Consider the following 114,334-nt stretch of genomic DNA (forward strand, 5'->3'; position numbering starts at 1 on the left):
CGCGGAGCTGCTGCCACCGGGCCTCGACCTCGGCCGCGACACGGGCATGTTCAATCTTCGCGACCTGCGGATCACGTGTCCGAAGGGAAATCTTCTCTTCGAGCTTGCCGACTACCGCGCGCAGCGCGTCAGGAACGCGCTTCCGGAACCAATAGATGCCGTGAGGTTTGACGGGACGACTCATGCGAAGGACCATATGTACCGCCTTTGTGTACCAACGAGGCGGTTGAGGAATCCTTACGCATCAAGAGTTTGATGGATTTCAATGGTTTGGGGATGGTGCTGCGAGAGAGGATTGAACTCTCGACCTCTCCCTTACCAAGGGAGTGCTCTACCACTGAGCTACCGCAGCCGCCGATGGCGGGGCTTCTGCCATATCGAACCGGTAAGCGCAAGGCCAAGAACAACGCTTCTGTGAAAGCCTTTGCCGGATAGCTTTTAATGACATGGCGGCGCCACATTGTTGGCTATCCCTGAACGGCAGGGTTGGCCGGTCGCCGGCCGGGACGGGACAATGAGCGACAAGACGATATCACCGAAAAAGGGCGGCACGGACCGCAAGGATCGGCTCGCCGAGCAGTTGCGCGCCAATCTGCAGAAACGCAAGGCGCAATCGCGCTCGCGCCGTACAGGTGAAGCCGACCAGAGGCCGGACGGGCTCGGCACGGCCAGGGAAATACAAAAAGATTAACTCAAATCGGCCACTCTTGGACCGGAGTGGGCGAAATCCTATTTCTTGAACCAGATTGGCCAATGGTCTAGACGGGCCGATACTCAAACGATTGAACCGGCCTTTTTGAGCCGAGAGGGACGTTCTTCCATGGATCGCATCAGAATTGTCGGCGGCAACAAGCTCGCCGGAAGCATTCCGATCTCGGGCGCGAAAAATGCCGCTTTGCCGCTGATGATCGCCTCGCTTTTGACCGACGACACGCTGACGCTGGAAAACGTGCCGCATCTGGCCGATGTCGAGCAGCTGATCCGCATCCTGGGCAATCACGGCGTCGACTATTCGGTCAATGGCCGCCGCGAGAAGCAGAATGAAGGCTATTCGCGCACCATCAATTTCTCCGCCCGCAACATTGTCGACACGACGGCACCTTACGAGCTGGTGTCGAAGATGCGTGCGTCTTTCTGGGTGATCGGCCCGCTGCTTGCCCGCATGGGCGAAGCCAAGGTGTCGCTACCCGGCGGCTGCGCCATCGGCACGCGCCCGGTCGACCTGTTCCTCGAAGGTCTGCAGGCGCTCGGCGCCGATCTCGACGTCGACACCGGCTATGTCATCGCCAAGACCAAGAATGGCCGCCTGGTCGGCAACCGCTATGTCTTCCCGAAGGTCTCGGTCGGCGCCACCCATGTGCTGATGATGGCGGCATCGCTGGCCAAGGGCGAAACCGTGCTGGAAAACGCCGCCTGCGAGCCCGAAATCGTCAACCTCGCCGAATGCCTCAACGCCATGGGCGCGAAAATTTCCGGCGCCGGCACGCCGACCATCACCATCGATGGCGTCGAAGCGCTGTCGGGCGCGCGCGTGCGCGTCATTCCGGACCGCATCGAGACCGGCACCTATGCCATGGCCGTCGCCATGACCGGTGGCGATGTCGTGCTCGAAGGCGCGCGGCCAGAGCTGCTGCAGACCGCGCTGGACGTGATTTCGCAGACGGGAGCCGAGATCACACAGACCAATTCTGGCATCCGCGTGAAGCGCAACGGCGCCGGCATTTCGCCGGTCGACGTGACGACCGCGCCCTTCCCGGCCTTCCCGACCGATCTGCAGGCGCAGTTCATGGGCCTGATGACCATGGCCAAGGGCAAGTCGCGCATCACCGAGACGATCTTCGAAAACCGCTTCATGCATGTGCAGGAACTGGCCCGGCTCGGCGCCCACATCACGCTTTCGGGCCAGACGGCGATCGTCGACGGCGTCGCGAAGCTGAAAGGTGCGCCGGTCATGGCCACCGATCTTCGCGCTTCCGTCTCGCTGGTCATCGCCGGCCTTGCCGCTGAAGGCGAGACCACCGTCAACCGCGTCTACCATCTCGACCGCGGCTTCGAACGGCTGGAGGAGAAGCTCTCCAATTGCGGCGCGGTGATCGAGCGGATTTCGGCGTAGCAAGGGCGACCCTGCCTTTGGCGCTGGCGATTTGCGAAAGCAGATGTTGCATCCAATCTCCCTCCTTGCGGGGGAGATCAGCAGCTTGACCGGTCGCAGCTCCCCTTGGCGCGGTTGCACGGATCGCCAAGACCGCCTAACAGAAGGCTGAAACCAACCTTCAGGTGCAAATTCCGCATGGCCCTCAAGCTTATCGCGCTCGACGACCAGGACCTGGGCATCGTTTCGGCCCATGTCCAGGACGCCGTCCTGAAAGTCAGTGATCTCGAATACCTGCCCTCGGCCAAGCGCTTCGTGCTGACCATGAACCGTTTCGTCTGGGAGGCGAAGTCGGGCCTGTTTCGCCAGCACAATGAGCGGCGGCAGGCCGTTCTGCATTTCGATCGGGTGCTGGGCGCCAAGACCAATGGCATTGCCCGCGACAAGCCCGCCGAGGTGCTGTCCCTGCTGGCGATCAGCTTCATCGAGATCAGCAAGCCGGCAGGCATCGTCGAACTGATCTTTTCGGGCGGCGGCACCATCATGCTCGATGTCGAATGCATCGAGGCCCGCCTTGCCGATATTGGCGGCGCGTGGGAAGCCACGTCGCGTCCCGTCCACAAGGCTTGAGCGCCCCATGGCCATCACGCTTGCCCAGTCCGATGCCGATTTCGAGCAGCGTTTCGCCGCCTTCCTGACGACCAAGCGGGAAGTATCCGCCGATGTCGAGGCCGCGGTGCGCGCGATCATCGCTCGGGTGCGCGCCGAGGGCGATGCGGCGCTGATCGACTATTCCAGCCGGTTCGACCGCGCCGACCTGAAAAGCGTTGGCATTGCCGTATCGAAAGACGAAATCGCCAGCGCCTATGATGGCGCCGATGCACAGACGATCAAGGCGCTCGAATTCGCGCGCGACCGCATCAGCGCCTATCATGAACAGCAGTTGCCGAAGGACAATCGCTATACGGATGCCGCCGGGGTCGAACTCGGCTGGCGCTGGACGGCGATCGAAGCCGTCGGGCTCTACGTGCCGGGCGGCACCGCAAGCTATCCAAGTTCGGTGCTGATGAATGCCATACCAGCCAGGGTTGCCGGCGTCGAACGCGTCGCGATCTGCGTGCCCGCCTCCGGCGGCGCCATACCGCCGCTGGTGCTGGTGGCGGCCGACATCGCTGGCGTTTCCGAAATCTATCGCGTCGGCGGCGCCCAGGCGATCGCCGCCCTTGCCTATGGCACCGAAACGATAAAGCCGGTGGCCAAGGTCGTCGGCCCCGGCAATGCCTATGTCGCGGCGGCCAAGCGCCAGGTGTTCGGCACGGTCGGCATCGACATGATCGCCGGCCCCTCGGAAGTGCTCGTGGTGGCCGACGGCAACAACAATCCTGACTGGATCGCCGCCGACCTTCTCGCCCAGGCCGAACACGATGTATCGGCGCAATCGATCCTGATCACCGACGATCCGGCCTTCGGCAAGGCAGTCGAACAAGCGGTCCAACGCCAGTTGCAGAATTTGCCGCGCGGCGAGACCGCCGCGGCGAGCTGGCGCGATTTCGGCGCGGTGATCGAGGTCGCGACCATCGAGGCCGCGCTGCCGCTGGTCGACCGCATCGCGGCCGAACATGTCGAGCTGGCCATCGACGATGCCGAAGGTTTTCTGTCGCGGATGCGCAATGCCGGTGCCGTCTTTCTCGGCCGCCACACGCCGGAAGCCATCGGCGACTATGTCGGCGGTTCCAACCACGTGCTGCCGACGGCCCGCTCGGCGCGCTTCTCGTCGGGCCTGTCGGTGCTCGACTTCGTCAAGCGCACCTCGGTCCTGAAACTCGGGCCGGAGCAGTTGCGTGTGCTGGCGCCGGCGGCGATCGCGCTCGCCAAGGCGGAAGGGCTCGACGCGCATGGCCGCTCCGTCGCCATACGGCTGAACATGTAGGCTGAGATGACGGGCCCCGATCAAACCCGCGCAAAGCTGATCGATGTCGAACTCGATGAATCGATCGGCCGTTCGACGCCCGATGTCGAGCACGAGCGGGCGGTGGCGATCTTCGACCTCATCGAGGAGAACAGTTTTCAGCCCGTCAACGACAGCGGCGCCGGTCCCTACCGGCTGAAATTGTCGCTGGCCGAGCAGCGTCTGGTCTTCGCCGTGGCGCGCGAGGACGGCACCGCGGTGGTCACCCACATCCTGTCGCTGACGCCGCTCCGGCGCATCGTCAAGGACTACTACATGATCTGCGAAAGCTATTACGACGCCATCCGCTCCTCGACGCCGAGCCATATCGAGGCGATCGACATGGGCCGGCGCGGTTTGCACAATGAAGGTTCGCAGACGCTGATGGACCGGCTCTCCGGCAAGATCGACATCGACTTCGACACGGCGCGACGGCTGTTCACGCTGGTCTGCGTGCTGCACTGGCGGGGCTAGCCCTGGTACCCGGCGCCCTGCCCCGCTCGATCCTGTTCCTGTGCGGCATGAACGCCGTGCGTTCGCCGATGGCCGAGCAACTGGCGCGCCGGATGCTGCCCGCCACCATTTTCGTCGCCTCGGCCGGCGTGCGCGCCGGCGAGCGCGACCCCTTCGTCGACGCCGTGCTTGCAGAAGAGGGTCTCACGCTGGGCGAGCGTCATCCAAGGACGCTGGACGATCTCGAGGACGACTATTTCGACCTGATCGTGACGCTGGCGCCGGAGGCGCACCATGCCGCGCTGGAGCTCACCCGCTCGCTCGCCGTCGAGGTCGAATACTGGCCGACGCAGGATCCGACCGGTGCCGGCGGCACGCGCGAGCAGATCATGGCGGCCTACCGCGACGTGCGCGAGCGGCTGAAGTTGCGCATAAGCCGACGTTTTTTGCCTCCGGAAGCAAAAAACGCGACGGATTAAGCGTGTTCACAAGCGCACGATTATCATATAGGTTCCGCCGAAATTCCGGCCTGGGCGCGCCTGGGCGCCGGAACTGCCATCCAAGCAAAGGTATCGAATGCCGAAGGAAGAAGTCCTCGAGTTTCCGGGTGTCGTGACGGAATTGTTGCCCAACGCGATGTTCCGGGTGAAGCTCGAAAACGAACACGAGATTATCGCCCATACGGCCGGCCGCATGCGCAAGAACCGCATCCGCGTGCTGACCGGCGACAAGGTTCTGGTCGAGATGACGCCATACGACCTGACCAAGGGCCGCATCACCTACCGCTTCAAGTAAGATCAAGGCCGATTGGTCCGCGATGAGCATTTTGCAGAAGCTGGTGCTTGCCTCGGGGTCGCCGCGCCGCATCGAACTCTTGCAGCAGGCCGGCATCGAGCCGGACCGGATCCTGCCAGCCGATATCGACGAAACGCCGCTGCGTGCCGAGCATCCGCGTTCGCTCGCCAAGCGGCTGTCGAAGGAAAAGGCAGAGAAGGCGTTCGCGTCGCTGAAGACCGAGACGGACTATGCGCCAGGCTTCGTGCTGGCCGCCGACACTGTGGTCGCGGTTGGGCGGCGCATCCTGCCCAAGGCCGAAACACTCGATGATGCCGCCAACTGCCTAGGGTTGTTGTCCGGCCGTTCGCACCGTGTCTATTCCGGTATCTGCCTGATCACGCCAGGCGGCAAGCTGCGCCAGCGGCTGGTCGAGACGCGGGTGCGTTTCAAGCGACTGCCGCGCGAGGAGATCGACGCCTATGTCGCCTCGGGCGAATGGCGAGGCAAGGCCGGCGGCTATGCCGTCCAGGGCCTCGCCGGGGCCTTCGTCGTCAAGTTGGTCGGCTCCTACACCAACATCGTTGGGCTGCCGCTCTATGAAACGGTGGCGCTGTTGTCGGGCGAAGGCTTCAAGATCCATCAGAGCTGGCTCACCGCACGGCCATGAACTCCGACTCCAAGGTCACGCCGCTGCGCCCAAAGCGCCCCTGTCCCGAATGCGGCAAGCCATCGGCGCGCGACACCTTTCCGTTCTGCTCGACGCGCTGCAAGGACATCGACCTCAACCGCTGGCTGAAGGGGGCCTATGTCATCAAGGCCCGCGACGACGAGGAAGAGCCGGACGCCGACGAGCCGAAGTAAGGCCGAGGCCGCCGGTCAGGCGGCTACGGTCTTGCGGCTGACGCGCGCCCAGGCCGGCAGCCAGTCGCCATGGGCAGCCAGGAGATCATCGACCAGTGACCAGATCTGGTCGAGATCGAGCTCCGCCGCCGTGTGCGGATCCATCATCGCCGCGTGGTAGATGTGCTCGCGGTTTTCGCTCACCAGCGCCCGCACCGTCAGTTCCTGGACATTGATGTTGGTGCGGATCAGCGCCGTCAGTTGCGGCGGCAGGTCGCCTATATAGGTCTGCTGGATGCCCGAGGCATCGACGAGGCAAGGCACCTCGACGGCACAATCGCGGGGCAGCGAAGTGATACAGCCATTGTTGCGGACATTGCCATAGATCACCGACGGTTCGCCGGTCCAGACCGAATTCATGATCGAGGAGGCATATTCCGAGGACTGCTCGACCTCGATGCGGTCGGCCGAACGATAGGCTTGCGCCTGGCCCTTCCAGCGCTCGATCTGTTCGATGCAGCGCTTGGGATATTCGTCGAGCGGGATGCCGTATTTCTCAATCAGGTCGGGGCGGCTTTCCTTGATGAAATAGGGCGTGTATTCGGCGAAATGCTCCGAGCTTTCGGTGACGAAATAGCCGAGCCTGGTCAGCATGTCGTAGCGCACCTTGTTGGGGCAGCGCGGGTTCCAGCCGGCCTTTGGCGCGCGGCCTTCGCGATAGGCGCGAACGAGATCCGGATAGAGATCGCGATAGGAACCGTCTGGCTGGCGATGCTCGAACTTCAGATAGAACGACATGTGGTTGATGCCGGCCGAGCGATAGCGGATCTCCTCGTAGGGAAGATCGAGATCGTGCGCCAGTTCCATCGCCGTGCCCTGCACCGAATGGCAGAGGCCGACCTGCCGGATGTCGGGGTATTTCTCCGATATGGCCCAGGTGTTGATCGCCATCGGGTTGACATATTGCAGCATGATCGCCTGCGGGCACACAGTGAGCATGTCCTCGCAGATCGCCCACAGATGCGGCACGGTTCTCAAGCCGCGCATGATGCCGCCGACGCCGAGCGTGTCGGCGATGGTCTGGCGCAGGCCGTATTTCTTCGGCACTTCGAAGTCGGTCACCGTGCAGGGCTCGTAACCGCCGATCTGAAAGGCGACGACGACGAAGTCAGCACCGACCAGCGCCGTGCGCTGGTCGCAATAGGTCTCGGCCTTTGCTTTCACGCCGAGCGTCGCGATCAGCTTGTTGACGACGACAGCGCTTTCTTCCAGCCGCTGCGGATTGATGTCCATCAGCGCGATTGTTGCTCCCGACAAGGCCGGCCGCTGCAGCACGTCGCCGACAATGTTCTTCATGAACACCGTCGAGCCGGCGCCTATGAATGTGATCCTGGGATTTCTTGCCACGCCAATCTCCGGCATAGGTTCAGGCTTGATGCGGCTTCGACTATGCCGCGTGCAAGCCGCCGCCGTCCAGCCTGGGCGAACTGGACGACAACTTGCGGGCGCTGGACATCGCGCTCTCGCCTGCTGAACTCGAGTGCGAGCTCGATCGCATGGTCGCGCCCGGCGCTGTCGGTGAAGAACGGCGGCGCCGGGACGGAGGCTGACTGGCCACAAGGGGCCGACCTCAGGCCATTCCAGCGATGAAAGCACCCGAGGAAGCCGCCTTTCCATGGCATCTCTTTTCCTGCCAGAAATCGACAGCTGGGCGCTGGACAGGCCGAATTCCCGTGCTATAACCCACGCGCTTTCAAGGGGCGCCCCTGGCGCCCTCATGAAATCCGGTTCACGGGAATTCGTTTGCCGGAACAGGCCCAGATAGCTCAGTTGGTAGAGCAGCGGACTGAAAATCCGCGTGTCGGTGGTTCGAATCCGCCTCTGGGCACCATCAGCTTCAAGTTGCGATTTCCATATCGTAAGTACTTGGTTTTTCGTCATAAATTTTTGACGCAACCCTTGCGTCAGTCACAACGCGCTCTCTCGGTGTTGGTATTTTTGATTGCATCCAGCCACCTGTTGCATTTTGGCAATTGGTAGGGTGAACACCCAAATTCCTGGCTTGGTGCCGTTTTTCAATCACTTGGTGCACTCAGTTCGAATCCGGGAATCGGAAGCGAACCGCCGCCACACACAATACCAGCGCAAGGCAGAGGCCGACAGTTATGCCGGCCGCCTCGCACGACATCCGCTTTGTCGACGACGATGTCCGCCTCGAAAAGCTGGCAGCGGAGTTCCAGGACGGGATGAGCGCGGCTTGACCACGCGACTTCGACCCAGCCTTCAAAGAGCCATGATGATCGGCAGTCCGGGATCCTCGATCATGGACCTTGTCACGCCGCCGAAAATCCGTTCCCGCAGCCGCGAATGACCATAGGCCCCCATGACCATGAGTTCGGCGCCAGTGTCGACCGCGTGCTGGCGGAGAACGTCGGCTATCGAGTGGTTTGAACTCGGCAAACGGTCTACCGTTACCTTTACGCCATGACGGGAGAGATAGGTCGCCACGTCTGCCCCGGGCTCCGCGCCGTGATGCCGTTCGTCCTCGATCGGGTCGACCATGACGATCCGCACCTCATCGGCACCTGAAAGGATGTCGAGCGACTCTCGCAAGGCGCGCGACGCTTCCAGGCTCGCATCCCATGCGACGAGGACGCGTTTCGGTTTCAACGTCGCGGACGCCCCTTTGGGGACAAACAGGATTGGCTTTCCAGACGAAAACAGCGTGCCTTCGATGACTTTCTCCTTGAGCGTTTGGCTCGCAAGCAGGTCTGGCCCAAGGACGGTTATATCGGCGTAACGCGCGCGCCGGCCGATGACCTCGTCTGCCCAGGCATAGTCCGGGTAGTCATCACTCAGGTCCGTCGATACCGGGCTCGCCGACAGCATTTTGGAAACGGCCGAATTCCGCTTCTGCAGCATTTCCGTTTCGGCTTCTCGCTCCGCGAGCCAAACCGGAGAGACCACCTCGGCATATGCCCCGCCGGAGGGAGGCGCCGCGATGACCAGAACAAGCACCGAGAGATGGGCATTGATTTCTTCACACAGGCCGGCGGCAAGCTTCAGATCAGCGTCTCCCTGATTGGGTCCTGTAACCGTGAGCAATGTCTTGAATGGCATAGCGGCGTCTCCTTGTTCGGGAAAGGTTCACAGTGGTCATAGCCGTAGCCAGCCGGTCGGATTCCTGCCTTGCGCTGGATCAAACCGATCGCCTCGCAGGATTGATCCCGATCAACGTACGCGCGCCTCGCAAGCCTTAGCCTGACATCGACGGCTGGAGGCGGATCAAATGAGATTCGGGACGACGATGGGTTTCCTGGCGCTGACGCTGAGCACCGCGGCGGCACAACAGATGAGCAATGGACAGCAGGAATATCTGAATTCCTGCGCTGTGTGCCACGGCGTGGACGGCAGCGGCGACGGACCCATGGCCGACGTATTGCGGAAGCGCCCCGCGAATTTGACGACGCTCACAAGCCGCAATGGCGGCGAATTTCCCTACTGGCGGGTCTATGCCACGATCGACGGCCGCGGCCTCGTGCCAGAGCACGGTGAGCGCGACATGCCAGTCTGGGGCAATCAGTTCCTGCCCGACGATGTGAAGCGCTACGGCCCCTATGGCGGCGAGGCGATCACTACGGAACGCATTCAAAACCTCGCCGGTTATGTCCAGACGCTTCAACGCTAGCAGAACTGGTGCACGCAATGATCGCTCAAAATCAGGACGCCGTGGTCGAGATGCTGAAGGACCCTGCCACCTATGGCGAGGCCGGTCCCGTCGAGACGATCGAAACCCACATTTCCCGGATATTCCTTATCGGGCAACGCGCATTCAAAATGAAGCGCGCGGTCAAGCTGCCTTATGTCGATTTTTCGACGCCGGAGTTGCGGGTCGCCGCGTGCGAAAAGGAAGTGGAATTGAACTCCAGGACGGCGCCCGGTCTCTATCTCAATGTCCGCCGCATCACGCGTGCGGGAAATCGGCTTGCGATGGATGGATCGGGGGAACTGGTCGACGCTGTTATCGAGATGGTTCGCTTCGATCAGTCGAACCTCCTCGATCGCATGGCCGCCGCGGCGAAGTTGACCCCCTCGCTGATGACCGCCGTGGCGCGCATGATTGCGCGATATCACGGCAATGCCGAGGTGATCCACGCCGGCAGCGGGTCAGGGAACATTGGCGGTGTGCTTGAAATCAATTCGGCCGGATTTGGGACGAGCCACGTGTTCGATGGAAAGGAGATCGAAACGCTCAACACGGCGTTTCACGCCACCCTCGCCCGCCATGCCGGCCTGCTTGACCGGCGGGAGGCGGCAGGCCGCGTCCGCCGTTGCCATGGCGACCTGCATCTGCGCAACATCTGCGCCTTCGATGGCGAGCCTCGCCTGTTCGATTGCATCGAGTTCAATGATCAGATCGCCACCGTCGATGTCCTCTACGACCTTGCATTCCTGCTCATGGACCTTTGGCATCGCGGTTTTGCGCAACTCGCCAATCTGGTGATGAACCGGTATCTCGACGACGCCGATGACGAAGACGGCTTCATGCTCCTGCCTTTTTTCATGGCGGTGCGGGCGGCGGTGCGCTCCCACGTGACCGCGACGCAGGTCGAGGAGGGCAGCCAGGACTCCACAAAGCTGATTACCGAAGCGCGATCCTATTTCAAACTCGCGCAAACCCTGCTTGCCGAAACGCCGCCTCGGCTCGTCGCAATCGGCGGTTTGAGCGGCTCGGGCAAGACGACGGTCGCCGAAGCGCTCGCACCGCGGATCGGCGCGCCGCCTGGGGCCAGGATCGTCGAGAGCGACCGCATCCGCAAGGCCATGCATGGCGTGGCCGCCGAAACGAAGCTGCCGGACAAGGCCTACCGGCCCGACGTGTCGGAACGCGTCTATCGCCAGATCGCCCGGCGTTCGGAGTTGATCCTTGCCGCAGGCGGCTCCGTCGTCGCCGACGCCGTATTCGACAAGCTGGAGGATCGCGACAGGATCGAGCGTGCCGCGAGCGAGGCGGATGTTCCGTTTGCGGGATTTTGGCTGGCGGCCGATCCGCCGGTACTTTGGCGCCGGGTCAGCGAGCGCAAGGGGGGCCCTTCCGATGCCACGGTCGACATCCTGTCGCGGCAGTTGCAGCGCGATGCCGGTCCGTTGACCTGGCGCAAAATCGAGGCGGACCGCAAGGTGGCCGAAATCACAACCGAGATGGTGGCCGTGGTCGAGGGCAACGCTTCAGCCAGTTTCAGGAAGACCGGATCATAGAGCTAACCACCGCCTGGCGGATCTCCATTGTCGCTATGGTCGAGGAAGACCAGGCAAGGGAAGTCGATGATCATGTGTTTGACTCTAATCAAGGTCACGCCCGGTCGCCGCGGTAGGAATGGCTTCAAAGGAGTTTGCCATGACCAGCTTGCACGACCTCACCCCCAAATTCAGGAACATCCGGCTGCTTCTGGCGCGCGAGAAGGGCCATCCGGAAGGTGACCGGGAAGAAGGCTACGATGTGCTGGCTCCGCTCACCGGCGAGGGACGGCTGGATGCCGAGGAATGGAAATCGCATAAGGCCTTCTGCCGTGTCCGCCGTTTTGGCACCGGTGGACACGATCTTGTCGGCCGTTTGCGCCGCAAGCCAGGTGGACAATGGTATTTCGACTATGCCGAGGGCGATCGTGACGACGAGATCGGCTTTCATCTCGGCGAGGAGCGTTTCGTCACCGGCGAGTATGTCTCGATCAAGCGCAACGGGGCCATGCACACCTATCAGGTGGCCCGGGTCGAGCAGCCATAGCACGTCTCTCACATCTGACCGGAGGAGCCATGTCGCGCCGTATACTTGTCCTCGTCGGCCACCCCGACCCTTCCCCTGACCGGCTCTGCCGGGCCTTGGCTTCGGCCTATGCCGAAGCGGCGGAGAGGGCGGGCCACACCGTGCGCAAGATCGACCTGGCCTTGCTGGACTTTCCGATGCTCCGGACGATGCAGGAGTTTGAGCATGGCGAGATTCCCGACAGCCTGAGAGAGGCGACAGAGGCAGTCGTCTGGGCGGAGCATTTCGTCTTTGTCTTTCCGCTGTGGCTGGGCACCATGCCGGCCATGCTGAAGGCTTTCCTGGAGCAGGTGATGCGACCGGGCACGGCTTTCACCTACCCGGCCAAAGGCGAAAATTTCACCAAATCCTTGCTGCGCGGCCGCTCCGCCCGCCTGGTGGTGACGATGGGAATGCCGGCGGCCGTTTACCGGATATGGTTCTTCAGCCACGGGATTGCCGGCATGCGGCGTGGTATCCTCAACTTTGTCGGCATCCGGCCGGTGCGCGAGACCTTGTTCGGCATGGTCGCGAACGCCGGCGACGCGAAGCGGGCGAACTGGCTAAGGCAGATGCAACGGCTGGGCGAACGCGCGGGCTAGGGCCGTCACGGCTTGAGGACGGCAGCGCCACTCAGCCTGCCCATGCGTAAGTCATCCAGCGCCTGGTTTGCCTGTTCCAGCGGATAGACCTTTGTGTGTGTACGCACCCGAGCGTGCTTCGCTGTCGGAAAGAACTCCTCCGCGTCACGACGAGTCAGGTTCGCGACCGACACCAATTCTCTTTCTTCCCAGAGAAGCTTGTAGGGCATCGACGGAATGTCGCTCATGTGGATACCGCCGCAGACTACCCGGCCGCCTTTGCGAACAGCCCGCAACGCCGCCGGCACCAGTTCGCCGACCGGCGCGAAAATGATCGCGGCGTCAAGGTCGACAGCGGGCAATTCGTCGGACGCCCCTGCCCAGGCAACGCCCAACGAGCGCGCAAATTCCTGTGCCTGAATGTCGCCGGCCCGCGTGAAGGCAAAGATCTCACGTCCCTGCCAGATCGCAACCTGTGCGATGATATGCGCGGCGGCGCCGAAGCCATAAATGCCCAGGCACCGCCCGTCGCCTGCCTTCTTGAGGCAGCGCCAGCCGATCAGCCCTGCGCACAGGAGCGGCGCCAGCGACACCGGATCGGCGGCAGCGTCGAGCTCGAAAGCGAAATGCTCATCGGCAACGACATGGCTGGCGAAGCCGCCATCGCGCGTATAGCCGGTGAAGAGCGGCTGGTCACACAGGTTTTCGGCGCCGGCGCTGCAATAGGGACAATGTCCGCAAGTGTGCCCCAGCCATGGAACGCCTACTCTCTGCCCGAGCCGGGATCGCGACACGCCCTCACCGACAAGATCGACGATGCCGACGATTTCGTGACCCGGCACGAGCGGCAGCTTCGGCCACGGCAACTCACCGTCCACGACATGCAGATCGGTGCGGCAGACCGCGCATGCCTCAACCTTGAGCCTGATCTCGCCCGCTCCCGGCAAGGGATCCGGGCGGTCGACGAGCGTCAAACGCGTGCCTGGCTTTTCCAGCACCATTGCCTTCATCACGCTTCCCCGGTTTCTCAGAAGTAGATGAGAACGGCCCCGCGTCCACTCGGCATGGAAACGCGCGGGTTTGGCACCTCGTTCCTATCGCGGGTTCCTGATCTTGACCGGGCACGGCCGGATGTGACGACCGAAACCGTACCTCGCCGGACCATGGCCATGCTTTCCGGCAGAAAGAATTTCGAAATAAAGGCCCGCGGCGGCGAGATAGGCAAGGCCCAGTATCCCAGCCCAGATTTCAATCATATCGGAGGTCATGGTCAGATTCTCCTGGTTGGTCCTGACCAGATAATTGCCGAGCCAAGTCATGCCGGCCTTGATCGTGGTCAATCGCACCGACCATCTTGCGCGCACGCCTTATCAGGCTCCATCGGATGATTTCGGGCTTGCTCTAAGTAGTTTCCCTTAGGGAGATAACCGAATTTCGGCGTGGCCGGATTTGCGCGATTGCTGTTGTCACGAATTCACCGGGACCCCAGCCATGTACGCTCAAGCCTCCGCCAAGATCGAACTGCCGTCCTATCTCCCCCAGCAGAACCCAGCCGCCATCTTTGACGGCGCGACCGTGCAGCCAGTGAGCTTCTTCCAGGCAGGCACCGAGATTTACGCTCAAGGCGAAAAGGCCGGAGCTCTTTACTACGTCGAGTTCGGCGCGGTCCGCATCTACCGGCTGCTGGCCGATGGCCGCAGGCAGATCAGCGCGTTCCATCTGGCGGGAGAAACCTTCGGGTTCGAGGCCGACGCCACTCACCACTTCTTCGCCGAAGCGATCAGCGCAACCGGCGTCCGGGTCTTGCGCGCTCCATCAGGCACGGACATGTCCCGCCAGCTCCTGCCTCTCGCGCTCAAGGGCCTGACCCGGGCACAGGAACATCTCCTCGTGCTTGGCCGCCAGAACGCCATCGAGCGCGTCGCGGCATTCCTCGTCGAAATGTCGGAGCGTCAGGGCGGGTTGCGGCAGGTGGAATTGCCAATGTCGCGGAACGACATCGGCGACTATCTCGGCCTTACCATCGAAACCGTGTCGCGGGTCTTCACCCGGCTGAAGGAGAAAGGCGTAATCCGCCTGCTCACCTTGCGCAGCATCGAAATTCTCAAGCGCGATACGCTGCTGGCAATGGGGGAATGAAGCCGTTTGAGCCAATCCCGCGCATCAATCCTGAAAGGGGCGCAAAATGAAAACCACACTTGCAACTCACACCGGATTTCGCTTCGAAGTGCGTCATGCATGTCCCGATGATGAGCCGATCGTTGCCGAGTTCTTCACCCATGTGACGCCGGAGGACCTGCGCTTCCGCTTTCTCGGAGCCGTGAAGGAAGTTTCGCACGAGCGGCTGGTGGCGATGACCCGCTCCGACGATCCGCACGTCCATAATTTTCTCGCCTTCTCGACCGACGGAATGATGATCGCGGTGGCAACGCTTGCCAGCGATCCGGCCGACCGGCGTGGCGAAGTCGCCATCTGCATTCGCGAGGATCGCAAGCATCTCGGCGTCGGCTGGGAGTTTCTCGGCTATGTCGCGCGTTATGCCGACGACCACTGCATCGAGACGATCGAGTCGATCGAGAGCCGCGAAAACCGCGCAGCGATCGAACTCGAGCGTGAGATGGGTTTCACCGTCACAACGGACTCCGACGACCCGACACTCGTCCTTGTTCAGCGGAAGCTCGGTGCCAAATTGCCAAGCTAGAACGGTCCCCCGCCTACGGAGGTGCCGAAGCGCTCTATCTCTTCGGCCACCGCACGTTCCTCGTCGGCTGGAATGACAAGCACGTCGACGAGCGAATCCGTGGTGCTGACCAATTCTTCGCCGTTCGCATTCAGCTCCTTGTCGAGCGCGACGCCCAGCCATCCGGCCGTTTCGCAGATTCTCTGTCGGATCACGGGCGCATGCTCGCCGATGCCAGCGGTGAACACGAGGGTGTCGAGCCCGCCTATCGCCGCGGCAAGTGATCCGATCTCACGCCCGATACGGTAGACGAAAAGATCGACGGCGCGCACCGCCGCCGGGTCTTTCGACGCAAGCAAAGCTTGCATGCTCCCGGAGATGCCGGATACCCCCAGCAGGCCGGATCGCTCGTAGAGCAGGTCGGTCAGCTCGTCAGGCGACAGCTTCCGATCCTGCAGAAGATGCAGGAGGACGCCGGGATCGATCGCGCCGCAGCGCGTGCTCATGACAAGGCCGTCAAGCGTCGAGAAACCCATGGTGGTGGCGTGGCTTACGCCTGCCTTCATCGCGCACAGGCTCGCTCCGCTGCCGAGATGGGCAACGATCGTTCGGCCACCGGCGGCGGCGCCGTAGCGATTGTGGAGTTCGCTGGCGATATGGCTGTAAGAGAGCCCGTGGAAACCGTAGGACACGATGCCTTGCTCCGACATCTCATGCGGCAGGCCGTAAAGTCTGGCGATCCCAGGCTGGGCGGCGTGAAAGGCGGTATCGAAGCAGCCGACCTGCATGGCGCCGGGCAGAAGGCGGTTGGCCAGGTCGACGAGCTCCAGGTTGATCGCCTGGTGAATCGGAGCGAGCGGCTCGAGCTTGCGCAAGGCGTCGAGCGTGCGCGCGTCGAGTAACGTTGCGCCGGCAAACTCCCGGCCGCCATGTACGATACGATGCCCGACCTTGCGCACCTGGCGCAACAGGCCGCGGTCCGCCAGATAGGACGCAACGGCCTCGAATGCCTTGCCAATGGAGATCGGCTGCTCGCCAAGGCTCCTGTCGAAGGGCGGCGTTGTCGCCATGGGCGCGACATGGAGCCGGGGCCGCTCGCCGATTGACGAAACGCTGCCGCGCACCAGCAGATGCAGTTCGTCGCCCCCTTGAAAGGCGGCGAACTTCAGGCTCGACGAGCCGCCATTGAGGACAAGAATCGCATCGGTCATGGCCGACCGGTCCCGGCCGCTTTTGCAGGCCTGGTCCTCTCTGCCTGGCGCTTCGTCATCGACTACCGCTCCCACTTCCAACCGAGGATCTCGGGCATGTCCTGCCCGTGCTTGCGGATATAGGCTGCGTGCTCGATCAGCTTGCCTTCCATGGCCTGTTTCAGCTGGATGTGCGCGCCGGCCGGCCCGGGAATGCGGTCGAGCACGCCGAGCACGAGATGATAGCGGTCAAGTCCATTCAGCACGGTCATGTCGAACGGCGTCGTCGTCGTCCCTTCCTCATTGTAGCCGCGCACGTGGATGTTGTCGTGATTGGTCCGCCGGTAGGTCAAGCGGTGGATAGTCCATGGATAGCCGTGATAGGCAAAGATGACAGGCTTGTCCCTGGTGAACAACGCATCGAACTCGCGATCCGACAGCCCGTGCGGATGATGTTCCTTCGGCTGCAGCGTCATCAGGTCGACAATGTTCACCACGCGGACCTTGAGGTCGGGAATGTGGCGCCTGAGGATTTGAACGGCGGCCAGCGTCTCGAGCGTCGGCACGTCGCCGGCGCAGGCCATCACCACGTCCGGCTCGGCCCCACCGTCGGTCGATGCCCATTCCCATATGCCGATGCCGGCCCTGCAGTGGACTTTCGCTTCTTCGATGGACAGCCACTGCCAGGAATTGGCTTTGCCGGCGACGATGACGTTGATGCGGTTCCATGTCTGCAGCACATGGTCGGTCACGCAAAGCAGGCTGTTGGCATCCGCCGGCAGGTAGACGCGCACCACGTCCGCCTTCTTGTTCAGCGCCACATCGATGAAGCCTGGATCCTGATGGCTGAACCCATTGTGCTCCTGCTGCCAGACATGGCTGGACAAAAGATAGTTCAGCGAAGCGATGGGTCGCCGCCAGGCGAGCTTGCGGCAGGCATCCAGCCATTTCGCATGCTGGTTGAACATGGAATCGACAATGTGCGTGAAGGCTTCGTAGCAGGAGAAGAAGCCGTGGCGCCCGGTAAGCAGGTAACCTTCCAGCCAACCCTGACAGGTATGCTCGGATAGAATTTCCAGAACCCTGCCTTCCCGCGCCAGGTGGACATCCTCGGGAAGTATCTCTTCCATCCAGGCGCGCTCCGTCACCTCGAAGACGTCCTGCAACCGGTTCGAAGCCGTCTCGTCTGGCCCGACGATGCGGAAATTCCTAGCGCTTTGGTTCAACGTCATGACGTCGCGCAGGAAACTGCCCATCACGCGGGTCGACTCTGCCTTGACGCTCCCGGGCCGCTCGACCGGGACGGCGTGCTCATTGAGGCCGGGCAGTTCCAGGGACCGGCGCAGCAGGCCGCCATTGGCATGCGGGTTGGCGCTCATGCGCCTGTCGCCTTCCGGCGCGGCGGCGCGGATCGCGGCCACGGGCGCGCCGGCGGCATCGAAAAGCTCTTCGGGCCGGTAGCTTCTCATCCATTCCTCGAGCATCTTCAGATGCTGGGGGTTTTCGGCGAGGCCCGACAGCGGGACCTGGTGGGCGCGCCAGAATCCCTCGGTCTTCAGGCCATCCACTTCCTTGGGGCCGGTCCAGCCCTTCGGGCTCCGCAGCACGATCATCGGCCATTTCGGCCGCGACTGCGCCGTCTTTGCGCCGCTGCGAGCCGTGTCTTGAATCGCCTTGATGCGGTCGAGCGCATCGTCGAGCACGACCGCCATCCGCTCATGCATCAGGGCTGGATCATCGCCCTCGACAAACAGCGGCTCGTAGCCGTAGCCGATGAACAGCGCACGCAGCTCGTCCTCGGGGATGCGAGCCAGAATTGTGGGATTGGCGATCTTGTAGCCGTTAAGATGGAGGATCGGCAGCACCGCGCCATCAAGCGCAGGATTGAGGAACTTGTTGGAGTGCCAGGACGTCGCGAGCGGACCGGTCTCCGCCTCGCCGTCGCCGACGACGCAGGCGACGATCAGATCCGGGTTGTCGAAGGCCGCGCCATAGGCATGCGACAGCGCGTAGCCGAGCTCGCCGCCTTCATGGATCGAGCCGGGCACATCGGGCGCGGCATGGCTGGGAATACCGCCTGGAAAGGAGAATTGCCGGAAGAGTTTCTTCATCCCGGCCTCGCCCGATGCGACATCCGGATTGATCTCGCTGTAGGTGCCTTCGAGGTAGGTGTTGGCAACCATCGCAGGTCCGCCATGGCCGGGACCGCAGACATAGATGACATTGGCATCGCGCTGTCTGATAGCGCGGTTGAGATGCGCATAGATGAAGCTGAGACCCGGCGAGGTTCCCCAATGGCCGAGCAGCCTTGGCTTGACATGCTCCAGCCGAAGGGGCTCGCGAAGCAACGGATTGTCGAGCAGGTAAATCTGCCCGATGGTCAGGTAGTTGGCGGCACGCCAATAGGCATCGATGTCGTGCAGTTCCTGTGCGGACAAGCGATTGGTGCTGGGATGCACGGTCATTTCCGACTCCTTCGCTGGGTTAAACCGAACCGGCTGAAGCACAACGCTTCGACGCTGCCACCGGTTCATGACCGGCCGGTGTCAAGACCGGGCGCCATCGATCTATCCGGCCAAGAAGCGTCGAGCTTTGATCCATCGCAAATGCCGGGCAGGCCGACCGCGGCTCCAAACCCATCTCGAAGCCGCGACCCGCAGGACAAGACAGCGCCGTCTTTGCTTCAGAGCAACGAACGCCCTGAAAAGGCCAGGCAGGATAGTTGTTTGCAAGATGCGGACAAGCAACATGAAACGCAGATTGAACGCCGATGCGACCATGGACGGGATCATGCGCGAGACGCCGGCGACAATTCGTGTCGTTCTCCAGCGCGGAATGCTGTGCGTCGGCTGCCCGATCGCGTCCTTTCACACCGTTTTCGACGCGGCGCGCGAGCATGACCTGGATGAGGATCAGCTTCGCCACGATCTGGAGGCGGCCATCGAAAGTGACGTGGATTAACTCTTTGCCGCGCGACCTTCAGCAATGACAAGGAGACGATGCGGCTCGATCACGACTATCCTCTGCCGTCCGCTCTTGACGAGCCCCTGGTCCTCCCATGCGGAAAGCAGCCGGCTGACCGTATGAAGCGTGGTGCCCGTCATTTCCGCGACGTCCTGGCGTGAAATTGGGAAGTCGATCAGAATTCCCTCCTCGGTCTTTTTCCCCGACTGCTTGATCAGCTTCAGCAAGGCATGCGCAACGCGCTGCTCGACCTGCTCGGTGGACATCTCGATGACGCGGGCATGGGCATCCTGCAGCCTCACTCCCACTGCCTTGTAGGTATTGGCACTGAAGCTCGGAAAGCTCGCGGCGAATGTGGACCAGAGCTGGCTCGGCCAGGCAAGCACCACGCAATCGACAGCCGCGACGGCATTTGCCGGATAGGTCGTCCGGCCCAGCGCGCTAGCGATCCCCATCAATTCGCCCGGGCTTATGTAGCGCACGGTCACCTCATGCCCATCCGGAGTCGATTTCATCACGCGCACATGGCCGTCGAGCAGCAGGAAGAACGAATGGGCCTCCTGCTCCTGCTCGAACACCGGCTGATCCTTGGCGACCCGAATAGACCTTGCCTGTCCGACCATGCGATCAAGGTCCGCGGAAGCGATCCCCTCGAATACGGACAGCCCGGCAATCAGTGATCGATCAAGGCTTGCCAAAGGCCATCCTCCCCAACTTCAACAATGCAACGCGCTCAGGCCCCTGTCCGACTGTGTCACGGACCACCGCCCTTCGACAAGTGAAGCCTCCCCTGGCTGCCGCCTGCCAATCACCCGCTTGTTTGCGCTGGGGCAAGCTCCATCCTTCGCGACCGGGATAGAAGAACCCAAACAGGCGCCCTGCCTGGTTTTGATGAGGCATGTCATGGCAATTCCACGGACGCGACCAAGCGCCTATCCGGCAATTCTCTCTTACGGATTCCGGCCCTTCTTTCTGCTCGGCCCCCTGCAAGCCGCTGCCGCGATCCTTTTGTGGCTGCCCCTCTACTACGGCAAGCTCGAAACCTTCAGCACCTTCCTGCCCGTGGACTGGCATATTCATGAATTGCTTTTCGGCTACCTGCCGGCAGTCGTGACCGGCTTCCTGCTGACTGCAATTCCGAATTGGACCGGACGGCTTCCCGTTCAGGATCTTCGCCTGCTGATGCTGGTGCTGCTCTGGGTCGCTGGTCGGGCGGCCGTGTTCCTTTCGGCGGAAACGGGATGGCTCCTGAGCGCGGTCATGGACTGCTCCTTTCTTCTCGCTGTGGTGGCGGCCGCCGCAACGGAAATCATTGCCGGGCGAAACTGGCGAAACCTCAAGGTGCTGCTGCCCGTCACGATCCTCTTTGCGGCAAACGTCATGTTTCATCTGGAAGCGCATTATCAAGGAGCCTCCGACATGAGCCGGCGTCTCGGCCTTGGAGCGGTTGTCGTCCTCATCATGATTGTCGGCGGGCGGATAATTCCGAGCTTCACCCGTAACTGGCTGGCTCGCGAGAACCCCGGCCGGCTCCCGGTATCGTTTGGCAAGTTCGATATCGCAACGATCGCGCTGTCCGCCGTCGGCCTCGCAGCGTGGACCTTCTTTCCCGAGAATGTTGCAACCGGCGCATTGCTGATCGCCGCAGCGGTGTTCAACGCAGTTCGGCTTGCCCGCTGGGCGGGCGACCGGACGCCGGCCGACCCTTTGGTTCTGATCCTGCACATTGCGTTCGCCTTTGTGCCTCTGGGCTTGGCGCTTGCCGGACTGGCCGTGTTCGCGCCGGGGGCAGTTCCTGCGGTGGCCGGCATTCATGCATTGGCCGTGGGAGCGGTGGCATGCATGACGCTTGCCGTCATGACCCGTGCCTCCCTCGGCCATACCGGCCGCGAACTGACGGCAAGCGCCGGAACACGTGCGATCTTCGCTGCGATCGTCATTGCCGCCATCCTGCGTGTAGCGGCCGCCATGGCTCCCGCCGCAGCAATTCTCCTGCCTATCTCTGCGGCGTTCTGGGTTGCCGCCTTCGTCGGCTACGCCGTGCTCTTTGGCGGAATGCTCGTGCGACCGCGCCGGCAAGCGCGCAGCAAGAGCGGCGCATGAAAGGTTGGCAGGCGGCGTTCCGCCAGTTTCTCGCCAGCCCCGCGCCAATCATTTTCGTCGAAACAATTTGCGCCAGCACAAATTGCCAAGCCGTCCGACGGCCTACAAGGGCGCAACGGTTGATGCCGTGGTGAACCAAAGAAAGGACTATTCCAATGAAACTGCCCCTCATCGCCGCGGCGATCGCGTTGCTCTCAATCACCGGAGCGGCAAATGCCGAAGAACATGTCGTCCAGATGCTGAACAAGGGTGACAAGGGTTCGATGGTCTTCCAGCCGGACTTCATCCGGGCGGCGCCCGGCGACACCATCAAGTTCGTGCCGACCGACAAGACCCACAACGCCGAGATCATCAAGGGAATGATTCCGGACGGCGCCGAGTCCTTCAAGGGCAAGGCGAGCGAGGAGATCACGGTCACCCTCACCAAGGAAGGTGTCTATGGCGTGAAGTGCGCCCCCCACTATGGCATGGGCATGGTGGCGCTGATCGTCGTCGGCAAGCCGGTCAACCTGGAAACGGCAGAAGCCGTCAAGCAGATCGGCAAGGCAAAGCCGGTCTTTGCCGAGCTGTTCGCCGAGGCGACCAAAGCAGCTTCGAACTGACCGGACATGATTTGAGCCTGCCTCCGGTGATGGCGAGCCGGAAGCACTGGCCGGGCGGACCTAGGGAGAGGTCCGACCCGGCCATTTTCGTTTTTCATTTTGCCGTTTGGCACGCCGCTGTGACCAGCGGTCAGCGCAAAGACGTGCTTCGGCAACTGCCTCCAAGTCAAAATTCATCTGGCTCAGATTTGCGCAAACGCAAAGACGCGCCGCGTCAAGACACTATCCTGGCTTCATCGAAACCGTTGAAGTCGAGGAAATGAAAATGCTTACGAGACGCGAAGCTTTGCTGGGTTCTGTTCTTACCGCCGCTGCCGTTGCCGCCATCGGCCCGGTGCCGGCTATGGCTGCAGTGAAGGATGTGGCCTCACTTCCGCGCGAAAAAGTGACCCTTGTCGCGCCGCCTTTCGTGCACCCTCACGACCAGGTGGCCAAGGGTGGCCCCAAGGTTGTCGAGTTCACCATGAAGATCGAGGAGAAGCCGACGGTCATCGACGCCGACGGCACGCAGCTCAATGCCATGACCTATAACGGCTCCATTCCGGGCCCGCTCATGGTCGTGCATGAGGGTGACTATCTCGAGCTCACGCTGATCAATCCCGACACCAATACGCTCGCCCACAATATCGACTTCCATGCGGCGACCGGCGGGCTCGGCGGCGGTGCACTGACACTGATCAACCCGGGAGAGCAAGTGACGTTGCGCTTCAAGGCGACCCGGCCCGGAACATTCGTCTACCATTGCGCACCGGGCGGAGCGATGATCCCCTGGCATGTCGTGTCGGGAATGAGCGGAGCGGTGATGGTCCTGCCGCGCGACGGCCTGAAGGACGAAAAGGGCAAGCCCGTCCGCTACGACCGCATCTATTATATCGGTGAGAACGACTTCTACATCCCGCGCGACGAGCAGGGAAAATTCAAGAAGTACGACTCGGTCGGCGACAATTACGACGATACCGTGAAGGTGATGCGCGGCCTGATCCCGACGCATGTCGTCTTCAACGGCAAGGCTGGATCGCTGACCGGCGAGAATGCCATGAAGGCCAAGGTCGGGGAAACGGTGCTGATCGTCCATTCCCAGGCCAATCGCGACACTCGCCCGCACCTGATCGGCGGCCACGGCGACTTCGTCTGGGAACAGGGCAAGTTCGCCAATGCCCCGGCCAAGGATCTCGAGACCTGGTTCATTCGGGGTGGATCGGCGGGCGCCGCTCTCTACACGTTCCGGCAGCCGGGGGTCTACGCCTACGTGAACCACAATCTGATCGAGGCCGTCGAACTCGGCGCAACCGCGCACTTCACGGTCGATGGAACCTGGGACGACGATCTGATGATGCAGGTCGAAGCTCCCAAGGCGATTGCCTCATAGGAAGAAAAGCCGATCGCCCTGCAATTCTCCGGCACCGCCGGCGAATTGCAGGGCAGGCGGAGTTTGGACATGTCCTTCCACCCTGTCTTCACATTCGGAACCATCGCGGCTGCCGCCCTCATCGGACTGGGTGTCAGCCACGCGGTCGACGGCATGTCCGGGCAACCTCGGAGGCCAGTTGTCTTGACCGACATGGTCACCCTGGCGCCTGGTTCCTTCAACCACCCGCAGCCAGGTGAATTCCTCAAGGACGACCATTCCGCGCCTGCGCCCATCTTGAAGGAGACTATCGACGCGCCGCTGGAGATCATGACGTTTCAGGTGACCGCGTCGGACTATGATCGTTGCGTCCTGGACGGCGCCTGCCAGCCGGCTGATTCGCGCCTCGCCGGCAACGTTCCGGCGACCGGCGTCAGCTTCACTGATGCACAGGCCTATGCGAACTGGCTGTCCGAGAAGACAGGTGAGGCGTGGCGGCTACCGACCGACGCGGAATGGGCCTATGCTGCGGGTGAGCGATTTCGAGCCGACATAGAAGGTGGTGATGGCGATCCGGCCGATCCGGCGAGGCGATGGCTCACGCAATATCGCAATGAGGCGGCGCTCGGCCGCAAACCGGATCCTGAACCCCGGCCTCTTGGGGCATTTGGAGCCAATTCAAAAGGTGTTGCGGACATTGCCGGCAATGTCTGGGAGTGGACGGCGACCTGCTATGCCCATGCGACGATGTCCAGCGACGGCGCGCGTATCGCCAGTTCGATCACCAATTGCGGTGTGCATGTCGTGGAGGGTTTCCACCGCACTTACATGTCGAACTTCATCCGCGACGGCAAAAGCGGCGGTTGCGCGGTCGGCACGCCGCCCGACAATCTCGGTTTCCGCCTTGTCCATGATCCTGGTGGCTTCCTGCAGGCCGCCCGTCGCCGACTGGGCCTCACCTGATTGCTCGACAAGAAAGGAACGTAGATGACTCCGAAGCCGGCCTCGCTTGACAGGGTTCGCCCTGCCGCCGAACAGCCCCTGGCGCGCCCCGGCGTCGATCGGACCTCGATAGGAGTGCTGGTCCGCAAATTCTATTCCAGGGTGAGAAAGGATGAGCGGCTCGGGCCCGTCTTCGCCCGAGAAATCGTTGGCGATTGGGAGCCCCATCTGGAGAAAATGACGGACTTCTGGTGCTCCGTCATCTTGAAAAGCGGCGACTATCATGGCCGGCCGGTGCCTGCTCATCTGAAGCTCAAGAATGTCACCGAAGCCGACTTCGAGATTTGGCTGGCTCTTTTCGGCGAGACGGCGTCCGAGCTCTTCGCCCCCGAGATCGCGGCGGTGTTCGTGGAACGGGCGGAAAGGATAGCAACGAGCTTGAAGCTCGCCATGTTCTTCCACCTCGGTCCCGCCACCAAGGTGCCTGGCTAGCAGATCCCACCGGCGCGGTGGAGTTTACCGAGCTGACATCCGGTTTGATCATGCGCAAGGACTGTGGCCGTCGGGGCCCGTAATTTCCGCCGATGATCCTTAATCTCTTCGTCGGCACCATCGTCATCAGCCTGACGGTACTGATCCATACTTTCGGCCTCATCGCCATCACTCACGCAATGGCACGGATCGTTGCGCTCTTTCGCATGCACGGACGGCGCAGCCGGGTCCTGGCCATGATCAGCGTGGTCATGGGGCTTTTCGCTGTCATGACGGCGGAAGTCTGGCTATGGGCCGGACTCTATCGGCTGCTCGGAATCCTGAGCGACTTCGAGACCGCGCTTTACTTCTCGACCATCACCTTTTCGACGGTCGGCTATGGAGATGTGGTGCCCGCTCATGGCTGGCGGGTGCTGGCGGCCCTGGAGGGCATCAATGGCTTTCTGCTGATTGGCTGGTCGACCGCCTATCTGATCGCGGCCGGCATCCGTGTCGGTCCCTTCCGGGTCGGCGAGCATTTTTGACCCGGTACCCGAGCCATCGGTCAGACCGCTGCCGAGTGCCTGCCGGTTCCACTGCTGAGATACTTGTCGAATCTCGCCGCCACCGTCCTGACCAGGGGACGGCTTTCCCGCGGCACGACGAAGTTCTCACCGTCGAGCCGAAGAAGCTGGCCGGCACCGCTGATGGCCAGCCGGCTCGCCTCGCAGAGCAGCGTCTGGCCGACCGCTCCAAAGCGTTCGACAAGGTCCACCGCCGAGAACGTGAAGTTGCACATCAGACGCTCGATGATCCAGCCCCGCGCCAGATCATCGAGACTGAACTCAATGCCGCGCGCTATCGCCAGCTGTCCGGAATCCACGGCCTTTTCGTACTCGCCGGTGGCAACGATGTTTTGTGCGTGGCCCTGGCGATACCGGCTGATCGACGAGGGACCGAGACCGATCAGGGTTTCGCACTGGTCCTCGGTGTAGCCCTGGAAATTGCGGCGGATCTTGCCGGCACGGGCGGCAACCGCCAGCGTGTCCTCCGGCTTTGCGAAATGGTCCAACCCCAATGCCTCGTAGCCGGCGTCGACAATCAGTTGCGCCGCAAGCTGAGACTGCGCCAGACGTGCGGCGGAATCGGGCAGCCAGGCTTCATCGATCATCGTCTGGTGCTTCTTGAACCAAGGCACATGCGCGTAGCCGAACAAGGCAAGCCTGTCTGGCGCGAGCGTCAGCGCCTGGGCGACGGTCGCCGCGACACTCTCGCGGGTCTGGTGCGGCAGACCGTAGAGCAGATCCAGGTTGACGGAAGTGACGCCCCGTGCGCGCACCGCATCGACAATGCTTTTGGTCAGCGCGAAACCCTGCTCGCGATTGATCGCCTTCTGCACCTTGGGATCGAAATCCTGCACGCCGAGGCTCGCTCTTGTCATGCCGATCGCGGCGAAGGCATCAAGCCGACCCTCATCCATGTCGTTCGGGTCGATCTCGACGCTGAGGCTGGCATCGTCGAGGAAGTCGAATTGATCCCGCAACGCTCTTCCGAGCACGAGGATGTCGTCGGGCTTGAGCATTGTCGGCGAGCCGCCGCCGAAATGGACGGCGCGAACCCTGCCCCGGCCACTCACAAGGCCGCCGACCGTTTCGATCTCCTTGTGGAGCGAGCGCAGGAAGGTGGCCACAGGCGCATAGTGACGCGTCTGCTTGGTATGGCAGGCGCAGAACCAGCACAGCCGGTCGCAATAGGGGATATGCAGATACAGCGATATCTCGTCATCGCCCTCGAGCGCGTCCATCCACCCGCGAACCGTGGCCGCGTCGACGCCCGGATGAAAGTGCGGCGCGGTCGGATAGCTCGTGTAACGCGGCACGTTGTCGACAAGGCTGACGGCCGGTGTTGGACTCAAGGCCGGGGTTGGGCGCGGGGAATGGATGGTGGCGGCGGGAGGGGTCATGACGGTCAGACTGCCTGAACTACCGCGGCAAAACCTTGATCTCGATCAAGGCGACTCAGGTCACAACGGGCGCAAATTGCCCTCCCTATTGATCACGGGCGTTGCAATGGCCGCCAGACAGGATGCTCAACAAGCTGACGTTCCCGCAATTTGCAAATCCTGCGAAGCGCGGCGGGGCGGATTGTGCGGCGCGCTCAACGCCCGCCAACTTGCCGAGCTGGCCAAAGCCTCGTCCAGGCATGAGGTTTCGGCAGGGACGGAACTGCACGACGACGGAACCTATTCCAACCTGTTGTCCGGCGTGGTCAAGCTCACGAGAGATCTTTCGGATGGTCGTCAGCAGATTGTCGGGTTCCATTTCGCGCCCGATTTTCTGGGCAGGCCGTTCGAGGCGAAACGGCCGATCAAGGCCGAAGCCTTGACGAATGTGGCGCTATGTTCGTTTCCAAGAACGATCATCGATCGAATGACAGACGAGGTGCCGGAACTTGGACGCCTGCTGCTGAAGCGCGCGCTGAACGAACTGGACGAAGCGCGCGACTGGATGGCGGCACTGGGGCGCAAGACCGCCTCCGAAAAGGTCGCAAGCTTCCTTCTTATGTTCGCCGGAAATATCGACCCGTCTAAACATCCAGCAGACCCTATCAGCTTCGATCTGCCGCTGACACGCGGGGAGATCGCCGATTTTCTCGGCCTGACGATCGAGACGGTAAGTCGAGAATTCTCCAGGTTGCGAGTGGACGGCGCGATCCGGATCACAAACAAGCGACACATAAGCCTCGCAAGCATGGCTCAGTTCGAGGAACGCTGCGGCGACTAACCCGCTGTCGAACCGTCCTCCAGCTTCGACCTTCCAGAGTTACCGACTTCAGCCCTGCAGGTCGTTTCTTCGACGCTTCCTGCCTGGTCACGTCACTGCCAGAGCCACGCTCCAGCGGGCGCTGCGACCCTCCCCAACAAAAGCTCTCCGCGTTTGACCTGGATCAAGGCCCGGGAACGGAAAATCCCGAAATGGTGCCGCGAGCGGGCATTTCCGCCGGAACTTTCGAGACGCGATCGGGGACTTGCGATGAAATTTGGCACGGAGATCGTCCTTTTAAGCCTGTTTGCTTTTGGTGCCCTCGTGGCCGCCGGTTTCGGCGTGGATGAACCTTTTCGCCAGCACATGTGGGTCTTGTTCTTCGCCGTGGCTGGCTTCACCGCGATCCTGCTGCGCAATACGGATTTCAAGCCCGCGGCGCCGATCGACCCCTCCGCCTACATGGATGGTCCGATCCGCTATGGGGCCATCGCAACGGTGTTCTGGGGTGTCGTCGGCATGCTGGTCGGCGTGATCATCGCGCTGCAGCTTGCATACCCTCACCTCAACATCGAGCCCTGGTTCAATTTCGGTCGGTTGCGGCCGGTCCATACCTCCGGCGTGGTCTTTGCCTTTGGCGGCAACGCGCTGATCTGCACCTCGCTTTACGTCGTCCAACGCACCTGCCGGGCACGCCTTTTCGGCGGCAATCTCGCCTGGTTCGTCTTCTGGGGATATCAGCTTTTCATCGTCATGGCCGCGACCGGCTATCTGCTCGGCATCACCGAAAGCCGCGAATATGCCGAGCCAGAATGGTATGTCGACATCTGGCTGACGATCGTGTGGGTCGCATACCTGATCCTGTTCCTTGGCACCATCCTGAAGCGCAAGGAACCGCACATCTACGTCGCCAACTGGTTCTATCTCTCCTTCATCGTCACCATCGCGATGCTCCACGTCGTCAACAATCTGTCGATGCCGGCATCACTGCTGGGATCGAAGAGCTACTCGGCCTTCTCCGGCGTTCAGGACGCGCTTACCCAGTGGTGGTATGGCCACAACGCGGTCGGCTTCTTCCTCACCGCCGGTTTCCTGGGCATGATGTATTATTTCGTGCCCAAGCAGGCGAACCGGCCGGTCTATTCCTACCGCCTGTCGATCATCCACTTCTGGGCACTGATCTTCCTGTACATCTGGGCGGGTCCGCACCATCTCCACTACACCGCCCTGCCCGACTGGGCGCAGACGCTGGGCATGGTGTTTTCGATCATGCTGTGGATGCCTTCCTGGGGCGGCATGATCAACGGCCTCATGACCCTCTCCGGGGCTTGGGACAAGATCCGCACTGATCCGATCATCCGCATGATGGTCGCGGCCATCGCCTTCTACGGCATGTCGACCTTCGAAGGCCCGATGATGTCAATCAAGACGGTCAACTCGCTTTCGCACTACACCGACTGGACGATCGGCCATGTCCACTCGGGAGCGCTCGGCTGGGTCGGCATGATCACCTTCGGTGCGATCTACTACATGGTGCCCAAGCTCTGGAACCGCGAGCGGCTCTATTCGATGCGGCTTGTCACCTGGCACTTCTGGCTGGCGACGCTCGGCATCGTTGTCTACGCGGCAGTGATGTGGGTCTCGGGTATCATGCAGGGGCTCATGTGGCGCGAATACGACGAGCAGGGATTCCTCGTCTACTCCTTCGCCGAGACCGTCGCTGCCATGCATCCCTACTACGTCATGCGCGCCGCGGGCGGCGCCATGTACCTCGCCGGCATGCTGGTCATGGCCTGGAATGTCACCATGACCATTCGTGGCTACCAGCGCGAAGAGCAGCCTTTGCCCGGTTCCGCCCCCGCCCTCCAGCCTGCCGAATAAGGAGCCAGATATGGGCTTGATGGATAAACACGCGCTGATCGAGAAGAACGCCACGCTGCTTCTTGTCGGATCCCTGCTGGTTGTGACCGTCGGCGGCATCGTCGAGATCGCGCCTCTGTTCTATCTCGACAATACGATCGAGAAGGTCGATGGCATGCGGCCCTACTCGCCGCTCGAACTCGCCGGCCGCAACATCTATGTGCGCGAGGGATGCTACCTCTGCCACAGCCAGATGATCAGGCCGTTCCGGGACGAGGTGGAACGCTACGGCCACTACAGCCTGGCGGCAGAGTCGATGTACGACCATCCGTTTCAATGGGGGTCCAAGCGGACCGGCCCCGATCTCGCTCGCGTCGGCGACCGCTACTCCAACAGCTGGCACGTCCAGCACCTTACGGACCCGCGTTCCGTCGTGCCCGAGTCGATCATGCCCAGCTATGCGTTCCTGAAGGACACGCCGATCGCGGTGAAGGATTTCTCGACGCATCTGGTGGCGAACAGGCGCGTCGGAGTGCCCTACTCCGACGACATGATCTCCCACGCGAACGCTGACCTGATGGCGCAGGCCGATCCCAACGCCGACACATCCGGACTGGAGAGCCGCTATCCGAAAGCCAAGGTCGGCGACTTCGACGGCAACCCCCAGCAGGTCACCGAGATGGATGCTCTGGTGGCCTATCTGCAGATGCTCGGCACCTTGGTCGATTTCAAGAATTACGACGAAGCAGCTGGCTACCGCTGAGGAGAGCAACCGATGGAATACAATTTGATGCGGGAGTTCGCCGACAGTTGGGGTCTGCTTGCCATGGCCCTGTTTTTTGTAGGCTGCATTGCTTTCGCGCTTCGTCCGGGTGGCAAGGCGCATGCCGATCACGCCGCACAGATTCCTCTTAAGGACGATTGATCATGAGCAGCGAGCATGTCGACGAAATCTCGGGCGTGACGACGACCGGCCACGAATGGGACGGGATCAGGGAGCTCAACAATCCCCTGCCGAGCTGGTGGGTGATCACCTTCTACGTCACCATCGCCTGGGCGCTGGCCTACACGATCGCCTATCCCGCCTGGCCGATGCTGAGTTCCGCCACCAAGGGTGTCCTGGGCTTTTCCAGCCGCAATGACGTCAAGAACGAAATGGCCGCGGCTGAAGCCGGCAAGGCCAAATACGTCGCGGCGATACAGTCTAAAACTGCTTCGGAAATCACCGCGGACGACACGTTGCGCGAGTTCGCCGTCGCGGCCGGCGGCGCGGCATTCAAGGTCAACTGCGTGCAGTGCCACGGCTCCGGCGCGCAAGGGTCGACAGGGTTTCCGAACCTCAACGATGACGATTGGCTTTGGGGCGGCAAGACGGAGCAGATCCAGCAGACGATCACGCACGGCATCCGTTTCGCCTCGGATGCCGATACCCGCCAGTCGGAGATGCCCGCCTTCCTCGACGTGCTCAAGCCCGAGCAGATCGCGCAGGTCAGCGCTTTCGTGGCCAGCCTTTCCGGGCCGGTACGGGACAAAACCCTGATCGAGCCCGGCGCGAAGGTTTTCGCGGACAATTGTGCCGCCTGCCATGGCGAGAACGCAAAGGGCAACCGGGAACTCGGGGCACCCGATCTGACCGATGCGATCTGGCTCCACGGTTCCGGCGAAGCCGCGATTGCTTCTCAGGTGCGAGCCCCGAAGAACGGGGTGATGCCTGCCTGGGTCGGCCGCCTTGGCGAGACGACGGTCAAGGAACTGGCCGTCTATGTCCATTCGCTTGGCGGCGGAGAATAGGAGCGGGGGCCTGTTCTCAGCCCTTGGCCGTTCAAGCGACGAGGCCCGGCCATGCCGGGCCTCGACTTGCTTTTTGATGTCTCAATTTGACCTGCATCAACGCGACGCGCCCAGGCGACTGCAAGACTGCTGCAGGAAGGCGGCGTCATTTTCGCCGTGATTGGAGATCGTCGTGCTGGATCAGTCGCAGGTAGAACGGCTCGAAGCCGAAGCGGTCAATTCCGCAAAGACGCGACAGCCACTTTATGCCGCGCGCAAGAAAATCTTTCCGAAGCGGGCCTCCGGCCATTTCCGCCAGTTCAAATGGCTGGTGATGGCGATCACGCTCGGTATCTATTACCTGACGCCGTGGCTGCGCTGGGACCGCGGCCCCTTCGCTCCCGACCAGGCCGTTCTCATCGACCTGGCGAACCGCCGTTTCTACTTCTTTTTCATCGAGATCTGGCCGCAGGAATTCTACTACGTCGCCGGCCTCCTCATGATGGCGGGCGTCGGTCTTTTCCTGATCACATCGACGGTCGGGCGGGCCTGGTGCGGCTATGCCTGCCCGCAGACCGTCTGGGTGGACCTGTTCCTTGTCGTGGAACGGGCGATCGAAGGCGATCGCAACGCCCGCATCAAGCTCGATGCTGCCCCGTGGACAGTTCGCAAGCTCCTCCTGCGCGTTTCCAAGCACGCCATCTGGCTCGTCATCGCAGCGGCCACGGGCGGCGCCTGGATCTTCTACTTCGCCGACGCGCCGAAGCTGCTTGGCGAAGTCGTCACCGGCACGGCAGCGCCCGTGGCCTATGTCACGATCGCCGTGCTCACCGGCACCACCTATGTGTTCGGCGGGCTGATGCGGGAGCAGGTCTGCACCTACATGTGCCCCTGGCCGCGCATTCAGGCGGCCATGCTCGACGAAAATTCGCTGACGGTGACGTATAACGACTGGCGCGGCGAACCGCGCTCAAGGCACGCCAAAAAGGTCTCGGCCGCCGGGCAATCGGTCGGCGACTGCGTCGATTGCAACGCCTGTGTCGCCGTCTGCCCCATGGGCATCGACATCCGTGACGGCCAGCAGCTGGAATGCATCACCTGCGCGCTGTGCATCGACGCCTGTGACAGCGTCATGGACAAGCTCGGCCGAGAACGCGGGCTGATTTCCTATGCAACGCTGGCCGACTACAACGCCAACATGGCAGTGGCCACTTCCGGCGGCACTGGCCCGGTCAATCCGGCGCTCGTAAGAACGGCGAGCGGCAGCTTCGCCGACGGCCTGGCACATTTCCATCTCGGCAAGATCTTCCAGTTGCGCACCTACATTTATCTCGGCGCATGGTCGGCGATCGGCCTGGTGCTCGTCTATTCGCTGCTGACGCGCGAGCGGCTGGAGCTGAATGTCCTGCACGATCGCAATCCGCAGTTCGTGACGCTCTCGGACGGCTCGATCCGGAACGGCTACACGGTCAAGCTGCTCAACATGATACCCCAACCGAGGACGATCGAGGTCACGCTGCAGGGTCTCGACGGCGGTGAGATGAGCATCGTCGGCATCGACCAGGCCGCAAGTCGCTCTTTCTCCATTCCGGTGGAACCCGACCGGCTGAAGACGCTCAAAATCTTCGTCAGGCAACCGGCAGACCGCATCCAGAAGCCGGCGCAGAATTTCGAATTTCGCATCGATGACAAGGCGAGTTCCGAATCCGCCGAATACACCGCCACTTTCAACGCGCCGGAGAACAGCAGATGAGCGTCGAAACGCGGAAGCCACGCGAGTTCACCGGCAGGCACATGTTGATCGTCATCCTGAGCTTCTTCGCTGTGGTGATCGGGGTCAACGTCACCATGGCGACGCTCGCCGAGAAGAGCTGGACGGGCCTCGTTGTCGAGAACACCTATGTCGCAAGCCAGCAGTTCAACGAGGAAGCGCGGAAAGGAAGGGCACAGGCGGCGCTAGGTTGGACGGGCAGGCTGACCGTCGCCTCCGGCGAGGTCCGCTACAGCCTTGCCGACAGCAAGGGCAAGCCGGTGCCGCTGCACGGCGTCAAGATGCTGTTCCGCCACCCGGCCTACGAGGCCGCGGATGAAGCCCTGACACTTGCCGCGATGCCCGGAGGCACTCCGGGCGACGTGCAGGAGTTTGCCGTCCGGCACACGCCGAGGGATGGCGTCTGGATCGTGGAGGTCGATGCGGACGCCGGACTGACGTCACCGTTTCGTGACGTTCGCCGCGTCATGATCTCGAATGGAGCCCTGCAATGAGCTGCTGCGCGCCAGGAGCGGAAATGGCGTTGGAGGTCCCCGCCGCTGCGTCCGCGCCGCCGTCGAGTGAGGAGATCAAGCTGGCGAGCCGCTTTCTGGGCGGCGACATCCACCAGACCGACCTGTCGGTGCCGACGGTTCACTGCGGGGCTTGCATCCAAGCGATCGAGGCTGCGCTCGGCTCGGTCGAGAACGTCGAGTCCGCTCGCGTCAACCTCTCGACGAAGCGTGTGTCGGTGCGCTGGCACGGAGACAGCGTCCCGCCATTCTTTGCCGTGCTCGGCCGTCTCGGCTATCAGGCGCACCTGTTCGACCCGGAAATTCACGAGAAGGACAGGACGCTCTCGGAGCTGATCCGCGCTGTCGCCGTGGCGGGCTTCGCCGCCGGCAACATCATGCTGCTCTCGGTATCGGTCTGGTCCGGCGCGGAAGGTCCGACACGCGATCTGTTTCATTGGCTGTCCGCGCTGATCGCCATTCCAGCCCTCGCCTTTGCCGGTGGTATCTACTTCCGCTCCGCGGCGAACGCGCTGCGCCATGGCCGGATGAACATGGATGTGCCGATCGCGGTGGGGGTTTCGCTCGCCTACGCGATGAGCCTCTATGAGACCATCAACCACGGCGAGCACGCCTATTTCGACGCTTCGGTATCGCTGCTTTTCTTCCTGTTGATCGGCCGCACGCTGGACCACGTCATGCGTGAGCGAGCGCGAACCGCGGTCAATGGCCTGTCGCGGCTTGCCGCGCGGGGTTCCATTGTCCTGCGCGACGACGGAACACGCGAATACATGCCCGTCGCCGAGCTCGCGGCAGGAATGCGCCTTCTCATCGCGGCCGGAGAGCGGATACCGGTCAACGGCGATATCATCAGCGGGAATTCCGACCTGGATTGCTCGATCGTCTCCGGCGAGAGCGCGCCCAAAACCGTGAGTGCCGGCACACATGTCCAGGCTGGCACGTTGAACCTGACGGGTCCGCTGACAATCCAGGCAACCGCCGCTGCGAAGGATTCCTTCCTTGCGGAAATGGTTCGGCTGATGGAGGCCGCCGAGGGCGGCCGCTCGCGCTACAGGCGAATTGCGGACCGGGTATCGGCCCTCTACGCGCCGGTTGTCCATCTGGCGGCCTTTGTCACATACCTCGGCTGGATGGTTGCGTCCGGCGATTGGCACCGGGCCATGACCATCGCCATCGCCGTGCTTATCATCACCTGCCCCTGCGCGCTCGGCCTGGCCGTGCCGATCGTCCAGGTCGTGGCAGCCCGGCGCCTGTTCGAGGCCGGCGTCATGGTCAAGGACGGGTCGGCCATGGAGCGTCTCGCGGCGATCGACGCGGCTGTCTTCGACAAGACCGGGACGTTGACCCTGGGGCTGCCCAGACTGGTCAATGCCGCATCGATCGATCCGGCCATGCTGGCGATCGCGGCCGACATGGCAGCTCATTCCCGGCACCCGTTTTCAAAGGCTCTGGCGACATACGGAAACAATCGTAGCCGAACCAAATTCGACCACGTGCAGGAAGAGCCCGGCTTCGGCATCGAAGCGTTCGCCGGCGGCGATACCTGGCGCCTTGGCCGGCGCGGCTGGGCAGGGTGGAAGGCCCGTACGGGCGGTGAAGGAAAATATGGCGGCCTTGGCGGCACGGTTCTCGCCAAGAATGGCAGGATCGTCGCTTGCTTCGCCTTCGAGGATGCCACGCGACCCGATGCGAAGGCCGCGGTGCGGAGATTGAAGGACGACGGCATCCCGGTCGAGATGCTGTCCGGCGACACTGCGCGGGCCTGCGCCGAGGCGGCGGGGATCCTCGGCATCGATCGCTTCGTGCCGGCCTTGCTGCCGTCGGGAAAGGTCGAAAGGATAGAGACGTTGGCCCGCGCCGGTCGCAAGGTGCTGATGGTGGGCGATGGCCTCAACGACACGCCGGCGCTTGGCGCCGCTCATGTCTCGATGGCTCCGGCGACCGCGGCCGATATTGGTCGCAAAGCCGCGGATTTCGTCTTCCTGCGCGAGAGCCTGTTGGCCGTACCGCTCGCCCTGGATGTCTCGCGCAAGGCCGGCCGGCTCATCCGCCAGAACATCGCGATCGCGATCATCTACAACGCCTTCGCCGTGCCGATCGCCATCCTCGGACATGTGACGCCGCTCATCGCGGCGATCGCGATGAGTGCTTCATCGCTGATCGTGATCGCGAATGCGTTGCGGCTTCAGGCCACGGCAAAAGCGGCACCTGACGCGGCTCCGGCCAGGCGCCGCACCGAAATCATCGAAGCGGCCCATCCATGACCACGCTCGTCTACCTCATTCCGGTAGCCCTCCTCCTGGGGGCGCTCGGTTTGTCCGGCTTCCTGTGGGCCCTACGCAGCGGCCAGTACGAGGATCTCGACGGAGCCGCCGCGCGGATATTGATCGAGCCCGATGTGCAGGACAATGAAGGCCTGCGGTCAAACTGACGCGGATCAAAGCGCCGACGCTCCCGGCGTTCCAGAAAATGCCTGACGAAGAGCAGGAGGCACCGATGCAGGCCCAGGACATCATGACGACGCCGGTGATCTCAATCGATGCTTCGGCCTCGATCACCGACGCCGCCGACCTGATGTTGACCAGGAAGATCAGCTGCCTGCCGGTCACACGCGACGGTGTGGCGATTGGCATCATCAGCGAAGGCGACTTCCTCCGGCGCAAGGAACTTGGCACCCAGCGTGTTCGTCCTCGCTGGCTCGAATTTCTGGCCGGCCCCGGCAAGATCGCCGATGAGTATGTGCACACAACCGGCCGTCGGGTTGGCGACATCATGACGACGGACGTCGTCTCGGCGCCGCCTGGGGCGTCGCTGGCCGAGATCGTCGAATTGATGGCTGACCACGACATCAAGAATGTGCCGATCCTCGATCAGGGCAGAATGGCCGGGATCATAACCCGCTCCGATTTGTTGCGCGCCCTGCTGCGGATCCTGCCCAAATCAGGCGCCGCGACTGCCGATGACGAGGTCATACGCAGGAAGATCATCGCCGAGCTACAGGGGCAATCCTGGAGCGGCGGCGATCTTATCGGCGTTACCGTCGATAGCGGCGACGTTGAACTGAGCGGCGCCATTTTCGACGAGCGTCAGCGAAAGGCCGCTGTCGTTGCGGCCGAGAACGTCGACGGGGTCAAGAAGGTCACGGACAAACTCTTTTGCGCCGGGACGTTCTCGGTCCTGCTTCTCTCCTAGAAGACGTCACAGAGGCGGAACGGCTCCCGAACAGCGCATCGCCAAGGGAGATTTTCGGGCTGCATATCCGCCCCGTCCAATCCAGCATTCCGGCCCCTCCCTTAAATCGCCAACAAGGGTATCAAGGGCCGAACCAACAGCAGCGCGAAGGCAATGAGCGCCGCGCCGGCGATTGTATCTGCTCTCCTCTTGCCGCCGCTCAGCCGCCTGCCCAGCAACAGCCACATCGATCCGGTAATTGCCGTGATTACAAGCAATACGATCCAAGCCATGCCCCGCGCGGCTGCCTCGATGTCCATCGGCACGATGGCCACGCAATAAATGAACGCCTTCGGATTGAGGACGGTGGTTGCCAGGATGGAAATGCGACCGCCGTTCCCGGTTGCGTCGGCGCGTTTGACGGCGATCAGGCGAAAGCCAAGTATTACCAGCCATGCAGCGGCAACCAGTTGAACCATCTGGATGGTGCCAGGCGGCACCAGGGAACGCAGAGAAAGCCACAAGGCTGCCGCGATCCCGTATCCGCATGCCTGCGCGGCAAGGAGCGTAGCGGCATTCCCACGCTTGACCGCGCCTGCCGCCAGAAGAGCGTTGGTCGGCCCCGGCGCGGCAAAAAGCAGGAATGCTTGCAGAAAATGCAGATAGTCCAAACGCCTGCCTCGTATGCGAACCTGTCAACTGCAGCAGTCCCACTTGTGCCGACTGTCGTCAAAAGCCTCCTGGACCGTCAACTCGTCGCAAGGGCAAAATCGTCCGTCGCCGGCTGGAATAAGGGCGCACCGCGGCAGCCGATCCCGCTAGGGGCGTTGGTGTTCAATCAACGGACAGATTGCAACCGGGCGATCAAGTCGCCATTGCGGCAATAGGCCGGCGGGTGATCCGCATGCGCCGTCTCATCGAGCCAGGTCGCGCATTCCTCCTGGTGACGGCAGGACCGGCACCGGTCCACCGCACGATTGGTGACGGCGACGTGATCCGCCACGACTTTCAGCGGCCTGTCGACGCCCAGTTTCTGCATCATGCGCCCCATCAAGGCCGTTCGAGCATCAAGTCCAGTCAGGTATTCGAGAAAGTTCATGTCGTCAGACTCCTCAGACGGCAATCATTGCCATGCCAAGCGACGTGCGACGTTGATCTCGGTCAACGAGGGCCATCCATTCCCGGAATTGCTTCCGCTGGACAAGGCCACCCTTCCCGCCCAGCCCACACCAGCGCAGTCAGCTCTGGATACAGCATGGCTCGCCTGGATATGATGAGCTCGGTAAGGCCGCAGTCCTAGCCTACGGTCCCAAACATAGCACCAATGCCCGCGGTCAGCGCCATCGCCAGCGCTCCCCAAAAGGTGACCCGGGCGGTGGCCTTCAACACATTGGCGCCGCCGGCCCGCGCGCCAATCGCGCCCAGCACCGCCAGGAACAGCAGCGATGCAATCGAGACTACCGCAACCAGTCTCGCGGGTGGCGAAAGCAGCACCATTGCCAATGGCATGATCGCACCGATTGAAAACGCCGCCGCCGAAGCCAGCGCCGCCATGATCGGTCGTGCGGCGGTAACCTCGGAAATACCAAGTTCGTCGCGGGCGTGTGCGCTAAGCGCGTCCTTGGCCATCAACTGGTCAGCCACCTGCAACGCCAATTGAGGCTCCACGCCGCGATCGATGTAGATCTGGGCAAGCTCCTGCCTCTCGAACTCGGGTTGGCTCGCCAGCTCTTTTCGCTCTCGCTCGAGATCCGCATGCTCGGTATCAGCCTGGGAACTGACGGATACATATTCGCCGGCGGCCATCGACATGGCGCCGGCCACAAGGCCGGCGACGCCCGCTACCAGCACGTTGGCGGTGGCGGCGTTTGCGCTTGCAACTCCGATGATCAAGCTGGCGGTCGAGACGATGCCGTCGTTTGCGCCCAGCACCGCGGCCCGTAACCAGCCGACGCGCGACACCAGATGATTTTCGGAATGAAGACGACTCATTTGAATGAAGGAAAAGTTGTCGGTTTCGCCACGGTTTCGCGTCCATATCGGCAAGCGCCAGAAGACAGCTCGACTGCTTGATGCCCCTCGATCCGAACAAATGCCTTGATCAAAGTCAATCGGCAGCCGCAGGCCGCCGAGCCGGCGCTTTCGCGAGTACTCCTAACATGCATACAAGGGCTCAGCCGGAGCGCCCGAACCTGGGAACAATAGCTATGGAACAGACCGCCTTGGCTCCTCACCCAGAGGGCCAGGCCGATTTGCTCGCGGTTCATGCGTGCCCGTGGTTTTTCGCCTGCGCTTGCCCCGGCGACCATGATCGAAAAGCCAGGTTTTGGTAACCTCCGACACAACGATATAGAGCGCCGTGATCGCGAGCAGCCCTGCCAGCACCGGTGCTGGCAGGGGAACGAAACCGAACCACTTGGCGAAGGGAGCGAACGGGATGGCGACGGCGATACCGCCAACGCCAAAAGCGAGGCCCGCAAGCAGGCGACTGGGACGGCTGTTCCATGGCCTCACATGGGTACGCACGATGAACAGGATGGCAAGTTGGGTCAGCACGGATTCGACAAACCACGCGGTCTGAAACGTGGCTGCCGCAGCATGCGCTACGAACAGAAGGAACGCGAAGGTCGCGAAGTCGAACACAGAACTCACGAGCCCGAAACTCACCATGAAACGTCTTATGAAATGGATGTCCCAGTGCCGCGGTCTCCGTAACTGGTCGGCGTCGACGTTGTCACCCGCGATCGCAAGCGACGGAATGTCCGACAGGAAATTGTTCAGCAGGATCTGCTTGGCCAGCAGCGGCAAGAACGGCAGGTAGAGCGAGGCTGCGGCCATGCTGATCATGTTGCCGAAATTGGCGCTGGTCGTGATGGAGATGTATTTCATCGTGTTGGCGAACGTCTTTCGGCCATCATCGACGCCCCGCACCAATACACCGAGGTCGCGTTTGAGCAGGATGATATCCGCGGCCTCGCGGGCGACATCGACAGCGGTATCTACCGAAATGCCGATGTCGGCTTCATGAAGCGCCGGCGCGTCGTTGATGCCGTCGCCAAGATAGCCGACGACATGGCCGCTGCGACGCAGCGCCTCGACAATGCGCTCTTTCTGGTTTGGATCGATCTCGACAAAGAGATCGATATTGCGGGCACTTGCCAGAAGACCGTTTTTCGTCATTTTCGCCAGATCTTCGCCCGTCATGATCCGGTCGGACCGGAGGCCTATAGCCTCGGCCAGATGCGCGGCGACATAGCGGTTGTCGCCGGAAATAACCTTTACGCCGATGCCGCGATCGGCAAGTGCCGACAGGGTTTCCCTTACCCCCTCCTTTGGCGGATCGAGAAACAGCAGGAACCCCGCGAATGCCATTTCGGTTTCGTCGTCGCGGCTGAAGCTCGCCTTGTTCTGAAATCTCCGGATCGCCAGGCCGAGAACACGATACCCTTGCGCGCTCCAGCGCCTGAATTGCTCGTCGATCGCCTGGCGTTCCGTCGCGCCGAGGGGGGTCAAGCCGTCCCGATCCTGCACAAAGCCACACGCCTCGACGACGTTCTGGACGGCTCCCTTGGTGATGAGGACCTGTTCATGCGCGCTGTCCTGCACGGCAACGGACAACCGCTTGCGAACAAAGTCGTAGGGGCTCTCGTCGATCTTGGTGAAACCGGACAAATCGTCTTGGTCATGCGGAGCGCTTGCAATTGCCTCGTCCAAAGGATTCTTCAAGCCCGTTTGCAAAATCGCGTTCAGCCGCGCCCAAAGCAGAACCTTCCTCGAAGCAATGCCCTCGACATCGAACGCCCCATCGAGGTGAATGACGCCCTCCGTCAGCGTTCCTGTCTTGTCAGTGCAAAGCAGATCCATGCTGCCGAGGTTCTCGATCGCGTCGAGACGGCGCACGATGACGCCGCTGGCGGCCATCATCCGCGCACCCTTGGCCAGGGTGACGCTGATGATCGCGGGAAGCAATTCGGGCGTCAGCCCAACCGCCAGGGCAAGCGAAAACAGGAGCGACTCTATCAACGGCCGCTCAAGCATGACGTTGGCGAAAAACACCAGGATGACGATCACAAGCATGATCTCGGTCATCAGATATCCGAACATCCTGATGCCGCGAGCAAATCCGGTCTCGGGTATCCGGCGCTCCAATGCTTCGGCGATCGATGCGAATTCGGTTTGCGCTCCCGTGGCGACGGCAAGCACCTTTGCTGTTCCGCTGCGGACCGAGGTGCCGGTGAAGACCGCATTGGTTCGCTGCGCGATGCCGGCTTCGGGCGCGGAGCGGCCGGCGGACTTGACGACGGGAAAGGTTTCGCCGGTCAGAACAGATTCACTGACGTTGAAATCCCGCGACTCGAGAATGACGCCGTCGACCGGAATGAGATTGCCGGCCGACAGGCAGACGACGTCGCCGGGAACGATCTCCTCGACATCGATAGTCCGTTCGATGCTATCCCTGAGCACGGTGGCCTTGCGGGAGATCCGCTGCTGCAGGACCTCCATCGCGCGAGAGGCGCCATATTCCTGAGTGAAGCTTAAGACACAGCTGGCGAGCACGATCGCGCCGATGATCGCCGCTTCATGCCCCTCCCCGACGAACACTGAAACGGCGGCGGCAAAGACCAGGATCAGGACGAGTGGGCTGCGAAACTGGCGCGCGAATACAGTCAATGCCGATCCGCCGGACCGGGACGCCAGTGCGTTGCGGCCGAATTTGGCAAGTCGGATTGCCGCATCGACACTCAGCAGACCCGAAGAAGAGGTCTCCAATTGCCCTGCCAGGTCACCCGTTTCGATTGACCAGTAGGCATGCTCGACATGACCGGAAAGGCGGCTGATCGGTTGCTCCGCGCCCGCCATGGCTGCCGGCTGGTCCCTGGCATCTGCCGTTCCGGTCGCCATGGCCGGACAGTCAGTTGGAAAGAAGGCGGCTGATGCCACTCTCGTGGGTCAGCGAGCGCGTAATACCACCAAAGACCCATTCCCTGAGCCGGCTGTGACCGTAGGCTCCGGAAACGATCAGATCGGCGTGGATCGAGCGGGCAAACGCCAACAGCGTCTCACCATCCGCGGCACCGGCGATCACTTCGGTTTGCGGCATGATGCCATGCTGCTCAAGAAACACCGCCGCGTCGGCGAGGCTGTTTCGAATATCCTCTCCCGAATCGCCTTCCATCGTGGCAACAACCACCTCCTTGGCCCTGGCGAGAAACGGCAAGGAATCGGATAGGGCCCTTCGTGCTTCGCGGCTGTCCTTCCAGGCGACCAGGACGGTTTTCCCGACGAGATGTTCGGCATTGGCCGCTGCGACCAGCACCGGGCGACCGGCCCCGAGCACCAGGCTTCCGATATCGACGGCGCGGAAGACATCCGCGCCTCCGTCGTCGGTCACAACAAGATCGGCCGAACGGGCGGCCAGGCCGAGAGCGCGGGTTGGCGCGCAAACGTACTGGGTCCATTCGCTGCTGACCTCGCCCGGGACAAGCTTCTCGAAGATGTCGCGCAATTCGGCAAGCCGCTTCTCGATCTCGGTGCGCTGGATCTGCATGACCTCGCCTTCGTAGACCAGGCCCTCTCCCGTGGTCACCAAAGGCGGAACGTCCGCGGCAGCAAGGCCTACGAGGTGAGCGTCGAACCGCTGCGCCAGCTCCGTCGCCAGTTTTAAGATCGGAGCGGGATTTGCATCAACGGTCAGATTGACGAGTATCGTTTTGTAGGACATGCGGGCACCTCGCTCGGAACGTGGAATGCTTTGTCATTTGCATTGTGCGGTCCGCGGCACCTTGATACCGATCAAATAACCGCTGTTTGGTGCGCGGAACGATGAATGCTACATCAGCGACCGCTGCTGCCTTTCAATCCGGAGACTGCTCGTGAGCACCAAGGAGCAAGACTGGTCGGAAGCCGTCGCCAAGGCATCACCGCTGGCCGGCGGCCCACCGGAACAAGGCACCAACTTGCCGGAGCACGAGCTGCTCGCGCTGATGTTCGAGCAGGCTCCGGGTTTCATGACCCTGCTCAGCGAGCCTGGCCACATCTTTCAACTGACCAATGCGGCTTACCAGCGCCTGATCGGTCAGCGGCAGGTTATCGGCAAATCGGTTCGCGAGGCCCTGCCCGAGCTCGAGGGCCAGGAATTCTTCGAATTGCTCGATCGCGTCAGCGAAACCGGAGATCCCTATGTCGGGCGCGGCATCAAGGTCGTCCTGCGCAATGCCGAGACCGGGCTTGCGGAGGAGCGTATTCTGGACTTCGTCTACCAGCCCATCAGGGCCAGGGATGGCCGGATCACCGCAATCTTTGTTCAAGGCACCGATGTCAGCGATCTGTCGTTCGCGAACGCCGCGCTTCAGCTGCGAGAGGATCACCTGCGTTCGATCCTGGCTACCGTGCCGGATGCGATGGTTGTCATCGACGAAAGCGCCAACATCCAATCCTTCAGCACGGCGGCCGAAACATTGTTTGGCTACAAGGCCGGCGAGGTCATCGGTCAAAATGTCAAGTTGCTGATGCCCTCGCCATACCGGGATGAGCATGATGCATACCTGCAGCGTTACCTGACGACGGGAGAGCGCCGCATCATCGGACTCGGGCGTACGGTAACCGGGATGCGCAAGGACGGATCGACCTTTCCGATGGAGCTCGCGGTCGGCGAAATGCATCCCGGAACGGGCCGCTTCTTCACCGGTTTTTGCCGCGACCTGACGGAGCGTCATAGAACGGAAGCCAGGATGCAGGAGCAGCAGCAGGAGCTGCTTCACATGGCACGCTTCACCGCGCTCGGTGAAATGGCCTCGACATTGGCGCATGAGATAAACCAGCCGCTGACGGCCATCACGAACTACCTCAAAGGCAGCCGCCGCCTCCTCGAGAAAAGCAAGGACGAGAACGCCGCCATGCTGCGGGATGCCGTCGAGAAGGCTGCCGAGCAGGCCCTTCGCGCTGGCGACGTGATCCGTCGCCTCAGGGATTTTGTCGCCAGGGGCGAAAGCGAGCGTCAGGTCGAACGTCTGCCAACGCTCATCGAGGACGCCTCATCGCTCGCTTTGGTCGGCGCCAGGGAAGCAGACGTGCGCGTCAGCTATGATCTCGACCCGGCGGCCGAGCTTGTTTTGACCGATCGAATCCAGATCGAGCAGGTGTTGCTGAATCTGATGAGAAACGCCGTGGAGGCCATGCAGGGCGCGCCCAGGCGGGAATTGCATGTCGTTACCGTGTCACGGCGGGATGGCATGGCTGAAGTTGGTGTGATTGATACGGGCCCGGGGCTGGCGCCGGAGGTTTCAGCCCAACTCTTTCAGCCTTTCGTCACCACCAAGAAACACGGAATGGGTGTCGGCCTGTCCATTTGTCGCACTATCGTCGAGTCGCACGGCGGTCATATTTGGGCGGAAGCAATGCCCGGCGGCGGGACAGCGTTCCGATTCACTTTGCGCGCCGTGGAGAAGGAAGAGGTCGCTGGTGGCCAATGATATCGTTCATGTGGTCGACGACGATGTCGACGTTCGCAAGTCGCTGGGTTTCCTTCTGGCGACAGCCGATTTTGCCGTGCGCCTCTATGAATCGGCAACGGCATTCCTGGCGACGGAACCGAAGGAGATCCAAGGCTGCATCGTCAGCGATGTACGCATGCCCGGCATCGACGGCATCGAGTTCCTGCGGCAACTGAAAGCCCGTGGCCTCGGCGTGCCGGTGATCGTGATGACGGGGCACGCCGACGTCGCCCTGGCCGTCCAGGCGATGAAGGAGGGCGCTGCCGATTTCATCGAGAAGCCGTTCGACGATCAGGTGCTTATCGATGCAATTCGCTCGGCGCTGGACCACCGCAGCCAGCCCGCCGCGGCACACCCGCAATCGACGGAGATCAGGAAGAATCTCGCCATGCTGTCGGAGCGAGAGCACCAGGTGCTGGAAGGGCTTGTTTCCGGGTTACCGAACAAGACGATCGCCTACGATCTGGGGATCAGCCCGCGCACGGTCGAGATCCATCGCGCCAATGTCATGAGCAAGATGGGCGCCGGCAGCCTCTCGCACCTGGTGCGCATGGCCCTGATCGCCGGCCCCCAACATTAGGGCATTCGGGGAAAGACGAGCAGAGGTTCTCCACCCGGGACCGCCGCTCTAAGGCGCGTTTCGGAGTGAAGCCACCCTATCTTCTCGGAGATGCCAGTCGCGCCAGTGGGTCGGCCGAATATGGACGCGGATACCGGTAACGGCATGCCGCCATCCCTCCCGGCCTTTTTCGCAGGGAAATACAAGCGGATGCAAGCCTTCTTCATCCAGAACGGCTAGTTCGAGGCTGCGGCCAAACGGAGCGCTTGCTATTGGATTCCACATCCGGCCAGCGTGGGCCAAATTGCAGTTCCGCGCTTTGATTTGAATCAGTTTTTGGGCGGCTTGCGTTGAGGAGACCTGCCTATAATGAGGCATCGGGGTGTCCCGTGATTTGACATAGCTCAAAGCGCAGACCGCTCCCAGCCCCTAGGTTGAGGCCGAACCGTCGCAGATGGCGGCCGGCTTCTTGCACAGGACATTCCGACATGAACTACCAGCGGTTCTTCGAAGAAGCGATCGACCAGCTCCACGCGGAGCGTCGCTATCGTGTCTTCGCCGATCTCGAGCGTATCGCGGGCAAGTTTCCGCGCGCCATCTGGCGCTCCAATGGCCGCGCCGAGGAGATCACCGTCTGGTGCTCCAACGACTATCTTGGCATGGGCCAGCACGCGGATGTCATCGCCGCCTTCCAGAATGCGGCCGGCAAGATGGGTTCGGGCGCCGGCGGCACCCGCAACATCTCCGGCACGTCCAACCCGCTGGTCGAGCTCGAGCAGGAGCTTGCCGACCTGCACGGCAAGGACGCGGCCCTGGTCTTCACCTCCGGCTTCGTCTCCAACGAAGCCTCGATCTCGACCATTGCCCGGCTTTTGCCCAACTGCCTGATCATCTCGGACGAGTTGAACCACGCCTCGATGATCGAGGGCGTGCGGCGCTCGGGCGCCGAAAAGAAGATCTTCCGCCACAATGACGTCGCGCATCTGGAAAGCCTCTTGCAGGCGGCGGGGCGCGAGCGCGCCAAGCTGATCGTCTTCGAAAGCGTCTATTCGATGGACGGCGACATCGCGCCGATCAGAGAGATCGTCGAGCTCGCCGAGCGCTACAACGCCATGACCTATATCGACGAGGTGCATGCCGTGGGCATGTACGGACCGCGCGGCGGCGGCATCACCGAGCGCGAAGGCCTCGCCGACCGCATCGACATCATCCAGGGCACGCTGGCCAAGGCGTTCGGCACGCTGGGTGGCTACGTCACCGGCACCAGCGCGGTGATCGACGCGGTTCGCTCCTATGCGCCGGGTTTCATCTTCACCACGGCGCTGCCGCCGGCGATCGCCGCCGCCACCACCGCCTCCATCCGCCATCTCAAGCAATCGCAGGCCGAGCGCGACGCGCAGCAGCAGCAGGCGAGCCGAACCAAACAGATCCTGGCGGCCGCCGGCCTGCCGGTGATGGACTCCGCGACCCATATCGTGCCGGTGCTGGTTGGCGATCCGGAGCTTTGCAAGATGGCGAGCGACCGGCTGCTTGGCGTTCACGGCATCTACATCCAGCCGATCAACTACCCGACCGTGCCGCGCGGCACCGAGCGGCTGCGCATCACGCCGACGCCGTTCCATTCGGATGCGCTGATCGCCGAACTGCAGGATGCGCTGGTCGAGACCTGGGATGCGCTCGGCATCCCCTACGGCTCCGCCGGCCGACCTTCGGTCGCCAAGACCGACCGCATCATTCCCCTGCTGACAGCAAAGGCGGGCGGCTGACACCAAGGGCAGCCATCTTGATCCCGCGCAATGCGTGCATCTCTCATTGATGGAAAGAAGCGGGGTGGAAGGCTCCGGTCATGACACATTCTCTCTCCCAGACCTCGCTCGCCCATGCTGCCGAGCAAGCTCAGCAATGGGTGAACGAGCTGGCTCGCAGGCCGTCCAACGCTTGCAGATTCGTATCCCTATCGACTCAACCTTCGGTGCAAGACAATCAGGAATTGACCAGCATCAAGGCCGGCAGGCTTTGTTTCCTGTTGAATCCTCCCACTGTTCCAAATCCGGGAGGGCATCATGTCCAGTACAGCAGAAGTCAACATTCCAGCCAGGGAAGCCGCGACATCGACGAAGCTAAGACTGGGATCGCTGACAGCGCTGGTGATCGGATCGATGGTGGGCTCGGGTGTCTTCAGCCTGCCCCAGAACATGGCGGCCGGCGCCGGTCCGCTCGCAGTCCTGATCGGTTGGGCGATCACGGCCGTCGGCATGCTCGCGCTGGTGTTTGTCTATCAGTCCCTGGCGGTACGCCGGTCTGATCTCGATGCGGGTCCCTATGCCTACGCCAAGGCAGGGTTCGGACCCTTTATCGGGTTCAACAGCGCCTGGGGTTATTGGATCAGCGCATGGGTCGGCAACGTTTCCTACGCCGTGATCGTTTTCAGCGCGTTGTCCTATTTTTTTCCCGCCTTCGGCGACGGAAATACGTGGCAGGCGGTGCTCGGCGCCTCGATCCTGTTGTGGCTCATCCACTTTCTGATCCTCGCAGGCATCCGCCAGGCAGCGATCGTCAACACAATCGTGACCGTGGCAAAGATCGCGCCTGTCGTCCTGTTCGTCGGCGTCGTCGCCGTGGCCTTCAAGCTCAATGTCTGGACGCTCGACTTCACCGGGCTCGGCAATGCCTCGCTCGGCACCATCGCGGCTCAGGTCAAGAGCACCATGCTGGTGACGCTGTGGGTCTTCATCGGCATCGAGGGCGCCAGCGTTTTCTCCGCCCGTGCCGAGAGGCGCAAGGACATCGCGACGGCGACAATCATCGGCTTCTTCACATGCCTCGCGCTCTACGCGCTGGTCTCTCTGCTTTCGCTCGGCATTCTGAGCCAACCGGAACTCGCGGCATTGAAGAACCCGTCGATGGCAGGCGTGCTGGAAGCGGTTGTCGGGCCCTGGGGCGCCGTGCTCATCAATCTTGCGCTCGTCGTCTCTGTGCTCGGCGCCTTCTTGAGCTGGACGCTGCTTGCAGCGGAGGTTCCGCATGTCGCCGGAAAGGATGGAACCATGCCGAAGTTCTTCGGCCGGGAAAGCGAACGCGGCGTTCCCTCGACCTCGCTGCTGGTCACCAACGTCCTCGTCCAGGCCTTCCTGGTGATCACGCTCTTCGCCCAGAGTACCTATCAGGCGCTCTTCTACATCGCCTCGGCCGCCATCCTCGTGCCCTATATTTTCTCCGGAGCCTTCGCCGCCAAACTGGCATTGACCGGAGAAAGCTATCGGGTTGGCGAACGGCGCGCCGGGCCGCTCTTCGCCGGTGTGTTGGCAACGGCCTACGGGCTGTGGCTCGTCTATGCGGCGGGGCCTGCGTACCTGTTCATGTGCGCGATCCTCTATGCTCCGGGCATCATCTTCTACGTCTGGGCCCGTCGCGAGGCTAATCAGCGCGTCTTCCACCCGGTGGAAGCCGTCATCGCAGTCGCGCTCGTCGCAGTCGCAATCCTTGCCGTCTACGAGATGTGGACCGGCGCCGTCAGCGCGCTTTGAGAGGTCATCCGATGACAAATCTGGGGGTTCATTCAGAAGTCGGCCGCCTGCGCGAGGTGATGGTCCACAGGCCGGATCTCAGCCTGCGCAGGCTCACACCAGACAACTGCAAGTCGCTGCTGTTCGACGATGTGCTTTGGGTGAAGCGAGCGCGCCAGGAGCACGACATCTTCGTCGACGCCCTGCGCGAGCGCGGCGTGATCGTTCATTCGTTCGGCGAACTGCTCACGGAAACCATGGGCCTCGGGAAAGCCCGCGACTGGCTTCTCGATCGCCGGGTGCATGCCGGCGTGGTCGGCCTCGACATGGTCGACGAGATGCGGGGCTGGCTGAACGAGATGTCGGCCGGCCTGCTGGCAACCTGCCTCGTCGGCGGCATCGCCCGCGCCGAACTGCCATTCGAGCCCAAAGGGCTGACCGGACGGACATTCGCGCCGCAGGACTTCGTGCTGCCGCCGTTGCCGAACCAGTTGTTCACTCGCGACAGCTCCTGCTGGATTTACCGCTCGGTTTCCGTGAATGCCATGTATTGGCCGGCCAGACGACCGGAAGCGGCCAACGTCGAGGCGGTGTACCGCTTCCATCCGAGGTTTCGCGACAGCGGCATCCCATTCGTTTCACCCCAGGCCGGAACGGGCATCAGCCTGGAAGGCGGCGACGTCATGCCCGTCGGCGGAGGCGTCGTTCTCGTCGGCATGGGCGAACGCACCACGCCGCAGGCGGTCGGTGATGTTGCCCGAAGCCTGTTCGCTGCCGGCGAAGCCACACACGTGATCGCGGCACTGATGCCGCGCGACCGTTCCTTCATGCATCTCGACACCGTCTTCACCTTCTGCGACCGAGACCTTGCCACCATGTATCCGCCCGTGGTCGAAAGGCTGCGCACCTTCTCGATCCGGCCCGGGGACGGCGATGCGGCGGTCGAGGTCAGGGAGGAAAAAGCGCCCTTCACAACAGTCGTGGCAGAAGCTCTCGGGTTGAAATCGCTGCGGATCATCGCCACCGGCGGCGACCGCTACGAGGCCGAGCGCGAGCAGTGGGACGACGGCAACAACGTGGTAGCGGTCGAGCCGGGTGTCGTCATCGGCTACGATCGCAACGTCTATACCAACACGCTTCTGCGCCGCGCGGGAATCGAGGTGATCACCGTTGAGGGGGCTGAGCTCAGCCGCGGCCGCGGCGGCGGCCATTGCATGACCTGCCCCATCGCTCGCGACCCACTCTGAAAGGACACCCAATGTCGATCAACCTGCATGGCCGTTCGGTGCTCTCGCTGGACGACCTCTCAGCCGAAGAGATCCGCTTCCTCCTGAAGCTGGCAGCCGAGTTGAAGGCAGCCAAGCAGGCCGGGCACGAGATACCGCGCCTCGTTCGCAAGAACATCGCCCTCATCTTCGAAAAGGACTCCACGCGCACGCGGACAGGGTTCGAAGTGGCCGCCTATGATCAGGGCGCCCATGTCACTTATTTCGGTCCCTCCGGCAGCCATATCGGGCACAAGGAATCCATGAAGGACACGGCCCGCGTCCTCGGGCGGATGTATGACGCCATCGAATATCGCGGATTTGCGCAGCACCAGGCCGAAATGCTGGCAGCGCATGCCGGGGTGCCCGTCTACAACGGTCTGACCGACGAAGCCCATCCGACACAGATCCTCGCCGATTTCATGACGATGCGCGAATTCACGCACAAGCATTTGTCGGACATGACCGTCGCATTCGTCGGCGAGGGTCGGGACAATGTCGCCCAGTCGCTGGCATTGGGGGCAGCCAAGGTCGGCATCGACATGCGCATCGCCTCGCCGAAGGAACTGTGGCCCGACCAAGAATTCTGCGATCATGTCAGGGGGCTCGCCGAACGCAGCGGGGGCCGCTTCCGACTCGATGAAGACATGACCGGCTGCGTCCAGGATACCGACTTCATCTACACCGATGTCTGGATGTCGATGGGCGAGGACAAGTCCGGCTGGGCGGAGCGCATCCGTCTTCTGACGCCCTATCGGGTGACGAAAGATTTGATGGCGGCGAGCGGCAATCCGCATGTCAAGTTCATGCATTGCCTGCCGGCGTTCCACGACACCGAGACCGAAGTCGGCGCCTATATCGCGCGCGAATTCGGCATCGATTGCATGGAGGTCACCGATGAGGTGTTCGAGTCCGGTGCCTCGGTCGTCTTCGATCAGGCGGAGAACCGCATGCATACGATAAAAGCGCTGCTCGTCGCCACGATCGGCAACTGACATGCTGATCGTCGTTGCACTCGGTGGGAACGCGCTGTTGCGGCGCGGCGAACCGATGACAGCCGAAAACCAGCGTGCGAATGTCATCCGCGCCGCGTCAGCCTTGGCCGCGCTGATTGGCGAAGGCCATTCGCTCGTCATCACGCATGGCAACGGCCCGCAGGTCGGCCTGCTCGCGCTCCAGTCGGCTGCCTCACCGGACGGCGCTTTTCCGCTCGACGTTCTCGGCGCGGAGAGCGCCGGGATGATCGGCTACATGATCGAGCAGGAGCTCGCCAATCTCGTCTCCCAGAGACTATACGCCACACTGCTGACGCAGGTGAAAGTCGACCCGCGCGATCCTGCATTTTCCAGTCCGACAAAGCCGATCGGCTCGGTCTATGACGAATCGACAGCGCGACGGCTCGCAGCGGAGCACGGCTGGTCCGTAGCGCCCGATGGCGATAAATGGCGCCGGGTCGTGCCCTCGCCCCGCCCGATCGAGATTTTAGAGGCATCCGTCATCTCCTTCCTCGTCGACCACGGGGTCATCGTCATCTGCACGGGCGGCGGCGGCGTGCCCGTTGTCGCGCGCGAAGATGGCGCCATGGTCGGCGTCGAGGCCGTCATCGACAAGGACCTGGCCAGCTCGCTACTGGCGCGCCAGCTGAAGGCTGACATGCTGCTGATGCTCACGGATGTCGATGCGGTCTATCTGGGCTACGGCACGGCGGATGCCCGCGCACTGCGCAATGTCGGAGCAACTGAACTTTCGGGAAAGGATTTCCCCGCCGGCTCCATGGGCCCCAAGATCAGTGCGGCGATCGAGTTCGTCCAGGCGACGGGCAATCCCGCAGCGATCGGCCGGCTCGAGGACGCGGCGGAGATCGTCAAGCGGCGCCAGGGCACATGGTTCGAACCCTAGCCTTGCCGGGCTCAGGAAATCCTGGCTACCCCTACAACGTAGTTCTTGCCATATGCCGCGGCGCATTTTGGGCAGGTCGTATAAAAGAAATACACGTCGCTGGCTTTGGGATTGTGCTGGCGCGCGAGTTCAAGCATTTCCTCGTGCCAACTCCTTACCTGCTCGAACGCTCCCTCGAACACTTTGGTGACGAAGTCGCCCGTCAGCGTAGCCATTTCCTCCTCGGGCACGGCCTTTGAAACCGAAAAAAGGTGCTCGCTCGTCCAAGGCGAGAGATCGCGGCTTAGGGCGATGAACTGGCTTTCGGCAGAAGCGCCGGCGTCGTCGATGTGCTCGTTGACACGGGCAAAGACGCTGCCCATGTTCACCGGAACATGCATGATGCTGTGGGTTGTCGCCCTCACGAACGGCTTGTCGGTGAAGTGCAATTCCTGATCGTCCCAGCCGCCCGGGTTGAATTTTGGGCAGCAACCCGTCGTGTTCACGCTCGCATCATAGCGCGGTGTTTCGTTCGTCTGCATGGCTACCTCCTGATACGGGCACATCAGACCAGCTGACGACCCCGCCATCATTGATTCCGGTCAACGCCGCCAAGAGCCACGATTGACGCACGTCGAAGCCGGTCCGTGGCCAAGCGGCTACGCAGATCGGTCTGATGATCTCGCAGACCCATGTCGGCTCGCAATGAACCGCAGGCGCGTCGATGAGATTGCTATCGACCGACATCATCGGCCCAGGCTTTGGATATAACTGATAATCGCGGAGATCTGGTCGGGAGAAGCTACGAACTCGGGCATGTCCGGATGTCCGGTGGATATCCCCTCGGCCAGAGCTTCCTGAAGATCTTCGATTGGGTACCGCCGGTGCAACAACCGGAAAGGCGGCGCGTCCGGATGGGCGCTCTCGCCGCCCGGACCGACCGCGTGACAGCGGGCACAGTTTTTCTCGACCAGTCTTTTCCCATAAGCGATCTGCGGGTCTTCGACAGCATAGGCTGACGATGCAAAGCCGAGTGCGAACACAAGTAGTGGGATCGAGAGCGCCGGGTGGGATCGCATGGTCGTCAGGCCTTGCTTGATCATGTCAGTTTAAGGAGCGAGGGTGGCTGCGCGCATGTCGTCCCTTCCAGGTCATTGTAAAATTCCTTGGCCTCCGCCTTCCACATCAAGGCCTGGTCTTAGGGTTGCGCGGCCTTGAACGGCGGCCGAGGCCATAGCTCACCGCAGAGGGCTTGCGTCTCCTGGAGGACGCCATTTCGAAGTAGATGCCGATCCCTACGATCCAAGCGAGGCAAAGCAGGACGCCCCAAAAGAGAATGCCTCCAGCGGACATGAACTGATCCTTGTGTGGCTCTGATCGAACATCGCAAGATCAATTCCGGCATGCATTGATCAAGATCAATCGGCCTCCGGCGGCACAGACTTGCATCGACCTCTTGGCTACCCCTTCCTCGTTCCGCCGCTTCCCGACTTTGACATTGATCAAGGCGAGGAAGGGCATTGCCTGGCACGACATCGCCGGAGCAATTGCCTTGCAGACAGTGGAAATGAGGACGCGATGAAGGAACTGCCGCTTGCCGAAGTCTATCGGCTGATCGAGCCTGGTCCCGTTGTCCTCCTGACAACCAGGTCAAAGCAGGGCCGCGCGAACGTCATGACCATGTCCTGGCACATGATGGCGGGAATCGCGCCGCCGACCATGGCCTGCGTCGTGTCGAGCGACGACTTCTCCTTCTTCGCTTTGCGTCAAACGAAGGAATGCGTGGTCGCGATCCCTGCCATTGGCCTCGCGGAGAAAGTCGTCAAGGTCGGAAACTGCTCCGGACGCGACACTGACAAGTTCGCGACAGCCTGGCTGACGCCCCTTCCCGCCGAGCGCGTTTCGGCTCCCCTGATCGCCGAGTGCTTTGCCAACCTCGAATGCCGGGTCATCGATATACGCCTGGTGGACAAATATAACCTGTTCGTCCTCGAGGTCCTGAAAGCATGGATCGACCCGGCTCAACCGAACCCGAAGACGATCCACCACGTCGGAAATGGCGCCTTTGTCGTGGACGGCGAAATGGTTCATTTCCAATCCCGTATCCCCTGAGCGGCTGCAACCGTTTTGATCGACATCAAGGTGAGAACGTTCCTGCAAGGCTAGCTTCGGTGCACCGAACCTCTGAAACGGAAGCGCCCCGATGAGCTACAAATCCATTCTGTTGAACCTGGGCATCGATGGTCCGATTGAACCGCTCGCGCAGGTCGGCATCGATCTTGCCAAACGTTTCGATGCAAAGCTGATCGGTTTCTGCGCCGCGGACGCTCCGCTGCCGGTTACGATGGCGCCCGAGGGCGCGGCGATCGCTGCTGAACTTTGGGAGCAATCGAGGACCGAGATCCGGCAACGGCTTGATGACAGGCACTCCAAGTTCGACAGGCTCGTCGCCGGAGCGGTCAGTGCGGAATGGCGTGACACGGTCGAGAATCCAGATCATGCCCTCGCCAGAGCTTCCCTTCTCGCCGACCTCGTCGTCACGGGCGCTTCGCTCGGCGCATCCACGGGCGACGCTTACCGTATGGCTGATCCGGGCAGTTTGGTGCTGCGCGCCGGCAGGCCTGTCCTGGTTGCTGCCCTTGGCGCGACGAGTTTGCCGCTCGGCCGGATCGTCGTCGCCTGGAAGGACACGCGGGAAGCGAGGCGCGCCGTGGCAGACGCCGTGCCATTGATGGCCATGGCCAATGAAGTCATCATCGTGGCGATTGATCGCAATCCGAGCGATTGGATCAGGGACGGAGTCAAGGACGTCGCCAGTTTCCTCGCTGGGCACGGCATCAAGGCGCGAACCGAAATCCTGAAGTCAGACGAGGAAGGAAATCGACTGGTAGACTTCCTGGCCTCAGTCAAGGCAGACCTAATCGTGTCGGGCGCCTACGGGCATAGCCGACTGAGGGAATGGGCGTTTGGCGGAGTTACCCGTTCGCTGCTGGATGAAGTCTGGCTTCATCGGCTGATGTCGAACTGATGGCGGGTTCGGCCCTCCGACCAATCCCTGTCGCCGAAGCCTCTACCCTTCGGGCGTAGCAAAGACTTGAAATCTTTTGCTTTTTAACTCTCACAGCTCGCCAAAGAACATGGCTTCGGCAAGCATGTTTTCCACGTTGGCCAGCAGCTCGCTGTTTATTCCGGTAGCGATCCCCTTCGACGCGAAATGCTCCACCAGCGCACCACTGCGAAGATTGCCGGCCGCGCCGGGGGCGTAGGGGCAGCCGCCGAGCCCGCCTGCCGCGGAATCGAAGACCCTGAGCCCGAGGCTCCATGCCGCATCGACATTGGCCAGCGCCATGCCGCCGGTATCGTGAAAATGGCCGGCGAGCTGCGTCGCCTCCGCCTCCGCGAGGCATGCCAGCACCATGGCGTGCACGCGTTCGGGGGTTGCCTTGCCGATCGTATCGGCGACGGCGATTTCCGCACAGCCGAGATCGCGCAGCCGTGCGACGACTTTCGCGGCCGCGCCGGGCTCGATCGGGCCTTCATAGGGACAGTCGACGGCACAGGAAACATAGCCCCGCACCGGCAAGGCGTGTTCGGCCGCCAATGCGATCACGGGCGCGAAACGGGCCAGTCCCTCCTCGATCGCGCAATTGGTGTTTCGCTTCGAAAACGTCTCGGAGGCGCTGGTGAAGACCGCAAGCTCCTGCGCGCCCGCCGCGATCGCCGCCCGGGCGCCTTGCTCATTGGGCACCAGGGCGGAAAGCACGAGGCCCGCATGACGCACCGCGCCCCGCATGACGGCGTCATGGTCGGCCATCTGCGGGACCCATTTCGGCGAGACGAAGGCTGTCGCCTCGATGCGGGCGAAACCGCAATCGGCCAGCATGCGGATCAGGCGCAGCTTCTGCCCGGTCGAGACCAACTGCTTTTCGTTCTGCAACCCATCGCGCGGACCGACTTCGACGATCGTAACCTGGCGTTCCACGCGCAACGGTTCAGTGGACGGCGGCATACATGATCTTTTCTTCCGATGCTTCGTCGATGGTCATCTCCTCGACGATGCGCCCCTGGCGCGCCACCAGGATGCGGTCCGACAGGTTGAGGATTTCGGGCAGGTAGGAGGAGATGACCACGACGGCCGCGCCGGCATCGGCGAGTTTCTCGATCATCCGATGAATCTCGGCGATCGCTCCGACATCGACGCCGCGAGTCGGCTCATCGAAAATGATCAGTGACGGCTCCTGGATCAGCGATTTGGCTATCACGACCTTCTGCTGATTGCCGCCCGACAGCTCCACAACCTTGGCGTTGCCGCCGATCGAACGGACCTTCATGGCCTCGATCCATTCGGCCGATTGCCGCCTGGCCTCGCTCATGCCGACCATGGTGACTGGATTGGACGCCTTCGCCAGCTTGCCAAGGAACACATTCTGGACAACACCCATCGTGTCGAACAGACCGTCGAGCTTGCGGTCCTCGGTGATGTAGGCGACGCCGCGCCGCACGGCCTGCCGCGGGACGCGAAAGCGTACTGTCTCCCCGCGCAGCTGGATACGCCCGCCATGGAAAAAGTCCCGCTTCAGCACGCCGGCGGCGATCTTCATCATTTCGGTACGACCGGCGCCCACCAGCCCGAACAGGCCGGTGACCTGGCCCGCGAACACCGACAGTGTCGCGCTGCGCACCGCCTTGCCCATCGAGACATTTTCCAGGGCCAGGACCTTGTCGCCGGGAGGGCGGGCGACGCGCCTCGCGGCGGCATCGCCATAGAGTGCATCGGTCAATTGCCGGCCAACCATGGCCTGGACGATCTTTTCACGGGTGAGATTGCGGGCATCGTCGGTAACGATCAACGCACCGTCGCGCAACACGCTGATGCGGTCGGCGATCGACAGCGCCTCCTCCAGCGCATGCGAAATGAAGATGACGGAGGCGCCCTCGCCCTTCAGCCGTTCGACCAGCGCGAAGAAGTGCTGCTTTTCCTCCGGGGTGAGCGTTGCCGTCGGCTCGTCGAAGATGAAGATGCGGGCCTTGTGATGGACGGCGCGGGCAATCTCGACCATCTGTTTCTTGGCCGCGCCGAGCGTCGACACCAGCGCTGTCGGCTCGACATGGAAGTTCAGCCGCTGCAAATGTTGCTGCGCCCGGATGTTGACGCCGCGCAGCCGGTTGAAAAAACGTTCCTCGCCGAGAAAGATGTTCTGGGCGACGTTCATGGACTGGACGAGGTTGGTTTCCTGGAACACCATGGCGATGCCATGTTTCATGGCCTCGCCGGGAGACGAGAAGCTCACCGGCTTGCCATCGAGCAGCATTTCGCCAGAGGTCAAGGGATAGAGGCCGGCGAGCACTTTGGTCAGCGTCGATTTGCCGGCGCCATTCTCACCGAGCAGTGCATGGACTTCGCCGCGCCGGAGTGTGAAATCGACGGCGCGTACCGCCGCGTTGCCGCGGAACTCCTTAGTCGCCTTGCGAAATTCGACGATGTCAGCCATGCACGGATCCACCGTCATTTGCCGGCACTGCCAAGCGCAGCAACGTGCCCGATCCGCGCGACGTGGCATAGACGCGGTCGCCATATTCGCAAATGGAAGTAATGCCGTGCATGGAGCCATCGGCGCGGCTGTGCCAGCTTTCGCGCAGCAGGCCCTTGTCGTCGCAGCGGGCGACCAGGCCATAGGACCGCGACGGCGCCCACGGCTTGAGCACGCCCATCTGCCGGATGGAGCCCTGGCTCAGTGGCTGGTCGGGTTTCGCCGACCCGGCAAGTTCCGGCCCGATCCATTCGTCGGGGTCGATCGTCGCCATCATTTCGCGGCGGTAGTCGTCCTCGCGCAGCACCAGTTCGAACAATTGCCGGCGCGGCGCGAACAGCGCGATCCACAGGCCACCGCCGGCGGCGGATGACAGCCGACAGGGGTAAGCGGGCAGATCCTCCAGCATCGCCATGGGACGCACCGCCGATTTCGGGTCGATGGCGACAACACGATGGCGCCAGCTTTCGCTGATCGCCAGGCGGCCATCGCCGAGGAATGCAGCGCCGTTGGGGAAAGCCAGGTCCTGGGCGAGCGCGCGGCCTGAGCCGCCGATGGGGTCGATTGCGAACAAGCCGCCGCTTGCGCCGCGTTCCATCAGATCGCGCTTCCAATGGTGCGCCGAATGCTTGCGCGAGCCGACGCAGACCAACAGCGCCCCGTCAGACGCAAAGACGCCGGCGGTGAGGCATGACGTCATGTCGGGCGCGAGCTCGATCCGCTTCCAGGTGCCTGCCTGGCCGACATGCAGGCCATCGCCTTCGATGCCGACGGCCAGCCGGCCATCGGGCGCCGATGCGACAAAGGTGACCGGTGCGGGAAACTCCGCCACGGTGACCGGCGAAATGTGCGTGCCGTCGAGGTCAATCCTGAGAAGCGTCTTGTCGCTGCTGCAAAGCAGCCCTGTCGGCGACGCGACGAGATTGTCGATCCCGGGAAGGGCCAGCAGCCGCTCCGCCTCCTCCAGCCGGTTGTCCGGCTTGAAGACGCCGTCCATCGCCGGCACGCTGATGCCGGCATCATCGGCTGAAAACAGCCGGCGCACCAATGTGCCCAGGCCCAGCATCAGCGCTTCCCCCAATAATCGTCATGCGCCGTCCATTGCGGGTCGGCGCCCTCGACGCGGACACGGCCGATGCGGTTGTTGGACACTCCGCCCAGATAGAGCCAGCCCTTGTGCTCGCACGTCGAGGTGATCGAGGGATGGTTCTCGCCAGCCTTGTCCCAGAGTGCATCGATGATCTCGCCGGTCGCCGACACGCGTAACACGCAGCCGCGATTGATGTTGGGAAACATCCATTCATCGGCGGCGATACGCCTGGCCATACGGCGGCGGAAGGCAGGCTTGCGCATGGCCAAGTCGAAGGTCTTGGTGCGCATGCCGAGGAGCGCGATCCAGTAGGTGCCGTCGGAGCCACGGTTGAGGTTGTCGGGATAGCCGGGAAGATTGTCGATGAATATCTCGCATCTGCCCTTGTTCGGCCCGTCGAACCAGTAGCGGTTGATGCGGCAGGCCCAGGTCTCGGCGAAAAGCAGCGACTGGCCGTCGCGGCAGATGGTGACCCCGTTGGGAAAAATCAGGCCACGCAGGAGGGTGCGCGTGGAGCCTGTCTTCGGATCATGGCATATCAGGCGCCCATTGCCTCTGCCCTCGAGAGCATCGACCGCCCATTCCGACATCTCGTAGCGGATCGTCGCCTCGCTGAAGAAGATGCGTCCGTCCGGCGCGATGTCGAGATCGTCAGGAAGCCGCAGCCGCGAATCGTCGATCACCGACAGCAAGCTGCGGTTGGTTTCGTCGGTGACTTTCGAGACCTTTCCGTCTGGCGCAACGCGATAGAGCCCCATGCCGCCGACACAGGTCAGAAGATCGCCATTAGGCGCGAAAGCGAGCCCCAGGGGATGCCCGCCAATGCGGGCGAAAACCTCGCAGCGCCCATAATCCGGCGCCAGGAAGCGCATGATCGTGCCGTGCCGCGTTCCCGTGTAGAGATTGTCGTCACGGTCGAGCACAACATCTTCAGGCCCTTCGACGTCGCCAAGCCCGATCAGTTGCGTGACGCCGAGCTTGTCGTTGACGGCCAGCACGCTGCTTCCCACCGTGGCCGCTTGCTCGGGAAGGCGCAGATAGGTCGGCGAAACATAGACCTTGTTCAGGAGCTTGCCGCGGTTCTTCACCCATTTGGCGTCGAACAGCACCGCGGCGATCAGAACCAGGCCGAGGATCAGCTGGTTGACCGAGCCCGGCATCGACAGCCGGATGAGCCCGTTCGTCAGGATCAGCACCAGAATGGAGCCGATCACCGCATTGCCGACCGAACCACGGCCACCGCCCAGCGAAACGCCGCCAAGCACGACGGCGGTCAGCACCGAAATCTCCAATCCTATTCCGGTGTCGGCGCCGGTGCTGCCAAGCCGGGCCGAAAAGAGGAAGGCGGCAATGGCGGTCAGCACGCCCGAGGCGACATAGGCCAGGCAGACCGTCAGCTTGACGTTGACGCCGGCATTGTATGCCGATCGGCGCGCGCCGCCGACCGCGCGCAGGCGCCAGCCCGGCCTGAGCCGTGAGAGGACGACATGCGCGCCGATGGCAATGATGGCGAAGATGACGAACGAGACCGGCACGCCGTGGAACGAACCGAAGCCGATCAGATCCCATGTCGGGGACACCGGCATCGAGCCGACGATGGCGCTGGCAAGGCGCGGAAAGATGATGTCATAGAGCGCCCGGTAGATGACCAGCGTCACCAGCGTGGTGATGAAGGCGCGCAGCCTGAGGTAGCCGATAAGAACGCCGTTCAGCAATCCACAGGCAATTCCTGTCGCCAGCGTGGCGATGAGCGCCACGCCGATCGGCAGGCCAAGCACATTCATCGACACCAGCGCGGCCAGCACGCAAAGGGCGAACACGGAGCCGACCGAGAGGTCGATGCCGCCCGAAAGGATGACGATCGTCAGGGCCAGCGCGACGAGGCCGAACTCCGACACCTGGCGGGCAAGATCCGAGAACGTCCCGGCCGACACGAAGCCGGGAATGGTCCAGATCATGGCCAGAACCGTAATCACCAACGCAAGGGCCGGAATGACGTTGTCAATCCAGCTCTTGGTCAGAAGTTCGCCGAACAGGCGGTCCGGCACGAACCGGTAGCGCAGTCGCAGCAGCATGTCACTGGCGGCCATCGGTCCTGTTATCCGTTACTTCAGGTCGTCCAGGGTCCAGCAATTGCGCTGGTTGACGTTTGCCTTGGTGATCTGAGTAAGCGGATTGAAGTAGAGCGTCTTGGTCTCGCCCGCGGCACCGTCGGAAAGCAGCAAGCGCGCGATCTCCGCATTCAGGATTTCGCCTTGCAGCGGCACGTTGTAGCTGATGTAGAGATTGAACAGACCCTTCTCGACATTCTCGCAGCCGACCTTGTTGCCGCCGCCGCTGGTGACGAGGAAGACCTGGGCGCTCTTGCCGGCCTGCTGGATGGCGGACGCCGTGCCGGTATCCTGGTTATCCCAGATGCCGATGGCGCCGCAGAGGTCCGGATGCTGCTGCAGCACGGTGTCCATGATCGAACGCGCCTTTTCCGGATTGTATTCGGTGGCCTGCTGCGAGACGACCTGAATATCGGGATGCTGGTTCAGCACGCGATAGATGCCGTCGAGCTGAAAGACGTCAGACGCCGCCGTCGGCACCCCGGTGTCGATTGCCACCTTGGTCGAGGCGCCCTTGCCGGCGCTGCACTTGTCGACCACGGCCTGCGCCGCCTGCTCGCCGATCTCGGTCCAGTCGGCGCCGACATAGGAGTCGGTCTGGGTGTTCGATTCGAGGTTGATCTGCACCACCTTGATACCGGCGGCCTGCGCCTGCGCCAGCAGGCGGGCGTAGGACTGGATGTCAGGATTGTGCGCGACGATCAGATCGGGCTTCTCGCTGATCAGCGACTGCAGCGCCTTGGTGCCGGCATCAGTGCTCCAGGCGGGATCTCGGATCTCGAAGCTGTAGTTAAGCCGCTTGGCCTGCTGGCGCATAACGGCTGCCCAGCCTTCGGTCAGGTCGAAGCCCATCGACAGCGGCAGGAAGACGACCTTCTTGCCTTCAAGCGTCTTGTGGAACGTCGTCGAGCGTGGATTTTCCAGGCCCTTGTCCTGCGCGCTGGCCGTGACCACTCCCGCCAGGGCGATACAGGCCGCGGCAAGCCATCTTGTCGTTTTCAGAAGTCGCATTGGTTTCCTCCCATTGCATTTGGCATTTTGGTTGGTTCTCAGAGATCCCCTTGCTGGGATGTCTGCTCGTCACGTGGATTGACGAGTGAATCGATGACGATCGCCAGAAGCAGCACGACGCCCTTGACCAGGTTCTGGATCGTGTAGTCGATGTTCATGATGGTCATGCCGTTGAGCAGGATGCCCACGAAGATGGTGCCCAGAATGACGTTGCGGACCTTGCCGTGGCCACCATTCAGGCCAATGCCGCCGAGCACCACGACCAGCAGGATGTCGTAGATCATCGTCGAGTTGAAAAGCCGGGCATTGATCGCCGAAGCAGACGAGGCAAGGATCAGTCCGGCGCCGTAGGCGATCAGTCCGCTGATCGCATATTGCGCAACGACCATCGGCCGATAGGGAATGCCGATGATCTTGGCCGCCGCCGGATTGTTGCCCATGGCATAGATCTGCCAGCCGAACCGCGTGCGGCTGAGTACCAGGTGCAGAACCAGGCAAAGCAGGGCAAACGCCACCACGGTCACCGGAATGCCGAGAATGCGGCCCTGGCCGATCAGTGAAAACCATTCGGCTCCCGGCGGCACGTTCTGCATTTCCAGCGTGAAGAAGAAGGTCCTGCCGAGGCCATAGATCACCGAGCCGGCGGCAAGTGTTGCGAAGATGGGCGCAACGTCGCCGAACGCGATCAATGTCCCAATCAGCAGCCCGGCGCCGACCGCGAACAGGGCTCCGATCAGCAATGCGAACTCCAGCGAATAGCCCGAGCGCGCGATCACGAATGCCCATGAAACGGAAACCACCATCGTCGCGATCATCGAGACGTCGATGCCCCTGGCGATGACCACCAGCGCCATGCCCAGCGCCAGGATGCCGAGGATCGACACGCTTCGGACCAGGGCGAGGATGTTGCCGGCGCTGAAGAAGGACGGCAGCAGCAAGGAAAACAGCGCAAAGGCCAGCACCGCCAGCACCAACACGATGCCTTCCTGAGTTTTCAGCAGGGTTTGAGCCCTTGCCGGATAGCCGTTTGCGGTTGTGTCGCTCACGCTCAGCCCTTCTCCTTGCCGAGTCTCAATAGGATTTCCCTGGCGCGATCGACACGGACGTCGTGATTGGCGGCAAGTTCCTTGGCCACTGTCTCGATGTCATCGCCAACCGCTCCCGCCACGATCGCGATGTTGCGGGCGTGCAGGGCCATATGCCCTCGCTGGATGCCTTCGGTGGCCAAGGCCCGCAACGCCGCCATGTTCTGCGCCAGGCCGACAGCCACCGTGACCTCGGCAAGTTCCTGCGCGGTCTTCACGCCAAGCAGGTTCAGCGCGGCGCGCGCGGCAGGATGCGTCTTGGTGGCGCCGCCGACAAGGCCGAGCGCCATCGGCATTTCCAGCGTGCCGACAAGGGCGCCGGACGCATCGGCTTCCCAACGGCTGAGCGACGTGTAGCGCCCGGAGCGCGCCGCCCAGGCATGCGCGCCGGCCTCTATCGCGCGCCAGTCGTTTCCGGTCGCGACAACGACCGGATCGATACCGTTCATGATGCCCTTGTTGTGCGTTGCGGCGCGATACGGATCGACGACCGCCAGCGAGCAGGCCTCGACAATGCCCGCGACCATGCGCTCGCCGGTGAATTCCTGCGTTGCCAGTGCCTCCGGCGTCAGGCGCACCCGCGCCCGTGCCAGCCGCAGGTCGGCAAGGTTGGAAAGAATGCGCAGCCGAACGACACCGCCGGACAGGCGCTCGATCATCGGCGCGACCGCTTCGGCCATGGTGTTGACGGTGTTGGCGCCCATCGCGTCACGCACGTCGACGAGGAGATGCAGCACCACCATCGGCCCGACGGCGGTGTCCTCGAACACCTGCACCTCGATGTCACGGCATCCGCCGCCGAGCCGGTTCAGGACCCGGTCCTTTTCGTTGGCCGCGGCCACGATCTCGTCGCGGCTCGACAGAAGTCGGGCCCGCGCGCCATGAGGATCGGATATGTCGAGTATCTGAACCTGCGCCCGCATGATCGGCGCCGTGCTCGACGTCTCGAACCCGCCACAGCCGCGAGCGATGCGCGCCATATAGGATGCGGCGGCGACGACGGAAGGCTCCTCCACCGCCATCGGGATGAGATAATCGCGTCCGTTGATGGTGAAGTTGGTGGCGACGCCGAGCGGGATCTCGAATGTGCCGATCACGTTCTCGATCATGCCGTCGGCAATGTTGAGCGGAAGCGCGCCTAGCCCGCGCAAGGCGTCACGGTCCGTCTGCGAAAGGCCCGCGGCCTCGCCGGCCTTCGCCAGGCGATCCGCCGGCGACAGATCGCGAAACTTCTCGATGCGGGAATTCAGCCGCGGCTCGACGCCGTCCAAGACTGCTCCCATCACCATCGCCTCCCTGCGAATGCTGTTTTCTTGTTGAGCCAGCTATCGTCCAACTGATACCATCAGGCAAGGTACAGTTTTAAGAAACAGCGGCCTACTGTACCAGTCCGTTTCCGGGCACGCCGCCGCAAGGAACAGAAGATGACGCGCGCCGAGGCCGTGGCCAACGAAATCAGAAGGCGCATCGAGACGGGCTCGCTCATCGCCGGCGCCAAGCTTCCGTCGATACGCAAGGCCGCCGAGCAGTTCGACGTCTCCAAGAACACGATTGTCGATGCTTACGACCGCCTGGTTTCAGCCGGAATTGCACTGTCACGACCGGGCGCGGGCTTCACCGTCGCCGAACGACGCCGGCAAAAGCCGAGCGAGCGCCCGCTTCATGTGGCCGAGGCAGTGGACATCGCCTCCCTGCTCAACGCACAGCTGGAGGAAAGCTTTTCGATCCGCGTTGGCGACGGCCGCCCCCCCGCCTCATGGATGGAGGAGTCGGAGGTGCGGCGTCACCTCGGGCTGCTGGGCAGGAACCACCGATCCAGCAGTGACGGCTACGGTTCGGCGATGGGGCTGCCGGCGCTACGCGAGCGGCTGGCCTTCGATCTGATGGAACGCGAGGTGCAGGCGGCGCCGGATCAGATCCTTCTGACGTTCGGCGCCAACCATGCCCTCGACCTCATCATACGCCGCTTCCTGGTGTCCGGAGACACGGTGCTGGTCGACGATCCCGGCTACTACCCGCTTTTCGCCAAGCTGAAGCTGGCGCAGGTGCGCATGGTCGGCGTCAGGCGAACCGCGAACGGGCCGGATATCGAGGATCTCTCCGGCAAGGCCGAGCGCGAGCGCCCGAAGCTGTTTTTCACCCAATCGCTCGCCCACAATCCAACCGGCAGTTCGACCAACCTCCCGACGGCCCATTCGATCCTGACAATCGCAGCGCGATACGACATGCTGGTGGTCGAGGACGACCCGTTCATCGATCTGCCAACCGTGCGCGGCGTGGGCCTGGCTCCGCTCGACCAGTTGCAGAACGTCATCTGCGTGCGCACCTTCGCCAAGACGCTGTCGGCCAGCCTGCGCTGCGGCTATATCGCGGCACGCCCTGACCTCATCGCCTCGCTGGCCGAGCTGAAAATGCTGACGACCGTCAACAGTTCTGGCCATATCGAGCGGCTGATCCATGGGCTGATCAACGAGGGCCATTACCGGCGCCACCTGAAGCGCCTCGGGCAACGTGTGCGCCAGGCGACCGAAACGGTCGTCCCCCGCCTACAGAAGATGGGCCTGCGGCTCTTTGCCGAGCCCACCGGCGGATATTACGTCTATTTGGAGCTGCCGGACCACGTCGACGACATCGCTCTTGCCCGGGAAGGGGCTCGAGAAGGGATTTTCATCGCGCCAGGCACCGTGTTTTCGCCGGAACGCCGGCCAGGCAAGGCCGGCATTCGCGTGAACATTGCGTGGGCTTCGGACCCGCGTTTCTTTGAATTCATGCAGCGAGCAAGAACGTCCTGACGCAGCGTCACTCACTGCTTTCTGATCGAATAGGCAAAGCAGTAGAGGAAACTTGAACCCTCTGCCCACTCGGGCGCCGTTGCCATTGATCGCGTGGTCTCTCCAGCGCCGCGACCGTCGTGTCGTTCTGGGTAGGCAGCGTGTTGTCCCTGCTCGCCTCCGCCATTTTCCGCGGATTGTTGGCGAAGAGCCCGCCAAGCGCCGGAATGCGTTCAGCAGCTCCGATCGTGCCGGCCTGAAATGACTTTGCTCTACTCGGCCCGTCAGTGGAATTGATTTGCTTGGTGATCCCCCATCCTTAGGGCAAACTTCCCGGAGGGGCTGCAGGAGGTGAAATGAGAGCACGTGCAGCGACGCTCGGGGATCTCGAGGATGTCTTCCATGGCTTGTCCAAGCGGATGTCGGACGAGTACGCGGCGGCCGGCAAGGACAGCAAGATCGCCTACGACAATCTGATGATGAATTTGAAGGAAGGCCGCGCACACGCGCTTGTCGAGGGCGACAAGGCCGTGGCGATCATCGCCTGGCATGAGAACAGCGACGCCGCCGATACGCTGTTTGCCGCGCAGGAGGATTTCTTCCGCGCCTCAACCGTGCGTTTCTGCAAGCGGCACATCCGCCACATCCAGGCGCTCGCCGGCAATCTCCCCATCCACTCGCGCAGTTGGTTGCAGGGGCCTGACGTCGCCAGATGGTTCAGCGTCATCGGCTATGTCGAGCGCGGCCAGGAGAACGGCGCTAATCTGTTCGAACTGCCGGCGGCGCGCGCCAGCTGAGGAACCCTGGCTGGTGGCAGGTCTCCTCCTTGCCGCAACGCCGGCTGTACCCGCCATCGGTGGCCTTGCGAGTTGCACACTCGGCCGCCTTATGGACCGCGTGGGCAAGCGGCTTGCGCAGGGCGACGATTGGCGGGATGTTACGCGGGGGCAACCGGGACCAAACCGGCAGGCCGAGATCGATATGGCTGCTGAAAATGTCGCGAACTTTCTTCGCCATTCTTACTCTTGTTGCCTTGCTGACGCCGGTAGAGGCGAGCAAGCGTGTGTCTCATCTGCTCGACCGCTCCAACCTGCCGATCTCCTATCTTAGCGAATCGGATCTCGTGACCGCATACACGACCGCAATGGCGCGCTTCCGTCTGCAGTTCGCAGGACGTGCGGGCGAAACCAATCTTGCGGTCTCTCTCGAACCATTGCTTTTGCGGGCGGAATTCCGTGCGCGGACATGGCGCTCGGCGGACGGCAGCCTGTTGCAAGGATTCGCCGGCAAGGGCGGCTTCCGGTTGACTGTCGGCAACTGCCTGGCGCGTATCTGCGCTGCCAGCGAATGCAGCGATGCCGGTTGGCCGGTTTACGCCTGCAGCGACGGACGCAAGCGCAAGATGTCCGTCGCCGATTTTGTGACGGCAAGCTTCGATGGCGTCCCCTACCGTCGATTGAGCGCCTCCCCTTCACGGGAATGATGGCGCAGTGGCGGGCACTGCGACTCGCCGCCGCAGCCGTGCAGGACCCTCAGCATGCTGAATTGATCGGCGGCATCATCTTTTTTCCGCGAACACGGGCCATATGGATTGGGAGGCGGCGTGCCCCGGGGCGCGGACCCGTGTTGCATTCGAGCCAGATGGCCGAAAAATCGATGACAAGTGCCGCCGGAACGTGTTGAAGACGGCGGTCAACATGGAGAGGGACGTGCGATCGGGTTGCACTCGGCAAGTGTTGATGGTTTGTTGCCGGTCAGCGGAGAACGAGTGATGCGAGAATCCATCGGTCAAGACGAATACGGGTCTTTCGATCCGGACGACCTGCCGAATCTGAATGCAATCGGCCCGGCCATGGGCGGCGGCAACGACTTCGAAAAATACGCGGTCGCCGTGATCATCGTATTCGGCGCCCTGATCATTGGCGGGCTGATGGCCGCGTCGATGACCTTCGGCCATCGCAACGGGTTCCTCTTCGCGCTTGGCGGCGCGACCTCGGCCTGGATATCGGGAAATGCGCTTCTGCTCGACCGGCCGCGCATCTATGCGCTGTTTGTCGGCATCGCCGCGCTGATGCTGATTGCATCGACCATCACGCTGGTTACCTGACTGCCCGGCCGGCCATGAGCTGGCGCCTGTTCAAGGGTTTACCCGGATATCAATATCCGAGAGCCTCCCCCGATGCCGCGCGGCTGTCGATGGCGCCATTGTAGCGCGCGCCGCCACCCTTCTCGATTTCCGCCAGGCTCTTGCCTCCCACGAGAATGCCAGCCGCCTGACCCCAGGTCTGGTCACCGAGATCAAGGTGATAGCCCATGCCGGCGAGCAGTCTTTCGGTATCGGGCGAAAGTCCGAACGGCTCGACATAGACCGTGTCGGGCAGCCATTGGTGGTGGATGCGCGGCGCGTCGATCGCCTCCTGGATGTTCATGCCATGGTCGATGACGTTGACGATCGCTTCCAGCGTGATGGTGATGATGCGCGAGCCGCCGGGGCTGCCGATGACCATGAACGGCTTGCCGTCCCTGGCCACGATGGTCGGGCTCATCGATGAGAGCGGCGTCTTCTTCGGCTGGATGGCGTTGGCCTCGCCCTGGATCAGGCCATAGAGGTTCGGCACGCCGGGCTTCTGGGTGAAATCATCCATCTCGTTGTTGAGCAGGATGCCGGTGCCGTCGGCGACGACGCCTGCGCCGAAGGACCCATTCAGCGTATAGGTCACTGCAACCGCATTGCCGTCCTTGTCGATGATCGAATAATGCGTGGTCTCCTTCGACTCGCCAAAACCCTTCGGCATCAGGTCCTGCGACACGCCGGCCCGGAACGGATCGATCTTGTCGCGGATATCCTTGGCGTAGGCTTTTTCAAGCAATTTCGAGACCGGATTGTCGACGAAATCAGGATCGCCGAGTGCCGAGTTGCGGTCGACATAGGCATGGCGCATCGCCTCGACCATGACATGCACCGTCTCGGCCGAGCCGGCGCCAAGATAGGACAGCGGATAGCCTTCAAGCACGTTGAGGATTTCGCAGATGATGACACCGCCTGAGCTCGGCGGCGGCGAGGACGTAATCTCGTAACCGCGATAGGAACAGGTCACCGGCTTGAGTTCGCGCACCGTATATTGCTCGAAGTCGGCCTTGGCCAGAATGCCGCCCTTGGCGCCGCTTGCCTTGACGATGGCGTCGCCGATGGCGCCTTTGTAGAAGGCGTCGGGGCCTTTGTCGGAAATCGCCGAGAGCGACGCGGCAAGGTCAGGTTGAACCAGCTTCTCGGCGATGCCGTAGGGTTTGCCGTCGGGTTTCAGGAAGGCAGCGGCCGCCGCCGGGTCCTTCGCCAGCCGGTCCGCATTGCCGGCAAAAGAGGCGGCATCGCCCTGATCGAGGATGAAGCCATCCTTGGCATAGGCGATCGCTGGCGCCATCAGATCCTGCCTGGACAAGGTGCCATATTTCTCGCGCGCCATTTCGAAACCGGCCACCGAGCCCGGCACGCCGACCGCGAGATAGCCGTCCAGGCTGGCGCCCTTCATCGGGTTGCCATCCTTGTCGAGATACATGGTCTTGGTGGCCGCCAGCGGCGCGCGCTCGCGAAAGTCGAGGAAGGTCGATTTGCCGTCGGCGAAGCGGATGGTCATGAAACCGCCACCGCCGATATTGCCGGCATTGGGGTAGACGACGGCCAGCGCATAGCCGACCGCGACCGCCGCATCAACCGCGTTGCCGCCCTTCCTCAACACCTCGACGCCGACTTCCGACGCCAGATGCTGGGCCGTCACTACCATGCCGTGTTCGCCTTTGGCGGGCGCTGGCGACGCCGCAAACGTCACCTGAAGTGGTGCTATCGCAAACGCAAAGGAGAGGCTGACGGCGATCAGGGTTTGGCTGATATGGCGCATGGCGGTGCTCCTGGGCGGGGTGTCCAGAAGACCCTGTCGCTGCCGCCAAGTCCACCATCAATGGTGGGCCAGACGGATCAATTCAGATGTCAGGCGTGTCAGACAATCCCGCCCGAGCCGCCGGCGACGGCAGGGCGCTCAGCCGCTACCTTGGCGCGGTAGCCAGCCGCCCGGTAAGCGGCGACCGGGTCGATCGCGCCGCCGGTTTTCAGCCGCGCCATGGCCAGGATCGGCTCGACATCGGTGCGGTAGGCCGCCTTCAGCGTCTGCGTCGCCATCAGCGCATCATTGCCGTCCTGGAAACCTTCGAGTGCCTTGCGGTCGACCAGCAGCGCCTGCGCATAGGCGCGCTGCACCTCGACCGCCGACAGCATCAGGCTTTCGATCGGATCAGTGACGTTGTGGCTCTGGTCGAGCATGTGGGCAGGGTCGAAGCCGTCGGCGCCGGAAAGCTCGGCATCGACCAGTTCGTTGAAGACGAGAAACAGCCGGTAGGGATCGATCGAACCAGCGTCGAGATCGTCGTCTCCATATTTCGAATCGTTGAAGTGGAAGCCGCCGAGTTTCTTGAACTGGATCAGCCGCGACACGATCATCTCGATGTTGACGTTGGGCGCGTGGTGACCGAGGTCGACGAGGCAGAACGCCTTGTCGCCGAGTTCTTTCGCTATGATGTAGTTGGTGCCCCAGTCCTGCACGACGGTGGAATAGAAGGCCGGTTCGTACATCTTGTGCTCGGTGAACAGCTTCCAGTCGGCGGGCAGCCCGGCATAGACCTCTTTCATCGCATCGAGATAGCGCTCGAATGCCTTGGCGAAATTGACCTGGCCCGGAAAGTTCGAGCCGTCGCCGATCCACACCGTCAGCGCCCTGGAGCCGAGCGTCTTGCCGATCTCGATGCATTCGAGATTGTGCTCGACCGCCTGGCGGCGCGTACCGGCATCGGCATGCGAGAGCGAGCCGAATTTGTAGGAAAGCGCCTGATCCTTCGCGTCGGAGAAGGTGTTGGAATTCATGGCATCGAAGCCTAGACCGAAACGCGAGGCCGCCTGCTTCAGCCGGTTCGGGTCGGCCTTGTCCCAAGGAATGTGCAAGGAAACGGTCGGTGTCGCCTGCGTCAACTGGCTGATGACGGCGCAATCCTCGATCTTGTCGAAGATGTCGCGCGGCTCACCGGCTCCGGGAAAGCGGGCAAAGCGGGTGCCGCCGGTGCCGACGCCCCAGGAGGGGATGGCAACGGCGAATTTCTCCACCTTGTCGCGGATAGCGTCGATGGCGATGCCGCGACGGTCGAGGCGCTCGCCGAGCGAGGCGTAGTCGCGCTCGAGGTCGGCCTTGCGGGCGATGTTATTTCTTTCGACGACGTCGGCGGAAATGATCGTTTCGGACAAGTGCTGGTTCCTCCCAAGAATGCGTTCAGCTGGCGCTGCCCCTCACCCGCCCTTCGGGCACCTTCTCCCTGTAGAACGGGGAGAAGGAAGAAGGCCTAGCGCGTAAAGCTCTGTGCGTTGCCGGCGTCGACGTTGATGATGTTGCCAGTCGATTTGGCCGACATGTCGGAGGCGAGGAAATAGATCGCCTCGGCGATGTCTTCGGGGAAGACCGAGCGCTTGAGCATCGAGCGCGAGCGGTAGTGCTCCTCCAGATCGTCGGCCGACATCTTGTAGGCGGCGGCGCGCTGCTCTTTCCACTCGCCGGTCCAGATCTTGGAGCCACGCAGCACGGCGTCCGGGTTGACGACATTGACCCTGATCTGCGCTTCCGCGCCCTCCAGCGCGAGACACCGGGCGAGATGGATCTCGGCGGCCTTGGCGGTGCAATAGGCGGCGGCGTTGGGCGAGGCGGCAAGGCCGTTCTTGGAGGCGACGAAGACGACATTGCCGCCGATCTTCTGCACCCTGAACAGCCGGAACGCTTCCCGCGAAACCAGGAAATAGCCGGTCGACAATATGTCCATGTTCTTGGTCCACAGCGCCAGCGACGTCTCCTCGATCGGCGCCGAGGAGGCGAGGCCCGCGTTGGACACCAGAATGTCGATGCCGCCGAACTCGACCGACGTCTCGGCGAAACCGGCAACGACCTGATCCTCCGATGTGACGTTGATCAGTACCGGGCGGACGAAATCCTTGCCGTAGGCTTTTGCGAGTTCGTCATTGGCACCGGCGAGTGCGGCCTCGTCGATGTCGGCCAACACGACGCAGGCGCCCTCGCGCAGCAGCCGGTTGGCCGTGGCGCGGCCGATGCCGCCGGCACCGCCGGTGACCAGCGCGATCTGGCCGGCGAGCGATTTCGGCTTCGGCATGCGCTGCAGCTTCAGATCCTCGAGCAGCCAGTATTCGATGTCGAAGGCCTCCTGCGCCGGCAGGCCGACATAGGACGAGACGGTCGAGGCGCCGCGCATGACGTTGATGGCGTTGACATAGAATTCGCCCGAGATGCGGGCGGTGGCCTTGTCGCCGGCGAAGGTGAACATGCCGACGCCGGGCATCAGGTAGACCACGGCGTTGGGATCGCGGATGGCGGGCGAATCCGGATGCTTGCAGCTGTCGTAATAGGCCTGGTAGCCGACACGATAGGCGGCAATATCGTCGGCGAGGCGCGCAATCACCGCATCGACATCCGGTTTGGCCGGATCGAATTCGATGACCAGCGGCCGGATCTTGGTGCGCAGGAAATGGTCGGGACACGAGGTGCCAAGCGCCGCCAGCGGTCGCAAATCCCTGGAGTTGACGAATTCGAGCACGGCGGCTGAATCGTCGAAATGGCCAAGCTTGTGGCTCTTTTCCGAGATCAGGCCACGAATTCTCGGCATCAGTTTCGCCGCTATGGCGCGCCGCTCCGTGGCGTCGAGCGACTTGACCACTTCGCCGCCGAAAATGGCGAGGCCCTCGGAGCGGCGCTCGAACCACTCGATTGCCTGATTGATCACCGAGATCGTTGTCTCGTAGCATTCCTTGGGCGTATCACCCCAGGTGAACAGGCCGTGGCTTTCGAGGATGACGCCCTTGGCGGCGGGGTGTTCAACACAGAATTTCTCCAGCCACAGGCCAAGTTCGAAGCCGGGCCGCTTCCACGGCAGCCAGCCGATGGCATCGCCGAAGATCTCTGTCGTCAGCGCCTTGGAATCCTTGGCCGCGGCGATCGCGATGATGGCGTCGGGATGCATGTGGTCGACGAAAGGCTTCGGCACATAGGCATGCAGCGGCGTGTCGATCGAGGCCGCGCGCGGATTGAGATTGAAGGTGCAGTGGGGCAGATATCCCACCATCTCGTCCTCGTGCTCGACGCCGCGATAGAGGCTTTTGAGCGCGCGCAATTTGTCCATGTAGAGCGTGGCGAAGCCGTCCAGCTTGATCGAGGCGCTGTCGCCGCCGGAGCCCTTGACCCAGAGCACTTCGACATCAGCGCCGCTGAGCGGATCCTTCTGCCAGATCTTGGACGATGTGTTGCCGCCGCCATAGTTGGTGACGCGCTTGTCGGAGCCGAGCGTGTTCGAGCGATAGACCAGAAGCTCAGGCTCGCTCATCCCCTGGGCCTTCGCATCGTCCCACAGATTGGCAAGGCGCGAGCCGGAGCGCTTGTCGAGCATAGGTATCCTCCCTGGGACGCAAAAAGCCGCGGTCCATTTTGCCGGGAATGTCTACGCAAGAGGCTCGCTTGTCAATCACAAACGATCAAGATCGATCATATTGCGCTGCACAATGAAATTATGTGATCGGAAATGATTGACAGTGCTTGTTTTGAGTGCCTAGATGGCCAGGCAGGGAGGAACCATGCACGAAAAAGAGCGCCACAGGATCATTCTGTCCGCAGTCCAGGAAAAGCCTGTGGTGACGGTGCAGGAGATGGTCGACCTGACGGAGTCCTCCGAGGCGACGATCCGGCGCGACATAGCGGCTCTTCACGTGCAAAAGCGCCTGCGCCGGGTGCGCGGAGGCGCCGAGGCGATCTCGCCGCCGCAATTCATCGGCCTGGCCGGCCGGCCCTTTTCCGTCAACGAAACGATCAACGCCGCGCAGAAGCGGGCCATCGCCCGAGAAGCCGTGGAATTGTGCGGGGACGGCGAGCCGATCATCATCAATGGCGGCACCACCACCTTCCAGATGGTGCATTTCCTGACCGGCCGCCGCATGCCGATCTTCACCAATTCGTTTCCGATCGCCGAGCATCTGCTCAAGCACTCCAAGAACACGGTAATGCTGTCGGGCGGCACCATCTACCGCGAGCAGAACATCATCCTGTCGCCCTTCGACAATGACGTGACGCGCAATTTCTACGCGCGCCGCATGTTCATGGGAGCGCAAGGCTTGGGACCGCTCGGCCTGATGGAAGGCGATCCGCTGCTGATCCAGGCCGAGCAGAAGCTTATCGACCAGGCCGACGAATTGGTGGTGCTGGTCGATTCCTCGAAATTCCGCAAACGCTCCAGCCTGATCCTGTGCGGGTTGTCGCGCATCGCCACGGTCATCACCGATGACGGCATCGAGGATCGCGAAGCCAAGATGTTGGAGACCGCCGGCGTGACGCTGATCGTCGCCCGCAAATCGGCAAAGGAAGAATCTTCACTGCAGGCCTGAGACGCCCGCAGCGGCGATGGAAATGCAACGCTCAAGGGAGGATATACGATGAGCTTCTTGAAGAAATTGATGGTTACGGCGGCCTTTTCCGCCGCCATGTTCGTGAATGCGGCCTATGCCGAGAATGTCAAGATCGCGCTGGTGGTGAAGTCGCTCGGCAACGGCTTCTTCGACGCAGCCAACAAGGGCGCCGAAGAGGCGGCCAAGGAACTCGGCGACGTCGACATCATCTACACCGGCCCGACCAAGGCGACCGCCGAAGCGCAGATCGAAGTGGTCAATTCGCTGATCGCCCAGAAGGTCAACGCCATCGCCATTTCCGCCAATGACGCCGACGCGCTGGTGCCGGTGCTGAAGAAGGCCATGGAGCGGGGCATCACCGTCATCTCCTGGGATTCCGGTGTCGCCAAGGAAGGCCGCCAACTGCATCTCAACCCGTCCGACACCGGCTTGATCGGCGAGACCATCATCAAGCTTGCCGCCGACCACCTGCCGGAAGGCGGCGATGTCGCTATCCTGTCGGCGTCCTCGACCGCGACCAACCAGAACGCCTGGATCGACGCGGCCAAGAAAATCCTGCCGGAGAAGTTCCCCAAGATCAAACTCGTCGCCACCGTCTATGGCGATGACGATTCGGCCAAGAGCACCGACGAAGCCAAGGGCCTGCTGAAGTCCTATCCGAACCTCAAGGCGATCATCGCGCCGACCACCGTCGGCGTCGTTGCCGCCGCGCAGGTCGTCACCGACGAGAACCTGATCGGCAAGGTCAATGTCACCGGCCTCGCGCTGCCGTCCGAGTTCAAGAAGTTCATCGACAACGGCGCCAGCCAGGCGGTCGCGCTGTGGAACCCGATCGACCTCGGCTACTCCGCCGTCTACCTCGCCCATGACCTGGCGGTGAAGAAGGAAGAGGCAAAGCCCGGCGCCACGCTGTCGATCGGCCGCGTCGGCAAGGTGACGCTCGACGACACCAACTCGGCTGCGATGGCTCCGCCCTTCCAGTTCGACAAGACCAACATCGAGAAGTTCTCCAAGATCTATTGATCTCGGACCCTCTCAAGCTGTCGCGGCGGGGCTCACGTCCCGCCGCGACTTTAAACGGACCTGCTTCAGGGCTTGATACAACCATGGACACGACAGCCCAACACGGCGCGGCGATGGAGAGGCCCCTGGCCTCCACCCCACGCCTGATGCTGTCCGGAATCTCGAAGAGTTTCCCAGGTGTGCGCGCGCTGCACAATGTCAGCCTCTCGCTCTATCCCGGCCAGGTGACCGCACTGATCGGCGAGAACGGCGCCGGCAAGTCGACGCTGGTCAAGATCATGACCGGCATCTACCAGCCGGATGCCGGCACGATCAGCATCGACGGCCAGGCCGTCACCCTGCCCAGCGCGCATGCCGCCTTCGGCCATGGCGTCACCGCCATCCACCAGGAAACCGTGCTGTTCGACGATTTGACGGTCGCCGAAAACATCTTTCTCGGCCATGCGCCACGCTCGCGCTTCGGCACCATCGACTGGCGCACGATGCGCAAAGATGCCCGCGAAGTGCTCGACACCATGCATGCCGGCCATATCGATGCCGATGCACGGCTGAAGGATCTCGGCATCGCCAACAAGCACCTCGTCGCGGTGGCACGCGCCATGTCGATCGACGCGCGGATCGTCATCATGGACGAGCCGACCGCAGCCCTTTCGATGAAGGAGATCGAGGAGCTTTTCTTGCTGATCGAATTCCTCAAGAGCGAAGGCAAGGCGATCCTGTTCATAAGCCACAAGTTCGACGAGATCTACCGTATCGCCGACCGCTACACGGTGTTCCGCGACGGCGAAATGGTCGGCGAAGGCCTGATCAAGGATGCCGGCCAGAGCCAGATCGTGCGCATGATGGTGGGCCGCTCGGTCGATCATATCTTTCCGCAGCGCAAGGCCGAGATCGGCGCGCCGGTGCTCACCGTCTCAGGGCTGTCGCATCCGACCGAATTCAGGGATATCGGCTTCGAACTGCACAAGGGCGAAATCCTGGGCTTCTACGGCCTTGTCGGCGCCGGGCGCAGCGAGGTGATGCAGGCGATATCGGGCATCACCCGCACGTCAGGCGGCACGATCACGTTGGACGGCAAGGTGATCGTGCCGAAATCAGCGGCGGATTCGATCGAGGCCGGCATCGTCTATGTGCCGGAGGAACGCGGCAAGCAAGGCGTGGTGATCGGCCTGCCGATCTTCCAGAATGTCTCGCTGCCCTCACTCAAGCGCACCTCCAAGTCAGGCTTGCTGCGGCTGGCGGAAGAATTTTCGCTCGCCCGCTCCTACACCGAGCGGCTTGACCTCAGGGCCTCCTCGCTCAGCCAGGATGTCGGCACATTGTCGGGCGGCAACCAGCAGAAGATCGTCATCGCCAAATGGCTGGCGACCGCGCCCAAGGTGATCATCCTGGACGAACCTACCAAGGGCATCGACATCGGTTCCAAGGCCGCCGTGCATGGCTTCATGGCCGAACTCGTGGCGCAGGGCCTGTCGGTGATCATGGTGTCGTCGGAACTACCGGAGATCCTCGGCATGTCCGACCGCGTCGTCGTGATGCGCGAGGGGCTTGTCGCGGCGGTCTACGAGAACAAGGGGCTCGACGCCGAAACGCTGGTTCGGACAGCAGCGGGGATCGCGGCATGAAGGCTCTCCTGAAATACCGCGAGATCTGGCTGGCCGCCGCCATCGTCGTGCTGATCGGGCTGATCTCGACCCGCTTCCCCGCCTTTGCCGATCCAGGCAATCTGCGCCAGGTGTTCAACGACACCTCGATCCTGATGATCCTGGCGCTCGGGCAGATGGTTGTCATCCTGACGCGATCGATCGACCTGTCGATGGCCTCCAACCTTTGCTTCACCGGCATGGTGGTGGCTATGCTGAACGCCGCGCATCCGGCGATCCCGATCCCGGTGCTGATCGTCATCGCGCTCGCCGTCGGGCTGGTGCTCGGGGCCATCAACGGCCTTCTGGTGTGGCGGCTGAACATCCCTTCGATCGTGGTGACATTGGGCACACTGACCATCTATCGCGGCGCCACCTTCGTGCTGTCCGGCGGCGCCTGGGTCAATGCCGACAAGATGAGCCCTGAGTTCATCGGCTTCCAGCGCGCCGCCTTCCTCGGCATTCCGGTGCTGTCCTGGATCGCCATCCTGGTCATAGCGCTGTTCTTCATCCTGATGACACGCACCGCGCTCGGCCGCTCGATCTACGCCATCGGCGTCAACCCGACGGCATCGGTCTATACCGGCATCGATGTCGGCCGGACCAAATTCATCGTCTTCTGCATCTCCGGCATGATCGGCGGCCTTGCCGGCTACCTCTGGATCTCGCGCTATGTGATCGCCTCGGTCGAAGTCGCCAACGGCTATGAGCTCAACATCATCGCCGCCTGCGTCATCGGCGGCATCTCGATCGCCGGCGGCATCGGCTCGGTCGGCGGCGCGGTGCTGGGGGCGCTGTTCCTCGGCATCATTTCCAACGCGCTGCCGGTCATCAACATTTCGCCCTTCTGGCAGATGGCGATTTCGGGCAGCGCCATCATCCTGGCCGTCGTGCTCAACGCGCGCGGCGAACGCCAACAGGGCCGCATCATCTTGCGAAAAGTGGAGGCGGTGACATGACCGACATCCCTGCCCCGCGCCATATTCCCGACCGGCTCGACAAGCCGCTTTCGTCAGCGATCTTTTCCTGGGAGGCGCTGCTGGTCGTGGTAGCCGTCGCTATCTTCGCCATCAACAGCTTCGCCTCGCCCTATTTCCTCGACCCCTATTCGCTGTCGGACCTGACCTTCAACTTCACGGAGAAGGGCCTGATCGCCTTCGCCATGGCGCTGCTGATCATTTCGGGCGAGATCGACCTTTCGGTGGCCGCTATCATCGCGCTCGCCTCGACCATGATGGGCATGGCGGTGCAGGCAGGCGCCGGAACACCGGCGTTGGTGGCGATCGGCATCGTCGTCGGCCTCGGTTGCGGCGCCTTCAACGGGCTGCTGGTGACGAGGCTCGGCCTGCCCTCCATCGTCGTCACCATCGGCACGATGAGCCTGTTCCGTGGCATCGCCTTCATCATCCTCGGCGACCAGGCCTACAAGGGCTATCCCGAAAGCTTTGCCTTCTTCGGCCAGGGTTACGTCTGGTGGGTGGTGTCGTTCGAACTGGTGCTCTTCCTGATCGCGGCCATCGTCTACTGGTTCCTGCTGCATCGCACGAGTTTCGGCCGCCGCGTCTTCGCCATCGGCAACAATCCGGTCGCGGCGCAGTTTTCCGGCGTGCGCGTCGGCCGCATCAAATTCACCCTGTTCTGCCTGACCGGGCTGATGTCTGGCATCGCCTCGGTGCTGATCACCTCGCGGCTTGGTTCGACAAGGCCGTCGATCGCGCAAGGCTATGAGCTGGAAGTCATCACCATGGTGGTGCTCGGCGGCGTCAGCATTCTGGGCGGCGCCGGCAGTATTATGGGCGTCGTGCTCGCAGCCTTCATCATGGGGCTGGTGACCTTCGGGCTCGGCCTGCTCAACGTTCCCGGTATCGTCATGTCGATCTTCATCGGCCTGCTGCTGATCATCGTCATCGCGCTGCCGATCGTCTGGCGGCGGCTGCGCGGGGGACGCTGATGCCGCAGAAATACGCGTTCAAGATGAAGCTCAAGCCTGGCATGAAGGCCGAGTACAGGAAGCGTCACGACGAGATCTGGCCGGCGCTGGTCGCGCTCTTGAAACAGGCAGGCGTCCACGACTACTCGATCCATCTCGACGAAGAGACCAACACCCTGTTTGGCGTGCTGTGGCGGCGGGACGACCACGACATGGACGAATTGCCGAAGCATCCGGTGATGCAGCGCTGGTGGGCCCACATGGCCGACATCATGGAAACCAGGCCTGACAACGAACCGGTGGTGGTGCCGCTGGAAACCGTGTTCCATATGGAATGAGTGCGATGCGCCACATCGCCGTCATCGACATCGGCAAGACCAACGCCAAGGTGGCGCTGGTGGACCTCACAACGTCGAGCGAAGTCGCGCTGCGCCGGATGGCCAATGCGCCGCTGCGGCGGGCGCCCTATCCGCACCATGATGTCGAAGCGCTGTGGACATTCATCCTCAATAGCCTGGCCAGCCTCAACCGCGAACAGCGCATCGACGCCATTTCGATCACCACCCATGGCGCGACGGGCGCGCTGGTCGATGCCGCTGGTGAACTGGTGCTGCCGGTACTCGACTATGAATTCGATGGTCCCGACACGCTGGCGGCGGACTATGACGCGATCCGCCCGCCCTTTGCCGAGACAGGCACGCCGCGCCTGCCGCTCGGCCTCAATCTCGGAGCGCAATTCTTCTGGCAGCAGAAACGCTTTCCGGCCGAGTTCGCGCGGGCCGTGGCGATGCTGATGTACCCGCAATACTGGGCCTTGCGCCTCACCGGCGTCGCCGCCAACGAGGTCACCTCGCTTGGCTGCCACACCGATCTCTGGGACCCATGGAAGGCGGATTTCTCGTCATTGGTCGACCGCCTGGATTGGCGCGGCCTGATGGCGACGGTGCGGCCGGCAAGAGACCGTCTCGGCCCGATCCTGCCCGCGCTTGCGGTGCGAACCGGGCTTGATCCGCAAACAGCGGTATTCTGCGGCCTGCACGATTCCAACGCCTCGCTGCTGCCGCATCTGTTGTCGGATGCGCCACCCTTCTCGGTCGTCTCGACCGGGACCTGGGTGGTATCGATGGCGGTCGGCGGCAAGCAGGTTACGCTGGATGCGGCGCGCGATACGCTGGTCAATGTCAATGCACTCGGCAATCCCGTGCCGTCGGCTCGCTTCATGGGCGGACGCGAATTCTCGCTGCTGACCGACGGCAAACCGCTGGATTGCAGTGGAAGCGATATGCTTGCGGTTCTGGCAAGGAAGATCCTGCTGCTGCCGTCGACGCAGCAGGGGTCGGGACCGTTCCCGCGCCAGGCCGCGACATGGCTTGATGCCGACGGCATGAATGATGGCCAGCGTTTCGCCGCCATCTCGTTCTACCTGGCGCTGATGACGGCGACCTGTCTCGAGCTGATCGGCGCCGACGGTCCGACCACCGTGGAAGGACCCTTCGCCCGCAACAGGCTCTTTGTCGGCATGCTGGCGGCGGCCACCGCACGCAGCGTCGTCGCCTCGGAAGCCGCAACCGGCACCAGCATTGGCGCGGCATTGCTGGCATCGGATCAGGCCGCGACGCATGGCAAAGACGAAAGGCTGGAACCGCCGGCCGACCCGGCCTGGGCGGACTATGTCAGCGCATGGCGCACGACGGTCGAAGCACGGGGCTGATTACAGGATCCGCTTGCCGAAGGCCGACATGATGAAATTGACGGTATCGGTGCCGATCCTGGGCTCCAGACCCTTGGTCAGGCCCGAAACATCCATCGACAGCAGGCCGCCGGAGAGCGCGATCGCCTCCATCGCCTGATGCGTCTCGCGCACGGTCAGCCCGCCGGAGCCGGCCGCCCAGCCGGCGAATTCGGTCGCTGTCGGCGAATAGCTGACATGAAAGCCTTGCGTGCCCGATGTGGCGATACGGATCGCTTCATGCATCAGGTCGCGCATGCCCATGGCGTCGATGTCGGTCATGGTGAAGGCCGAAACGCGCGAATCCTTCAGCACCCGCGCCTCGGCCGGATCTGCATGGCGCAAGCCGACGATGACGACATTCTCCGGCGACAGCTGAGGCTGCAGCGCGCCGGCCTTGTGATCGAGACCGAGCGTTCGCGCCAGCACCGAGGCCTCCGGCAGGTCGATGCCCTCTTCATCCTCCGGCATCAGGGCGGCGATGGAATCGATCCAGATCAGGCCGAAGGAGTGCGTTGCGCGCGCCGTCACGGTCAGCGCCTTGTGGACGACGCGGCGATCGGCGCCGGCGGTGAGACGGATCAGCCCCGAGGGAGGCCGCTCGACATCGGCCAGTTCGACGACGTCGAAATTCATCGCCTCCAGCCGCCCGCCCGTCCCCTCGCGGGCGAGAATGCCAGCGGCTTCCGGTTCAGCCGAGATCGACACCATCTTGCGGCCGGAAAAATCCGCGACGTCGTGCATCGGCGCCTTCTCGACATATTCCGAAGTCATCGCCAGCAGCATGGCCCCGTAGCTCATGCGGAAGGCGACGCGGTCGCCGACGGCGGGTGGCGGATCGGCGTCCTGCACATCGAGCAGCAGATGGTCGCTGGAGGCGCCGAGCACCCTTATCCCCTTGGCGATCGGCGTCAGCCCTTCGACCAGCACGTCCTCGCGGCCGATATTGGCGATGGCGCGCAGCCTGTCGCCTTCGTCGGGAAAGACCGGCTGGTTGCCGAAGGCGTCGTAGCCGGACTCGCCGATCGGCCGCGACGGCTTGAGCTTGACCTCGATGATGTCGCCGGTCAGGCGGCAGGCATCGGGTTCGAGTTCGGCCCATGGCATCTCGCGAAAGGTCTCGACGCCGCCTTGCAGGATCGCCTCGCCGACCCTGAGATTGTTGATGCCGGCGGGCAGCCTGCCTTCGAGCAGCAGCGTCAGCGACGACGAGGCGCCGCCTGAGATCCAGTCGAGGCTTCTGCCGGACAGGCGCTCGGTCTTGTAGGCGTGAGCGACGAGCTGGCCAAGATTCTCCGGCGTCGGCATGATGGCGCCGAAGCAGCCGAGATTGGTGCCGATGCCGGCGATGCGCACCCCTTTGAATTCCAGGATCTTCTCGACGGTGGGGATCAGGTCGCTCGGCCAGATGCCTTCGCGGAGATCGCCGAGATCGATCATGAGCATGATGTCGTGGACACGGCCCATGCGCTCGGCGATGCGCGAAATCTCGCGAATGGTGGCGAGTTCCGATTGCAGACTGATGTCGACGGTACGCACCACCTCCTCGACGCGCGCCATGGGCGGGCTGCGCAGCAGCATGACCGGCGCGTTGATGCCGCTGTCGCGCAGCCGGCGGATGTTCTCGAAACGCGATTCGGCAATGCCGGCGACGCCGCCGCGCAGCATGGCGCGCGCCACTTGCGGCATGCCGCACGTGCCCTTGGTGACGCCGAACACCTTGATGCCGGACAGTGCACAGCGGTCGACGATGGTACGGGCGTTGCGCTCGATACGGCCAAGGTCGATGGCGACTTGCGGTCCCGACATGCCTAGCCTCCGTAGACCAGCCCCTGCGGGTCGATCTCCGGCTTGCGGCCTGCGACAAGGTCGGCCAGGAATTTCCCGGAGCCGCAGGCCATGGTCCAGCCGACATGGCCGTGGCCGGTGTCGAGATAGAGATTCTCATAGCGCGCCTGGCCAATGACCGGCACGGAGTTCGGCATCATTGGCCGCAGGCCAGCCCACAGCTCCGCTTTCTTCTCGTCGAAGGCGCCGGGAAAGAGATCCCTGGCGGTCCTGAACATGGTGGCAAAGTCGCTTGGCTTGTGGGTGCGGTCGAAACCTGTGAATTCGGCGGTCGAGGCCAGCCGCAAGCGATTGCCAAGGCGCGAATAGGCCATCAGCTGGTCCTCGTCGGCGCCGCCCATGGTCGGGCCCTTGCTCTCGTCTTCCAACGGAATGGTCGCAGTGTAACCCTTCACCGGATAGACCGGCAGGTCGATGCCGTAGCGGCGACCGAGCAGGCCGCTTTCCGGGCCCATCGAGATCACCACGGCATCACCAGCGACCGGTCCGGCGGAGGTCATCACCGCGCGCACCCGGCCGCCCTCGATGTCGAGGCCTTCGACCGTCGTGCCGTAGAGAAATCTCACGCCGAGCTTTTCGGCGGCGTGGGCAGCGAGCTTCTCCACGAACTGCCGGGAATCGCCGGTCTGGTCGATCGGCGAGTAGACGCCGCCGGCGATCTTTTCCTTCACGCCGGCAAGGCCCGGTTCAAGCTCGACCAGCCGGTCGCGGCCGACGATCTCGATCGGCAGGCCATGCTCGGCCAGATAGCGGTAATTGTCGGTGCCCATGTCGAGGCTGTGCTGTGAGCGGAAGAAGTAGAGGATGCCTTTCTTGCGCTCGTCATAGTGGATGCCAGTGCCCGCCGAGATGGCGTTGATGCACTCACGTGAATAGAGCGCCAGGCGCAGCTTGACCTGGCTGTTGGCGCGCAGGCGGGCCACGGTACACTGGCGCAGGAAGCGCAGGCTCCAGGCAAGGAAATAAGGATCGAAGCGCAGCCGCACCTTGATGCCGAGATCATGGTTGTAGAGCCCGCGCAGGAAGGTCTTCAGCGCCGCCGGCGAGGCCCAGGCGGTGGCGTCGCCCGGCGAAACCAGCCCGGCATTCGACTGGCTGGTGCCACGCGCCGGCGCCGGATGGCGCTCTATCACCGTGACTTCGTGACCGTCGGCGGCCAGATAATAGGCCGCCGCCGTGCCGACGACGCCAGCTCCAAGCACCGTTATCTTCATGCCATCCCCCAAAAGCTCTTCGCGGCACAGCGCCTCCACGCCGTGTCGCAAATGCTTCCATAGCGTGTCACCGCGCGCGTTGCGAGCCCTTGGGGAGCTTGGCTCAGCCGCGTGCGGAGTTCTTGCTGGTCAGGATGCGTTCCCAGGCGAGCGCGTCGGCGACGATCTGGTCGAGGTCGTCGCGTTGCGGGGTCCAGCCGAGTTCCGCTCGCGCGAGGTCCGAATTGGCGACCACGGCCGCCGCATCGCCGGGACGCCGATCGCCCATCCTCACCTCGAAATTATGGCCGAAGGCGCGCCGCACGCTGTCGATCACCTCGAGCACGGAATAGCCATGGCTGTAGCCGCAATTGGCGACGAGGCTCGGGCCCCCCGCGCGCAACCGCTGCAAGGCGAGGCGATGCGCGGCGGCGAGGTCGCTGACATGGATGTAATCGCGCATGCAGGTGCCGTCCGGCGTCGGGTAGTCGGTGCCGAACACCTGCATGAAGGGACGCTTGCCGAGCGCGGTCTCGCAGGCAACCTTGATAAGATGCGTGGCGCCCGGCGTCGACTGGCCGGTGCGGCCCTTGGGGTCGGCGCCGGCGACGTTGAAGTAGCGCAGCGCCGTGTAGCGGATGTCGTGCGCAAGGCCCGCGTCGCGCAGCATCCATTCGCTCATCAATTTGGAGAGGCCGTAAGGCGATTCGGGCGCCAGGCGGGCGTCCTCGCGCACCGGCTCAAGCCCGGCGCCGCCATAGACGGCGGCGGTCGAGGAAAAGATGAAATTGGGCACGCCTTCGCGCACCGCGGTTTCGATCAGCGTGCGCGTCTTCGAGGTGTTGTTCTCATAATAGGCAAGCGGGTCGGCGACCGATTCCGGAACCACGATGGAGCCGGCGAAATGGATGATGGCGTCGACCTGATTGTCCCGGATGATCGATCCGACCAATTCCTTGTCGGCGACATCGCCGACGACGAGCTTTGCCTCCGGCGCCACCGCCCATTCGAAGCCGGTCGAAAGCCGGTCGAGAACGACCACGCTGTCGCCGGCATCCAGCAATTCCCAGACCATGTGGCTGCCTATATAGCCGGCGCCACCTGTCACCAAAACCGTCATCCGCATCCTCGCATCTCAAGATTTATCGGAAACTGTCTCAAACACCGCCTTACTGGAAAGCCATCCGCATGGCCATTAGAACCCTTGGTAACCGGCGTTCACTTGATGTGGCATCGTGTGGAAACAAAAGTGATCCACAGAGCGTGTCTTGGAACGGGAATAGGCCATGATCCGCCAGCGTTAGGAACAGGTGCGGGGCGTGGCATTTTGACCAAAACGGCCCGGTGGACGACCAATAGGGCAATGATTATGATCCCGCGCAAAATTGGGAAGCCGACATGAACTACCAGCGGTTCTTCGAAGAAGCGATCGACCAGCTCCACGCCGAGCGTCGCTATCGTGTCTTCGCCGATCTCGAGCGTATCGCGGGCAAGTTTCCGCGCGCCATCTGGCGCTCCAATGGCCGCGCCGAGGAAATCACCGTCTGGTGCTCCAACGACTATCTCGGCATGGGCCAGCACGCGGATGTCATCGCCGCGTTCCAGAATGCGGCCGGCAAGATGGGCTCGGGCGCCGGCGGCACCCGCAACATCTCCGGCACGTCCAACCCGCTGGTCGAGCTCGAGCAGGAACTCGCCGACCTGCACGGCAAGGACGCGGCCCTGGTCTTCACCTCCGGCTTCGTCTCCAACGAAGCCTCGATCTCGACCATTGCCCGGCTTTTGCCCAACTGCCTGATCATCTCGGACGAGTTGAACCACGCCTCGATGATCGAGGGCGTGCGGCGCTCGGGCGCCGAAAAGAAGATCTTCCGCCACAATGACGTCGCGCATCTGGAAAGCCTGCTGCAGGCCGCGGGGCGCGAACGCGCCAAGCTGATCGTCTTCGAAAGCGTCTATTCGATGGACGGCGACATCGCGCCGATCAGAGAGATCGTCGAGCTCGCCGAGCGCTACAACGCCATGACCTATATCGACGAGGTGCATGCCGTGGGCATGTACGGACCGCGCGGCGGCGGCATCACCGAGCGCGAAGGCCTCGCCGACCGCATCGACATCATCCAGGGCACGCTGGCCAAGGCGTTCGGCACGCTGGGCGGCTACATCACCGGCGCCAGCGCGGTGATCGACGCGGTTCGCTCCTATGCGCCGGGTTTCATCTTCACCACGGCGCTGCCGCCGGCGATCGCCGCCGCCACCACCGCCTCCATCCGCCATCTCAAGCAATCGCAGGCCGAGCGCGACGCGCAGCAGCAGCAGGCGAGCCGAACCAAACAGATCCTGGCGGCCGCCGGCCTGCCGGTGATGGACTCCGCGACCCATATCGTGCCGGTGCTGGTTGGCGATCCGGAGCTTTGCAAGATGGCGAGCGACCGGCTGCTTGGCGTTCACGGCATCTACATCCAGCCGATCAACTACCCGACCGTGCCGCGCGGCACCGAGCGGCTGCGCATCACGCCGACGCCGTTCCATTCGGATGCGCTGATCGCCGAACTGCAGGATGCGCTGGTCGAGACCTGGGATGCGCTCGGCATCCCCTACGGCTCCGCCGGCCGACCTTCGGTCGCCAAGACCGACCGCATCATTCCCCTGCTGGTCCCCAAATCGGGCGGCTGATCTTGGGCGGCTAAAGCCACCACCCGCTCAAACGCTCTTCATCCACTTCGCCAGCCGGTGCGCCGCTTCCTCGATCTGATCGAGGCGGCGGTGGAAGCACAGCCTGAGGAAGGCTTCGCCGCCAGGACCAAAGGCCGTGCCGGGCGCCAGGCCGACATTGGCCTTGTCGACGATCTCGAAAGCGGCCGCGCGCGAATCGGTGATGCCGTCGACGGCGAAGAACAGATAGAAGGCGCCCTGCGGCACGGTGAACCGGGCCCGGCCGGCGGCTCCGAGAATGCCGCAGACCAGGTCGCGTGCCTTCCTCGCCCGCTCCACCTGCTCGGCGACGAAGCCATCGCCCTCGTCAAGCGCGGCGATCGCACCGCGCTGCATGAATTGGGCAACACCCGAGTTCGAATACTGGATCAGGTTCTCGAACACCTGCTGCAGGCTCGGATGCGTCTTGATCCAACCGATGCGCCAGCCGGTCATCGCCCAGTTCTTGGAGAAGGAGTTGACGTACAGGATGCGGTCCTCCGCCGTCGCGATGTCGAGGAAGGACGGCGCGCGGCCATGGCCATAGTGGAACAGCGAATAGATCTCGTCGGCGATGATCCAGAGGTTCTTCGCCCGCGCAAGATCCAGGATCGCCTGCAAGGTCTCGTGATCGGCGGTCCAGCCGGTCGGGTTCGAGGGCGTGTTGATGAACAGCGCCTTGGTGCGCGGCGTGATCGCCGCCGCTATCCTCTCGACGTCGCAGGACCAGCCATTGCCCGAGTTGTCGAGCGTGACCGGCACCGGAACGGCTCCCGATATCGCCGCCGCGGCATCGAAATTCGGCCAGGCCGGCGACAGATAGATAACCTCGTCGCCGGCCCCGGCGAGGGCATCGAGCGCCAGCTGGATGGCATGCATGCCGGAGCCGGTGACGATGAACTGCTCCTCGGGAAACGTCCTGGCGAAATGCCTTGCATAGTAGCGGGCAAGCGCCTGCCTGAGATCAGGAATGCCCTTCTGCCAGGTGTAGAAGGTCTCGCCATTGGACAATCCCCGAGCAGCGGCGTCGGAAATGAAGGCCGGCGTCGGCAGGTCGCCCTCACCCGCCCAAAGCGGGATCAAGCCCTCGCGCAGGCGGCCGTAATTGACGACGGCGACAATGCCGCTTTCAGGTGCCGCGCGGGCTTCGGCGCGCAAGCTGTCGATCAAGGTCATGGCGGGTCGGTTCCGGTCTCAAGCGTTGGTCAGCGCTCCTTACCAGATGCGAAAACAGAAAACCCCGGCCGCGAGCGACCGGGGTTTTGGTCCAGCGATGGCAGGCCGAGTTATTTCCTGGCGAGCAGATCGCGGATTTCGGTCAGCAGCGCGACATCGGCGGGGGGCGGCGCTGCGGCGGGCGCGGGCTTTTCGGCCTCAAGCCGCCGGCGCATATTGTTCACCGCCTTGACCATCAGGAAGATGATGAAGGCGAGGATGAGGAAGTTGAGCACCACGGTGATGAAGCTGCCATACGCGAAAACGGCGCCTTGCTTTTTGGCGTCCGCCAGCGAGGTTGCGTTGACGGCCGAGGAAAGGCCGAAGAAATAATTGTTGAAATCCAGACCACCGAAAATCGCGCCGACGATCGGCATGATGATATCATTGACCAGCGAGGTAACGATCGTGCTGAAGGCGCCGCCAATGATGACGCCGACGGCCAAGTCCATCACATTACCCTTGGAAATGAATTCCTGGAATTCTTTCAGCATTCCGACCCTCCTTGTCATGACCCGGCCGCGCTGCCGTTCCGTCCTTGCGGCATCGACCATGGGCACAATAACAAAAACCTGGAGTTGCAACATGGGTAAAAGGGAGAAAACAACCGCTTTCTCCTTGCCCACCTCAACCTCCAGAAATCATGCCCTTCATGCGCCCAAAGCCGCGATGGACTTAGGGCTCAAGCTGTGATTGCGTTCGAGCAAGCCGGATAAAAAACGGCAAAGGAGGAAATTCCAGGCGTGCAGGGTCTGTTCATCGTCATCATCGCGATCGCCTATGTGACGCTGCTGTTCGCCATCGCCAGCCTGGGCGATCGCCGCTCGGCCAGTTCAGGGCCGGGCCGGGCAAGGCCATTCATCTACGCGCTCAGCCTGGCGATCTACTGCACCTCGTGGACCTTTTTCGGCTCCGTCGGCCTCTCGTCCGAACGCGGCCTCGAATTCCTCGGCATCTACACCGGCCCGGTGCTGGTGTTCGTGTTCGGCTTTCCCCTGCTCAACCGCATCGTACGGCTGGCCAAGACCGAGAAGATCACCTCGATCGCGGACTTCCTCGGCGCGCGCTACGGCAAGAGCTTCACCGTCGCGGCGATCGCCACGCTGATCGCCACGATCGGGGCGGTGCCCTACATCGCGCTGCAATTGAAGGCGATTTCCGGCTCAGTCAGCCTGATGGTCGAGCACTATACGGGATCGCCGCCCTCCTTCGATCCGTTCGTCAGCGACATCTCGCTGGTCGTGGCGATGCTTCTGGCGTTGTTTGCCGTGCTGTTCGGCACCCGCCACGCCGATGCCACCGAACATCAGGACGGGCTGGTGCTGGCGGTGGCGGTCGAAACCGTGGTCAAGCTCGCCGCCTTCCTGGCGATCGGCCTGATGGTCACCTTCCTGATCTTCGGCGGCCCGGGAGACATGTTCGCCAAGCTGGCGCAAAATGGGCAGGTGCGGCAGGCGATGGGCTACAACACCTCGCTTGCCACCTGGCTGGTGCTGACGGGCCTCAGCGGCTGTGCCATCATCATGCTGCCGCGGCAGTTCTACGTCACCATCGTCGAGAACCGCGGCGAGGCCGAGCTGCGCACCGCGACCTGGGTGTTTCCGCTCTACCTCGTGGCGATCAACCTGTTCGTGCTGCCGATCGCGTTTGCCGGCCTGTCGCTGGTCGGCACCGGCACCAGCAGCGATCTCTACGTGCTGTCGCTGCCGCTCTTCAGCGGTCACGACCTGCTGGCCATGGCGGCCTTCATCGGTGGGTTGTCCGCGGCAACAGCCATGGTGATCGTCGAAAGCGTGGCGCTGTCGATCATGATCTCCAACGACCTCGTCATTCCGCTGTTCGTGCGCCGCCTGCTCAAGACCTCGACCTTGGAGACCGAGGACTGGTCGACGCTTATCCTCAACGTGCGGCGCGGAGCGATCTTCATCCTTCTGTTCATCGCCTTCCTCTACTATCGCGAGAGCACCAACAGCGCGCGGCTGTCATCGATCGGCCTGATGTCGTTCGCGGCCATCGCGCAATTCGCGCCGGCGCTGATCGGCGGGCTGATCTGGCGCGGCGCCAACGGCAGGGGTGCCGCGCTCGGCATGGTCGCCGGCATCCTTGTCTGGAGCTACACGCTGCTCCTGCCCTCGCTTGTCGCGCCCGACACCGACATCGTCGTGCATGGGCTGTTCGGCTTCGAGGCACTGCGCCCGCAAGCCCTGTTCGGCACGGTTGCCGAACCCCTGAACCACGGCGTGCTGTGGAGCCTGTCGATCAACGCGGTGTTCTTCGTGCTCGGCTCGCTGTCGCGCGCGTCGGTGCCGCTGGAGCGCATCCAGGCATCGATCTTCGTGCCGCGCGATGCCGGCCCGATGCCGAGTCTACGCCGCTTCCGCACCGCCATCACCGTCAATGACCTCAAGGACACGATCGGCCGCTATCTCGGTGTCGAGCGCACCGAGCGCTCTTTTCAGTCGTTCGAGAGGACCAACGGCACCTCGCTGCACGGCAAGGAGCAGGCGAGCATGGACGTCATCCGCTTCTCCGAGCAGCTTTTGGCCAGCGCCGTCGGTTCCTCCTCGGCGCGGCTGATCCTGTCGCTGCTGTTCAGGCGCCATGACCGCGAATCCCGGGATGCCTTCCGCCTGCTCGACGACGCCACCGAGGCACTGCAGCACAACCGCGACCTGCTGCAGATCGCGCTCGACCAGATGGAGCAAGGCATCACCGTCTTCGACAAGGACTTTCGGCTGATCTGCTGGAACCGCCAGTACCGGGCGCTGTTCGACCTGCCCGACGAGATGGGCCAGGTCGGCGTCTCGCTCGACCAGATCTTGCGCCATCTCGCCGAGCGCGGTGACATCCCCGCCGACCAGCGCGTGACGATGCTCAACCGTCTGACCAGTTTCGTCAGCCCCTGGCAGATGGAGCTGAAGACCAGCGGCCGCATTCTCGAACTGCGCTCCAACCCGATGCCGGACGGCGGCATCGTCGCCACCTATGCCGACATTTCCGGCCGCGTCGAGCAGGATCTGGCGCTGAAGCGCGCCAATGAATCGCTGGAACAACGCGTCAAGACCCGAACCATCGAACTCACCCGGGTCAACGAGGAACTGGCGCAGGCGCAGATGCTGGCCGAGGAGGCCAATCTGGGCAAGACGCGCTTCCTCGCCGCCGCCGGCCATGACATCCTGCAGCCGTTGAACGCTGCCCGGCTCTATTGCTCCTCGCTGATCGAGAAAGCCGGCAAGGGTCCGGCCGGCAAGGCCGCGGTCAACATCGAATCCTCGCTGGAATCGGTTGAGACGATCCTTGGCGCCGTGCTCGACATCTCCCGCCTCGATGCCGGCGCGATGAAGCCGGACGATACCGCCTTCAACCTCGACGGATTGCTGCGCCAGATCGGCAATGATTTCCGACCGATGGCCGCGGAGAAGAAGCTCGGCCTGACGATCATGCCATCTTCGCTGACGGTGGTAACCGACCGCAATCTATTGCGCCGCCTGATCCAGAACCTTGTCTCCAATGCCATCAAATATACGCGCCAGGGCCGCATCCTGGTCGGCGTGCGGCGACGCGGCGAACTGGCGGAGATCCAGGTGATCGACACCGGCATCGGCATCGCAGGCGACAGGCTGAACACCGTCTTCCATGAGTTCACCCGGCTGGACGAAGGTGCGCGGGAGGCCGAGGGCCTCGGTCTCGGCCTCTCCATCGTCGACCGCATAGCCAGGGTACTCAGGCTCGAAATCCGCCTCTTCTCCAATCCGGGCAAGGGCACGCGCTTCTCGGTCATACTGCCGGTGGCGGCTGTGGCGGCGCCGCGACGCGAGATCGAGAAAGCACCGGCACGCGCCGCTTCCTCGCTTACCGGTCTGACAGTACTTTGCATCGACAATGACGCGCGCATCCTCGACGGCATGCGTCTTCTGCTCGAAGGCTGGGGGTGCACCGTCGACACCGCCTCCGGATCGGGAGAGCTCCTGCGGCCTGGCGCGCGCAGGCCCGACATCGTGCTTGCCGACTATCATCTCGACGGCGTCACCGGGCTCGACGCGATCAGGACCTTGCGCGCGACCTGCGGCCAGGATCTTGCGTGCGTGCTGGTCACCGCCGACCGTTCCAACGAGGTGCGCGCAGCGGCTGGCGAACTCGACGTTCCGATGATCAACAAGCCGCTGAAACCGGCGGTGCTGCGCTCGATGATGGCCAGGGTCAGGCCGATGGCGTCGGCCGAGTAAGATCAGGTCCTATCACTCGTACGCATCGCCTGGTAAGCACTATGCCAGGGCCTTCGAGATATCGTTCGCGGTCTGGATTACCAGCGGAGCAAGACCCTCGAGCCGGATGTCGGGCATCCGCTCGGCGGGCCCCGATACGCTGACCGAGGCAAAAACCCTGCCAGCAGCGTCCCTGATCGGCGCCCCAATGCAACGAAGACCGACCTGGTTCTCCTCATCGTCGATCGCGAAGCCGCGGGAACGAATGAGCGCCAACTCTTCGAGGAGCTTGCCGAGATCGGTGATCGTCCTGGGGGTGTATCGCCTGAGGCCTTCCTCCTGCGCGATCCGACGCACCAGCGTCTCATCCTGAAATGCCAGGAATGCCTTGCCGACGCTCGTGCAATAGGTCGGAGCGCCCTCGATGGTGGTCAATGTGGTGAGCCGCGAACTGCCCATCTCCTCGCGCTCGACGCAGACCATCTGGCTGCCGTCGAACATGTGGAAATGAATGATCTCGCCGGTGAAGAGCTGCAGCTTGGCGATGTGAGGATGCGCCCGCCGGGGGGTATCGAGGCTCGCCAGCACGCTGCTTCCGTAGTGAAACATCTTCAAACCAAGCCGGTAGCTCTGGCGGCGCCCATCCTGGTCGAGCATCCCGACTTCCCTCAGCGAAGCGACGATGCGGTGGACGGTCGTGCGGGGCAAGCCCGTGGCCTCCGATATCTCGCCCACGGTCAATGTGGGATGCAGCCGCGTGAAGCAGTCCAGCACGACGGACATCTTGCGCAGTGACTTTGCCCCGGAGTCGCGGCTCTCCCGCGCCGCTTCGTCGACCCCGTCGGCGGACGCGGCGCGAGGCGGCGTGACGGTTCCGGCCTGACTCATGGTCTTCCCTTCCATATCGCTCATTGCCTCGAGGTTATCTTGCGCACACGGGCTTCGAGACGCCCCGCCACCATTTCCAGACCGAAACATAGGACAAAATAGGCAGCCGCGACGATCGTGAAAACAACGAAGGGCTCATTGGTCCTGATGACGACTTCCCGCCCGAGGCGGGTGAGCTCGCTGATTCCCACCACCGAGACCAGCGAGGTATCCTTCACCATCAGGATCGATTGACCAAGAAGCGATGGAATGATCGCCATCAGCGTCTGCGGCAGCACGATGTCCCTGAGCCGTTGCGTCAGGGTAAAGCCAAGCGCGATCGCGGCCTCGTTCTGCCCTTTGTCAAAGCCAAGCAGCCCGCCCCGGATGATCTCGGTCATATAGGCGCCGTGGCTCAGGGCGAGCGCTATGATGGCGGTCGTGACCGGACCGATGTCGATGTCGTAGTAGGGCAGGCCGTAATAGACCAGGAAGATGAACATCAGGAAGGGAACGCTGCGGAAAATGTAGACATACAATCCCGCTATGATGCGCAGCATCCTGGATTTCGAACTGCTCATCAGGCCGCCAAGTATGCCAAGGGCGAGCGCGGGAAAGAAGGCCGAGACCATCAGCAAGATGACGATCGGCATCCCTGAAAGAATGAGCGTGGCGGCGTCGTAGACCAGCGAGAAGAGCGTCATGCTCAGACCCTCCGGTGCCTGGAGAAGCCGGCACGGCGCTCGTATTGGTCGACAAGCAGGTTGAGTATGGCGCAGACCACGACGTAGATCACACAGCTCACCAGATAGGCCTCCAGGAACTGGTAGGTCTCGTTGCCGACATCGTCGGCGGCCTTGGTGATCTCCAGGACCGCGATGGTGTAGAGCAGCGAGGTGTCCTTGATCAGCTGCACGAACTGGCCGGTGATTGCCGGCAGGACAGTCGGCGCCGCCTGCGGAACCAGGACGCGCGCCAAAAGGATGCGGCGATTGAGGCCAAGCGCCATCGCCGCCTCGGTCTGTCCTTGCGGGATGGCGGCAAGGCCGCCACGCGTGATCTCGGCGATGTAGGCGCCCGAGTTGAAGGTGAGTGCGACAACACCCGTCGCAAAGGCCGAGAGCGTGACGCCGAGCGCCGGCAAGCCGAAATAGATGAAATAGACCTGCACCAGCATCGGCGTGTTGCGCACGACGGAAACATAGATGGCCACGATGCGCCCGGCGACACCCGCGGAGGAGAAGCGGACGACGCCGGCGACGACGCCGACAATGAGGGACAGCACCAGGCCGCAAGCCGCCGCCATCAGGGCATTGCCCAGCCCTCGCAGATAAACGTCGCGATATTGCCAGAACAGGTCATAGGCTGTGGCGAACATCGCTGGCCTCAATGATGGAGTATCTGGTCGAGGAAGGCGCGCGTGCGCGCCTCCTGCGGACAGGCAAAGAAATCGGCGGGCGGCGCGCGCTCGACCACCTGGCCTGCCTCCATGAAGAGGATCTCGGTGCCAAGCTCGCGTGCGAAACCCATCTCATGGGTCACCACGATCATGGTCATGCCGCCGGCGGCCAGGTTGCGCATGACCTGCAGCACCTCTCCCACCATTTCGGGATCGAGAGCGGACGTCGGCTCGTCGAACAACAGCAGTTCGGGGTCCATCGCCAAGGCCCGGCAGATGGCGACACGCTGCTGCTGGCCGCCCGACAGCCTGACGGGATAGGTGCCGGCCTTGTCGGCCAGGCCGACGCGATCGAGCAGTGCCCTGGCGCGGTCCGCGGCCTCGCGCCGGCCTTTGCCGAGCACCCGCCTCTGCGGCAGCGCGATATTCTCGAGCACGGTGAGGTGCTGGAAAAGGTTGAAGCGTTGGAAGACCATTCCAATGCGCCGATAGAGTTCCCTGCCGGGCAGGCCCGCCAGATCGCGCCCCTCGATCGACATCGAACCGCTGGTGAGCGGGCCGGCAAGACGGTTGATGGCACGGATCAAGGTGCTCTTTCCCGAACCGGAAGGGCCGCACACGACCAGCACGTCGCCCTTGCCGAACTCGAACGAAACGTCGCGCAGCGCGTGAAAACCGCCGAAGTGGAAATTGACGTCTCTGGCCTCGAAGAATGTCATTCAGTCACCGGAAGTGGAGGAGATGCCTGGCGCTGGCATGCGTACCGCATTGATGGTGCATGGGCCGGAAAGGACGGCTCGGAAAGGCTCATGCGCCAGGTCAGAGAAGTGCCGCTGCCGCATCCCTTCGATGTCCCGAGGAATGCGGCACCGCAATGCTATTCCAGGGTCATTCGCATGCCCTTGCCGCTTTCCGGCACATAGGCCGAAATGCCGAGCTGCTCGACCAGCTTCTTGCGTTCCTCGGACACGCCGCCGTTCTTCTCCAGGAAGTCCTTCTTCCAGGCCTCGCCGTCGACCCAATAGGCGCGTAAAGCCTCGAGCTTGCCGTTTGCCTTGATCTCGGCAAGCAACGTATCGAGATAGGCTTGGGCGCCCACATCATCCTTGCGCACGGCGAAGGCCCAGTCGTCCGAGCTGATCAGTTCACGAGGCTTCTTCAGCGACACGAAACCATATTCGCGCTGCACGACGCCGAGCACCGCCAGGTCGTTCAGCGCGGCATCGACGCGACTGGTTTTCAGGGCCTGATAGGTGTCGGTATCGTTCGGATAGCTCTGAACCTCGGCATTGGCGAAAAACTGCTTGGCGATGTCGACAGCGCTGGTGCCAGCCTTGACGGCGATCGTCTTGCCCGGCTGGTTCAGATCCTCCCAGGAGAGAGCCGCGTCGTCCGGCCGCACGATCGTTACCACGCCGGTGGAGTACCAGTTCTCCTTCGTGAACAGGATCTGCTCCGCGCGTTTTGGAGTAACGGTCATGCTGGTGGCCAGAATATCGGACTTGCGTGTCAGCAGCCCGGGTATCAGGCCCGCCCATTCGACGTTCCTCAGCTCCAGGTCGACATCGAGCTTGGCCGCGATCATGCGATCGAGGTCGATCGAGAACCCGGCGGCGTTGCCGTTGGCATCGCGGAACTGCCATGGCGCGGCCGACAGGTCGTTCATGATGACGATCTTCTTGTCGCCTTGGATCTTGGCGAGCGTCGGACTCTCGTCCGCAGCCCACGCCGTCACGCCCGCGCCCAACAGCAGTCCGAGCGTCAACGGAACCAGTTTGTTGAAATTCATCAATCACTCCCATTGATTCAGCTATTAATCCCGCATACCGGAACATATGCAAGGGTTGCAACGCGATGCATCCACATTTTTTTGAAATACACAAGCCCAGCCCTTGACCAAAACATAAAATATGGGCTTTAAATGACTTGTAACACAATGTATTCCGCATCTCGGAATACAAAATCAAGCAGCCCAGCTCCTGGAGAATGACATGCCCACACAATCCGCTTCCGGCCAAAAGCTCACGGGCATCATCCCGCCCATCACGATGCCTTTCGACGCCAACGGCAATCTCGTCCCGGGAGCGATCGGCGAGCAGGTCGAGTTCATGATCGAGCAGGGCGTCGACGGCATGGTCGCAGGTGGCAGCACAGGCGAAGGCCATACGCTGAACGACGCCGACTTCACGGCCTCGATGAAGGCCGTGCATGACGCAATCGGCGGCCGTGTCCCCTTCCTTGCCGGACTGATCATCAACAGCACACGCAGCGCCATCGAACGCGCCCGCATGCTCAAGGGGCTGAATATCGCCGCGATGCAGGTCACCCCCGTGCACTATCTCTTCAAGCCGAACGAGGATGCCACCGTCCAGCATTTCCGCACGATCTGGGAAGAGACCGGCATCCCGATCATCATCTACAATGTTGTCCCCTGGAACTATCTCAGCTCGGACCTGATGCTGCGGATCATGGACGAGGTTCCCGGCGTCATCGGCATGAAGCAGAGTGCCGGCGACCTGAAGCTCGTCTCGGACCTGCTCCATCGCCTCAAGCCGGGAAACGTCGTGCTCACCGGCACCGATGCGCTGCTCTATCCGGCATTCTCGCTTGGCGTGCACGGCGCGATCAGTGCCCTGACGTCCGCGGTTCCGGCCGTCACGGTGAAGCTCTGGAACCATGTCCAGTCCGGAGACCACAAGGCCGCCCTCGCCCTGCACTACCGCCTGGCCGATCTGTGGGACGCACTGCCTCACGACAATCTTCCGGCCTGTGTGAAGTACTGCCAGCATCGGCAGGGCCTGGCGCTTCATCTGCCGCGCGCGCCGATGCCGCCCGTCAGCGACAGCCAGAAGGGCCGTATCGACGAAGCCCTGCAAGCGCTTCTCGCATAGAATGCCAGCCGATGGCGGGGCGCGCGACGCGTCCCGCCATGTCCACACACGTGCATTGAAGCGGACGAACCCGTCCGGAGGAGAAAGTATGGATTGGCATACGTCACAGTGGCCCATGGCCGGCAGTCCCGAGCGGATCAGCGGGATCGAACTCAATCAGATCTGTGACATCGCCGATCTCGCCCGGGAGGACCCGGAAGTCATCAAGCTCTGGATCGGCGAAGGCGACCTTCCCACGCCGGACTTCATTCGCGAGGCGGCCGTGGCTTCCCTGGCCGCGGGCCAGACGCGATACACCTATTCCCATGGCGTGCCGGCCCTTCGCGAGGCGCTCGACCGCTATCACAAGCGCCATTGGAAGGTGGAGATCGGTGCGGACCGCTTCAGCGTCACCGCGGGCGGGGTGCAGGCGATCATGCAGGCCTTCCAGGCCGTTCTCAGCCCCGGCGACGAGGTGATCGTTCCGGTTCCGGCGTGGCCCAACCTCGTCGAGATCGTAGGCATCCTGGGCGGCAAGGTGGTGCCGGTGAACTATCGCGTCGCCGAGGGAGGAGGCTTTCGTCTCGACCTCGACGACCTTTTTGCCGCCGTCACCCCACGCACCCGCGTCATCGCCATCAACTCACCGTCCAACCCGACGGGCTGGATCATGCCGCTCGAGCAGATGAAGGCAGTGCTCGACTTCGCCCGCGCGCGCGGGATCTGGATCGTCTCCGACGAAGTCTACGCCCATTTCACCTATGACGGCACGATCGCGCCTTCCTTCCTGGAACTCGCCGCGCCCACCGACCGGCTGATCATCACCAACACCTTCTCCAAGAACTGGTGCATGACCGGCTGGCGGATTGGCTGGCTGATCTATCCGCGCGGCATGGGCACGGTCTTCGACAATCTCAGCCAGTACAATACGACCAGCGTCGCGACATTCATCCAGCACGCCGCGATCACCGCGCTCGACCAGGGCGACCACTTCATCAAGGAGCTGGTGGCGCGGTCGGCCAAGGGCAGGGAGATCATCTGCTCCGCGCTCGACAGCCTGCCGAATGTGCGTGTGTTCTGGCCGGATGGAACCTTCTATTTCTTCTTCTCCGTCCACGGCATGAACAGCGGCTACGACATGGCCCGGCGCATCCTGCGCGAGGCGGGTGTCGGCGTGGCGCCGGGCTCGGCCTTCGGCCGGGGCGGCGAGGCTTATCTGCGCGTCTGCTTCGCGGTCGATCCAAAGCTCATCCAGGAAGGGGCTAACCGCCTCGTTGATTTCCTTCGCAAGGTCGACTGAACGCCATGAAGAAACTGATCAACGATCCTCGAAACGTCGTTCGCGAAATGCTCGAGGGGCTCGCCGACCTCACACCGCATCTGGCGCTGCTGGACACCGAGAATGTCGCCTTGCGCATCGGCCTGCCGACGGCGGCGGAACGACCCGTGGCCGTGATCTCGGGCGGCGGCGCCGGGCATGAGCCAGCCCATGCCGGCTATGTCGGGTTGGGCATGCTGAGCGCAGCGGTGACAGGAGACGTTTTCACCTCGCCCAGTTCCGATGCCGTCCTTGCGGCGATCCGCGCGACGGCGGGGCCGGCAGGCGCGCTGCTGATCATCAAGAACTATACCGGCGACCGGCTGAATTTCGGCATCGCGGCCGAGCTCGCCCGCGCCGAAGGCATCCCTGTCGAGATCGCGGTGGTAGCCGACGACGTCGCCTTGGCGGGCGTCGTCGCGCCGGAGAGGCGGCGCGGCATTGCCGGTACGGTGCTTGTGCACAAGATCGCCGGCGCCGCCGCGCAAGCAGGACTTCCACTGGCCGAGGTGGCGGGAAAAGCGCGATCCGCGGCCGCCCGGGTCGGCACGATGGGCGTCGCCCTCGGCGCCTGCACCGTTCCCACGGCCGGCAGGCCAGGCTTCACGCTGGGCGAGCGCGAGATCGAACTGGGTCTCGGCATCCATGGCGAGAAAGGCGTCGAGCGCGGAGAAATCAAGCCCGCTGACGAACTGGTCGAACGGATGATCGCCAGGATCGTCAAGGAATGCGGCCTCAAGGCGGGAGATCGTGTCGCACTGCTCGTCAACGGGCTCGGCGCGACGCCGCCGCTGGAACTCGCCATCGTGGCGCGTCACGCTTTGGCGGACCTGCGCGGGCGCGGCATCACGGTCGAGCGCGCCTGGAGCGGCAACTTGCTCACCGCGCTTGAAATGCCGGGCTGCTCGCTCTCCGTGCTGAAGCTCGATACCGATGATCTCCGCTTCCTGGATGCCTCCGTTGAAGCAAGCGCGTGGCCGGGTTGCGGGCATGTTCCAGCCAACCGGTCCATCGTCGCGGCCACGATCGCACCGTTCGCCGATCCGGCCGAGGCGCATCTGAACGCCGCGGATTCCAGTCTGCGCGGAATTGTCATGGCGGTGGCGGACGCGCTCGAGTCGGCGGAGGACCACCTGACTGATCTCGACAGCAAGGCCGGCGACGGCGATCTGGGCGCGAGCATGATGCGCGGTGCCCAGGCCGTTCGCGCCCTTCCGGAATCGGCCTGGTCGAGCCCATCCGGGGCGATCATCGAAATCTCGACCGCCTTGCGTCGGGCGATCGCCGGCAGTTCGGGGCCGTTCTATGCCATTGCCCTGGCACGCGCGGGACGTCACCTGGCACAGCAGCCAAACCTGACGGCGCAGCACTGGGTGGACGCATTCGAACTTGCAATTGCCGCCGTAGCCGAGGCCGGCGGCGCGAAGCCTGGCGACCGCACCATGCTGGACGCCCTGGAGCCCGCGGTCCGTTCACTGAAATCAACGGTTGGCCTTCCGGCCAGCGAGCGCTGCACGCGCGCGGCGGACGCCGCGGCAGACGGGGCCGACGCCACCGCCTCGATGTCGCCGCGTCTTGGCAGGGCAAGCTATCTCGGTGAGCGGGCAGTCGGCGCGCCGGACGGGGGCGCTGCGGCCGTTGCGATCTGGATGCGCGCGATCGCACAGGCGATAGCCAAGCAAGGGTGACAGACAAGGCTGAACAATGACCTGAAGCGCGTCGCCTGAATCCGTTGCGACGCCGGCACTCAGTGCGCCGGCTGCAACGGGTCGCTGCCGATCTTTGACAGCAGGATAACCGCCTGGGTGCGGCTGTCGACGCCGAGCTTCTGCAGGATGGCCGAGACATGCGCCTTGATGGTCGCCTCGGAGACGCCGAGTTCGTAGGCGATCTGCTTGTTGAGCAGGCCCTCGGCCAGCATGCCGAGCACGCGGGTCTGCTGCGGCGTCAGCGCCTGCAACCTCTTGATCAGGTCCGATATTTCGGGATCGCGCTCGACGCCGAGATCGACGCCAACCGGAGCCGCTATGTCGCCGGCCAGCACCGACTGCACGGCGTTGCGGATCTCTTCCATGCTCGCCGATTTGGAGATGAAGCCGGAGGCGCCAAGATCGAGCGCACGCCTGATGGTCGCAGGATCGTCATGCGCCGAGACAACGATCAGCGGCACCGCCGGATGGATGCCGCGCAGCGAGATCAGGCCGGAAAGGCCGCTGGCGCCCGGCATCGACAGGTCGAGCAGCACAAGATCGACATCCTCATTGGCCACGACCAGCGCCTTGGCGCTTTCGAAATCACCGGCCTCGTGGATGGCGGCGACATTGCCGATGCCGGCAAGTGCCTCACGCAGCGCGCCGCGAAACAGCGGGTGATCGTCGGCGATGACGAAAGAATAGCCTGACGGCAAATGTTCCTCCCCGAATCCCGTCGATGATTTTTAGCTTTTCGGGACCAGTCGGACGATTATGAGGGGCCGCGCGCTGTTTTCAAGCGGCAAAGCCGGCACGCCCCATTTTCACTGGTTTGGATGCTCAGGTTTTCTGCGAATTGAGCTGGGCGCCGTCGCCGTTATCCTTGTCCATATCCTTGACGATGCCCATGAAGCCCTTCAGGAAGCGCTCCATATAGCTCATCGTCTTGTTGAAATCCTCCTCGCTCGGCAATTTCGATTCGAGACGGGCGGAGAGCGAATTCTCCAGCTTGGTGACGCGCTCATCCATTGCCTTCATCGAGGTCTGCAGGCGGTCGACCTCGTCCTGGAAGGCGGCGCGTTCATCGGCCGCCATCTTGCAGACGAGCTGGCCCGAACGCTCCTCGCAGAGCGACATGGCGCCGGTCTGCGTGTCCATGCGGACATAGCCGTTGGCGGACTTTTCCAGCCGGTAGCGATCGGTTTCTTCCGAATAGGCTGATACCGCGACCAGTGAAACGAGCGCGGCGGGGATCAAAATGTGGTGCAGACGCATGTCGTCCTCCATGGCCAAGGCCTGAAATATCGCATGTTTGCGCCGGAAATGGGGAAGACCCTTGGCGTGGCCTTCCCCGCTCGACTGGTTCGGACTATAGCGCAACCATGTCTCAGTTTATCTACAAGATAACCCCGCAAGCGCTTTGGCGCGAGGCCGAAGCCAATGGCCGCTTTACCGGGGCGCCGATCGATGTCGCCGACGGCTTCATCCATTTCTCGACGGCGGCGCAGGTCCGGGAAACGGCGTCAAAGCATTTTTCCGGCCAGACAGACCTTCTGCTCGTCGCCGTTGACGGCGCCAGCCTGGGACCCGCCCTGCAATATGAGGTCTCGCGCGGCGGCGCGCTGTTTCCGCATCTCTACGGCGTGCTGGAGCTCAAAGCCGTCAAGTGGGTGCGACCGCTGCCGCTTGGTGCCGACGGTACCCACCTCTTCCCGGCGCTGGAGGCCGAATGAGCGTGCTCGACCGGCTCGGCCAGAAGCTGCTGTTCACCTTCGATCCGGAAACCGCGCACGGCCTGTCCATCGCGGCGCTGCGCTGCGGACTGCCGGTCGGCGCGCGGACGGTGCACGATACCAGGTTGAAGGTCAGCCTTTGCGGCCTCGATTTCCCCAACCCGCTCGGCATGGCGGCCGGCTATGACAAGAACGCCGAGGTGCCGGACGCGCTGCTTGGCCTCGGCTTCGGCTTTGCCGAGGTCGGCACGGTCACGCCGCTGCCGCAGGCCGGCAACCCGAAGCCGCGCATCTTCCGGTTGACGGCGGATGAAGCGGTGATAAACCGGCTGGGCTTCAACAATGAGGGCCATGCGGCAGCCGAAAGACGCCTTGCCGCCCGCAAGGGGCATTCCGGCATTGTCGGCGTCAACATCGGCGCCAACAAAGACAGCACCGACCGCATCGGCGACTATGAGCGCGGCGTCGTCCGCTTCGCCCCCTATGCCGGTTATCTGACGGTCAACATCTCCTCACCCAACACGCCGGGCCTGCGCAACATGCAGGCGCGCGAGCAGCTCGGCGAGCTTTTGTCGCGGGTCATGGCCGCACGCGCCACGGCGTCCGCGCAGCCGCCGGTCTTCCTGAAGATCGCGCCGGATCTGGTCGAGGCCGAATTGGAAGACATCGCCGCCGAGGTCACCGAGAAGAAAATCGACGGCGTCATCGTCTCCAACACCACGATTTCGCGGCCGCCGCTGCGCAACACCGACGCCGCCGGCGAGACCGGCGGACTTTCGGGAAAACCGTTGTTCGAACGCTCGACCATCGTACTGGCCAGGATGCGCAAACTGCTGGGGTCGGATATCGCCATTATCGGCGTCGGCGGCGTCGATACCACGGATGCGGCGCTGGAAAAGATCCGCGCGGGCGCCGATCTCGTCCAGCTCTACACCAGCATGATCTACGCAGGGCCGGCACTGCCGGGCCGTATCGTCGCCGGCATGGCGCGCTTTTGCGAGACGGAGCGCCTGAAGTCCATCCGCGCGTTGCGCGACAGCCATCTTGATCGGTGGGCGTCAAAGCCGCTCAGCTGAACGCCGTCCGCAGCCGCAGCCGCAGAATCGCCAGCAGGCTGAAGCCCCGCGTCAGCAGGAAGACGTGAAGTGCCGCCCACAGGCCATGATTGCCGAAGGCAGGCGCGAGGGTCAGCAGCGCGACGGTAAAGACGAGAAATGACAGCAACATCATGTTGCGCATGTCGCGCGACCATGTCGCGCCAATGAAGACACCATCCATCTGGAACGCCAGCACGCCGCTCAGCGCGGTGAATGCCGCCCAGGGCAAATAGATGTCGGCCACCGAGCGGACCTCCTGTGATGTCGTGACGACAGCGACCAGATCGGCACCAGCCGAGAGCAGCACCAGCGTCGCGGCGCCAGCCAGCCCGAAACCCCAGAACAAGGTCAGCCGCACCGCCCGCCGGAAGGGCTGCTCGGCACGTGCGCCGACGGCACGGCCCGCGAGCTGTTCGGCGGCGGTGGCAAAACCGTCGAGGAAATAACCGGCGACGAGGAAGAAGTTCATCAAGACCGCGTTGGCGGCCAGCGTCACCGTGCCGAACTGCGCACCTTGACGCGTGAACAGCGCGAAGGCGGCGAGCAGCGAGAACGAGCGGATCATGATGTCGCGGTTGAGCGACAGCATGCGCAGGAAGGCGCTCATGTCGAGCAGGCGATGGCGCGGCAGGGACGGGGTCGAGCGGAAGCGGAGCACAACGATGGCGAGACCCAGCAGCATGGCCAGGAATTCGCCGGTGACGGTCGCCCAGGCGACGCCGGCAACGCCCCAGCCGAGCTTCAGGCCAAGCAGGAAGCAGAGCGCGATGTTGATGCCGTTGAGCACCAGCTGCAGCACAAGGCCGAGCCCACCCTCGCCACGCCCCAGCACATAACCGAGGATGGCATAGTTGATCAGCGAGAAGGGCGCGGCAAGCAGCCTGATCCTGATGTAGACGCCCATCGCCTCGCTGACGCGCGGTTCGGCGCCCATGAACCACTGGCCACCGACGGCGATAAGCGGTGAAAGCGCTGCCAGCACGATGCCGGCGACGACCGCGATCAGCACGGCGCGCCAGAACACCGCCTGTTCCTCCAGCGCGTCGCCGCGCCCGAAAGCCTGGGCGACGAGACCGGTGGTGCCGGAGCGCAGGAAATTGAAGGTGGTGAAGACGACACTGAACACCAGCGATCCCGCGGCCAGGCCACCGAGAAGGGCCGCGTCGCCGAACTGCCCGACAACCGCCGTGTCGACAAGGCCGAGCATTGGCGTGGTCAGATAGGCGAGCGTCATCGGTACCGCTATGGCGAGCACGGAACGGTTGGTGACGACAAAAGATCTGGCGTCGGCTGGGATTGCACCCTTGTCCAAGGGATTGCTGCCTTGCTTATTGATGCTTGATCGAGGAGCCGATGTGCCCCATTTTCCGGCCACCGCGCAATCATTCTTCCCGCGATGGCCAACCGAAATCCCGGTCTGGCGTGAGCCCGCCGGATTCCGTTCATGCCCCTGCAGATCGTCCACCATCCTGACTACGACGCCGGCTTCGCTGCCAACCATCGCTTCCCGATGAGCAAGTATCCGCTTCTGATGGAGGCCTTGCGCGCCCGCGGCCTGGCCGGGCCTGACGCGCTCAACACCGCTGACCCGGCACCGGCGTCATGGCTGAAGCTTGCCCATGCGGCCGACTATGTCGACCAGGTCATCGGCTGTTCGGTGCCGGAAAAAATCGAGCGTGAGATCGGTTTTCCGGTCGGCCCGCGCGTTTCGCTCCGCGCGCAGCTTGCCGCAGGCGGCACGGTGTTGGCTGCACGACTTGCCTTGCGCCACGGCATTGCCTGCAACACCGCCGGCGGCAGCCATCATGCGCGGCGCGCGCAAGGTGCCGGCTTCTGCACCTTCAACGACGTCGCCGTCGCTTCGCTGGTGTTGCTCACACAGGGTGCGGCACAAAACATCCTGGTCGTCGATCTCGATGTGCATCAGGGCGACGGCACCGCGGATATTCTGGGCAACGAGCCACGCGTGTTCACCTTTTCCATGCATGGCGAGCGCAACTACCCCGTGCGCAAGATCGCTTCCGATCTCGACATTGCACTGCCCGACGGCACGGGTGATGCCGCCTATCTCGAAAGGCTGGCCACGATCCTGCCGGAGCTCTCGGCCCAGCTGCGCTGGGACATCGTTTTCTACAATGCCGGTGTCGATGTCCATGCCGAGGACCGGCTCGGCAGGCTGGCGCTTTCCAATGACGGCCTGCGCGCCCGCGACAAGATGGTCATCGGCCACTTTCTCGCGCAAGGCATTCCGGTCTGCGGCGTCATCGGCGGCGGCTATTCCACGGACGTGCCGGCGCTTGCCGCACGGCATGCCCTGCTGTTCGAGGTCGCCTCGGCTTACGCCTAGCCCTCTGTTTTAATGCAATTCCGAACGGAAAACCGTTTCACACTTTTCCTGGAATTGCTCCAAGTCACTTCCGGTAGTTGGCGATCCTGAGCAGGATGAAGGCCGGCACGACGATCGCGGCACCGAGCAGGATGTAGCCAAGGAAGCGGTCGATGGCGTGGAAGCCCAGGTTCCAGAGGTCGATGAAGAATTTCTGGATGCCGTAGAACACATCCATCGGCGACCAGCCGAAGGCATTCATGACAAGGCCAACGAGGAACGACACCACCAGCAGCTTCAGGATCACCCTGAGCGGCGAGTCGCCGAGAAAGCGCGTCAGTGCGGACAAGGCCGTCTCCCGATTGAGATGCCCGGACTCAGGGGCACGGCACAGAGATACGTGCTTGGCGGCCATCCATCAAGCCAGCGCGGTCTGTGCGCCGAACCGGGTGCGTCAAGCCGGCATCCGTTGCTAGCTTCCGACGGCCGCGGAAAATCCGCACCGCTGCAGCATCTGGCCGAGCGGTGAACCAGGCCGTGGGGCTTGCGAAAGTCCGCAGTTCTTAAATATCGGTAAACAAGATCGTTTTAATTTATTGAAAATAAAGCACAAAATCGTCACTTTCGAATTTTGCGCAATGTGCGTGCAATTTTCACCTGCGAGACATCAGGCGTCTTTCAGGTGACTGGTTGCGCTGCGCTCTGACCCCCTACCACAGCTGGCGAACGCCAGTTTCAGGACCGTGCAACAGTCCCTGGAAGACACCAAATCGGAGCCCGACCGCCCCAGAGGTCACGCTCCCCGGGAGTTAACCTGCGTACCGATTTGCCGGATGCGCGTTTGTGTTGGAGTAATGCTCGTGTCCTCTCAAGCAAAGATCGTCCTGACGGCCGGTGTCCTTGGCATCTGCCTTCTCGGGCCGGCGATGGCCGCCGACCTTTCACCCACCTACAATGATCCCCCCGCCTTCCAGTGGAGCGGCGCCTATGTCGGCGTCCATGGCGGCACGGCATTCACGAAGATGCCCAATCCGTTCGCCGACCGAAATGGCTTCAGCGGCGGCGTTCAGGCCGGCTACAACCAGCAAATGGGTCCCGCGGTTCTCGGCGCCGAGATCGAAGGCTCGTATCTCGGCGGCGCCGAACACGACGTCCAGGGCGGCAAGATCAAGGAGAAATGGCGCGGCGCCGCCAAGGCCAAGGCAGGCGTGAGCTTCGACCAGACGCTGCTGTTTGGCACCGGCGGCGTTGCCCTGACCAAATTCGACAAGGGCGACAACGTCAGCAGCGCCGACGGATGGAAGGTCGGTTATCTCCTCGGCGCCGGCATCGAGCAGGGCTTTGCCGGCGGACTGTCCGCCAAGGTCGAGTACGACTATGTCCGCACCCCGGGCGTCGAGACGACATCGGCTCTTGGCACGTCCAAGACGACGATCGGCAGCCATGAACTGAAGGCCGGCATCAACTACCGGTTCTAGAGCGGGCGAATTGGATTGCGCGGTGGCCGCAGGGGCATCGCGCAATCCCTGTGTTTCGATGCGCGCCGGTACCCCGGATGGCCCGGCCTTTTTCGACAATGGATCCATTTCCGCGCCTCGTTGCAATGTCGATGCAATCTTCGCGATCTAGGTCCCGCGCGTAATTTTCATGATGGGAATCTGTTCCGATATGTCCACGCGTGGCGCCGGCCTCCCGATACGGGCTCCGAAGATAGTCTTCATCGCAATCGCGCTAGCGCTGGCGGGCTGCGCCTCCGACATCATGAAGAATTATGTCGGGCAGCCCATCGAATCGGTCATCCTGGATTACGGCCCGCCAACCGCTGTCGTCGATCTTGGCCAGGGCGAGCGAGCCTATCAGTGGCGCAAGGTGTCGACGTCGGCGGTTTCCGGGACATCGAGCGGCGAGGTTCGCCACACAAAACACGGAACCGTCTATGAAGAGACCGAGACGCCCGGCTATATCGAGCGTCAGGAATGCTTCTACACATTCTACGCCCGCGCTTCCGGCGGCCGCTGGTTCATCACCAATTTCCGCCAGCCCAAGCTGGAATGCGAATGAATTGCCGCGGCCGCAGATCCCGACCGGCCGCGGACAGAGGAGAATATTCATGCGCGTCCTGTTGATCGAGGACGAACCGGAAATGGCCTCCGTGCTGAAGGCCGCGCTCGAGCGTCTGGACATCATCGTCGACCATGCCGCGACATTGGCCGATGCCGAGGCGGTGGCGCGTCTGGGCTATCACGACGCCGTGGTGCTGGACCGCCGGCTGCCGGATGGCGACGGTCTCAGCCTTATACCGCGCCTGCGTGCCTTGCACCTGGATGTGCCTGTCATCGCGCTGACGGCGATGAGCGGGTTGGACGACCGGGTCGCCGGGCTCGATGCCGGCGCCGACGACTACATGGTCAAGCCCTTCGCCACGGTGGAACTGGTCGCGCGCCTTCACGCCCTGCACCGGCGCGCGTTCACCTCGCGGGCCAACCAGACGATGGTCGGCCGCCTCACCTATGATTTCCGTCACCGCGAGGCGCTGGTCGAGGACCAGGCGCTTGATCTGCCGCGGCGCGAAAGGCTGGTGCTCGAAACGCTGATCCGCCGGCCGGGCCGAACCATCATGCGCGGCGCGCTGGAGGAGGCCGTCTACGCGCTTGACGACGAGATCGGCTCCAATGCGCTCGATGCGCACATTTCGCGGCTGCGCCGCAAGCTCGACGATGTCGCCGCCGGCATCGAGATCAGGGCGATCCGCAACCTCGGCTATCTCTTGCGGGCGGCCTCGTGAAGAAGATCCGCACGCGCTCGCTGCAATGGATCCTGGTCCGGCGGCTGATCCTGCTGCAAGCGGCGACGCTGCTCATCTTCATCGTGCTTTGCGCGGCCGCGTTGTGGATCGCCAATCCGCGCCTGCTTATCGACAACGAGGCTGCCGTCGCGGCGGTCAAGGATGCGGTCGACCGGGACAAGGATGGCAGGCTGATCGTGCGTGAAACGGAGGAACTCACCGCGTTTCGCGAGGGCTTCCCCAATGTCTGGTACATCGTTCGCGATGGCAGTGGCGAGAGCGTGCGCTCCGGCAACGTACCTGACATCTACACCAAAAGCTTCGGCGACCTGCTTGGCGGGGCCGATCACGCCACGATCGGATTCTCCGACAAGGACATGCGGCCGGAAGCCTATATCGAAAACGCTTCGACCAGAGCCGGCACGGTGCAGATCATCGCCGCGACACAGTCGTCGCGCCAGCAGACCGACGGCCTCGAAATCAACATTTCGGCCACCGTCGAAGTCGCTCGCAATCCCGACGGCAGCAAGAACTGGGAGCGCGCCCTGCCGGCACTCGCGGTCGTGATCGCGATCCTGCTTCTGCCGATCATCCTCGTCATGGGCGCGACGACGCTGGTGACGACGCCAGCAGTGGTGCGCCGATCCTTCGTCGGCCTTGTCGAAACGGTCCGCCAGGCCGCGCGCATCGACATCGGCACCCGCGCCATGCAGCTGCCGGTCAAGAACGTGCCGCAGGAGATCGCGCCGCTGGTGCACGCCTTCAATGAGGCTTTGGCCCGGCTGGCGCAGGGTTATGATAGGCACAACCGCTTCCTCACCGACGCGGCGCATGAGTTGCGCACGCCGATCGCCATCCTGCGCACGCGCGCCGAACTCTTGAAGCAGGAGCCGCAAAGCACGCGACTGCTGCATGACATCGAGCGCCTGTCGCATATTGCGCAGCAGCTGCTCGACCATCAGCTGCTCGACCGCCCGACGGACCAGCGCCAGATCGTCGACCTGCGCGACCTGGTCAGCCGGGTCGCCGCCGACTTCGCCCCGCTCGCCATCGAGGCCGGCTATGACCTTGCCTTCGAGCCGCCACCCGGCAAGGCCGAGGTGGAGGTTAATGTCCTGCAGATCGAGCGCGCGCTCGCCAACCTGGTGCGCAACGCCATCGAGCATGGCAGCGGCACGATCACGATCGCCATCGACGCGACCGGAGGCATCGAGGTGCGCGACGAGGGTCCGGGCATTCCCGCGGAAGAGCGCGGGAATGTGTTCGAGCCCTTCTACCGCTTGCAGCCGCAGTCACGCGGGGCGGGGCTGGGACTGAATCTTGCCCGGCAGATCGCGCTGCTGCATGACGGCACGATCCGGATCCTGGCGGGTTCATGGCGCGGCGCCCGCATCCGCATGGAGTTGCCGGTGCGTTCGTGACGGTGCCGAGATGCATGACGGTCGGCCGGCCAATGGCAGTTCTTCCCTCTGATTTATCTGTTTTCTAACCAATTGCCGCTATTGCCATTGCAAGAGCGGGAGCCAGGCTTTGGTGGGAACGGGAAAAATCGGCGCGCACCGCGCGCTCATGCTGTCGGTTGTCGTGCCATGCTATAACGAGCGCGATGGCGTGGCCGAGCTTCACCGACGCGTCAGCGCCGCATGCCTTGAGCAGAACGCTTCCTACGAGATCGTGCTCGTCATCGACGGCGCGACCGACGGCACCCGCGAAGCCATTTTCGAACTGGCCGAAAGGGACGACCATGTCGTCGCCATCGACCTTGCCCGCAACTACGGCCATCAGATCGCGCTCAGCGCCGGGCTGGAATTCTGTCGCGGCGAGCGCATTCTCATTCTCGACGCCGACCTTCAGGATCCGCCCGAACTGCTCAGCGCGATGATGGCCAAGATGGATGAAGGCTTCGACGTCGTCTATGGCCAGAGGGTGAAGCGCGACGGCGAAAGCTGGTTCAAGCGGGCTTCGGCCTCGATGTTCTACCGATTGCTCGGCCGGATGGTCGATGTCGAGATCGCGTCGGACTCCGGAGACTTCCGGCTGATGAGCCGCCGTGCGCTCGATCATCTGAACGCGATGCCCGAACGCTACAGGTTCATTCGCGGCATGGTGAGTTGGATCGGCCTGAACCAGGTCGCCTTTCCATACGAGCGGCACCGGCGTTTTGCCGGCACCACTCACTACCCGCTGAAGAAGATGGTTCTTCTGGCGGTCGACGCGATGACCAGCTTTTCAATCCTGCCTTTGCGGTTTGCCTCGCTGCTGGGGATGATGTTCGGCTTGCTCGGCATGGTCGTGCTTGGCTATACGCTGTTCGAATGGTCCAGGGGCAACGTCGTGCCCGGCTGGACGAGCCTTGCAGCGATCATGCTGATCATGGGCAGCGTCCAGCTTCTGGTGCTTGGCATCTTCGGCGAATATCTCGGCCGCATGTACATGGAGACGAAGCGGCGGCCGCTGTACTTCGTCAATGAGATCGTTTCGCGCGACCAGCCCACCAGGGACAGCGACCTACCCATCCATCGCCTGCAGGAGATGGCGAAAGGGTCGCGCCTGGCTGAGGCGAAGGTCGACCGGATGCAACCGAAACGGCGTGGGCGGCATGCGGTCGGCTCTTCCATCTGATGTCTCGCGGATGCTGCGCTTTGGCGCTGTCGGGCTTCTCAACACGGCGCTCGGATATACGCTGATCCTGGCCGGGCTGGCGCTGGGCCTCGGCGATATCGTTTCCAATGCGGCAGGCTATGCCGTTGGCCTCACCCTTGGTTTCTTTCTCAATCGCCGCTGGACGTTCGGACGTGCAGGCGGCTTTCGCCCCGGCGCGGTTGCTCGATACGCGATAACCTTCGTCGTTGCCTACGGCGCCAATCTGGGCATCGTCATTGCCGCCATGTCAGCCGGCTTCACCGAGAACCCGTTCGTCCACCTGGCGGGAAACTGCCTCTACTCGGTCATCTTCTATCTCGGCTCGGCCCGGTTCGTCTTCGTCGGCGCGGATGATCCTGACGCCTTCGCCGCGACCAGCGCGAAATGGCCCGGAGCCGTGACATGAACCCAGGCCACAGCAGTCGTGACGGCGACCCCGTCACCCGGAGCCGTGACATGAACCCAGGCCACAGCAGTCGTGACGGCGACCCCGTCACCCGGAGCCGTGACATGAACCAGGCCACAGCAGTCGTGACGGCGACCCCGTCACCCGGAGCCGTGACATGAGCCAGGCCGCAGCAGTTGTGACGGCGACCCCGTCACCCGGAGCCGCAACATGAGCCAAGCCGCTGCTATTGCCACGGCAACGCCTTCGCTGGGCGACGCGCAACGCATCAGGCTGATATTCTGCCTTCTGTGCGCCTGCATCGTGGCTTGTGTGCTCAGCGCCCTTGCCAGCGCGATCCTGCAGGATCCCGACAATTGGTGGCAGGTGAAAGTCGGCCTGGACTTCCTGGAACACGGGACGTTTCCGCTTGTCGACCCCTATTCCTATACGTTCGGCGGCCAGCCCTGGATCGCCAAGGAATGGCTGGGACAGGTCTTTCTGGCGCTTGCCTACCGCGCAGGCGGCTGGAATGGCGTCGTCGCACTGATCATCGCCACCGTCGGCCTGACGGTCTTCCTGATGGGATGGTTCCTCAGCGCATGGCTGAAGCCGATACTGGCGATAGGGCTGACCTTCGTGATGGCTTTCCTGATCGCCCCGATCTATACGGCACGCCCCCACGTCTTCACCTTGCCGATCATCGTCGTCTGGACGGCAATGCTGTTTGGCGCCGCGCGGGAAGAAAGGGCTCCACCCCTGTGGCTGCTCATACTTGTCGTCTTGTGGGCCAACCTGCACGCCACGTTCACCCTGAGCTTCGTCATCGCCGCCTTTGCCGGGCTTGGTCTGCTGGCGCGCTCGGGCCTGTCGAAACCCGTTCTCCTGGCGAAATGGGTGGCTTTCGGCCTGCTCTGCCCAGTCGTGAGCCTGATACATCCCTATGGCGTGAAAGCCATCCTGGCGACATTCACCGTGGCCTATGGCAACGAGGCGGTGCCACTCATCCTGGAGTGGCGGCCGTTCAATGCCCAGGAGCAGATCTTCGAGGAAGCGGTGATGCTGTTGGGGCTTTTCGGGCTTCTGGTGTCGAGGCTGCGGATCGGCTGGGCCAAGGCGCTATTCGTCGTCTTCGCCTTGCATGTCTATCTCACCCATCTGCGATTTGTGTATCTGCCCTTCCTGCTGATTCCCTTGGTGATCGCCGTCGAGGTCGCACAGCAATACCCTTCGCTCTCAACCACGACCTGGCTGATGGAAAAGCGTGACGGGCTGGAAAAATTCTTCGCCACCCGGTTCTACGCGGTTTGCGGCACAATGGCCGTCTTGCTGGTCGCGGCGGCCGCAATCCTCGGCAATGCCTACCAGGTGGCACCGAGCCCTAAGACATCCGCCAGCGGTGCCCTCGCATTCGCCGGGGAACACCACCTGTCGGGCAACGTGCTGAATTCCTACAATTTCGGCGGCACACTGATTTTTCACGGCATCAAGACTTACATCGACGGTCGGACAGACCAGCTGTTCCTGGGCGGTTTCACGAAAACCGACGACGCAACAGGGCGCAGCGACGGAAAACCACTGCTCGAGGCCCAGTTGAAGAAATACGCCATTGGCTGGGCACTGCTTACAGCCGACGACACCCGCATCCCCTTCTTCGCGGAGTTGGGCTGGAAGCGGGCCTATGCGGACGATTATGCCGTGATCTACCTACCCGGCACCTGATCTACAGCGTCCCGAGGGGCCGGCGCAGCCGGCACCCAAACCCCGGCATTCGGCTTGACATGGATATTGCAGTGCAGCAAACTTATGCTGCAAGGCACAGTCCGTGAAAATCACGAGCCACGATTTTTTGTACGACGGGGACATCGCAGCATGAGGAGCATGTCAGGTTCCGAGGCACGAGCCACGGCGTACGGATCGGCCGAATGAACTACAGGCGCGATATCGATGGCCTGCGGGCCGTTGCGGTGCTGCCCGTCGTGCTCTTCCATTTCGGCGTGTCCGCCATTCCCGGCGGCTTCACCGGCGTCGACATCTTCTTCGTGATATCGGGCTATCTGATCAGCGGCAGCCTGCTCGACGATCTCGAGCGCGGCCAGTTCTCGATTGGCCGCTTCTACTGGCGCCGCGCACGGCGCATCCTGCCGGCACTGACCTTCGTCATCCTGCTCGCGAGCATCGCCGCCTGGTTCATCCTTCTGCCGTCCGACCTTCACGAATACAGTCTCAGTGTGATCGCGGCCTCGACCTTCTGGTCGAACATTTATTTCTGGAAGACGACCAACTATTTCTCCATCGACGCGGAACTGCGGCCCCTGCTGCACACATGGTCGCTTTCGGTCGAGGAGCAGTATTATATCTTCGCGCCGATCCTTGTGTATCTGATCTACCGATACGCCTCGAAGCGCTGGCTGACGATATTGCTGCCGATTACCATCGGCAGTTTTGCCCTGGCGGTGATGGCAACCACGCTGGCGCCGACCGCCGGCTTCTACCTCCTGCCGACGCGCGTCTGGGAACTGGCGCTGGGCGCCATGCTGATGCTTAGAAAGCCCCCGGCACTTGCCAGCCGTCCGCTGACGGAACTGATCGGCCTCGCCGGTTTTGGCCTGCTTGCATTCGGCTTTCTGACGATTTCGGAGAGCGACCCGTTTCCGGGCTACAATGCCCTGTTTCCCTGCATCGGGACGGCGCTGCTGATCTATGCGGGCCAGATCCACCCGGACAGACCTGTCCCTGTCGCCACCCGCGTGCTTCAGCTCACTCCACTGGTCTGGGTCGGCCTCATCTCCTATTCGCTCTACCTCGTTCACTGGCCGATCAATTCGTTCGTCCACTATCTCTCGCTGAAAGCCATCGGCGTGCCGACGATCATCGCAATGATCGTGGCGAGCGTCGCCCTGGCGACGTTCTCCTGGAAATATGTCGAGCAGCCGTTCCGCCGGAAAAGCACCTTCACGGCGCCGCTGCCCATCTTCGCCTTTTCGGCGACGGCGATCGTCCTTTTGTGCGTCGGCGGTTTGGCCGGTGCGCTCGGCAAGGGGTTTCCGCAACGGTTCCCGGACTTCTCGACGGAGCGAGTGCTGGTGGGTGACTGGCGCAATGGCGTCTGTTTCAACGAGGGCGCGAGCCGGATCGAGAACTGGAACCTCGCCGACTGCACCCGAACGCATGGCTTTCCAACCAATGTGCTGCTGTGGGGCGATTCCTTCGCCGCTCACTACGTATCGGGGCTGGAGGCGAACGCGCAGAAAATCCAGGCCAATGTCATCCAGTACACCTATGCCGGCTGCCCGCCCAACCTGAGCTACTTCTCCTATGCCCGGCCGGCCTGCACGCGCTTCAACGAACGGGCGCTGTCGATCATCCGCGATGCCAACATCCAGGCCGTGATCCTGAGTGGCCGGTGGACCGACTACCAGGCCAGAGGCTTCGACGGCCTGCAGAAGACGATCGACCGGCTCAACGGGATGGGCGTCAAGGTCTATGTCATCGGACAGTCTCCGGAATTCATCGCCGATGTGCAGAAAATCGCTTTCTTCGCACGGCGAGAGCACGTGGCGAACACATCCTGGCCGATGGCCATGGATCCGGACATCAACAAACAGGTGCTGCCTTTCGTCAAAGGGGCAACTTTCATCGATCCGCTGGCCTATCTGTGCGACGCGGCCGGCTGTTCCTACGCAGACGCCGGCACCAGGCAATTTCTCTACTTCGACTACGGTCATTTCTCTTCGGCGGGCGCGATACTCGCCATCTCGAAATACTGGCCGAGCTTTGCCGCCAGCAACAAGGTCGCGAAGGCAAAATAAAAACGCAGGCCCGCGCCGGGGGAACCGCTGAAGAGTGCGTTTCGAGAGCCGCTTTGCGATTGCCCGAAGGCCGAACCTCATGGTAACGAGGGCACGCGCGGGTATGATGTAATGGTAGCCTGTCAGCTTCCCAAGCTGAACGCGCGGGTTCGATTCCCGCTACCCGCTCCAAGCTTTCGGCACACCATCCAGACAACAGACGGATAAGGCGGCACTTTTCAAAGCCGCCGCCCAAACAAAGGACGACACCTGTGAGCGAACCAACCGTGGCCGAGGCGACCGAAAATATCTATGCTTCGCTACGGGCGGACAATGCCGACATCGACGCACATATCGCGACGCTCAAGGCAGCGCTGACACGAGAGGGCACAAAAGAGGCTGTGTTCGATCCGACTAAGTTGGCGCAGGGCAACCGCTCGGGCCGCAAATTGATGCAGGCTTATTTTCGGCAGCGCGGCGTGAGCGTGAGGTTTTCAGACCAGTAGGCCGCTCGG

Annotated in this window: 109 protein-coding genes and 3 tRNA genes (1 of these 112 cut by a window edge); 71 read left to right on the top strand and 41 right to left on the bottom strand. The window is 62.8% G+C overall.

Features of this window, described 5'->3' with window-relative positions; genetic code table 11:
* Positions 1-196, bottom strand: partial view of a DUF6538 domain-containing protein gene (locus tag AC07UC_RS32650; protein ID WP_494908758.1) — the start only. Its footprint begins 1,403 nt before the window's first position; the window shows 196 of its 1,599 coding nt (coding positions 1-196); the start codon lies at positions 194-196; the stop codon falls past the left edge of the window.
* A gap of 81 nt (positions 197-277) precedes the next feature.
* Positions 278-352: transfer RNA gene (locus tag AC07UC_RS32655), tRNA-Thr, on the bottom strand.
* A gap of 162 nt (positions 353-514) precedes the next feature.
* Here AC07UC_RS32655 and AC07UC_RS32660 point away from each other — a divergent pair.
* The 9 genes from AC07UC_RS32660 (at position 515) to yacG (ending at position 6,131) form a co-directional block, all read left to right on the top strand.
* Entirely contained in the window at positions 515-691 is a 177-nt protein-coding gene (locus tag AC07UC_RS32660) for a hypothetical protein (RefSeq protein WP_081295154.1), read from the top strand.
* Between the two features lie 129 nt (positions 692-820).
* A complete protein-coding gene (gene murA, locus AC07UC_RS32665) occupies positions 821-2,113 on the top strand; it encodes a UDP-N-acetylglucosamine 1-carboxyvinyltransferase (protein WP_140775263.1) in 1,293 nt (430 codons plus the stop codon).
* A 177-nt stretch (positions 2,114-2,290) separates the two neighbouring features.
* Positions 2,291-2,722: a DUF2948 family protein gene (locus tag AC07UC_RS32670; RefSeq protein ID WP_140775264.1), complete on the top strand. Its 432-nt coding sequence runs from the start codon at positions 2,291-2,293 to the stop codon at positions 2,720-2,722.
* A 7-nt stretch (positions 2,723-2,729) separates the two neighbouring features.
* Positions 2,730-4,022, top strand: coding sequence for a histidinol dehydrogenase (gene hisD, locus AC07UC_RS32675; RefSeq protein WP_494908759.1), 1,293 nt, complete (start codon positions 2,730-2,732; stop codon positions 4,020-4,022).
* A 6-nt stretch (positions 4,023-4,028) separates the two neighbouring features.
* The gene (locus tag AC07UC_RS32680) at positions 4,029-4,514 is read left to right on the top strand and encodes a UPF0262 family protein (RefSeq protein ID WP_056565905.1); all 486 of its coding nucleotides are present in this window, start codon (positions 4,029-4,031) and stop codon (positions 4,512-4,514) included.
* Positions 4,502-4,972, top strand: coding sequence for an arsenate-mycothiol transferase ArsC (locus AC07UC_RS32685; RefSeq protein WP_202327573.1), 471 nt, complete (start codon positions 4,502-4,504; stop codon positions 4,970-4,972). The genes AC07UC_RS32680 and AC07UC_RS32685 overlap by 13 nt, the downstream gene beginning before the upstream one ends.
* Before the next feature lie 97 nt (positions 4,973-5,069).
* Entirely contained in the window at positions 5,070-5,288 is a 219-nt protein-coding gene (infA, locus tag AC07UC_RS32690; RefSeq protein ID WP_006200926.1) for a translation initiation factor IF-1, read from the top strand.
* A gap of 22 nt (positions 5,289-5,310) precedes the next feature.
* The gene (locus AC07UC_RS32695) at positions 5,311-5,937 is read left to right on the top strand and encodes a Maf-like protein (protein ID WP_140775267.1); all 627 of its coding nucleotides are present in this window, start codon (positions 5,311-5,313) and stop codon (positions 5,935-5,937) included.
* A complete protein-coding gene (yacG, locus tag AC07UC_RS32700; RefSeq protein ID WP_140775268.1) occupies positions 5,934-6,131 on the top strand; it encodes a DNA gyrase inhibitor YacG in 198 nt (65 codons plus the stop codon). Before AC07UC_RS32695 ends, yacG begins: the two co-directional genes overlap by 4 nt.
* A 15-nt stretch (positions 6,132-6,146) precedes the next feature.
* Here yacG and AC07UC_RS32705 read toward each other — a convergent pair whose 3' ends face one another.
* Positions 6,147-7,517 (bottom strand): alpha-glucosidase/alpha-galactosidase, encoded by a 1,371-nt coding sequence (locus AC07UC_RS32705; RefSeq protein WP_494908760.1) that lies wholly within the window; start codon positions 7,515-7,517, stop codon positions 6,147-6,149.
* Between the two features lie 408 nt (positions 7,518-7,925).
* On the opposite strand from AC07UC_RS32705, the gene AC07UC_RS32710 reads away from it, so the two are divergent.
* Positions 7,926-8,001 (top strand) — tRNA-Phe (locus tag AC07UC_RS32710).
* 392 nt (positions 8,002-8,393) lie between these two features.
* Here AC07UC_RS32710 and AC07UC_RS32715 read toward each other — a convergent pair.
* Positions 8,394-9,230, bottom strand: coding sequence for a universal stress protein (locus tag AC07UC_RS32715; RefSeq protein ID WP_494908761.1), 837 nt, complete (start codon positions 9,228-9,230; stop codon positions 8,394-8,396).
* 169 nt (positions 9,231-9,399) lie between these two features.
* Here AC07UC_RS32715 and AC07UC_RS32720 point away from each other — a divergent pair, with 169 nt between their 5' ends.
* From AC07UC_RS32720 to AC07UC_RS32735, 4 genes are all read left to right on the top strand, one after another.
* Positions 9,400-9,798: a c-type cytochrome gene (locus tag AC07UC_RS32720; protein ID WP_246683356.1), complete on the top strand. Its 399-nt coding sequence runs from the start codon at positions 9,400-9,402 to the stop codon at positions 9,796-9,798.
* A 17-nt stretch (positions 9,799-9,815) separates the two neighbouring features.
* Entirely contained in the window at positions 9,816-11,369 is a 1,554-nt protein-coding gene (locus AC07UC_RS32725) for a bifunctional aminoglycoside phosphotransferase/ATP-binding protein (RefSeq protein ID WP_494908762.1), read from the top strand.
* Between the two features lie 139 nt (positions 11,370-11,508).
* Complete coding sequence (locus AC07UC_RS32730) at positions 11,509-11,895, top strand: hypothetical protein (RefSeq protein ID WP_494908763.1); 387 nt, start codon at positions 11,509-11,511, stop codon at positions 11,893-11,895.
* Between the two features lie 29 nt (positions 11,896-11,924).
* Positions 11,925-12,515 (top strand): NAD(P)H-dependent oxidoreductase, encoded by a 591-nt coding sequence (locus AC07UC_RS32735; protein WP_494908764.1) that lies wholly within the window; start codon positions 11,925-11,927, stop codon positions 12,513-12,515.
* 5 nt (positions 12,516-12,520) lie between these two features.
* Here AC07UC_RS32735 and AC07UC_RS32740 read toward each other — a convergent pair whose 3' ends face one another.
* Together AC07UC_RS32740 and AC07UC_RS32745 are read right to left on the bottom strand one after the other, a co-directional pair.
* Entirely contained in the window at positions 12,521-13,504 is a 984-nt protein-coding gene (locus tag AC07UC_RS32740; protein WP_140775287.1) for a zinc-dependent alcohol dehydrogenase family protein, read from the bottom strand.
* 84 nt (positions 13,505-13,588) lie between these two features.
* On the bottom strand, positions 13,589-13,858 hold the full coding sequence (locus tag AC07UC_RS32745) for a hypothetical protein (protein ID WP_140775288.1): 270 nt from the start codon (positions 13,856-13,858) through the stop codon (positions 13,589-13,591).
* 127 nt (positions 13,859-13,985) lie between these two features.
* On the opposite strand from AC07UC_RS32745, the gene AC07UC_RS32750 reads away from it, so the two are divergent.
* Positions 13,986-14,633, top strand: coding sequence for a helix-turn-helix domain-containing protein (locus AC07UC_RS32750; protein WP_140775289.1), 648 nt, complete (start codon positions 13,986-13,988; stop codon positions 14,631-14,633).
* Positions 14,634-14,679: 46 nt separating this feature from the next.
* Positions 14,680-15,195 carry a GNAT family N-acetyltransferase gene (locus tag AC07UC_RS32755; protein WP_494908766.1) on the top strand — a complete coding sequence of 172 codons (516 nt, stop codon included), beginning with the start codon at positions 14,680-14,682 and terminating at the stop codon, positions 15,193-15,195.
* On the opposite strand, the gene AC07UC_RS32760 is transcribed toward AC07UC_RS32755, so the two are convergent.
* Positions 15,192-16,385, bottom strand: a complete 1,194-nt coding sequence (locus AC07UC_RS32760; protein ID WP_494908767.1) for an acetate/propionate family kinase — start codon at positions 16,383-16,385, stop codon at positions 15,192-15,194. The two genes, AC07UC_RS32755 and AC07UC_RS32760, sit on opposite strands and share 4 nt — an antisense overlap.
* Positions 16,386-16,447: 62 nt before the next feature.
* Positions 16,448-18,829 carry a phosphoketolase family protein gene (locus AC07UC_RS32765; protein WP_494908768.1) on the bottom strand — a complete coding sequence of 794 codons (2,382 nt, stop codon included), beginning with the start codon at positions 18,827-18,829 and terminating at the stop codon, positions 16,448-16,450.
* 295 nt (positions 18,830-19,124) lie between these two features.
* On the opposite strand from AC07UC_RS32765, the gene AC07UC_RS32770 reads away from it, so the two are divergent.
* Positions 19,125-19,325 (top strand): DUF1858 domain-containing protein, encoded by a 201-nt coding sequence (locus AC07UC_RS32770; protein WP_494908769.1) that lies wholly within the window; start codon positions 19,125-19,127, stop codon positions 19,323-19,325.
* Here AC07UC_RS32770 and AC07UC_RS32775 read toward each other — a convergent pair.
* Positions 19,322-20,026: a Crp/Fnr family transcriptional regulator gene (locus AC07UC_RS32775; protein ID WP_494908770.1), complete on the bottom strand. Its 705-nt coding sequence runs from the start codon at positions 20,024-20,026 to the stop codon at positions 19,322-19,324. The genes AC07UC_RS32770 and AC07UC_RS32775 overlap by 4 nt on opposite strands.
* A gap of 205 nt (positions 20,027-20,231) precedes the next feature.
* On the opposite strand from AC07UC_RS32775, the gene AC07UC_RS32780 reads away from it, so the two are divergent.
* From AC07UC_RS32780 to AC07UC_RS32805, 6 genes are all read left to right on the top strand, one after another.
* A complete protein-coding gene (locus AC07UC_RS32780) occupies positions 20,232-21,431 on the top strand; it encodes an NnrS family protein (protein WP_494908772.1) in 1,200 nt (399 codons plus the stop codon).
* 155 nt (positions 21,432-21,586) lie between these two features.
* A complete protein-coding gene (locus tag AC07UC_RS32785) occupies positions 21,587-22,033 on the top strand; it encodes a pseudoazurin (RefSeq protein WP_494908773.1) in 447 nt (148 codons plus the stop codon).
* Between the two features lie 265 nt (positions 22,034-22,298).
* Complete coding sequence (gene nirK / locus AC07UC_RS32790) at positions 22,299-23,402, top strand: copper-containing nitrite reductase (RefSeq protein ID WP_494908774.1); 1,104 nt, start codon at positions 22,299-22,301, stop codon at positions 23,400-23,402.
* Positions 23,403-23,471: 69 nt separating this feature from the next.
* A complete protein-coding gene (locus AC07UC_RS32795; protein WP_494908775.1) occupies positions 23,472-24,344 on the top strand; it encodes a formylglycine-generating enzyme family protein in 873 nt (290 codons plus the stop codon).
* A gap of 24 nt (positions 24,345-24,368) precedes the next feature.
* Positions 24,369-24,815 carry a group III truncated hemoglobin gene (locus AC07UC_RS32800; protein ID WP_494908776.1) on the top strand — a complete coding sequence of 149 codons (447 nt, stop codon included), beginning with the start codon at positions 24,369-24,371 and terminating at the stop codon, positions 24,813-24,815.
* A 92-nt stretch (positions 24,816-24,907) separates the two neighbouring features.
* A complete protein-coding gene (locus tag AC07UC_RS32805) occupies positions 24,908-25,339 on the top strand; it encodes a potassium channel family protein (protein ID WP_140775299.1) in 432 nt (143 codons plus the stop codon).
* A gap of 20 nt (positions 25,340-25,359) precedes the next feature.
* Here AC07UC_RS32805 and hemN read toward each other — a convergent pair whose 3' ends face one another.
* Positions 25,360-26,709, bottom strand: coding sequence for an oxygen-independent coproporphyrinogen III oxidase (hemN, locus tag AC07UC_RS32810; RefSeq protein WP_494909026.1), 1,350 nt, complete (start codon positions 26,707-26,709; stop codon positions 25,360-25,362).
* Positions 26,710-26,863: 154 nt separating this feature from the next.
* Between hemN and AC07UC_RS32815 the strand changes: the two genes are divergently transcribed.
* The 10 genes from AC07UC_RS32815 to AC07UC_RS32860 all read left to right on the top strand — a co-directional run bounded on the left by AC07UC_RS32815 (position 26,864) and on the right by AC07UC_RS32860 (position 36,661).
* Positions 26,864-27,577 carry a Crp/Fnr family transcriptional regulator gene (locus tag AC07UC_RS32815; protein WP_494909027.1) on the top strand — a complete coding sequence of 238 codons (714 nt, stop codon included), beginning with the start codon at positions 26,864-26,866 and terminating at the stop codon, positions 27,575-27,577.
* A 249-nt stretch (positions 27,578-27,826) separates the two neighbouring features.
* A complete protein-coding gene (gene ccoN, locus AC07UC_RS32820; RefSeq protein WP_494908777.1) occupies positions 27,827-29,437 on the top strand; it encodes a cytochrome-c oxidase, cbb3-type subunit I in 1,611 nt (536 codons plus the stop codon).
* Positions 29,438-29,447: 10 nt separating this feature from the next.
* On the top strand, positions 29,448-30,179 hold the full coding sequence (ccoO, locus tag AC07UC_RS32825) for a cytochrome-c oxidase, cbb3-type subunit II (RefSeq protein ID WP_140775302.1): 732 nt from the start codon (positions 29,448-29,450) through the stop codon (positions 30,177-30,179).
* 12 nt (positions 30,180-30,191) lie between these two features.
* Positions 30,192-30,341, top strand: coding sequence for a CcoQ/FixQ family Cbb3-type cytochrome c oxidase assembly chaperone (locus tag AC07UC_RS32830; protein ID WP_041005791.1), 150 nt, complete (start codon positions 30,192-30,194; stop codon positions 30,339-30,341).
* 2 nt (positions 30,342-30,343) lie between these two features.
* On the top strand, positions 30,344-31,207 hold the full coding sequence (gene ccoP, locus AC07UC_RS32835) for a cytochrome-c oxidase, cbb3-type subunit III (RefSeq protein ID WP_494908778.1): 864 nt from the start codon (positions 30,344-30,346) through the stop codon (positions 31,205-31,207).
* A 172-nt stretch (positions 31,208-31,379) separates the two neighbouring features.
* Positions 31,380-32,939 carry a cytochrome c oxidase accessory protein CcoG gene (gene ccoG / locus AC07UC_RS32840; protein WP_494908779.1) on the top strand — a complete coding sequence of 520 codons (1,560 nt, stop codon included), beginning with the start codon at positions 31,380-31,382 and terminating at the stop codon, positions 32,937-32,939.
* Positions 32,936-33,451: a FixH family protein gene (locus AC07UC_RS32845; RefSeq protein ID WP_494908780.1), complete on the top strand. Its 516-nt coding sequence runs from the start codon at positions 32,936-32,938 to the stop codon at positions 33,449-33,451. The genes ccoG and AC07UC_RS32845 overlap by 4 nt, the downstream gene beginning before the upstream one ends.
* Complete coding sequence (locus AC07UC_RS32850; protein ID WP_494908781.1) at positions 33,448-35,733, top strand: cation-translocating P-type ATPase; 2,286 nt, start codon at positions 33,448-33,450, stop codon at positions 35,731-35,733. Before AC07UC_RS32845 ends, AC07UC_RS32850 begins: the two co-directional genes overlap by 4 nt.
* Positions 35,730-35,900, top strand: coding sequence for a cbb3-type cytochrome oxidase assembly protein CcoS (gene ccoS / locus AC07UC_RS32855; RefSeq protein WP_494908782.1), 171 nt, complete (start codon positions 35,730-35,732; stop codon positions 35,898-35,900). Before AC07UC_RS32850 ends, ccoS begins: the two co-directional genes overlap by 4 nt.
* 83 nt (positions 35,901-35,983) lie before the next feature.
* Entirely contained in the window at positions 35,984-36,661 is a 678-nt protein-coding gene (locus AC07UC_RS32860) for a CBS domain-containing protein (protein WP_494908783.1), read from the top strand.
* A gap of 101 nt (positions 36,662-36,762) precedes the next feature.
* Here the strand turns inward: AC07UC_RS32860 and AC07UC_RS32865 are convergent, their stop codons facing one another.
* From AC07UC_RS32865 to AC07UC_RS32885, 5 genes are all read right to left on the bottom strand, one after another.
* Positions 36,763-37,311 carry a hypothetical protein gene (locus AC07UC_RS32865; protein WP_494908784.1) on the bottom strand — a complete coding sequence of 183 codons (549 nt, stop codon included), beginning with the start codon at positions 37,309-37,311 and terminating at the stop codon, positions 36,763-36,765.
* 167 nt (positions 37,312-37,478) lie between these two features.
* Positions 37,479-37,739, bottom strand: a complete 261-nt coding sequence (locus AC07UC_RS32870; RefSeq protein ID WP_202324521.1) for a DUF6455 family protein — start codon at positions 37,737-37,739, stop codon at positions 37,479-37,481.
* A 197-nt stretch (positions 37,740-37,936) separates the two neighbouring features.
* Complete coding sequence (locus AC07UC_RS32875) at positions 37,937-38,632, bottom strand: VIT1/CCC1 transporter family protein (protein ID WP_494909028.1); 696 nt, start codon at positions 38,630-38,632, stop codon at positions 37,937-37,939.
* 213 nt (positions 38,633-38,845) lie between these two features.
* Positions 38,846-41,542: a magnesium-translocating P-type ATPase gene (mgtA, locus tag AC07UC_RS32880; RefSeq protein ID WP_494908785.1), complete on the bottom strand. Its 2,697-nt coding sequence runs from the start codon at positions 41,540-41,542 to the stop codon at positions 38,846-38,848.
* A 10-nt stretch (positions 41,543-41,552) separates the two neighbouring features.
* Positions 41,553-42,362: a universal stress protein gene (locus AC07UC_RS32885; protein WP_494908786.1), complete on the bottom strand. Its 810-nt coding sequence runs from the start codon at positions 42,360-42,362 to the stop codon at positions 41,553-41,555.
* A gap of 262 nt (positions 42,363-42,624) precedes the next feature.
* Here AC07UC_RS32885 and AC07UC_RS32890 point away from each other — a divergent pair, with 262 nt between their 5' ends.
* The 7 genes from AC07UC_RS32890 (at position 42,625) to arcC (ending at position 51,362) form a co-directional block, all read left to right on the top strand.
* The gene (locus tag AC07UC_RS32890; RefSeq protein WP_202327609.1) at positions 42,625-44,112 is read left to right on the top strand and encodes a PAS domain-containing sensor histidine kinase; all 1,488 of its coding nucleotides are present in this window, start codon (positions 42,625-42,627) and stop codon (positions 44,110-44,112) included.
* Complete coding sequence (fixJ, locus tag AC07UC_RS32895) at positions 44,099-44,713, top strand: response regulator FixJ (RefSeq protein ID WP_140775633.1); 615 nt, start codon at positions 44,099-44,101, stop codon at positions 44,711-44,713. Before AC07UC_RS32890 ends, fixJ begins: the two co-directional genes overlap by 14 nt.
* Before the next feature lie 467 nt (positions 44,714-45,180).
* On the top strand, positions 45,181-46,458 hold the full coding sequence (gene hemA, locus AC07UC_RS32900; RefSeq protein ID WP_494908787.1) for a 5-aminolevulinate synthase: 1,278 nt from the start codon (positions 45,181-45,183) through the stop codon (positions 46,456-46,458).
* A gap of 297 nt (positions 46,459-46,755) precedes the next feature.
* Positions 46,756-48,219: an arginine-ornithine antiporter gene (gene arcD, locus AC07UC_RS32905; RefSeq protein ID WP_494908788.1), complete on the top strand. Its 1,464-nt coding sequence runs from the start codon at positions 46,756-46,758 to the stop codon at positions 48,217-48,219.
* Between the two features lie 11 nt (positions 48,220-48,230).
* Positions 48,231-49,445, top strand: a complete 1,215-nt coding sequence (locus tag AC07UC_RS32910) for an arginine deiminase (protein ID WP_494908789.1) — start codon at positions 48,231-48,233, stop codon at positions 49,443-49,445.
* Between the two features lie 11 nt (positions 49,446-49,456).
* Entirely contained in the window at positions 49,457-50,458 is a 1,002-nt protein-coding gene (gene argF, locus AC07UC_RS32915; protein ID WP_494908790.1) for an ornithine carbamoyltransferase, read from the top strand.
* Between the two features lies 1 nt (position 50,459).
* Entirely contained in the window at positions 50,460-51,362 is a 903-nt protein-coding gene (gene arcC / locus AC07UC_RS32920; protein WP_494908791.1) for a carbamate kinase, read from the top strand.
* An 11-nt stretch (positions 51,363-51,373) separates the two neighbouring features.
* Here the strand turns inward: arcC and AC07UC_RS32925 are convergent, their stop codons facing one another.
* Both AC07UC_RS32925 and AC07UC_RS32930 read right to left on the bottom strand, forming a co-directional pair.
* Positions 51,374-51,883: a hydrolase gene (locus AC07UC_RS32925; protein ID WP_494908792.1), complete on the bottom strand. Its 510-nt coding sequence runs from the start codon at positions 51,881-51,883 to the stop codon at positions 51,374-51,376.
* 204 nt (positions 51,884-52,087) lie between these two features.
* Positions 52,088-52,444 (bottom strand): c-type cytochrome, encoded by a 357-nt coding sequence (locus tag AC07UC_RS32930; protein WP_494908793.1) that lies wholly within the window; start codon positions 52,442-52,444, stop codon positions 52,088-52,090.
* A 475-nt stretch (positions 52,445-52,919) separates the two neighbouring features.
* On the opposite strand from AC07UC_RS32930, the gene AC07UC_RS32935 reads away from it, so the two are divergent.
* Both AC07UC_RS32935 and AC07UC_RS32940 read left to right on the top strand, forming a co-directional pair.
* Positions 52,920-53,453, top strand: coding sequence for a flavin reductase family protein (locus AC07UC_RS32935; RefSeq protein WP_494908794.1), 534 nt, complete (start codon positions 52,920-52,922; stop codon positions 53,451-53,453).
* Between the two features lie 91 nt (positions 53,454-53,544).
* Positions 53,545-54,369 carry a universal stress protein gene (locus AC07UC_RS32940; protein WP_202324544.1) on the top strand — a complete coding sequence of 275 codons (825 nt, stop codon included), beginning with the start codon at positions 53,545-53,547 and terminating at the stop codon, positions 54,367-54,369.
* Positions 54,370-54,459: 90 nt separating this feature from the next.
* Here the strand turns inward: AC07UC_RS32940 and AC07UC_RS32945 are convergent, their stop codons facing one another.
* From AC07UC_RS32945 to AC07UC_RS32975, 7 genes are read right to left on the bottom strand one after another with little or no spacing between them, the layout of a single operon-like run.
* Positions 54,460-55,350 (bottom strand): hydroxymethylglutaryl-CoA lyase, encoded by an 891-nt coding sequence (locus AC07UC_RS32945; RefSeq protein WP_494908795.1) that lies wholly within the window; start codon positions 55,348-55,350, stop codon positions 54,460-54,462.
* A complete protein-coding gene (locus AC07UC_RS32950; protein ID WP_494908796.1) occupies positions 55,334-56,833 on the bottom strand; it encodes a sugar ABC transporter ATP-binding protein in 1,500 nt (499 codons plus the stop codon). The genes AC07UC_RS32945 and AC07UC_RS32950 overlap by 17 nt, the downstream gene beginning before the upstream one ends.
* Positions 56,826-57,938, bottom strand: a complete 1,113-nt coding sequence (locus AC07UC_RS32955) for an SMP-30/gluconolactonase/LRE family protein (protein ID WP_494908797.1) — start codon at positions 57,936-57,938, stop codon at positions 56,826-56,828. Before AC07UC_RS32955 ends, AC07UC_RS32950 begins: the two co-directional genes overlap by 8 nt.
* Positions 57,938-60,052 (bottom strand): ABC transporter permease, encoded by a 2,115-nt coding sequence (locus AC07UC_RS32960; protein WP_494908798.1) that lies wholly within the window; start codon positions 60,050-60,052, stop codon positions 57,938-57,940. The genes AC07UC_RS32955 and AC07UC_RS32960 overlap by 1 nt, the downstream gene beginning before the upstream one ends.
* Before the next feature lie 15 nt (positions 60,053-60,067).
* Complete coding sequence (locus tag AC07UC_RS32965) at positions 60,068-61,084, bottom strand: sugar ABC transporter substrate-binding protein (protein WP_140775326.1); 1,017 nt, start codon at positions 61,082-61,084, stop codon at positions 60,068-60,070.
* A gap of 38 nt (positions 61,085-61,122) precedes the next feature.
* Positions 61,123-62,130, bottom strand: coding sequence for an ABC transporter permease (locus AC07UC_RS32970; protein WP_494908799.1), 1,008 nt, complete (start codon positions 62,128-62,130; stop codon positions 61,123-61,125).
* A gap of 2 nt (positions 62,131-62,132) precedes the next feature.
* Complete coding sequence (locus tag AC07UC_RS32975) at positions 62,133-63,452, bottom strand: hydroxymethylglutaryl-CoA reductase, degradative (protein WP_494908800.1); 1,320 nt, start codon at positions 63,450-63,452, stop codon at positions 62,133-62,135.
* Between the two features lie 141 nt (positions 63,453-63,593).
* On the opposite strand from AC07UC_RS32975, the gene AC07UC_RS32980 reads away from it, so the two are divergent.
* The 4 genes from AC07UC_RS32980 to AC07UC_RS32995 all read left to right on the top strand — a co-directional run bounded on the left by AC07UC_RS32980 (position 63,594) and on the right by AC07UC_RS32995 (position 67,047).
* Entirely contained in the window at positions 63,594-64,961 is a 1,368-nt protein-coding gene (locus AC07UC_RS32980; protein WP_494908801.1) for an aminotransferase-like domain-containing protein, read from the top strand.
* A 335-nt stretch (positions 64,962-65,296) separates the two neighbouring features.
* The gene (locus AC07UC_RS32985; protein ID WP_202324566.1) at positions 65,297-65,737 is read left to right on the top strand and encodes a hypothetical protein; all 441 of its coding nucleotides are present in this window, start codon (positions 65,297-65,299) and stop codon (positions 65,735-65,737) included.
* A 197-nt stretch (positions 65,738-65,934) separates the two neighbouring features.
* Positions 65,935-66,423, top strand: coding sequence for a hypothetical protein (locus tag AC07UC_RS32990; protein WP_494908802.1), 489 nt, complete (start codon positions 65,935-65,937; stop codon positions 66,421-66,423).
* A gap of 288 nt (positions 66,424-66,711) precedes the next feature.
* A complete protein-coding gene (locus AC07UC_RS32995) occupies positions 66,712-67,047 on the top strand; it encodes a hypothetical protein (RefSeq protein WP_081295188.1) in 336 nt (111 codons plus the stop codon).
* A 49-nt stretch (positions 67,048-67,096) separates the two neighbouring features.
* On the opposite strand, the gene ggt is transcribed toward AC07UC_RS32995, so the two are convergent.
* The 3 genes from ggt to AC07UC_RS33010 all read right to left on the bottom strand — a co-directional run bounded on the left by ggt (position 67,097) and on the right by AC07UC_RS33010 (position 72,425).
* Positions 67,097-68,836, bottom strand: coding sequence for a gamma-glutamyltransferase (ggt, locus tag AC07UC_RS33000; RefSeq protein ID WP_494908803.1), 1,740 nt, complete (start codon positions 68,834-68,836; stop codon positions 67,097-67,099).
* Between the two features lie 98 nt (positions 68,837-68,934).
* Positions 68,935-70,227 carry an L-rhamnose catabolism isomerase gene (gene rhaI / locus AC07UC_RS33005; RefSeq protein WP_494908804.1) on the bottom strand — a complete coding sequence of 431 codons (1,293 nt, stop codon included), beginning with the start codon at positions 70,225-70,227 and terminating at the stop codon, positions 68,935-68,937.
* A gap of 95 nt (positions 70,228-70,322) precedes the next feature.
* Complete coding sequence (locus AC07UC_RS33010; RefSeq protein ID WP_494908805.1) at positions 70,323-72,425, bottom strand: bifunctional rhamnulose-1-phosphate aldolase/short-chain dehydrogenase; 2,103 nt, start codon at positions 72,423-72,425, stop codon at positions 70,323-70,325.
* Between the two features lie 184 nt (positions 72,426-72,609).
* On the opposite strand from AC07UC_RS33010, the gene AC07UC_RS33015 reads away from it, so the two are divergent.
* The 7 genes from AC07UC_RS33015 (at position 72,610) to AC07UC_RS33045 (ending at position 79,741) form a co-directional block, all read left to right on the top strand.
* On the top strand, positions 72,610-73,413 hold the full coding sequence (locus tag AC07UC_RS33015; protein ID WP_056565871.1) for a DeoR/GlpR family DNA-binding transcription regulator: 804 nt from the start codon (positions 72,610-72,612) through the stop codon (positions 73,411-73,413).
* Between the two features lie 48 nt (positions 73,414-73,461).
* Positions 73,462-74,457 (top strand): rhamnose ABC transporter substrate-binding protein, encoded by a 996-nt coding sequence (gene rhaS / locus AC07UC_RS33020; protein WP_202324579.1) that lies wholly within the window; start codon positions 73,462-73,464, stop codon positions 74,455-74,457.
* An 83-nt stretch (positions 74,458-74,540) separates the two neighbouring features.
* Positions 74,541-76,082 (top strand): sugar ABC transporter ATP-binding protein, encoded by a 1,542-nt coding sequence (locus AC07UC_RS33025; RefSeq protein ID WP_494908806.1) that lies wholly within the window; start codon positions 74,541-74,543, stop codon positions 76,080-76,082.
* Complete coding sequence (locus AC07UC_RS33030) at positions 76,079-77,059, top strand: ABC transporter permease (RefSeq protein ID WP_140775334.1); 981 nt, start codon at positions 76,079-76,081, stop codon at positions 77,057-77,059. Before AC07UC_RS33025 ends, AC07UC_RS33030 begins: the two co-directional genes overlap by 4 nt.
* Positions 77,056-78,051, top strand: coding sequence for an ABC transporter permease (locus tag AC07UC_RS33035; protein ID WP_494908807.1), 996 nt, complete (start codon positions 77,056-77,058; stop codon positions 78,049-78,051). Before AC07UC_RS33030 ends, AC07UC_RS33035 begins: the two co-directional genes overlap by 4 nt.
* Positions 78,051-78,368: an L-rhamnose mutarotase gene (gene rhaM, locus AC07UC_RS33040; protein WP_140775336.1), complete on the top strand. Its 318-nt coding sequence runs from the start codon at positions 78,051-78,053 to the stop codon at positions 78,366-78,368. The genes AC07UC_RS33035 and rhaM overlap by 1 nt, the downstream gene beginning before the upstream one ends.
* The gene (locus AC07UC_RS33045; protein ID WP_494908808.1) at positions 78,365-79,741 is read left to right on the top strand and encodes an FGGY-family carbohydrate kinase; all 1,377 of its coding nucleotides are present in this window, start codon (positions 78,365-78,367) and stop codon (positions 79,739-79,741) included. Before rhaM ends, AC07UC_RS33045 begins: the two co-directional genes overlap by 4 nt.
* On the opposite strand, the gene AC07UC_RS33050 is transcribed toward AC07UC_RS33045, so the two are convergent.
* The 3 genes from AC07UC_RS33050 to galE all read right to left on the bottom strand — a co-directional run bounded on the left by AC07UC_RS33050 (position 79,742) and on the right by galE (position 83,920).
* Complete coding sequence (locus tag AC07UC_RS33050; RefSeq protein WP_494908809.1) at positions 79,742-81,568, bottom strand: alanine racemase; 1,827 nt, start codon at positions 81,566-81,568, stop codon at positions 79,742-79,744. It abuts the gene before it with no gap.
* 2 nt (positions 81,569-81,570) lie between these two features.
* Positions 81,571-82,821, bottom strand: coding sequence for a D-amino acid dehydrogenase (locus tag AC07UC_RS33055; protein ID WP_494908810.1), 1,251 nt, complete (start codon positions 82,819-82,821; stop codon positions 81,571-81,573).
* Between the two features lie 103 nt (positions 82,822-82,924).
* The gene (gene galE, locus AC07UC_RS33060; RefSeq protein WP_494908811.1) at positions 82,925-83,920 is read right to left on the bottom strand and encodes a UDP-glucose 4-epimerase GalE; all 996 of its coding nucleotides are present in this window, start codon (positions 83,918-83,920) and stop codon (positions 82,925-82,927) included.
* Positions 83,921-84,198: 278 nt separating this feature from the next.
* Here galE and hemA (AC07UC_RS33065) point away from each other — a divergent pair, with 278 nt between their 5' ends.
* The gene (gene hemA / locus AC07UC_RS33065; RefSeq protein ID WP_494908812.1) at positions 84,199-85,476 is read left to right on the top strand and encodes a 5-aminolevulinate synthase; all 1,278 of its coding nucleotides are present in this window, start codon (positions 84,199-84,201) and stop codon (positions 85,474-85,476) included.
* Positions 85,477-85,503: 27 nt separating this feature from the next.
* Here the strand turns inward: hemA (AC07UC_RS33065) and AC07UC_RS33070 are convergent, their stop codons facing one another.
* Together AC07UC_RS33070 and mscL are read right to left on the bottom strand one after the other, a co-directional pair.
* Entirely contained in the window at positions 85,504-86,670 is a 1,167-nt protein-coding gene (locus AC07UC_RS33070) for a pyridoxal phosphate-dependent aminotransferase (RefSeq protein ID WP_494908813.1), read from the bottom strand.
* Between the two features lie 110 nt (positions 86,671-86,780).
* Complete coding sequence (gene mscL / locus AC07UC_RS33075; protein ID WP_494909029.1) at positions 86,781-87,203, bottom strand: large conductance mechanosensitive channel protein MscL; 423 nt, start codon at positions 87,201-87,203, stop codon at positions 86,781-86,783.
* 249 nt (positions 87,204-87,452) lie between these two features.
* Here mscL and AC07UC_RS33080 point away from each other — a divergent pair, with 249 nt between their 5' ends.
* A complete protein-coding gene (locus tag AC07UC_RS33080; RefSeq protein WP_494908814.1) occupies positions 87,453-90,935 on the top strand; it encodes a PAS domain-containing hybrid sensor histidine kinase/response regulator in 3,483 nt (1,160 codons plus the stop codon).
* 39 nt (positions 90,936-90,974) lie between these two features.
* Here AC07UC_RS33080 and AC07UC_RS33085 read toward each other — a convergent pair whose 3' ends face one another.
* The 5 genes from AC07UC_RS33085 to AC07UC_RS33105 all read right to left on the bottom strand — a co-directional run bounded on the left by AC07UC_RS33085 (position 90,975) and on the right by AC07UC_RS33105 (position 94,969).
* Positions 90,975-91,826: an IclR family transcriptional regulator gene (locus AC07UC_RS33085; RefSeq protein ID WP_246683358.1), complete on the bottom strand. Its 852-nt coding sequence runs from the start codon at positions 91,824-91,826 to the stop codon at positions 90,975-90,977.
* Positions 91,823-92,485, bottom strand: coding sequence for an amino acid ABC transporter permease (locus tag AC07UC_RS33090; protein ID WP_494908815.1), 663 nt, complete (start codon positions 92,483-92,485; stop codon positions 91,823-91,825). Before AC07UC_RS33090 ends, AC07UC_RS33085 begins: the two co-directional genes overlap by 4 nt.
* Positions 92,486-92,487: 2 nt before the next feature.
* Complete coding sequence (locus tag AC07UC_RS33095; RefSeq protein ID WP_494908816.1) at positions 92,488-93,159, bottom strand: amino acid ABC transporter permease; 672 nt, start codon at positions 93,157-93,159, stop codon at positions 92,488-92,490.
* 8 nt (positions 93,160-93,167) lie between these two features.
* Positions 93,168-93,899: an amino acid ABC transporter ATP-binding protein gene (locus AC07UC_RS33100; protein WP_494908817.1), complete on the bottom strand. Its 732-nt coding sequence runs from the start codon at positions 93,897-93,899 to the stop codon at positions 93,168-93,170.
* A gap of 158 nt (positions 93,900-94,057) precedes the next feature.
* A complete protein-coding gene (locus tag AC07UC_RS33105; protein ID WP_494908818.1) occupies positions 94,058-94,969 on the bottom strand; it encodes a substrate-binding periplasmic protein in 912 nt (303 codons plus the stop codon).
* Positions 94,970-95,171: 202 nt separating this feature from the next.
* On the opposite strand from AC07UC_RS33105, the gene AC07UC_RS33110 reads away from it, so the two are divergent.
* The 3 genes from AC07UC_RS33110 to AC07UC_RS33120 all read left to right on the top strand — a co-directional run bounded on the left by AC07UC_RS33110 (position 95,172) and on the right by AC07UC_RS33120 (position 99,056).
* Entirely contained in the window at positions 95,172-96,071 is a 900-nt protein-coding gene (locus AC07UC_RS33110; protein WP_140775348.1) for a dihydrodipicolinate synthase family protein, read from the top strand.
* A gap of 88 nt (positions 96,072-96,159) precedes the next feature.
* Positions 96,160-97,350, top strand: a complete 1,191-nt coding sequence (locus AC07UC_RS33115; RefSeq protein ID WP_494908819.1) for a pyridoxal phosphate-dependent aminotransferase — start codon at positions 96,160-96,162, stop codon at positions 97,348-97,350.
* A 5-nt stretch (positions 97,351-97,355) separates the two neighbouring features.
* On the top strand, positions 97,356-99,056 hold the full coding sequence (locus tag AC07UC_RS33120; RefSeq protein WP_494908820.1) for a dihydroxyacetone kinase family protein: 1,701 nt from the start codon (positions 97,356-97,358) through the stop codon (positions 99,054-99,056).
* Positions 99,057-99,115: 59 nt separating this feature from the next.
* Here AC07UC_RS33120 and AC07UC_RS33125 read toward each other — a convergent pair whose 3' ends face one another.
* Both AC07UC_RS33125 and AC07UC_RS33130 read right to left on the bottom strand, forming a co-directional pair.
* Positions 99,116-99,775, bottom strand: a complete 660-nt coding sequence (locus AC07UC_RS33125; RefSeq protein ID WP_140775350.1) for a response regulator transcription factor — start codon at positions 99,773-99,775, stop codon at positions 99,116-99,118.
* Between the two features lie 124 nt (positions 99,776-99,899).
* Positions 99,900-100,334: a hypothetical protein gene (locus AC07UC_RS33130; protein WP_140775351.1), complete on the bottom strand. Its 435-nt coding sequence runs from the start codon at positions 100,332-100,334 to the stop codon at positions 99,900-99,902.
* A gap of 107 nt (positions 100,335-100,441) precedes the next feature.
* Between AC07UC_RS33130 and AC07UC_RS33135 the strand changes: the two genes are divergently transcribed.
* Positions 100,442-100,792: a DUF952 domain-containing protein gene (locus AC07UC_RS33135; RefSeq protein WP_494908821.1), complete on the top strand. Its 351-nt coding sequence runs from the start codon at positions 100,442-100,444 to the stop codon at positions 100,790-100,792.
* Complete coding sequence (locus AC07UC_RS33140; RefSeq protein ID WP_494908822.1) at positions 100,789-101,868, top strand: quinone-dependent dihydroorotate dehydrogenase; 1,080 nt, start codon at positions 100,789-100,791, stop codon at positions 101,866-101,868. Before AC07UC_RS33135 ends, AC07UC_RS33140 begins: the two co-directional genes overlap by 4 nt.
* Here the strand turns inward: AC07UC_RS33140 and AC07UC_RS33145 are convergent.
* On the bottom strand, positions 101,861-103,201 hold the full coding sequence (locus tag AC07UC_RS33145) for an MATE family efflux transporter (protein ID WP_202324607.1): 1,341 nt from the start codon (positions 103,199-103,201) through the stop codon (positions 101,861-101,863). The two genes, AC07UC_RS33140 and AC07UC_RS33145, sit on opposite strands and share 8 nt — an antisense overlap.
* 132 nt (positions 103,202-103,333) lie before the next feature.
* Between AC07UC_RS33145 and AC07UC_RS33150 the strand changes: the two genes are divergently transcribed.
* Positions 103,334-104,236, top strand: coding sequence for a histone deacetylase family protein (locus tag AC07UC_RS33150; RefSeq protein ID WP_140775355.1), 903 nt, complete (start codon positions 103,334-103,336; stop codon positions 104,234-104,236).
* 64 nt (positions 104,237-104,300) lie between these two features.
* On the opposite strand, the gene AC07UC_RS33155 is transcribed toward AC07UC_RS33150, so the two are convergent.
* Positions 104,301-104,564, bottom strand: a complete 264-nt coding sequence (locus AC07UC_RS33155; RefSeq protein WP_027047739.1) for a DUF6460 domain-containing protein — start codon at positions 104,562-104,564, stop codon at positions 104,301-104,303.
* A gap of 511 nt (positions 104,565-105,075) precedes the next feature.
* On the opposite strand from AC07UC_RS33155, the gene AC07UC_RS33160 reads away from it, so the two are divergent.
* From AC07UC_RS33160 to AC07UC_RS33205, 10 genes are all read left to right on the top strand, one after another.
* Positions 105,076-105,693 carry an outer membrane protein gene (locus AC07UC_RS33160; RefSeq protein ID WP_140775356.1) on the top strand — a complete coding sequence of 206 codons (618 nt, stop codon included), beginning with the start codon at positions 105,076-105,078 and terminating at the stop codon, positions 105,691-105,693.
* Positions 105,694-105,883: 190 nt separating this feature from the next.
* Positions 105,884-106,276, top strand: a complete 393-nt coding sequence (locus tag AC07UC_RS33165) for a hypothetical protein (RefSeq protein WP_140775357.1) — start codon at positions 105,884-105,886, stop codon at positions 106,274-106,276.
* Positions 106,277-106,325: 49 nt separating this feature from the next.
* Positions 106,326-107,000: a response regulator transcription factor gene (locus AC07UC_RS33170; protein WP_494908823.1), complete on the top strand. Its 675-nt coding sequence runs from the start codon at positions 106,326-106,328 to the stop codon at positions 106,998-107,000.
* A complete protein-coding gene (locus tag AC07UC_RS33175) occupies positions 106,997-108,421 on the top strand; it encodes a sensor histidine kinase (protein ID WP_494908824.1) in 1,425 nt (474 codons plus the stop codon). Before AC07UC_RS33170 ends, AC07UC_RS33175 begins: the two co-directional genes overlap by 4 nt.
* 112 nt (positions 108,422-108,533) lie before the next feature.
* Positions 108,534-109,622: a glycosyltransferase family 2 protein gene (locus AC07UC_RS33180; protein ID WP_494908825.1), complete on the top strand. Its 1,089-nt coding sequence runs from the start codon at positions 108,534-108,536 to the stop codon at positions 109,620-109,622.
* A gap of 10 nt (positions 109,623-109,632) precedes the next feature.
* Entirely contained in the window at positions 109,633-110,049 is a 417-nt protein-coding gene (locus tag AC07UC_RS33185; protein ID WP_494908826.1) for a GtrA family protein, read from the top strand.
* A gap of 210 nt (positions 110,050-110,259) precedes the next feature.
* A complete protein-coding gene (locus tag AC07UC_RS33190) occupies positions 110,260-111,750 on the top strand; it encodes a hypothetical protein (RefSeq protein ID WP_494908827.1) in 1,491 nt (496 codons plus the stop codon).
* Positions 111,751-111,953: 203 nt separating this feature from the next.
* The gene (locus tag AC07UC_RS33195) at positions 111,954-113,840 is read left to right on the top strand and encodes an acyltransferase family protein (protein ID WP_494908828.1); all 1,887 of its coding nucleotides are present in this window, start codon (positions 111,954-111,956) and stop codon (positions 113,838-113,840) included.
* Positions 113,841-113,937: 97 nt separating this feature from the next.
* Positions 113,938-114,011, top strand: a tRNA-Gly gene (locus AC07UC_RS33200).
* Between the two features lie 80 nt (positions 114,012-114,091).
* The gene (locus AC07UC_RS33205) at positions 114,092-114,325 is read left to right on the top strand and encodes a hypothetical protein (protein WP_494908829.1); all 234 of its coding nucleotides are present in this window, start codon (positions 114,092-114,094) and stop codon (positions 114,323-114,325) included.
* Positions 114,326-114,334 lie beyond the last annotated feature (9 nt).

The organism is Mesorhizobium sp. GW821-FHT04C10, assembly GCF_059420305.1.

Bases quoted from the DNA above. Each gene is read 5' to 3' on its own strand.
- AC07UC_RS32955 (WP_494908797.1), bottom strand. From the start codon at position 57,938: ATGCTGGGCCTGGGCACATTGGTGCGCCGGCTGTTTTCAGCCGATGAT.
- AC07UC_RS33045 (WP_494908808.1), top strand. From the start codon at position 78,365: ATGAGTGCGATGCGCCACATCGCCGTCATCGACATCGGCAAGACCAAC.
- rhaM (WP_140775336.1), top strand. From the start codon at position 78,051: ATGCCGCAGAAATACGCGTTCAAGATGAAGCTCAAGCCTGGCATGAAG.
- AC07UC_RS32740 (WP_140775287.1), bottom strand. From the start codon at position 13,504: ATGAAGGCAATGGTGCTGGAAAAGCCAGGCACGCGTTTGACGCTCGTC.
- AC07UC_RS32940 (WP_202324544.1), top strand. From the start codon at position 53,545: ATGAGCTACAAATCCATTCTGTTGAACCTGGGCATCGATGGTCCGATT.
- AC07UC_RS32780 (WP_494908772.1), top strand. From the start codon at position 20,232: ATGGCAATTCCACGGACGCGACCAAGCGCCTATCCGGCAATTCTCTCT.
- AC07UC_RS33030 (WP_140775334.1), top strand. From the start codon at position 76,079: ATGAAGGCTCTCCTGAAATACCGCGAGATCTGGCTGGCCGCCGCCATC.
- AC07UC_RS32950 (WP_494908796.1), bottom strand. From the start codon at position 56,833: ATGGCTGACATCGTCGAATTTCGCAAGGCGACTAAGGAGTTCCGCGGC.
- AC07UC_RS32760 (WP_494908767.1), bottom strand. From the start codon at position 16,385: ATGACCGATGCGATTCTTGTCCTCAATGGCGGCTCGTCGAGCCTGAAG.
- AC07UC_RS32975 (WP_494908800.1), bottom strand. From the start codon at position 63,452: ATGGGAGCAGTCTTGGACGGCGTCGAGCCGCGGCTGAATTCCCGCATC.
- AC07UC_RS32945 (WP_494908795.1), bottom strand. From the start codon at position 55,350: ATGCCGCCGTCCACTGAACCGTTGCGCGTGGAACGCCAGGTTACGATC.
- AC07UC_RS32990 (WP_494908802.1), top strand. From the start codon at position 65,935: ATGTCGCGAACTTTCTTCGCCATTCTTACTCTTGTTGCCTTGCTGACG.
- AC07UC_RS32935 (WP_494908794.1), top strand. From the start codon at position 52,920: ATGAAGGAACTGCCGCTTGCCGAAGTCTATCGGCTGATCGAGCCTGGT.
- ggt (WP_494908803.1), bottom strand. From the start codon at position 68,836: ATGCGCCATATCAGCCAAACCCTGATCGCCGTCAGCCTCTCCTTTGCG.
- AC07UC_RS32785 (WP_494908773.1), top strand. From the start codon at position 21,587: ATGAAACTGCCCCTCATCGCCGCGGCGATCGCGTTGCTCTCAATCACC.
- AC07UC_RS33190 (WP_494908827.1), top strand. From the start codon at position 110,260: ATGAGCCAAGCCGCTGCTATTGCCACGGCAACGCCTTCGCTGGGCGAC.
- hisD (WP_494908759.1), top strand. From the start codon at position 2,730: ATGGCCATCACGCTTGCCCAGTCCGATGCCGATTTCGAGCAGCGTTTC.
- AC07UC_RS32660 (WP_081295154.1), top strand. From the start codon at position 515: ATGAGCGACAAGACGATATCACCGAAAAAGGGCGGCACGGACCGCAAG.
- AC07UC_RS32850 (WP_494908781.1), top strand. From the start codon at position 33,448: ATGAGCTGCTGCGCGCCAGGAGCGGAAATGGCGTTGGAGGTCCCCGCC.
- AC07UC_RS33130 (WP_140775351.1), bottom strand. From the start codon at position 100,334: ATGCGTCTGCACCACATTTTGATCCCCGCCGCGCTCGTTTCACTGGTC.
- AC07UC_RS33095 (WP_494908816.1), bottom strand. From the start codon at position 93,159: ATGTTCGCCACAGCCTATGACCTGTTCTGGCAATATCGCGACGTTTAT.
- AC07UC_RS33165 (WP_140775357.1), top strand. From the start codon at position 105,884: ATGTCCACGCGTGGCGCCGGCCTCCCGATACGGGCTCCGAAGATAGTC.
- AC07UC_RS33115 (WP_494908819.1), top strand. From the start codon at position 96,160: ATGGATTGGCATACGTCACAGTGGCCCATGGCCGGCAGTCCCGAGCGG.
- mgtA (WP_494908785.1), bottom strand. From the start codon at position 41,542: ATGGCGACCGGAACGGCAGATGCCAGGGACCAGCCGGCAGCCATGGCG.
- arcD (WP_494908788.1), top strand. From the start codon at position 46,756: ATGTCCAGTACAGCAGAAGTCAACATTCCAGCCAGGGAAGCCGCGACA.
- AC07UC_RS32875 (WP_494909028.1), bottom strand. From the start codon at position 38,632: ATGAGTCGTCTTCATTCCGAAAATCATCTGGTGTCGCGCGTCGGCTGG.
- AC07UC_RS32980 (WP_494908801.1), top strand. From the start codon at position 63,594: ATGACGCGCGCCGAGGCCGTGGCCAACGAAATCAGAAGGCGCATCGAG.
- AC07UC_RS33025 (WP_494908806.1), top strand. From the start codon at position 74,541: ATGGACACGACAGCCCAACACGGCGCGGCGATGGAGAGGCCCCTGGCC.
- AC07UC_RS32845 (WP_494908780.1), top strand. From the start codon at position 32,936: ATGAGCGTCGAAACGCGGAAGCCACGCGAGTTCACCGGCAGGCACATG.
- mscL (WP_494909029.1), bottom strand. From the start codon at position 87,203: ATGCTGAAAGAATTCCAGGAATTCATTTCCAAGGGTAATGTGATGGAC.
- nirK (WP_494908774.1), top strand. From the start codon at position 22,299: ATGCTTACGAGACGCGAAGCTTTGCTGGGTTCTGTTCTTACCGCCGCT.
- AC07UC_RS33035 (WP_494908807.1), top strand. From the start codon at position 77,056: ATGACCGACATCCCTGCCCCGCGCCATATTCCCGACCGGCTCGACAAG.
- AC07UC_RS32720 (WP_246683356.1), top strand. From the start codon at position 9,400: ATGAGATTCGGGACGACGATGGGTTTCCTGGCGCTGACGCTGAGCACC.
- AC07UC_RS33135 (WP_494908821.1), top strand. From the start codon at position 100,442: ATGTCTCAGTTTATCTACAAGATAACCCCGCAAGCGCTTTGGCGCGAG.
- galE (WP_494908811.1), bottom strand. From the start codon at position 83,920: ATGACGGTTTTGGTGACAGGTGGCGCCGGCTATATAGGCAGCCACATG.
- AC07UC_RS32815 (WP_494909027.1), top strand. From the start codon at position 26,864: ATGGCCGCCAGACAGGATGCTCAACAAGCTGACGTTCCCGCAATTTGC.
- AC07UC_RS32995 (WP_081295188.1), top strand. From the start codon at position 66,712: ATGCGAGAATCCATCGGTCAAGACGAATACGGGTCTTTCGATCCGGAC.
- AC07UC_RS32870 (WP_202324521.1), bottom strand. From the start codon at position 37,739: ATGAACTTTCTCGAATACCTGACTGGACTTGATGCTCGAACGGCCTTG.
- AC07UC_RS32670 (WP_140775264.1), top strand. From the start codon at position 2,291: ATGGCCCTCAAGCTTATCGCGCTCGACGACCAGGACCTGGGCATCGTT.
- arcC (WP_494908791.1), top strand. From the start codon at position 50,460: ATGCTGATCGTCGTTGCACTCGGTGGGAACGCGCTGTTGCGGCGCGGC.
- murA (WP_140775263.1), top strand. From the start codon at position 821: ATGGATCGCATCAGAATTGTCGGCGGCAACAAGCTCGCCGGAAGCATT.
- AC07UC_RS33070 (WP_494908813.1), bottom strand. From the start codon at position 86,670: ATGACCTTGATCGACAGCTTGCGCGCCGAAGCCCGCGCGGCACCTGAA.
- AC07UC_RS32755 (WP_494908766.1), top strand. From the start codon at position 14,680: ATGAAAACCACACTTGCAACTCACACCGGATTTCGCTTCGAAGTGCGT.
- argF (WP_494908790.1), top strand. From the start codon at position 49,457: ATGTCGATCAACCTGCATGGCCGTTCGGTGCTCTCGCTGGACGACCTC.
- AC07UC_RS32725 (WP_494908762.1), top strand. From the start codon at position 9,816: ATGATCGCTCAAAATCAGGACGCCGTGGTCGAGATGCTGAAGGACCCT.
- AC07UC_RS32960 (WP_494908798.1), bottom strand. From the start codon at position 60,052: ATGGCCGCCAGTGACATGCTGCTGCGACTGCGCTACCGGTTCGTGCCG.
- AC07UC_RS32765 (WP_494908768.1), bottom strand. From the start codon at position 18,829: ATGACCGTGCATCCCAGCACCAATCGCTTGTCCGCACAGGAACTGCAC.
- AC07UC_RS33090 (WP_494908815.1), bottom strand. From the start codon at position 92,485: ATGACGCTCTTCTCGCTGGTCTACGACGCCGCCACGCTCATTCTTTCA.
- AC07UC_RS33100 (WP_494908817.1), bottom strand. From the start codon at position 93,899: ATGACATTCTTCGAGGCCAGAGACGTCAATTTCCACTTCGGCGGTTTT.
- AC07UC_RS33010 (WP_494908805.1), bottom strand. From the start codon at position 72,425: ATGCTCGACAAGCGCTCCGGCTCGCGCCTTGCCAATCTGTGGGACGAT.
- AC07UC_RS32830 (WP_041005791.1), top strand. From the start codon at position 30,192: ATGGAATACAATTTGATGCGGGAGTTCGCCGACAGTTGGGGTCTGCTT.
- AC07UC_RS33170 (WP_494908823.1), top strand. From the start codon at position 106,326: ATGCGCGTCCTGTTGATCGAGGACGAACCGGAAATGGCCTCCGTGCTG.
- AC07UC_RS33185 (WP_494908826.1), top strand. From the start codon at position 109,633: ATGCTGCGCTTTGGCGCTGTCGGGCTTCTCAACACGGCGCTCGGATAT.
- yacG (WP_140775268.1), top strand. From the start codon at position 5,934: ATGAACTCCGACTCCAAGGTCACGCCGCTGCGCCCAAAGCGCCCCTGT.
- AC07UC_RS33105 (WP_494908818.1), bottom strand. From the start codon at position 94,969: ATGAATTTCAACAAACTGGTTCCGTTGACGCTCGGACTGCTGTTGGGC.
- AC07UC_RS32910 (WP_494908789.1), top strand. From the start codon at position 48,231: ATGACAAATCTGGGGGTTCATTCAGAAGTCGGCCGCCTGCGCGAGGTG.
- AC07UC_RS33110 (WP_140775348.1), top strand. From the start codon at position 95,172: ATGCCCACACAATCCGCTTCCGGCCAAAAGCTCACGGGCATCATCCCG.
- AC07UC_RS32795 (WP_494908775.1), top strand. From the start codon at position 23,472: ATGTCCTTCCACCCTGTCTTCACATTCGGAACCATCGCGGCTGCCGCC.
- AC07UC_RS32965 (WP_140775326.1), bottom strand. From the start codon at position 61,084: ATGCGACTTCTGAAAACGACAAGATGGCTTGCCGCGGCCTGTATCGCC.
- AC07UC_RS33055 (WP_494908810.1), bottom strand. From the start codon at position 82,821: ATGAAGATAACGGTGCTTGGAGCTGGCGTCGTCGGCACGGCGGCGGCC.
- AC07UC_RS32885 (WP_494908786.1), bottom strand. From the start codon at position 42,362: ATGTCCTACAAAACGATACTCGTCAATCTGACCGTTGATGCAAATCCC.
- AC07UC_RS33085 (WP_246683358.1), bottom strand. From the start codon at position 91,826: ATGAGCGATATGGAAGGGAAGACCATGAGTCAGGCCGGAACCGTCACG.
- ccoN (WP_494908777.1), top strand. From the start codon at position 27,827: ATGAAATTTGGCACGGAGATCGTCCTTTTAAGCCTGTTTGCTTTTGGT.
- AC07UC_RS32715 (WP_494908761.1), bottom strand. From the start codon at position 9,230: ATGCCATTCAAGACATTGCTCACGGTTACAGGACCCAATCAGGGAGAC.
- rhaS (WP_202324579.1), top strand. From the start codon at position 73,462: ATGAGCTTCTTGAAGAAATTGATGGTTACGGCGGCCTTTTCCGCCGCC.
- AC07UC_RS32985 (WP_202324566.1), top strand. From the start codon at position 65,297: ATGAGAGCACGTGCAGCGACGCTCGGGGATCTCGAGGATGTCTTCCAT.
- AC07UC_RS32750 (WP_140775289.1), top strand. From the start codon at position 13,986: ATGTACGCTCAAGCCTCCGCCAAGATCGAACTGCCGTCCTATCTCCCC.
- hemA (WP_494908787.1), top strand. From the start codon at position 45,181: ATGAACTACCAGCGGTTCTTCGAAGAAGCGATCGACCAGCTCCACGCG.
- ccoP (WP_494908778.1), top strand. From the start codon at position 30,344: ATGAGCAGCGAGCATGTCGACGAAATCTCGGGCGTGACGACGACCGGC.
- AC07UC_RS33150 (WP_140775355.1), top strand. From the start codon at position 103,334: ATGCCCCTGCAGATCGTCCACCATCCTGACTACGACGCCGGCTTCGCT.
- AC07UC_RS32805 (WP_140775299.1), top strand. From the start codon at position 24,908: ATGATCCTTAATCTCTTCGTCGGCACCATCGTCATCAGCCTGACGGTA.
- AC07UC_RS32930 (WP_494908793.1), bottom strand. From the start codon at position 52,444: ATGATCAAGCAAGGCCTGACGACCATGCGATCCCACCCGGCGCTCTCG.
- AC07UC_RS32735 (WP_494908764.1), top strand. From the start codon at position 11,925: ATGTCGCGCCGTATACTTGTCCTCGTCGGCCACCCCGACCCTTCCCCT.
- AC07UC_RS33140 (WP_494908822.1), top strand. From the start codon at position 100,789: ATGAGCGTGCTCGACCGGCTCGGCCAGAAGCTGCTGTTCACCTTCGAT.
- AC07UC_RS32925 (WP_494908792.1), bottom strand. From the start codon at position 51,883: ATGCAGACGAACGAAACACCGCGCTATGATGCGAGCGTGAACACGACG.
- AC07UC_RS32730 (WP_494908763.1), top strand. From the start codon at position 11,509: ATGACCAGCTTGCACGACCTCACCCCCAAATTCAGGAACATCCGGCTG.
- ccoO (WP_140775302.1), top strand. From the start codon at position 29,448: ATGGGCTTGATGGATAAACACGCGCTGATCGAGAAGAACGCCACGCTG.
- AC07UC_RS32800 (WP_494908776.1), top strand. From the start codon at position 24,369: ATGACTCCGAAGCCGGCCTCGCTTGACAGGGTTCGCCCTGCCGCCGAA.
- AC07UC_RS33195 (WP_494908828.1), top strand. From the start codon at position 111,954: ATGAACTACAGGCGCGATATCGATGGCCTGCGGGCCGTTGCGGTGCTG.
- AC07UC_RS32860 (WP_494908783.1), top strand. From the start codon at position 35,984: ATGACGACGCCGGTGATCTCAATCGATGCTTCGGCCTCGATCACCGAC.
- AC07UC_RS32890 (WP_202327609.1), top strand. From the start codon at position 42,625: ATGTTCGAGCAGGCTCCGGGTTTCATGACCCTGCTCAGCGAGCCTGGC.
- hemA (WP_494908812.1), top strand. From the start codon at position 84,199: ATGAACTACCAGCGGTTCTTCGAAGAAGCGATCGACCAGCTCCACGCC.
- AC07UC_RS32680 (WP_056565905.1), top strand. From the start codon at position 4,029: ATGACGGGCCCCGATCAAACCCGCGCAAAGCTGATCGATGTCGAACTC.
- ccoS (WP_494908782.1), top strand. From the start codon at position 35,730: ATGACCACGCTCGTCTACCTCATTCCGGTAGCCCTCCTCCTGGGGGCG.
- AC07UC_RS32695 (WP_140775267.1), top strand. From the start codon at position 5,311: ATGAGCATTTTGCAGAAGCTGGTGCTTGCCTCGGGGTCGCCGCGCCGC.
- AC07UC_RS33050 (WP_494908809.1), bottom strand. From the start codon at position 81,568: ATGTCGGGACCGCAAGTCGCCATCGACCTTGGCCGTATCGAGCGCAAC.
- infA (WP_006200926.1), top strand. From the start codon at position 5,070: ATGCCGAAGGAAGAAGTCCTCGAGTTTCCGGGTGTCGTGACGGAATTG.
- AC07UC_RS33015 (WP_056565871.1), top strand. From the start codon at position 72,610: ATGCACGAAAAAGAGCGCCACAGGATCATTCTGTCCGCAGTCCAGGAA.
- AC07UC_RS33120 (WP_494908820.1), top strand. From the start codon at position 97,356: ATGAAGAAACTGATCAACGATCCTCGAAACGTCGTTCGCGAAATGCTC.